Raw genomic sequence first — 113,194 nt, 5'->3', positions numbered from 1 at the left:
ATCGCCGTGGAGGTCGAAAGCCGGATCACCGCCAGTTCGCCGAACTGGTGCTGCTGCAACTCGAACTCCAGCGCGGGCGACGCCGTATGCACTGCAACCCCGGGATAGAGCTGCGACAGCGCCGTGTGGATCTGGTCCGGGCTGTTCCCCGCGACGCGCGCGGTCTGGATCATGGCTTTGGTCATGTGCCGATGCCTTTCCTGGGTGATGGCCGAAGCCGGCCTGGCGGCGCGGATGCGCCGCCAGGTTTCCCCCACGAAAACCACGGCAAGGCCGTGATGGCAAACCGGACCTCATGATGACCCCGCGCCCTTGCCGGCCAACGCCATGCAAAAGGGGTTCCCCATGCGCCGCGGCATACGGACCTGCCTGCAAGGCTCGCCGCGGCCCGTGACGGGCCGCATCCGCGGGGAGCCAGGTAGTGCCAGACAAGAGCGTCGCCGGTCTTTTTATCGGCAAACCAGATTTAAATAAAAATAATATCTGGCGGTGAAATTCACATTTACGACAATGTGTATCACTTTAATCGAATATTGGAATTGTGAATACATTGTGCTTGCCGGTAAAACCGCCGGGGATTGGCGTTTACGCGCAGTTGGCGGGGGCATGGTCAGCGGCGGCGTGCCGCTTCAGACATAGGCGATCAGCCGTCCGGCGCAGATCACCAGCAGCCAGGCGGCCATGGACAGGATCGCATTCAGCCGTGCGCCGGCGGGCGGCGCTGCGTCGGCGTCCCAGCCGCGCTCGCGGTCATGCAGGCTGCGGCCTGGTCCGGCGTGGAACCACAGCACATTGGCGAGCGCCAGCACGATCAGGCCCAGCTTGGCGAGGAACGCCGGGTTGGCGGCCAGCTCGTCGGCGTGGGCCACGAACAGCAGCACGCCGCTGGCCGCGACGGCGATGAAGGCGCCGATGGTGAAGGGCAGCGCATGGCGCAGCAGCAGGCTGACCGGTATCCGCCGGCCAAGCCCCGCCAGCCGCATGTCGACCACGAAGATGGAGCCGAACAGCAGCGCCATGCCGGCGAGGTGGACGATCTCCACCGCGGGATAGGCCCATGCCGAACTGCGCAGCGCCGCCGCGAACGGCAGCCGCGCCAGCGTGCTGGCCCATTCGGTCCAGGCGGTGAACAGCGCCGGCATGCGGCGTGCCGGCTCAGCGCAACTCGACCGTCTTGCCGTCGACGGTGATGCGCTCGGCGCGCAGTTCGTCCGGTTTTTCCTTGCTGGCGTAGCCGACCAGCGTGACCTCGCGGCCCACCGCGACCTTGTCCGAGGTCGCGCCGCGCGCTTCCATGCGCGACACGGGTGCCAGCACCGCGAGCCAGCGCTTGCCGCCGGCGTCGATGCGGATGTGCGCGTGCGGGTTCTCGTAATGGCTTTCGACGATCTTGCCGGTCAGCGTCATGGGCTTGGTCTCGTCATAGGTGGACCAGCCGTGGTGGGCGATGGCCGGCACGGCTGCCATGGCGAGGGCGGCGGCGCCCAGGATGGGGCGAAGCAGGGCGGGACGGAACAGGGCGCGGATGCTGGGCATGGCGGGTCTCCGGTCAGGACAGGTGCAGTATAGGCGCCCGTTTCCGTCCTTGCGGTCCTTGCCGCCGTGCCGGGCAGCGCCTCAGGGTTGCGCGCGGCAGGTGTCGGCGCGCTGCACCAGCCGGCGCAGGCTCGCGCTGACGGGCTTGAGCGCGGCGCGCTCGGCGGTCAGCGCGAGCGCCAGGTTGCCGCTGCCGCTGCGCAGCGCCGCTTCGAGCAGGGTCAGGCCGATCACGTCGCGCTGCGCGTGGCTGCCGCCGAAGCGGTGGGCCACCAGGCGCACCGGCATCAGCAGCTCGATGGCGGCGGCGTAATCGCCCTGCGCGAACGCGATCAGCGCATCGGCCACCGGCAGCCCCACCTCGCGCGACATCATCGCGTTGGTGCCGTTGCCCAGCGCGGCCCGCTCCAGCGCTGCGCGCACCTGGTCGGCCGCGGCGGGGCGCTGCGCACCCAGGCTGGCCATTACCGCATGCACGTCGTTGAAGGCGTAATAGCCGGCCGCACCCCGGCCGAGCCAGTCATCGGCCACCGCATGCCAACGCCGGCCCACGTCGACGCCGCGCAGGTGCAGCCGCCACAGCAGCGCGGAAGCGTCGACCAGGTCCAGCGCGATCGCCGGCGCGGGCCGGCTGATGGCGCGGTCGTACAGCGCCAGCACCTCGTCGGTCCGGTCCTGTTCCAGCAGAAACAGCGCCAGGTGCCACCAGTTATGCACCGCCAGCATGTTGTCGTCGGCCCAGTCCTGGCGCCGGCCTTCCAGCCAGGCAATGCCGTCGTCGGTCCGGCCCTGCATCTCCATCACGTGCGCGACCGCGTGCACGGCCCACGGGTCGCGCGGCTGGCATTCCAGCGCGCGCCGTCCGGCCTCCTCGGCGCGCTCGTAGAGCTGGGTCTCTTCCAGGCCGAAGGCGTGCATGCCGAGCACGTAGCCGTAGCCCGGCATGGCGGCATCCCAGTGCGGCAGCGCCTGCGCCACGCGGTCGCGCAGCATGGTCGACTGGCCCAGCAGGAAGTCGCCCAGGTGCGCGGTCTGCAGCGCCAGCAGGTCGCGTGGATAATCGATCACGATGTCGCCATAGCAGCGCACCGCGCGCTCGAAATCGCCGTCGAGCCAGGCGCGCGCCGCGGCGATATGGCGGCGCTCGCGCTCGTTGGCGCGGGCGTGCAGCGCTTCGCCGGCCTCGACGCTCTGGCGCAGCATGGGCTCGGCGGCGCCGTCCCCGGAGGTCACCATCAGCGCGGCGCGCAGCGCGTGGCCCATGGCGAAGCCGGGGTCGTCGGCCAGCGCCGCGTCGATCACGGCGAGCGGGTCGCCGTAGTAGCCGTTCAGCAGGCGCAGCGCGGTCTCGTACTGCGCCACCGAGCGCGTGTTCAGGGTCGAGACCGCGAGGTCCCTGGAATCCGTCAGTGCCATGACCGTCTCCGTGCGCCCGCGCGGCAGCGGGCTGTCACGAACCATCGTAGACGGCAAAACGCCCGGTGTAACGGGCGCGGCGCGGTGCGGCGCACCATGCCCGCGGGCGGCGCGGCCGCGGTGTCCGATATGCCGCCGCCGCCATACCGGCGGCGCGGGTCGGCGTGTCGGTTAAACTGCCGCATCCCCAATCACGACCTCGACAGCAGGCCTTCCATGAAAACACTCGCGCTTTTCCTTGGCACCCTGACCCTTGCCGGCGCCGCTTGCGCTGCCGGGCCGGCCGCTTCGGCGCCTGCCGCCCCTGCTGCCCAGGCCGCGGCGCCGCAGACGCTGGCGTCGGGCATGACCATCCAGCACCTGAACAAGGGCACCGGCGCCTCGCCCAAGGCCACCGACACGGTCCAGGTGCACTACCGCGGCACGCTTGCCGACGGCACCGAGTTCGACAGCTCGTACAAGCGCGGCCAGCCGATCTCGTTTCCGCTCAACCGCGTGATCCCGTGCTGGACCGAGGGCGTGCAGGCCATGCAGGTCGGCGGCAAGGCGCGCCTGACTTGCCCGCCGGGCACCGCCTACGGTGCGCGCGGCGTGCCGGGCACGATCCCGCCGAACGCCACGCTGACCTTCGAGGTGGTACTGCTGGGTATCGGCAGCTAAGCACCTCAGCGCGGCGCCTGCGGCTGTGCGGGCGCCGGCGTGCCGGCGGGGGCTGCCGGTGCGGCGGGCGTGGCCGGCACCGGCTCCGCGCCGGCGTCCTCGTCATCGCCGTAGTCTGGCAACGCGGTGTTCTGGCCGAGCAGGTAGCGCCGCCGCTGCAGGTACGCGTCGCGCACAAAGGCGTACTTGTCCAGCGCCGCCAGCTTGAGCAGGTCGGTCGCGCCCAGCAGGTTGGTGCGCACGTCGACCACGTTCATCCCGTACACCGAGTTGCGCACCGCCGGCTCGGCATAGGTGGTGGGATCGAACCAGAAATTCACATACAGGCCCGCGCCGTCGCGCAAAGAGCTGGGGCCGAACAGCGGCAGCACCAGGTAGGGCCCTGACGCCACGCCCCATGTGCCCAGCGTCAGCCCGAAGTCCTGCGAGTGCTTCGGCAGCCCCGCCGGCGTGGCGATATCGATCAGCCCGCCCAGGCCCAGCACGGAATTCATCGCCACCCGCATAAAGCTCTCCGCCGCCGCCACGCCCTTGCCCTGCAGCAGGTTGTTGGCAAAGTTGCCGATGTCCGCGAGGTTCGAATAGAAATTGCTGACCGCCGTGCGCACCGGCTCGGGCGTGACCGCCTTGTAGCCCTTGGCCACCGGCACCGCGACATACTGGTCCAGCTTGTCGTTGACGGTGAAGATGGCGCGGTTCATCGGCTCCAGCGGATCGTCCGGACTGGCTTGCGGGCCGGTGGCGCAGCCCGCGAGCATGGTCGCGGCGATGGTGGCGGTGGCGAGCGTCGTGAGGCGAAGCGGAACAGGCATCGAGGCAAACAGGGTCGGTCGCGCGAGCGGGAAGGGATTCAGGGGCGGGCCGGCTGGTCAGGTCCTTGATGGCCGCCTTCCTGGACATCGTCGCGCGGACGGCCCATCAGGATCGGCTGGAAGAACACCGCGCCGACCAGCGTGCAGGCCAGCGCCAGCGCCAGCAGCTTGCCCATGCTGGCGGTGCCGGGATGCTGCGACAGCCACAGGCTGCCGAAGGCGACCGCGGTGGTGGCGGCGCTGTACAGCACGGCGTGCGTCAGGCTGGACTGCAGCAGCTGGGTCTTGCCGTGCCGCCACGCAATCACGTAGTAAATCTTGAAGGCGACGCCCACGCCCAGCAGCAGCGGCAGCGGCAGCGCGATCACGTTGGCGAAGTTCAGCGCAATGCCGAACACCACGCACAGCTCCAGCGTAACGATGGCCGACACCAGCAGCGGGATCAGCGTGCGCAGCACGTCGCCGAAGCGGCGCAGCGTGATCCACAGCAGGATGGTGATCGACAGCACCGCCCACGCCCCCGCCTGCGCAAACGCGCTCATGATGGTATCGGCCGAGCCGCGGATCGAGATCGGCCCGCCGGTGGCGGCGGGCGCCACGCGCTGCACCGCGGCGATAAAGCGGGCCAGCGCTGCTTCGCGCTGCGCGCTGGAGGGCGGCGGCAGCCTGGGGCTGACATTGACCAGCGCGCGCCCGTCCGAGGCGATCCAGTCGCGCACCAGCTCGGGCGGCAGCGTCTGCTGGCTGACCGGTTGCGGCGTCAGCGCCAGCTTCAGTCTTGCCAGGGCCAGCTGCAGCGGCAGGGCGATGGCGCGCTCGGCGCGGTCGCGCACGGGCGCATCGGCTGCGGCCAGCTTCTTCAGCGTCGCGGACAGGTGCGCGGCTTCGGCGGCGCCGGGGCCGGGGTGCTCGTCGGCGGCGATGGCAAGCTGTCGCGCGGCGTTGCGCAGCGCGTTGACCCGGGCGCTGTCGGTGGCGGGCGCGGCGGGGGTCTGCGTCAGCACTGGCATCAGCGCGGCCGAGGCCTGGCCGATGGCCTGCAGCTTGGGCGGCTGCTCGTCGGGAATAAAGCTCTGCAGCGTGACCGCGCGCGCGACTTCGGGCAGCGCCGCGAGCTGTCCCGCCAGCGCGTGCGCGGCCGGCAGCGACGGCGCCAGCACGCTGACATCGTCGGTGCCGGCCTGCGGCGCGTCCTGCAGCGACAGCAGCGTCGCCATCGATTCGGACTGCGGATCCTTCAGGTGCAGCGGGTCGAAGTCGAAGCGCAGGTGCGGCAGCAGCGGCGCGCCCGCGAGGATGGCGAGCAGCGTTACCAGCAGCACGGGTTTGCGGTAGCGGTCGAAGAAGCGGTCCGCCGGCGCCAGCCAGGCAAAGCCCGGCGACGCGGATTCGCCGCCGGGCCTGAGCACCGCAATCAGCGCTGGCAGCAGCGTGAAAGTGGTCGCGAACGCCACCATCATGCCGACGCCGGCGATCAGGCCCAGCTCGGCCACGCCGCGGTAGTCGGTGGGCAGGAAGCAGAAGAACGCCGCCGCCGTGGCCGCGGCGGCCAGCGCCAGCGGCGCGCCGACGCCGCGCGCGGCCAGCCCCAGCGCATCGACGATATGGTCGCGGTCATGGCGCTCGGCGCGGTAGCGCACGCCGAACTGGATGCCGAAGTCCACGCCCAGCCCGACGAACAGCACCGCGAACGCCACCGAGATCATGTTGAGCGCGCCGACCATGGCCAGTCCCAGCGCGGCGGTGACCAGCAGTCCGGCGAACAGGCTCGCCAGCACCGCCACGATCAGGCGCGCCGAACGCAGCGCCAGCCACAGGATCAGCACCACCGCCAGCACCGTGAGCACGCCGTTGAGCACGGCGCCATCGCTGACCGAGGCGAACTCATCGTCGGCCAGCGCCTGCGGCCCGGTCAGGCGCACCGAGGCCTGGTAGCGCTGCGCCAGCTGCAGTTCGTCCGCGGCGAGGCGGATCGCGCGCGCGGCCGCGGCGCCGGCCTTGAGGTCGCTGTAGTCGAGCACCGGGCTGAGCGCGACGTAGCGGTAGACCTGGCCGTCGGGGCCGGGCTTGAGGCTGTCGTCGAGCAGTCCCGCCCACGACAGCGCGGCGGGCTTGCCGGCCAGCACCTGGTCCAGCGTGCGTGCGCTGCTGCCCAGCAGCCCGGCCATGTCGCCCAGCCTGACCTGCCCCATCTGCAGCGGCAGCGCCAGCGTGGTGGTGAGCACATCGGACAGGCCGCGCAGCGTCGGGTCGTGCGCGAGGGCGTTGAGCAGCGGGCGCGCCTGCGTCAGCTGCTGCGTCAGCTGGTTGACTTCACCGGTGCCGGCGAACAGCAGGCCGTTGCGCGCGAAAAATGCCCCGCCGCCCGGCTGGCTGACCGCGGTGAAACGTGCCGGCTGCCGGCGCAAGGCTTCGGCCAGCGCATCGGCGGCGGCATCGGCCAGCTCCGCGGCCGGAGCCTGCACCACTGCCAGGATCATCTGGCCGCGTTGCGGAAAGGCCGTGGCGATGGCCTCGTCGCGCAGCGCCCAGGGCTCGTCGGAATCCAGCAGGCGGCCGATGTCGGTGTTGATGGCAAAGTTGCGCGCCACATAGATGCCGCTGGCGGCTGTCAGCAGTGCCGCCAGCAGGATGACGCGCCACGGCCAGGCGGTGGCAAGCCGGACGATGCGTGTCAGCAGCGAGGTCAGCATGGACGGATCGGGAAGGAGCACGAACCGCGAGTATATCGGCTGGCGCCGTGCGGTATGCGGCATGCGCCATGCGGCGCCGGCGCGGCCGCCGTCGCCGCGATGGTGGCCGATCCGCTATACACTGTCAGCCGGTGCCGGCCGGGCCGCCGTGCAGCGCGGCGCCGCCGCTTTACCGTCTTCCGTCATTTCCCCGCACTTGCATCCATGACGATTCACCGTTTGCTTTCCGTGGCGCCGCTTGCAGCGATGGCCATGGCATCCGTCGTGCACGCCCAGGCAGTCCAGCCCGGCGACCTGCGCGCCAGCCCCGAGCGGCTGGTGCAGGCCGCGGTGGAGGGCGTGATCGGCACCATCCAGTCCCAGCCGGAGACCCGCGCCGGCGACCTCGGCAAGATCACCGCGGTCGTGCAGAAGCAATTCCTGCCTTACACCGATTTCCAGCGCACCACGCGGCTGGCGCTGGGCGGCGCCTGGCGCACGGCCACGCCGGAGCAGCAGCAACAGCTGTACGAGCAGTTCCAGACGCTGCTGGTGCGCAGCTACGCGGTCTCGCTGGCGCAACTGCGCGAGCAGAACGTCAGGTTCCGCTACCAGCCGGGCAAGGCCGCCAGCAGCGCGACAGATGTGGTGGTGCAGACGCGCGTGATCAACAATGCCGACGAGATGCAGATCGACTACCGGCTGCAGCGTACCGCAACCGGCTGGAAGATCTATGACATCAACATGATGGGGGCGTGGCTGATCGAGGTGTACCGCAAGCAGTTTGCCGACATCGTCGCGCGCAACGGGGTCGACGGGCTGGTGAAGTACCTGACCACGCACAACGCGCGCCAGGCGGCGGAGATCTGAGCGGGCTCGCGCCGTGGCAACGCTAGGGCGCGCGCTGCCTGCCACCGCTGCTGCGCCGCCAGCTGCGCAGCTCCACCCACTGCCATGACAGCAGCGCCGGCACCCCGAACAGGATCTCGCGCGCACGCCGGACCAGCGCCAGCGCCAGCGCCACCTCCGCGCTCATGCCCAGCGCCTGGCCCAGCAGCAGCATCACGGCCTCTTGCACCCCGAGCCCGGCTGGCACGAAGAACGCCATGTGGCGCGCGGCCTGCGTCAGCGACTCGATCGCCAGCGCCTGCCAGAACGGCACCGGATGGCCCAGCAGCCACAGCGCCAGCCAGATCTCGAGCGTGCCGCTGAGCAGCCCGGCCAGCTGCCAGCCCAGCGCCTTGGCCAGTTCGCGGTGGCGCCGGTTGAGCGCGCGGATATGCGCGTCCAGGCGCGCGCCGTCGATCAGCGCGACGATGCGGTGGTCGGCGCCGAACAGCCGGCGCGCCGCGCCTTCCAGCTTCTCGAACAAGGCGGCGTGGCGCAGCGACAGCGCGAACAGCACCGGCACCGGCAGCGACAGCAGCAGGCCGGCCAGGATGATCCACGCGCTGGCGCGCTGCTGCAGCGCGACCACCAGCATCAGCACGCCGGCGGCGGCGAACAGATATTGCGAGAACATCGTCACCATCACTTCGACCACCACGCTGGCGGTGACCGCGGTGGTGTCGTGGATGCGCAGCCGCGTCAGGCGGATGCCGACCAGCTCGCCGCCCACGCCCACGGTGGGCAGCAGGCGGCCCACCGCCTCGCGCACCGCGGCGACCCACCACAGGAAGCCGACGCCGGCTCGTTCGTCCGGATCGGCGGAGGTCAGCAGCACGCGCCAGCCCTGCGCGTCGAGCAGCAGCGGCAGCGCGTGCAGCGGCACCAGTAACAGCAGAGGCCATCCGCCGCGGGCCATCACCGCGGCGATATCGCCGGCGCCCTGGTGGATCACCAGCGCGGTCAGCGCCAGCAGCCCGAGCAGTCCGGTCAGGTAGGCCAGGCGTTTCATCGGCGATCGTCAGCAGAGCGTCCCGCTGCCGAGCACATCGGCAAAGCCGCCGCGCCGGTGGGCCGCGCGCTCCAGCGCGGCGCGCACGCGCGGCGACAGCAGCGCGGCGAGCTCGTCGGCGTGGCGGTAGTCGTGCATCGACGGGGCGATGGCCGCGCCGGACACCACCGCCGGATGCAGGTAGATCTCGCCCACGCCCGCGGGCAGTTGCGCCAGCGCCTGCAGCAGCGCGGCCTCGTCCATCTGGCCGCTGCGCGCGATGCCGACCACGTAGTCGTTGTGCGCAATGCCGGCGCGATCCAGCCGGCGGCGCAGCAACGCCAGCCACGGGCGCAGCAGCCAGGGCGCGCCCGCCTCGCGCGGCAGCCGCATCGCGCGCAGTCCGTACTCGCGCCCGATCGACAGGATCAGCGACAGCACGGTCGGATGCAGGTGGAAATGCTTGTGCGTATTGACGTGGTCCAGCGCCAGGCCGGTGGCGGCGAAGGCCTCGAACTGCGCGCGGATTTCCGCGGCAAGCTGGCGGCGCACCGCGGGCAGGAAGAAGAAGCGGCAGCCGTCCCGCGCCATGGCCGAGCCGAAGCGGCCGTGCGCATCGACCAGCGCCGGGATGCGCGCGCGTGGCAGCGTGGCCGGGCCATCGGCCAGCACCACGTGCAGGCCCACGCGCAACGCCGGCAGCCGGCGCGCGCGTGCCACCGCATCCGCCACCGCGGGCGCGCCCACCATCAGGCTGGCGGCGTTGAGCACGCCGTTGCGATGAGCCAGTTCCACCGCCTCGTTGACGGCGGGGTGCAGCCCGAAGTCGTCGGCGGTGACGATCAGCGCGCGTTGCGCGGCAGTCGAAAATACCCGGGCCAGGATCAGGCCTCGTGCGAGCGCAGGAAGCGGAAGAACTCCACGCCTTCGCGCAGGCGCCGCTTCATCATGTCCCAGCTGCCGAGCATCTCGCGCACGATCTCCCAGATCTTGCCGGGGCGGAAGTAGAAGCGCTTGTAGAAGGTCTCGACGCCGTGGTAGATGTCCTCCTTCGACAAGTGCGGGTAGCTGATCGCCGCCAGCTGCACGCCCTGGTCGTTGACCAGGTTGATGACCTTGTTCTCCTCGAGCCAGCCGTTCTCCACCGCCTGGCGGTACAGCGTGGTGCCGGGGTAGGGCGCGGCCAGCGAGACCTGGATGGTGTGCGGGTTGATTTCCTTGGCGTACTCGATGGTCTTCTCGATGGTCTCGCGGGTCTCGCCCGGCAGGCCCAGGATGAAGGTGCCGTGGATCTGGATGCCGAGCTTGCGGCAGTCTTCGGTGAAGCGGCGCGCGATGTCGGTGCGCAGGCCTTTCTTGATGTTCAGCAGGATCTGGTCGTCGCCGGACTCGTAGCCCACCAGCAGCAGGCGCAGCCCGTTCTCCTTCATGATCTTGAGCGTGCTGTACGGGACGTTGGCCTTGGCGTTGCACGACCACGTCACGCCCAGCTGGCCCAGCCCGCGCGCGATCTCTTCGACGCGCGGCTTGAAGTCGGTGAAGGTGTCGTCGTCGAACATGATCTCCTTGACCTCGGGCATGTTCTCCTTGATCCATTTCACCTCGGCGATCACGCTGGCGGCCGAGCGCGTGCGGTAGCGGTGCCCGCCCACGGTCTGCGGCCACAGGCAGAAGGTGCATCGCGAACGGCAGCCGCGGCCGGTGTAGATCGACACGTAGGGATGCTTCAGGTAGCCGATGAAGTAGTTCTCGATCTTGAGGTCGCGCTGGTAGACCGGCGCGACGAACGGCAGCTCGTCCATGTCCTCGATCATCGGGCGCTGGCCGTTGTGCTCGAGCGAGCCGTCCGGCAGGCGATAGCTGAGTCCCAGGATGTCCTTGAGCGGCTTGCCCGCGGCCACGTCCTGGCAGGTGTAGTCGAACTCCTCGCGGCAGACGAAGTCGATGGCGTCGCTCGCGCCCAGCGTGCCGCCGGGATCGACCGCGGGCTTGGCGCCGACCATGCCGATCATCACGCCGGGATGGCGCTGCTTCAGTGCCTCGGCAAATTTCGCGTCGGTGGGGAACGACGGCGTGCTGGTGTGGATGATCACCAGCTCATAGTCCGCGGCGATCTCCAGCGTCTGCTGCACCGTCAGGCCGTCGGCCGGGGCATCGAGCACGCGGCTGCCGGGCACCAGCGCGGCGGGCTGCGCCAGCCAGGTGGGATACCAGAACGACTTGATCTCTCGCTTGGCCTGGTAGCGCGACCCGGCGCCGCCATCGAAGCCGTCGAACGACGGGGCCTGCAGGAACAGGGTTTTTTTCATAGCGGCCTCTTGGTATGGATGCCGGTGAATGGTTGGGTGTTGGGTTTTCTCCCCTCTCCCGCCTGCGGGAGAGGGGCGGGGGAGAGGGCCGGCGCTTGACCGGAGTGCTGCCGGTCACGTACCGAAAGCACCTGCTCGCGCCATTGCACGCGTCGCCCTGTCAAAGCGAAGAACCAGCCAGCCAGCAACAACGCATCGCGCAACGGCGCCCGGATTGCCGCGGCAACGCCGCCCGCCAGCACGCTGCGCGCGATCATGCCGACGGCCGACACCGCCAGCACCAGCGGCAGCGGCGCCAGCCACGCACCGAGCGCAAGCATGGGCCAGGTGAAGGTGATGAAGGTAAAGCCAAAGCCCGCCGGATTCAGCGAGCGGATGGTCCGCAGCCAGCGCAGCTCACGTCGCCACAGCAAGGCGCAACCGTCTTCGGTGATATCGGTCGTCACCACCACCTCCGACAACACCGTACGCAAGCCCAGCCGCCGCGTCAGTTCGCCCAGCCAGAAATCATCCGCCAGCCGGTCGCGCAAGGCTTCGAAGCCGCCGATGGCCGCCAGCGCATCGCGGCGCAGCGCGATGGTCGCGCCAAAGGCAAAGCGCCGCGAGCCGCCCGCGTGCGCGATGCGCACCGCGGGCGCGAACCAGTCGTCGATGAACTGCGCGCCCAGGCGCGGCCAGAAGCCGCCGACGGCATGGCCGCGGTACAGGCAGGTGACCACGCCGACGCCGGCGTCTGCCAGCGGCGCGGTCACGCGCGCGAGGTAGTCCGGCGCCACCGCGACGTCGCTGTCGGCAATGACCAGCGCATCGTGGCGTGCCGCCCGGAACAGGTTGATCAGGTTGCTGACCTTGAGGTTGCTGCCATGCACCCGCGGATCGATCACCAGTGCGATGTCGCAGGCCGGGAAGTCGCGCCGCAACCGCTCCACCACCGCGATGGCGGGATCGTCGGCGGCGCGCACGCCGAACACCAGTTGAAAGCAAGGATGCCGCTGCCGGCAGAAGGTCGCCAGGTTGGCATAAAGCCGCGGTTCTGCGCCGCACAGCGGCTTGAGCACGCTGACCGGCGTGGCGGCCATGGCGCTGCCCTGCGTGGGCTTGCGCCGCGACAGCCAGGCCGCGGCCAGCGCATAGCCGGCCGCCACGCAGACCAGCGCTGCGCCGGGCAGGATGGCGGCAAGTCCGGCTGCCATCGCAAGGGCTTCAGTGCGTGGCGGCGCTGGCCGACGCCTCGGCCCGCCGTGGCCGGTTGGCGGACGGACGGCTGCGCTGGATTTCCTCGAGCTTGATCTCGACGTGGCGCGAGAACACGTATTCGGCCGGCCGCTGCCGGTCCAGCGCAATGTCCGGCGCCATCGGGCCGCTGGTGCGCACGCCGCGCAGGCTGACGCCGAGCGCCTTGAGCGGATGGGCAAAGGTGTCGGCGACGGCGGTGGCTTCGTAGCCGCTGTGCACCATGCAGTCGGCGCATTTCTCGTAGTTGCCGGTGCCGTAGGCGTCCCAGTCGGTCTCGTCCATCAGCTCGCGGAAGGTTGCGGCATAGCCTTCGCCAACCAGATAGCACGGGCGCTGCCAGCCGAATACCGTGCGCGCCGGGTTGCCCCACGGGGTGCAGTGGTAGGTCTGGTTGCCGGCGAGGAAGTCCAGGAACAGCGTCGACTGGCTGAACGCCCAGTTCTTGCCCGCGCGGCCGCGGCTGAGGATGTCGCGGAACAGCTGCCGGGTCTTGCCGCGGTTCAGGAAGTGCTGCTGGTCCGGCGCGCGCTCATAGGCATAGCCCGGCGACACCGTGATGCCATCGACGCCCAGCGCCTTGACCGAATCGAAGAACCTGGCCACGCGCTCGGGCTGCGCGTCGTTGAACAGCGTGCAGTTGATATTGACGCGGAAGCCGCGCGCCTTGGCCGCGCGGATCGCCTCGACGCAGCGGTCGTACACGCCTTGCTGGCACACCGAGCGGTCGTGCATCTCGCGGTCGCCGTCCAGGTGCACCGACCAGATGAAATACGGGCTGGGCTGGTACTGGTCCAGCTTCTTTTCCATCAGCAGCGCATTGGTGCACAGGTAGACGAACTTGCGCCGCCGGATGATGCCTTGCACGATCTGCGGCATGTCCTTGTGCAGCAGCGGCTCGCCGCCGGCAATCGACACCACCGGGGCGCCGCACTCGTCCACCGCGTCCAGGCATTCCTGCACCGACAGGCGCTGGTTCAGGATGGGATCCGGGTAGTCGATCTTGCCGCAGCCCGAGCACGCCAGATTGCAGCGGAACAGCGGTTCGAGCATCAGCGCAAGCGGATAGCGCTTTTGCCGCGACAGGTGCTTGCCGACGATATAGGCGCCCACGCGGGCAACCTGCAGGAGCGGAATGGCCACGACAGCTTCCTCTGGTTGGTTCAGCCTGCAATGTTCTCCGGCGGCTTCACGTCGGCCAGCTCGGCCGGCAGCCGGAACTCGGCATGCTCTTCGCGCCCGGCCATGGTGCTGACCTCGATCGGACCCAGCCGGCGCAGCGCCGCGATCACGTCTTCGACCATGGCCTCGGGGGCCGAGGCGCCGGCGGTGATGCCGACCACGTTGGCGTCGCGCACCCAGGCTGGGTCGAGCTCGCTGCCCTCGGCGATCAGGTAGCTGGGCACGCCGCTTTCGGTGCCGATCTCGCGCAGGCGGTTGGAGTTGGAACTGTTGGTCGCGCCGATCACCAGGATCACGTCGGCCAGCTTGCACAGGTCGCGCACCGCGCTCTGGCGGTTTTGCGTGGCATAGCAGATATCGCGCGTGTCAGGGCCGACCAGGTTGCTGAAGCGCCGTCCGAGCGCGGCGATGATGTTGCGGGTGTCGTCCACGCTCAGCGTGGTCTGGGTGACGTAGGCGACCGGAGTGTCGTCGGGCAGGTCGAGCTTGCCGACGTCGGCCTCGTTCTGCACCAGGATCACCTTGCCGGGGATCTGGCCCATGGTGCCTTCGACCTCGGGGTGGCCGGCATGGCCGATCAGGATCACGGTGCGGCCGCTGGCGGCGTACTGGCGGCCCTGGGTGTGGACCTTGATCACCAGCGGGCAGGTGGCGTCAATGGCATGCAGCTGGCGCTGGCGGGCATCGGCGACGACCTCGCGCGAGACCCCGTGCGCGCTGAAGATGGTCACCGCGCCGGCCGGCACTTCGTCGAGTTCCTCGACGAAACGCGCGCCCTTGTCCTTCAGTCCCTGTACCACGTGCTTGTTATGCACGATCTCATGCCGCACGAACACCGGCGCACCGTGCTTCACGAGGGCGCGGTCGACGATCTCGATCGCGCGCACCACGCCGGCACAGAAGCCCCGGGGCTGAGCAAGAATCACCTGCATGGAGTAGGCCCCCGACCCTTTTGCTACGGGTTTCAGTGTTTGGGATCGTGCAACGGAAAATGATGCCCGGAACTATGCCCGAAGCGATGCCCGGTATCGAGCCAGACCCACCCGAGATCCGTCGCGGATCACATTTTCCTCGCACGGTGGTTACTATATACCCGACACGCCGGCTTTGTCTGGCGCCGCCATGGTCGGCGCAGGGCCGGCCGGCGACGCCGCCTTACGGGGAAACGGGCTGATGAGCAAAAACGATGACGTGCTGGTGACCGGTGCAGCGGGTTTCCTGGGATCCGCGGTGGCACGCCAGGCGCTGGCGCGCGGCTGGCGTGTGCGCGTGCTGGTGCGCCCGCACAGCCCCCGCACCAATCTTGCCGGGCTGCCGCTGACCGTGGTCCAGGGCGACATGCGGGATGCCGCCGCGGTGGCCGCGGCGCTGCAGGGCGTGCGCTACCTGTTCCATGTCGCCGCCGACTACCGGCTGTGGGCGCGCGATCCGGAAGACATCGTGCGCACCAATGTCGACGGCACGCTGGCGGTGATGGAGGCCGCGCAGCGGGCCGGCGTCGAGCGCGTGGTCTATACCAGCAGCGTGGCGACGCTGCGCGTCGCCGGCGCGCAGGCACCGGTGGACGAAACCGCAGCGATGCGCCCGCATGAGGCCATCGGCGCGTACAAGCGCAGCAAGGTGCTGGCCGAGCGCGTGGTCGAGCAACGTATCGCCGAACATGGCCTGCCGGCGGTGATCGTCAACCCGTCCACCCCGATCGGCCCGCGCGACGTGCGGCCCACGCCGACCGGCCGCATTATCGTCGAGGCCGCCACCGGCAAGATCCCGGCCTTTGTCGATACCGGGCTGAACCTGGCCCATGTCGACGACGTGGCCAACGGGCATCTGCTGGCGCTTGAGCGCGGCCGCACCGGCGAGCGCTACATCCTGGGCGGACAGGACGTGATGCTGCAGCAGATGCTGCGCGATATCGCCCAGCTGTGCGGCCGGCGCCCGCCGACCCTGCAGCTGCCGCGCTGGCCGCTGTATCCGCTGGCCTACGGCGCGGAAGCGGCGGCGCGGCTGACCGGGAAGGAGCCGTTCCTGACTGTCGATGGACTCAATATGTCCCGCTACCGGATGTTCTTTACGTCAGACAAGGCGCGCAAGGAACTGGGGTATCAGCCGCGCCCGTACCAGGAGGGGCTGCGCGACGCGCTGGCATGGTTTCGCGCGCACGGATACCTGGGCCACCGCTGAACCGCCCGCTCAGGGCCGCAGCGGGGCCTGGCTGCGGCCCTTCCACTGGCCGCCGCGCCGCAGCCGGTAGCGCCGCGCCGAGTCGAGCGTCGCGCCCAGGTAGAACAGCGCCGTCACCGGCAGCAGCGGCGCCAGCCACCACGGCTGCCGGTACTCGCGCAGCATCGGCAGGTAGGCCAGCGCCATCGCGGCCCAGGCGAGCCAGGCCGGCCAAAGCCGCCATCCCAGCGCCAGCACCGGCGGCACCAGGTAGGTCAGCACCATGCCGGCGACCGCGCCCGCCAGCCACAGCGGCGAATGGCGCAGCTGCGTGTAGGCGCTGCGCGCGATCATGTCCCACAGGCTGCGCCAGTCGTCATAGGGGCGCAGCGACACGCTGTCGTCGGCCAGGTCCAGCCGGATGGCGCCGCCGGGCTTGATGCGCGCGGCCAGGCTGCAGTCGTCGATCAGCTCGCCGCGGATCGCGGCAAAGCCGCCGATGCGCGCCAGCGCCGCGCGGCGCGCCAGCATGCAGCCGCCAGCCGCGGCGGCAACACGGCTGCGCGGATCGCGCACGCGGGCAAAGGGGTAGAGCTTGGCGAAGAAGAAGACAAAGGCCGGCACCACCAGCCGTTCCCACATCGAGACGCAGCGCAGCCGCACCATCAGCGAGACCAGGTCGCGCTGCTCCGCCTCGGCACGCGCCACCAGGCCGGCCAGCACGCCCGCTCCGTGGCGGATGTCGGCATCGGTCAGCCAGACATAGCGTGCCTGCGGCGCGATGCGATCGGCCGCGGCCAGGCCCTCGGACTGCGCCCAGACCTTGCCGCTCCAGCCGGCCGGCAATTCGCGCGCGCCGATCACGGTGAGCGAGTGAGGCCGCGCCGTGGTGGCCGCGGCGGCGCGGGCGATATCGGCGGTGCCGTCGCTGCTGTGGTCGTCCACGACCACCAGCGCCAGCGGGCCCGGGTAGCGCTGGCCCAGCACTGCGGCAACGGCGCTGCCGATGACGTCGGCCTCGTCGCGCGCGGGAATGATGGCGACCACCTGCGGCCAATGCGCCGGCGCCGGCGCGGCCGGTGGCCTGCGCACGCGCCAGAAGCCGGCGCGCCCGAACAGCAGCACGGCCCAGATCGCGAGCGACAGCAGCGACAGCGCCATGGCGGCGCCCGGCACGGTGGTCTCAGTCATGCGGCCCCCTGCGGTGGCATGGTTCGGGGGCCATTTTAGGCGATGGCCAGCCGGCGGGCGCGGGCCCGCCGGTCGGTCTCAAGCGCGGTAGCTCACCGGCCCGCGCGAGCGCATGTCGAGCGCGTAGTAGCAGATCGTCAGCAGCACCAGCCAGCCCGGCCCCACGTACAGCGCCACGCGCGTATCGGGGAAGTAGGCCATCAGCGCCACCACCAGCGCCAGGAACGCCAGCGCGATATACGAGCCATACGGCCAGAACGGCATGCGGAACGCCAGCGCCTGGCGCGCCGCCGGCGCAAGCGAGCGCCGGAACTGGATCTGCGTGACCAGGATGATGGCCCAGGTCCAGACCGCGCCGAAGGTGGAGATCGCGGTCACCCAGACAAAGACCTTCTCCGGCACCAGGTAGTTGAGCAGCACGCCGGCCAGCAGCGCGGCGATCGACACCAGCAGCGCGCGGCGCGGCACGCCGTTGCGGTCGACCTTGGCGAAGGCCGCCGGCGCCTGGCCCTGCAGCGACAGGTTGTAAAGCATGCGGCCGGTGCTGAAGATGCCGCCATTGCACGACGACAGCGCCGCGGTCAGCACCACGAAGTTGATGATGCCGGCGGCGGTCTTGATGCCCAGGCGCTCGAAGGTCAGCACGAACGGGCTGCCCTGCGCACCGATCTCGTTCCACGGGTACAGCGCCAGGATCACGAACAGCGCGCCGACGTAAAAGATCAGGATGCGCCAGAACACCGAGTTGATCGCGTCGGGGATCGACTTCTTCGGATTGCGCGCCTCGCCGGCGGTCAGGCCGATCATCTCGACGCCGAGGTAGGCGAACATCACCATCTGCAGCGACATCAGCACGCCCGAGGCGCCATTGGGCATGAAGCCGCCGTGCGCCCACAGGTTGGAAATGCCGGTGGCGACGCCGCCGTTGCCGAAGCCGAACACGATCATCGCGCCGCCGCCGATCAGCATCAGCACGATGGTGACGATCTTGATCATGGCGAACCAGAACTCGAACTCGCCATAGGCCTTGACCGCCATCAGGTTGACCGAGCCCATCGCCGCCAGCGCCGCCAGCGCCCAGATCCAGCGCGGCACGTCGGGGAACCACATGCCCATGTAGATGGCTACGGCGGTGATCTCGGCCACGCAGGTCACCAGCCACAGGAACCAGTAGTTCCAGCCGGTCAGGTAGCCCGCCAGCGGGCCCATGTGGTCCTGCGCGTAGCGGCAGAACGAGCCGGCCACCGGGTTGTGCACGGCCATCTCGCCCAGCGCGCGCATGATCAGGAAGATCACCGCGCCGCCGATCAGGTAGGCCAGCATGATCGCCGGGCCGGCCATCTTGATCGCGTTGCCCGCGCCCAGGAACAGGCCCACGCCGATGGCCGACCCCAGCGCCATCAGCCGGATATGGCGTTCTCCCAGGCCGCGTTGCAGATGTTCTGCGCTTGCACTCATTGTTCGTTGTCTCCGTGTGATCTGAATGGCCGCGCCAGTCCTTGTGGGGCTGGCGGGGGCAGAGAACTTTTGCGTTTGCGGCGCACGCAAACGGAAAAGAGCGGGCAGGTTAATCAGATAACAGGGATATTTGTTGCTGAATTCGTGCCGAAATGCAGGAAAAGTTGCTGGCGCAGCGGAATGGCGGCGGCTGCGCGCAATGACGTGGCAAGCCCAGGAAGGGCGCAGGGAGCCGGCACGGTGTCCGGCCGGGAATGCAAGACGGGGCCGGTCAGGGATGCCAGGTTGCCGGCTGCCTGTCGCCTTGCAGCGCGGGCCGCTGACTGCCCGCCATCGCATAGGAAAGCTTGTTCGCGGCGTCGACCACGGTCTGCGCCAGTTCCAGCAGCCGCGCTTCGCCGAGGCGGGAAGTCGGCCCGGAAATGCACATCGACCCCAGCAGGCGCCAGTGCAATCCGAACACCGGCGCCGACACGCTGGAGACTTCGGGCTCGCGCTCACCGAGCGACAGGTGGAAGCCGCGGCGCCGGATCATCTCGTAAAGCTCCCCCGGCTCGCCCGAAAACGCCAGGATGACCCGCCCTGGCGAGCCGCTGTCCAGCGGCAGCGCCGCGCCGATCCGGACGTGATGGCGGATCGCCTGCGGGCCCTCGACCCGGACCAGGCAGGTTCGCTGCTGGCCCTCGCGCACGTAGAACGAAGCGCTTTCACCGGTCTTGATCGTCAATTCCCGCAGCACCGGCTCGACCACTTCCTGCACGTTGAAGGTGGCCTGGTAGCACGCGCCGAGCCAGCCGGCCGCGCGGCCAAGGCGCCAGTTGCCGTCTTCCTTCTGCACCAGGTAGTTGTCCGCCGCCAGTGTGCGCGCCAGCCGCAGCACGGTGGTCTTGTGGATGCCGGTGCGCCGGCTCAACTCGGCCAGCGACAGCTGCGGGTCGTTGACGCCGAAGGCTTCCAGCACGCGTAGCGCGCGGGTCACCGCGATCACGGCGCAGGAGCCTTCGTCAGCGCTTGAGGCGGTGGTGGGATCACTTTTTGGGTTCATGGCACGAAATGCGGTGCACTGTGTGAAACGGCATTGTATGCTGTGAAACGATGCACCACAATCCGAATCACAACGAAACCAGATTCGGAGACACCCATGCAGTCGACATCCCGCCGCGTCATCCTGGCCCTTGCCACCCTGCTGATGGCATCCGCCAGCGTCTACGCCGCGTCGCCATATCCCACCAAGCCCATCCGCGTGATCGTGCCGTTTCCGGCCGGCGGTGGCACCGACATCATCGCGCGCGAGGTGACCAATACCGTGGCCAGGTCGACCGGCTGGGTCTTTGTCGTGGAAAACAAGCCGGGTTCCGGCGGCAACCTCGGCGTCGACGCGGCGGCCAAGGCGCCGGCCGACGGCTACACCATCGCCCTGGGGCAGACCAGCAACCTGGCCATCAATGCCTCGCTGTACGAGCGGCTGCCGTATGACCCGTTGAAGGACCTGGCGCCGGTCAGCCTGGTCGCCTCCGCGCCGCTGGTGCTGGTGACGCACGTCAACTCGCCGTACAAGAGCATGAAGGACGTCATCCAGGCCGCCCGGGCCAAGCCGGCATCGCTGAATTTCGCTTCGCCCGGCAATGGCACCGTCGCCCACCTTGGCGGCGAGCAGCTGCAAAGCACCGCGAAGGTCAGGTTTACCCATGTGCCGTACAAGGGCGCGGCCCAGGCGGTCAATGACCTGATGGGCGGGCAGGTGGACCTGTACATGGCGTCGGTGCCGACGCTGCTCGGCCATATCAAGAACAACAAGCTGCGGCCGCTGGCCGTGACGTCAGCGAAGCGCGTGGCGGACCTGCCGCAGGTGCCGACCGTAGCCGAGTCCGGCTATCCCGGCTTCGAGACGGCGACCTGGTTCGGCTTTGTCGCGCCGGCCGCGACGCCGAAGGACATCGTGGTGCGGCTCAATGCCGAGTTCAACAAGGCGCTGCAGTCGCCGGCGCTGGCCAGGAAGCTGAGCGAGCAAGGCGCGTCGGTGCTGACGGGCACGCCCGAAGCCTTCACCGCGCTGATCCGGCAGGACATCGGACGCTGGGCCGCGGTCATCAAGACCTCCGGCGCCAAGCTGGACTGATCGATTGCCGACGCCTATCCCTTTCATCTTGCCGGAGTTTTCCATGAGCTTGCCCAACATCATCAAATCGTTCGAGCGCGTGCCCGCCGCCGTGGTCGAGCGTGCCGCCCGCTTCCAGCCGGCGATCCTGTCGGATGTCGGCGGACGCCGCGGCGCCCTGCATGGCCGCATCCGCGCCCTGCGCCCGACCATGAAGGTCGCCGGCCCCGCCTTCACCGTCGAAGTCCGCCCCGGCGACAACCTGATGATCCACGCCGCGCTGGCGCTGGCGCAGCCCGGCGATGTGCTGGTGGTGGACGGCAAGGGCGACCAGACCTCCGCGCTGATGGGAACGATCATGATGCATGCCGCGCGCCAGCGCGGGCTGGCCGGCGTCGTGATCGATGGCGCCGTGCGTGACAGCCTGGAACTGGAGGACATGCAGTTCCCGGTGTTTTCGGTCGGCACCAATCCCAACGGCCCGACCAAGGAAGTCGGCGGCCGCATCGGTCACCCGATTTCCGTCGGCGGCGTCACGGTGAACCCCGGCGACTATATCTGCGGCGATGCCGACGGCCTGGTCGTGGTCGAGCGCGGCAAGATCGAAGCGCTGCTCGATGCCGCGGCGAAGAAGGAAGAGGCCGAAGCCATGCGCATCGCGCAGATCAAGGAGGGCAATACCACCGCGCCCTGGCTGCTGGCATCGCTGGTGACGGCCGGCGTGCTGAAGCAGGGAGAAGCGCTGTGACCGGCAAGGACGTCATTATCGTCACGGGTGCGGACCTGGCACCGGAAGCGCTCGCGCTGCTTGGCGACTACCAGATCGTGTTCGCGGGCAAGAAGCCGCAGAGCGCCGAGCTGGTCGCGCTGGCGCGGCAGCACAACCCGGTCGGCATCATCGTGCGCTATGGCAGCGTGACGGCCGAGGTCATGGACGCGGCGCCGGCCTTGAAGGTGATCTCGAAGCACGGCAGCGGCATCGACGTGATCGACCAGAAGGCCGCGGCCGAGCGCGGCATCGCGGTGAAGGCCGCGGTCGGCGCCAACGCCGCCGCGGTGGCCGAACATGCCTGGGCGCTGATCCTCGCCTGTGCCAAGTCGGTGCCGCAGCTGAACGCGCGCATGCGCGCGGGCTATTGGGACAAGTCGACGCACAAGACCATCGAGCTCAATGGCCGCACCCTGGGCATCGTCGGCCTGGGCGAAATCGGCCGCCGCGTCGCGGTGACAGGCCTGGTCATGGGCATGCGCGTGATCGCCTTCGACCCTTATGCGAAGGCCGTGCCCGCAGGTGTCACATTGGTCAGCGAACTGCCGCAGCTCTACCAGGCAGCGGACGTGGTGTCGCTGCACTGCCCGCTGACCGACGAAAACCGCGGCATGCTCAACCGCGAGACCCTGGCCCTGTTCAAGCCAGGCGCGATCCTGGTCAACACCGCGCGCGGCGGCCTGATCGACGAGCCCGCGCTGGCCGAGGCGCTCGACGGCAGGCTCTACGCGGCCGGACTCGACAGCTTCGCGGTCGAGCCGATGGCCGTGCCACATCCGTTCCAGAATCTCCCGAACGTCATCCTGTCGCCGCATATCGGCGGCGTCAGCGATGCGGCGTACGTGAACATGGGGGTGGGGGCCGCGAAGAACGTGCTTGCCGTGCTGCAGGACTCTGCCACGGCGGTCTGAGCGAGGCATCGACGTTTCATTGGGCAATAAAACATGCGGGCATCGCGGCCGGCTGACATCAAGCCGGATCGGCCGCGGCTGCCAGGAGACAATGATGGTTCATCGTAAATTTGGTCTGTTTGCAGTGGCCGCCGCGATTGCCGCTGCCAGTGCGGCGCCGGCGTTGGCGGCCTACCCGGACAAGCCTGTGCGCATTGTCGTGCCGAATCCCCCGGGCGGCGCCGTCGATGTGGTGACGCGCAAGGTCGCGCAAAAGCTTACCGAGCAGACCGGCCAGAGTTTCGTGGTCGAGAACAAGCCGGGCGCTTCCGGCACTATCGGCACCACGCTGGTCGTCAAAGCGCCGGCCGACGGCTATACGCTGCTGGCCAATGACAACTCCTACACCACGCTACCCTATGTGTTCAAGAAACTGAACTGGGACCACCAGACCGCGCTGGTGCCGATCGCGCCGTTCGCGTTCTCGCCGGTCGTGGTGGGAGTCAAGGCCGATTCTCGCTTCAAGGACCTGGCCTCGCTGATCCAATACGCCAAGGCGCATCCGGGTGAGGTGACATTTGGCACGGGCGGCCCGGGCAGCTCGCCGCACTTCTCCGCCGAGGCCTTCCAGCAGGCCGCCGGAATCAAGCTGACGCACGTGCCGTACAAGGGCGCCGGCGAAGCCATGGTCGGCCTGCTGGGCGGCAGCGTCGACCTGCTGGTGGTGTCGACGCCGACCGCGCTGGCACAGGTCAAGGGCAACCAGATGCGGCTGCTTGGCATCAGCGGCAAGAGCCGGCTCGAGGTGTTCCCCAATGTGCCGACCTTCGCGGAAGCCGGACTGCCGACGTTCAACCTGTTCAACTGGTCGGGCCTGGCGGCGCCGAAGGGAACGCCTGCGGAGGTGATCATCCGCCTGCAGGCAGAAATTCAAAAAGCGCTACTATCGCCTGACATGAAGCAATTCCTGGCACAAATGGGTTCGCAGCCGGGCAGCCTGGACAGCAGCGGGTTCGCACAGCTGATCCAGCGGGAAACCGCGCAATGGGCGGCCGTGGCACAGAAGGCCAATATCGAAAAGCAGTAACGCAAGTAACAGCGGGGACCACGATGCTGCTGCTCCAGCAACCCACCGTCCGCGACGCCGCGGTGCTTACCCGCCTGCCGGAATCGTTTCGGCGGCAGGACCGGGACAACGCGTGGTCGCTGGCCAATCGCGGCGGCGCGGTAACGGAGTCATTCCTCGAAGGCCCCGTCTGGGCGGACGGCCACCTGTGGGTCACCGATATTCCCTATGGCCGCGTGTTCCGCGTATCGCTGCAGGGCGACTGGGAACTGGTGGCCGAATACGACGGCGAGCCGAACGGCATGAAGCGCCTGGCCGGCGGCGACTTCCTGATGACCGACTACCGCAACGGGCTGATGCGGCTGAACCCGAAGACCGGGGCGGTGACGCCGTTCCTGGAACGCCGGAATTCGGAACGCTTCCGCGGCGTCAACGACCTGACCTTCGATTCGGCGGGCAACCTGTACTTCACGGACCAGGGCCAGACCGGCATGCATGACCCCACTGGCCGCGTCTACCGCCTGTCGCCCGCGGGCAAGCTCGATGTGCTGCTGATCAATGCGCCAAGCCCGAATGGCCTGGTGCTGTCGCCCGACGAGAAGGTGCTGTATGTCGCCATGACGCGCGGCAACTGCGTGTGGCGCGCGCCGCTGCAGGCCGACGGCTCCGTCAGCAAGGTGGGCCAGTTCTTCACGTCATACGGGCCGAGCGGTCCGGACGGGCTGGCCATGCGTGCCGACGGTTTCCTGCTGGTCGCCAATCCTGGGCTCGGCTATGTCTGGGTGCTGAACCATCGCGCCGAGCCGGTCGAAGTCATTCGCACGCCGGTGGGCGCGTCGTTGACCAACCTGTGCTTCGGCGGCGATGACGGCAAGACGCTGCTGATGACGGAATCCACGACGGGATCGATCCTGAGCGCGCGGGTACCGGAAGGGGGCGCGCCTGTGCATGGTGGGGTGGGGGGTGACAGGTATCGGCCGCTCGCCTGAGCACTGGGCTGCGGTCCGGATCCGTCACAGCAGCCCGAGTTCGCTCGCCGCCAGCGCGGCGATACCCAGTGGGGTCTCGGGCGCAAGCCCGTCTTCCATCATCCACAGCGCCGAAAGGCACGACCACGCCAGCGTCCACCGCAGCAGCCTGTGGCGATCAAGTCCCGCCGCCTCTACCAGGATTCCGATGCGCTGTTGGAACCGGTCCACCGCGATCGTGCGGGACGGGTTGCACAGCAGATTCGCGTAATCGAATGTGCGGTCGCCAACAAGTCCCTTCGGGTCGATGGCAAGCCAGCCCTGCTCGCTGAAATGGAGGATGTTGCCATGGTGCATATCGCCGTGAAGCACGACCTGATCGATGGCGGGGGCCGACAACAGGTCCTTTGCCACCGTGGCGGCTAACCGGAGAATGCTTTCGTCGGGCCAGGACGGGTTTGTCAATGGCGCAAACCAGTCGCGCAAGGAGACAAGGGGCGGCCGGCCAGGCGCGGCATGGGCGTGCAATCTCTCCAGCACTGCGCAGGCGATCCGCATGGCGGCGTCGTCTCGTTCTGTCCGCGAAAGCTGCGCGAGCGAAGCTGCGGATTCCGCGCGCTGCATGACGACGGCGTCGTCACCCTGAGCCAGGACCAGTGCCGCCGCCTTGCTGCCGTTCCACCACGCCATGACGGCATTGCCACGCCGTTCTTCGTCGCACATGGCAAGCTTGAGCATGGCCGGCTGGCCTTGGTATGACACCGGTTGCAGGCAACTGGTCGGCGTCAGGACGGGTTCGGCGTCGGGCACAAGTGCCCAGCGGCGCAGGGCCTGGTCGAGCGCGCTCGCAACGGTCTGGGGAAACATCCTGGTGCTTTCCAATGGTCGGGCCGGATCCGCCGGGGGACTGCGCAGAATGATATCTCCTCGCTCCGTCAACGCGCGTCGCGCCGATGTCCCGACGCCTCAACCGCCGGAACCATGGCTGCCGACGTCGATATGGAGGCTGGGAAAGGCCTCCGCCGCGGCGGCGACTGCTTCCTGCCGCGTGGAGAAGGTTTCGGTCAACGAGACGATATAGCCGTCGGTCAGCATCCGGACGTGCCATCCGCCGTCGTCTTCGCGCATGACCAGCACAAACGGAGGCCGGGGAGGAGCGGCATCGGGCATCATGAAGCGGGCATTCATACGATATTGCGAGCGATCGCATACGTTCGCGGGACGCAGGCGGGACCAGTGGCGTGCTGCCATCCGACTGGAAAAAAAGGGCTGGCCCGCGGCCAGCCCTTCCCACTGCAAGCTACAACTACCGGATAACGATCAGACCCAGACCAGGTCCGAGGTCGACAGGCTGCCCAGCTGGTTCGCCGCGCCCAGCAGCGCGACTTCGTGCTCGGCCTGTACGAAGGCCTGGGCGCCGTTGTTCAGCGTGAAGTCGAGCGGGTTGAACGCTTCGCCTTCGGTGTTGAACAGCAGCTGCAGGTCAGTGCCGTTGGCGTTGTAGTTGAACGAGCCGTCTTCGTTGTACGTACCCACGCGGATCACCACGTTGACCGGGTCCACGCCATCGCCGATGTAGTAGGCGAATGCCGGGAAGCCGTTGCCGCCCGGGGCGTTGGTCACGTACATGGCGTAGTCGCCCTGTGCCAGCGGGTTGGTCACGTCGACCAGGATGGTGTCCTCGGCGACCTTGAAGTCGGTGATGACGTCCTGCTTGGCCGCAGCGCCCGGGTTGGTGGACTTGCCGGCCTCGGCCAGGTGGCTCTGGTCGAAGTTGAAGTAGAACGAGTCCGCGCCCGCGCCACCGGTCAGCACGTCGGCGTGGAGGCCGCCGGCGATAAAGTCATCGCCTGCACCGCCGTCGAGCGTGTCGTTGCCTTCGCCGCCGAACAGTTCGTCGTTGCCGGCTTCGCCCTTGATCACGTCCGCACCGCCGTTGCCATACAGCGTGTCGTCGCCGGCGCCGCCGTTGAGCGTATCGGCGCTGTTCGAGGCGTAGACCACATCACGCTGGCCCGAGCCGATGAAGCTGAACGCTGCCGCGTCGGACGGATCTTCCATCACGATCGTCACGCCGCTGCCCTTCAGGGCCGACGCGTCGATGGTGGCGAAGTTGTTGTCCTCGAAGGCGAAGCCGGTGACCTCGCCGGAACCCGACAGGATCAGCTTGCTGTCGGCGCCGGCCTGCTCGTCCAGGTCCAGGCGCACCAGGTTGGAGTAGGCGACCGGGATGTCGAGGCCAGCATAGCCCTGGCCATTCGCCCACACCATGCCGCTGGCGTCGCCGTCCACCGATGCGCCGGCGGCCACGTCGACCTTCATCAGGTTGACCGATGCAGCCTGCAGCCAGTCGCCGCCTTCGAAGCCGCCGAGCAGATGCATGTGGCCGGAAGCCGCGGCGGCAACGTCGATGCTGGTGATGGTGGCACGCTTGTCGGCGTCGGCGGCATCGATGCCCCACGAGGTGAACTCGGTGCTGATGCCGGTGCTGAGCTTCACGGTTTCGAGGTCGCCGGCGGCACGGGAATCGCCCACGCGGCCGATCTCGATGTCGCTGTCGGTGGCGCCTTCCACGACCAGGTGCTGCAGGTTGGTCGCTTCATCCATCAGGCTTACGAACTGGTTGCCCAGCGACAGGTCGCGCAGGCCGGTCGACTTGATGTTCACGCGCTGCACGGTGTTGCCGTCGAGGATGAAGCCGTCCGTGTAGTGGTCGCCATCCATGGTCAGGTTACCGGCGGAGCTGTTGGTCATCGACAGGGCGGAGGTGTAGCGGCCCGAGAACGAGTCGTCCACCTGCAGCCCGCGCGAAATCACCACGCTCTCGCTGCCGTTGTGGCTCAGCGCCACCTTGTCCGCGTTGATGACGCGGATGCCAGACGGATTGCCGGCGTTGCCGATCACGCTGGTGGTGCCTTCGATGTTGATATCGAGCGTGGTCAGCGCCTGGCCGTCGTAGTCCACTGCGACGCCCTGCGCCAGGTTGCCCTGGATGTTCAGGGTCTTCAGCGTGCTGTCGAAGTTGTTGAAGTCGGCACGGCCGGTCGAGCCCTTCAGGTTGATGGTGGCCAGGTCGTTGATGTTGGTGCCGTCCAGGTGGACCGCGTTCAGGAACGTGGCATCCAGCGTCTCGACGCGGCTCATGGTCGGCGCGCGGTTGGCTTCGGCGACCGTGGCGTTGGCGTCGAACACGGCGACGACCTTGTCCGCACCTGCGCCGCCATCGATCACGTCACCGGTGCGCAGCGAGTCGCCGACGTTCAGCACGTCGTTGCCCGAGCCCAGCTTGACGTTGACCTGCTGGTCGGATTCCGAGATGTTCAGGCTCAGGTTGGCCAGCGCGCCCGAGGCGTCGATGGTGGTCAGGGTCGAGTCCAGCGCGCCCTTGATGCCGAAGTTCAGGCCGGCCTGGCCGCCCTTGATGTTCAGCGTCTTGGTGCCGTCGCCGATCAGGTCGGTCAGGTTCGACTCGAAGCCCGCCTTGTCGTCGTTGATGGTCAGGTTGATGGTCTCGACGTCGAAGCCGGCGTCGGTGTTGACCTCTACCGTCGCATTGACTTCCTTGACCGAGACGTTGGCTTCCTTGCCCTGGATCTGCTGGCCGTCGAAGTTCAGCGTGATCTTGTCTTCGGCCTGGATCGCGTCGACGAGGTCGTACTGGGTGGAGGCGCCCTGCAGGTCTTCCAGGCTCACGTCGCCCTTGACCTTCTCGACCACGACCTGCTGGATGTCGGTCCAGTTCTTGGTGGTGACGGCCACGTCGCCGGTCGGCTGGATGGTGACCTTGCTCGCGCCGGCGATGGTGGTGCCGGAGTAGAGGTCCTGCTTGGCAGCCAGGCTCAGGACCACCTTGCCCGGGCCGCTGATCGAGTCGCCCTGGGTCAGGGTCTCGGTGCCGCCGGTCACGGTGTCGGCGGCGCCGAGCGTGATGGTGTCGATGGCGGTGGTCAGCACCTTGCTGCCGGGTTGCGGTGCCGGGCCGGCGACGATCTTGTCGATCACGGCCTGCGGGTTGGAGCCTTCGCCGGGCTGGTCGACCGGCTTGAGCCAGTCGCGCGCCTGCTGGGCGGCCCATTCGCCGCTGTACTTCAGGATCTCGGGGGTCGTGTTCAGCGCGGCGGTAAAGCCTTCGGCGGCTGCCAGCTTGGCATCGACGGCGACCTTGTCGCTGCCTTGCGCGCCGTTGACGATGTCCAGCGCGATGCTGGCCAGCGTCGCCTTGGGCGGAACGGTCGCCAGCAGGCCGGCATAGAAGGCCAGCCCGGCGGGTTCGGCGTCGCGGCCGAACAGTTGCTGGTAAATCGCGTTGATCTTGGCTTCGATGCTCTGGTTGCCGTAGAGCGCGATCGACTCGGCGGAATTGCCGAAGGCATCGATGATGGCATTCAGGTTGCCGCCGACGCCGTCGAGCTTGGTGGCCCAGAATTCCAGGCCAGTGGGGTCAGCCGGGCGGCCGTAGTAGGCGATATAGACCTTCTGGACCTGATCGTAGTAGGCAGATGCTGCCATGGAGTTCTCCTAGGAGGTAAAGATAGGCGACAAGCGATCTGGGCTTCGCCCTGCAATGCCGCGGCGCGGGCCAGCAGGAAATCCGGATCTCGCTTCCGTTGCAGCCTGCGCTGCCAACGGCATTGGCAGTGCAGGCTGCGACACGCTGGAAAACGCGTCGGGGGCAGTATCCGGAAATGCGCAAACCGAAACAGTGACTGGGGCCACAAAAACGCGCAAAGCGGTGGCCGTGCAACGATTCGCGGAAATGCTCGGGGTGGGTTGTGTGCCAGCGCGCCGTCGCGTGCCGCGCCTAATCGTCGCCGTGGCTCGCTACCAGCGCGCAGACCGGGATCTCCAGTTCGCGCGCAAGCCGGTGCAGCAGGTCGGCAGCGGGCCGGCGCCGCCCGGTTTCGATCATCGAGATATAGGCGCGCGTCACGCCGACGCGCTGGGCCAGCTGAGAACTCGGCAGGCCGCGGAAGCGGCGCCATGCGCGCAGCTCTGAGCTGCCGGCGGAAATCGCGGCCTGCACCAGCAAGGGCGGGGCAAACGCAGGCGCCGTGGCCGCGTCCTTGCCGGCGGCCTCCAGCAGCCGCTGGAGGCCGCCCTTGATGTCCTTCCATGTCCGTTCCGGAACCAGCACGAAGCGCCGGCCTTCATGCTCGATGTACTCCACGTCATGCATGTTGTCTTGCCCTGAGAAGCGCACCTGGCGATGCGTGCCTGTCGAAAGGCAAGGCTAGCCGTGGCATCCGGCATGAGGTGTGACGGGTGTCACAGCATGGCCGCGGCAATCCCCTTTGGTGGGGTCTCGGTCGAACCCGCCGAAAGTTGTCTTGCTTTCCAGAGAAATGGCTTTAATAATTCCGTTGCAATGTTGTTATGATTTTGTTGTTTGTGGCAAAGCTGATGTGTCAATACCAATTTTGTGGGACGCTCAGGCATCCCATGTTTGGGTGATGAGTGGATACGCGATTGAGGGCACCATAGGCTTGCGCTGCCTGAAAGCCAGGTGCCCGCGGCAAGGGGAACAGCGACCAGGGAATATTGATTCGATCGGTGTATTGAGCCTTTGGCTTGATCAATGAAAAAAGACCGTGATGCAAAGCACGGCTCATACGGGGAATGAAGGTGGTTGAGCGTATAACAATAGTGGTTCGTACGGAAACGGGTTGGGCGATCGAGCAGCATGTCGGAGAGTTTGCCGTCGTCTTCAATGGGGAATATCTGAGCTGTACGCAGGCCAAAGAGGCTGCCGAGCGGCTCTTCCCGAATCAGCACGTCACGGTCGCGCCGGTGAGCCGGCATCCGCTTTCGGGGCCGGCCGCCAAGCCAAGGCCGGCGCGACGAATACGGAGGGGTTCGCATTGAGCTGGGGGCGGGGGCATTACCTGGTTGATGCGCCCGCCCTTGCTCTCGCCCCTCTGTACCTCAGGCACTCCTGCACCAGTTGTGTATTCCCTCTCCAGCAAGCGGCAGAGGAGACAACGCACGTGGAAAGCCCCAAAAAAAAGATGCCAGGCGTGCGGGGGCAGCCTGGCGATAACGGGAAAGTTGGCGGGGTCATTGCGCCAACAGGTCCCACTATAGAAGCTCGCGATCCAACCGGCTGTGATCGGTATCACAAGCCGTCAGGGGCGTATGCACGCGCGGCGGTGCCGGTTGGATGTCCATGTCCGGCAATGCGATATCACCTCGTACGCTTCTGTCAGAGTCGCGTATAAAAAATGACGGCCGCTGTTTTTGCGCGTCATAGATGCGGGCCAGATAGACCGCCAGCACACCCACCGCAAGCAGCAACAGACTGCTGAACGCGGCCTGCGCAATGATCACGGTGGTAAAACCATCCAGGGAACTGCCGGCGAGATAGCGCGCCACCGTCTGCAAGATCAGCAGGAAGCTCAGCACCACCCCGGCAAAGCCAGCCACGGCGACTGCCTGCAGCGGTAACGACGAGAACGCCACCAGGCTGCGCAGCGAATAGCGCAGCAGGCCGGCCGCCGACCATGAGGAATGCCCGGCTTCGCGGGGCGCCACGTCGAAGGGAATATCGACCTGGCGAAACCCCACCCACGCCACCAGCCCGCGAAAGAAGCGGTCCCGTTCCGGACAGCGCAGCAAGGCATCGGCCACCTGGCGGTCGAGCAGCTTGTAGTCGCTGGCGCCTTCGAAGGCAAAGCCGGTGGCGCGCTCGAACATCCGGTAGAACAGGCGCGACGCCGCGGCATAGGCGGCATGTTCCTCGCCGCGATGCCGCTTGCGCGCGTTGACCACGTCGGCTCCGGCGCGCCAGGCACTGACCATCTGCGGGATCAGGGCGGGCGGGTGCTGCAGGTCGGCGTCGATGAAGAGCAGCCCGCGGCCGCGGGCATAGGCCAGCCCCGCTTCCAGCGCAGCCTCCTTGCCGAAGTTGCGCGAAAAATGGATGGCACGCACGAAGCGGTGGCGCCGCGCAAGCTCGTCGGCCACTGCCGCGGTCTGGTCGCTGGAACCGTCATTGACGATGACGATCTCGAAGCGCGACACGACCCGCGCGAGTTCGCTGACGATGCGGGGCAGCGCCAGCGGCAGGCTGGCCGCTTCGTTGTGGGCGGGGATGATGACGGACAGCTCCGTCGGTTCGCTGGCTTTCATGGGGATCACCTGGTGCCGGAGCTACAGAAATGCAGGCCATGCCGGGCCAGGCAATGGGCTGTCCACCCGCGCCCGGCGATGTACTGCGCGTCATACGGCGGACCGAGCACGACCAGCACGCCCGGTGCGAGCACCTGCCGCGACAGGTCTGCCGTGACGCGCGTGCAGTCGGTGTGCTGGCGTGCGCCCGAGAGACTGTTGATGGCGAGGCCGCCGCGCGCGGCCAGCAGCTGCAGGGCAAAGCCGCCATGCATCGCGGCACGGTCGTCCGAGCAGCCCACCGGGGGATGGAACGCGACCGCGGCATGGCGCCCGACCAGCGCGCCGACGAGCGGATCGGACGACACCGGATCCATCGGCTTCTCGCTAACCACCACCGTGCGCAGTACCGCGGTATCGAGCCACTGCAGCGCGGCGACCGCCACCATCAACGCCGCGGCCGTGCGCGGGCGGTAGCAGCGCGACAGTCCATAGAGCACGAAGGCGGCAATGGCGTAGCCCACCGGCCAGAAGAAGCGGCCCGAGGCACGGAAGGTTGCGGTCAGGCCCTGCAGCCCCGCCGGCCAGTCGTAGCGCAGCAGCCGATAGCCGCCGACATGGACGGTAGTGGAGAGAGCGTAGAGCGTCAGGCCGGCCAGCAGCACCAGCAGCGGCCATTGCCGCCGGGCCGCGGCGCGCAGCGGTGCCGCGCGCCCCGCGCACGCGGCGCCCGCCACCAGCAGCAGGCCCGCCAGCACGCCCAGCCCAAGGTAGTTGAACCCCTCCATCTGGCCGGGCGTGCCGCGCGCAAAATGCCCGCTGCCCGGCAGCAGGCCGCTCTTGCCCATCGCGCCGAACGGGGCGAGCAGGTTCATCGAATAGATGGCGAAGCCCTCGCTGCCGCGCATCAGCCCCTGGCCGAGATAGCCGCCGAGCCAGAGCGCAATGCCAAGCACGCCCAGGGTCAGGCCAACGGCCGTCAGCGCGCCGCGCGGCGCGTCCGGCATCGGCGCAAACGCGCTGCGCGCCGCGCTCAGCAGGAAGAAGGACAGGCTCATGGCGAGCAGGTACGGATGAATGTACAGGGCCACCACCAGCAGCGTGGGCCACCGCCAGTCCAGCGGGGCGCGCACCGTGGCTTCGGGCGGGCGCAGTGCCAGCGCTAGTGCCAGGATCAGCACAAAGTGGCCACATAGCGCGAGATGCCACATCCAGTACCGGAACAGCAACGCAGGCATGACCAGCGCCAGCACGGTGCCGGCGGCAACGTGAATGGCATGGCGCAGGCCCAGCCGGTCCAGCAGCAAGGTCATGGCCCAGGCCTGCCCGAACACGCAGAGCCACAGCCAGGCAGGCATCAGCTCCGGCGTGGCGCCGCCCAACCGGTACCACAGCTTGCCGGCGAGCGCGAACAGCGGAATGCTGTCGGTGAAGATCACGCTGCGCAGGCCGTCGATGCCGGGCACCCGCATCGCGAACAGCGGCAGCCGCCAGCTATCGGCGTAGTAATACCAGGCGCCGGCCAGCGCCTGCGCCTGGTCGCCCTGCGGAAAGCGCAACGCCGGATCCGTGCCCAGCATGACCGCCGGAGACCATACCGCAGGGGCCAGGATCAGCGCCAGCAGCAGCGCAAGGGCGACGCGCCGGCCGAGTGGCAGTTCGGTCGCCGCATGGCGCACTGCCGCGCGCATGACGCTGGCCATCATGGCGTGGCGGCGCAACGCTGGCGCGGACGGAACAGCCAGCGCATCGCCATGAAGTTGATGCCCGCCATCACGACTTCCGCGGCCAGCTTGGCGACCAGCAGCCGCTCGCCGCAGAGCCGCAGTGCCAGCGCGAGGATGATGGGCGATAGCGCCACGCCGCCGAGCGTCAGCGCGCCATAGCCGCCGCCCTGGGAAAGCAGGCCGCGCGCATCCACGCCGCCGTGCCGGAAGGAATAGCACTTGTGCGCGACAAAGCCGATGATCGCGCCGGTGCCGCGGCTCGCCGCCTGCGCTGCCGCAGGTGCAATGCCGGCATGCGTCAGCGCAAGGAACAGGGCAAGATCCGCCAGCAACAGGGCGCAGCCGGTCAGCACGTAACGGCCGAACGCCGCGCGCGCCGGCGGCGCGTGCGTGCCGCCATGGCCGCGCTGACCCGTCACGGGCAAGCTCCGGCGGCATGCAGGTGCTCGCGCAGCACCAACACCGGCGGTGCCGCTCCCTGCAGGAAGCGCAAGCGCGCGGCATGCTGCAGCCGTTCCAGCGCGGCATCGATGTCCGCGGCCGGCCCGCCGGCGCAACGGCGCGCCTGCGAACCGGCCTCTGCGGAAGCCGTACACGGAATGCGGAACCCGTCCACGACGATGTCGAACTGAATGGCGTGGCTCATGCTCTGGCTGCCTTGCTTTCTCACTGGGTCAAAGCGGCAAGCGTAGCTGGCAGACTCTTCCTGCTCCGTGACGGCTGTCACATTCCTCAGCGTGCCGTCACCCGCGCCTGGTGCGGAGCAATTCGCCATAGACATCGAGCGTTTCGCGCGCGCAGCGCTGCCAGCTGAAGCCGGCGGCGCGGCGCAGCGCGCGTGCGCCGATGGCGGAGCGCCAGTGCGTGTCCTCGCAGGCGCGCAGCATCGCCGCGCTGAAGCCATCGATATCGTCAGGGTCCAGCAATACGCCGCCATCGCCGACCACGCCGGGCAGCGCCGAGCGGTCCGAGCAAATCACCGGCACGCCGCAGGCCATGGCTTCAAGCGGTGGCAGGCCGAAGCCTTCGTAGATGGACGGGTAGACCATCGCGCAGGCGCCGGCGACGACGCTCGGCAGGTCGGCATCCGAGATGTAGCCCGCCACGCGCACCTCGCCGCGCGCCACGGCGGGCGCCATCTCGCGCTCCAGCGCGCTGGTCAGCCAGCCCTTGATGCCGGCCAGTACCAGCGGCATATGGCGCCGCAGCGCGGCCGGCAGGCGCTGGTGCGCACGCAGTGCGGTCGATAGCCGCTTGCGCGGCTCCAGCGTGCCCAGTGCCAGCAGGTAGCCGCCGGGCAGCAGCCCATGGCGTGCCAGTACCGGCCGCAGCGCGTCGGCGGCGCGCGGCTGGAATACAGGCGCGACGCCGTTGTGGACCACGCGAATCTTGCCGGGATCGATCTCGCACAGCGCCAGCAGCTCGGCGCGCACGAACTCGGACACCACGATGACGCGGTCGGCGCGGGCCAGTGCGCGGGGAAAGTAGCGGTGCAGCAGGCTCACCCGCGCAGCGGGATGGGTCTCCGGATAGCGCAGCCACGACACGTCGTGCGCGGTGAGCACGGTCGGCAGCGTGCCAAAGCAGAACGGCAGGAAATTGGTTTCATGGTAGAGCGCCGCATCGCGCGGCAAGCCGGCGCGGAACCGGTGCGCCTGCCACGCGCGCGAGGCCAGGTGCGCCACCCCGGACCGCCGCAACAGACCGCGCGCCGCGCTGCGCCACGCCGGCGCGTGCCCGGTGTGGGACGACGCCAGGCCATCGGCCCAGGGTTGCGGGCCGACTGCCGGCGGCTCGCTCCAGCCTGCCCCGAGGAAGCAGTGCGGCGCAGCGCCCAGCACCGCCAGCTCGCGCACCAGGTGGCGCGTGTACTGGCCGATCCCGGTCAGCGGGGAGGACAGCGAAACGGCGCCTACCGCAACGCGCAGCGGCTCGGCCAGGAGGGAAGAGGACTGGGGCATGAGGCGCAACCATAGCGATCCCGCCCCCGGCGTTCTGTGACGGCCATCACACTGCGCCTGCGCGTGCCACGAGAGACTCTGCCACCAGCGCCGACCAGGCCGGATGCCAAGCCACGCCCATGCATATCCTTCACGTCTTCAAGGTGTATTACCCGGACTCGTACGGGGGCATCGAACAGGTCATCCGCCAACTGGCGCGCAGCCAGACCCACGGCGTCACGCACGAGGTGTTCACGCTAAGCCGGCACGCCCGCGGCGCGCAGCGCGAACTGGAGATCGACGGGGTCCGCATCACGCGCGCGCGTACGCACCTGGCGCCGGCGTCGACGCCGATCTCGTTCAGCGCGCTGGCGCACTTCAGGCGCGCGGTCGCGCGGGCCGATGTCGTGCAGTATCACTTCCCCTGGCCCTTCGGCGATGTGCTGCATTTTGCCGCGAGCGTACGCGTGCCGGCGATCGTGACCTATCACTCGGACATCGTGCGCCAGCGGCTGCTGATGCCCGTGTACGCGCCGCTGATGCATCGCTTCCTGGACAGCATGCATGCCATCGTCGCCACCTCGCCCAACTATCTCGACACCAGCGACGTGCTGCGCCGCCATCGCGCGCGCGTGCATACCATCCCGATCGGGCTCGATGCGACCGAGTGCGAGGCCGACCCCGGCCGCGTCGACATGTGGCGCGATCGGGTGGGGGAGGGATTTTTCCTGTTCGTCGGCGTGATCCGCTACTACAAGGGCCTGCATATCCTGATGCAGGCATGCCGCGACGCCGCGTTCCGCGTCGTCATCCTCGGCACCGGGCCGCAGGAAGACGCCTTGAGGCAGCAGGCGGCGGCGCTGGGGCTGGACAACGTGAGCTTCCTCGGCGTGCTGCCGGACGCCGACAAGCATGCGCTGCTGTCGCTTTGCCGGGGTGTCGTCTTTCCCTCGCACCTGCGCTCGGAAGCGTTCGGCGTCACGCTGCTCGAAGGCGCGATGTTCGGCAAGCCGCTGGTGTCTTCCGAGATCGGCACCGGCAGCAGCTACGTCAACCTGCACGGCCACACCGGCTACGTGGTGCCGCCGTCCGATCCGCACGCCCTGCGCGCGGCACTGGCGCGCCTGCATGCCGACCCCGCGCTGGCCGAATCCCTCGGCCGCAACGCCCGCGCCCGCTTTGTCGAGAAGTTCAGCGCGGGCACGATGCGGCGACGCTATCACGCCCTCTACGAGAGCGTGCTGCGCGACGGCGCCGCCGCCGCGCCCGCGGGGGAGCCGGAGTTCCGGCGGTGGTGAGAACGGGCGAGCCGCGGAAATAGCGTACGCAGGACAGAGGGCCACCGTGACCCACCTCACACAATTTTGTGATGGACATCACAAGCACCGCCCCGGCCCTCATCCAGAATTCGCACCTGCTTTGTGACACCACGTCACAAAGCGATCGGGCGCCGCAGGTGCCGTTCTCCGCAGTGCTTAAGGTGTATCCGCAAATCCATATGAGCCAATCCGCGCATCCCGGCAGTGAAATCCTGACAGCCCTGCGCGCGCACAAGAGTGCCTTGCGCAATATCGGCGTGTTCAGTGCCGTGATCAACCTGCTGATGCTCGTGCCGTCGCTCTACATGCTGCAGGTCTACGACCGCGTACTGCAGAGCCGCAGCGAGACCACGCTGTGGATGCTGAGCGCCATCACGCTGGGACTGTTTGCCCTGATCTCGGTGCTGGAGTATGTGCGCAGCCAGGTTGCCATCCATGTCGGTGCCCAGCTCGATGCCCAGCTCAACCGGCGCATCTATACCGCCGCCTTCGAGACCAACCTGCGCCAGGGCGGCTACATCGCCGGCCAGGCGCTCAACGACCTGACCACGCTGCGCCAGTTCATTTCCGGCTCGACGTTGTTTGCGTTCTTCGACGCACCGTGGTTTCCGCTCTATCTGGGCGTGATCTTCCTGTTCGACTTCCATCTCGGGCTGTTCGCGCTGTGCGGTGCCGCCGTGCTGATCGCGCTGGCGGTGGTCAACGAGCGCATCTCGCGCCAGCCGCTCGACGAAGCGGGCCGCCTGTCGCTGCGTTCGGCCGAGTCGGCCACGGTGACGCTGCGCAATGCCGAGGCGATCGAGGCGATGGGCATGCTGGGCCCGTTGCAGGCGCGCTGGCTGCGCATTCACGAAGCCTTCCTCGGCAAGCAGGGCGAGGCGAGCGAGAAGGCGTCGATGGTCGGCGCATGGACCCGCTTCGCTCGCATCGCGTTGCAGTCGATGGTGCTGGGCGTCGGTGCCTTGCTGGTGCTGGATAACGAGATCACGGCCGGGATGATGATCGCGGCGTCGATCCTGATGGGCAAGACCCTGAGCCCGGTCGAAGGCGTGATCGGCGGGTGGAAGCAGTGGAGCGCGGTGCGCGCGGCCCACGAGCGCCTGCACAAGCTGCTGGCGGCCAATCCGGCGCGGCGCAGCGCCATGTCGCTGCCGCGCCCGCGCGGGCAGCTGGCCGTGTCGCGCCTGGTCGCCGGCGCGCCGGGCACGGCGCCGGTGCTGAAGAACGTCAACTTCGCGCTGCCGCCGGGCGAGGTGCTTGGCGTGATCGGCCCCAGCGCCTCGGGCAAATCCACGCTGGCGCGTCTTCTTGTTGGCGTCTGGCCGCCATTCGCGGGCGAGGTGCGGCTCGATGGCGCCGATGTCTGGCAATGGAACAAGGATGAACTGGGACCGTTCGTCGGCTACCTGCCGCAGGACATCGAGCTGTTCGCGGGGACGGTGGCGGAGAACATCGCACGCTTCGGCGAGGTCGATGCCGAGGCGGTGGTCGAAGCCGCGCGCCTCGCCGGTGTGCACGACATGGTGCTGAAGCTGCCCAAGGGCTACGGCACCGAACTTGGCGCGGATGGCGCGGGGCTGTCGGGCGGGCAGAAGCAACGCATCGCGCTGGCGCGTGCGCTGTATGGCTCGCCGGCGCTGGTCGTGCTCGATGAACCGAACTCCAACCTGGACGAAGCCGGCGAGGCGGCGCTGGCGCGCGCGATCACGCTGTGCCGCGAACGTGGCGCCACCGTCGTCATCGTCAGCCACCGCAGCAGCGTGCTGGCCGTCACGACCCGGCTGCTGGTGCTGCAGGACGGCACCTCGCACGCGTTCGGTCCGACGCAGGAGGTGCTGCGCGCAATGCAACAGCGCGCGCAGCCGCAACACGCCGGCAAGCCGGTTGCGGCGGCGCAGGGCGAGCCCGCGCGCGCCACCGGCACCCATTCCTGATCTGAATCGCTATGTCTTCCAACCATGCATCGTCGCTGCCGCCGGCCGCCGCCGCGCAGCCATTCCCGCCTGCATCCGCACCCGCGGCGCCGGCACGCCGCTACAGCCGCATCGGCTGGACCGTGATTGCCGGCGGCCTCGGCGGCTTTCTGCTGTGGGCGGCGCTGGCGCCGCTGGACAAGGGCGTGCCGGTGGCGGGCACGGTCATCGTCTCGGGCAATCGCAAGGTGGTGCAGCACCCGAGCGGCGGCATCGTCGAGAAGATCCTGGTCAAGGACGGTGACAAGGTCATGGCGGGGCAGGTCCTGGTCACCATGAACCATACGCAGGCGCGTGCCCAGGCCGAGGCGACGCGGGCGCAGTTGCTGACCACGCTTGCGGTCGAGGCGCGCCTGCTGGCCGAGCGCGACGGCCTTGCCGAGATCGACTTCGGCGAGCTCGAACGCGAGGCCGCATCGGATCCCGGCGTGGCCGAGGTGGTCGCCGTGCAGCGGCAGCTCTTTGCCTCGCGCCGGCAGGCCTTGCAGAAGGAGCTCGGTACCATTGCCGAGGGCATCACGGGCCTGCAATCCCAGCTCAACGGGCTGCGCGATGCGCGCCAGAACAAGCAGCAGCAGCTGGCCGCACTGCGCGAGCAATTGCAGAACATGCGCGAGCTGGCGCGCGAAGGCTACCTGCCGCGCAACCGCCTGCTCGACACGGAACGGCTCTACGCGCAGGTCAACGGCGAAATCTCGGCGGACCTGGGCACCATCGGCCGCACCCAGAGCCAGCTTACCGAACTGCGCATCCGCGCCAGCCTGCGCCGCGAGCAGGAACAGAAGGAAGTGCGGACGCTGCTGGGCGAAGCACAGCGCGATGTGCGCATGCTGCGCAGCCGGCTGGAGGGACTCGACTTCGACGTGGCCAACACACAGGTGCGTGCGCCGGTGTCCGGCTCGGTGGTGGGACTTGCCATCTTTACCCAGGGCGGCGTGGTCGCGCCCGGCGCCAGGCTGATGGATGTGGTGCCTGACGGCGAGCCGCTCGAAGTCGAGGCCCGGGTGCCGGTCAACCTGATCGACAAGGTCAACAGCGGGCTGCCGGTGGAACTGATGTTCACCGCGTTCAACCAGAGCCGCACGCCGCGCATCCCGGCAGCGGTCTCGGTCGTCTCGGCGGACCGCCTGACCGAGGAAGAGGGCGCGCCGTACTACAAGATCCGCGCGCAAGTGACGCCGGATGGCATGAACCGGCTTGCCGGCCACCAGGTCCGGCCCGGCATGCCGGTGGAGGTGTTTATCAAGACCGGCGAGCGCACCATGCTCAGCTACCTGTTCAAGCCGGTAGCCGATCGCGCGAGAACGGCGCTGACGGAGGAATGATGCGGGTCGTTCGCGCTGGAACCGGCGTGCTTGCCACGCTCGCCGCCGCTTGCCTGTTGTGCGCGCCGGGGCTTGCCGCGGCGCAGGCCATGACGCTGCTCGATGCCTATCAGCTGGCGCTCGCGCAGGATCCCCGCTATCGCGCGGCGATCGAAGAGGCCGCCGCCGGCGAGCAGTACCGAGTGATCGGGCGCTCCTTCCTGTTGCCGCAGGTCCAGTTCACCTACAACTGGGCGCGCAACCGTTCGGACATCACCCGCTACGCCGGCCCCCGCCTCGGCGACCAGACCACCACCGAGTTCTATCGCAGCTACAGCGGCGCGGTGCAGCTGCGCCAGCCGCTGTTTAACTGGGACTACTGGTCGCGCTTCCGCCAGGGCGAAGCGCAGTCGCAGGCCAGCGCGGCATTGTTCGACAGCCGCCGCCAGGAGCTGGCCCTGCGCGTGGTGACAGCCTACACCGAGGTGCTCGAGGCCCATGACGTGATCGCGCTGGCCGAGGCGGAGCGCGACGCATTGCAAGAGCAGCTGAAACAGAACTGGCGCTTCTTCGACAAGGGCGAGGGCGCCCGCACTGACATCGTCGAGACGCAGGCCCGGCTCGACCTTGCGGCGGCGCAGGTGATCGAGGCACGCGACGGCCTGACGGCCGCGCGCAAGCGCCTGGACGCGATCCTCGGTGCCAGCCAGGGCGGCCAGGACCGCCTGCTGGCGACATTGTCGCCGGGGTTCCGCGCGCAAGGACCGGCGCCGGCCGATATCGGGTACTGGACCGATGCCGCCGTCGCCAACAATCCCGAGCTGCAGTCGCGCGAGCACGGCGTGGAAGCGGCGCGGCAGGATATCGGCCGCGCGCGTGCCGGCCACCTGCCCAGGGTCGATCTGGTGGCCAGCTACGGCGAGAACAAGTCGGAAACCGTCAACACGCTGAATACCAAATACGACACCGCGTACGTCGGACTGCAGGTGGCCTTGCCGCTGTTCAGCGGCGGTGCCGTCAGCGCCCAGGTCAGCCAGGCCGAAGCCAACTACCGCAAGGCGATGGCCGAGTTCGACGGGCGCCGTACCGAGGTCACGGACGAGGTGCGCAAGCAGTTCGACCTGGCCCTCAGCAGCGTGGTCAAGGTCGGCGCCTACGAGCAGGCGGAACAGGCCGCGCGGGAACTGCTGCGCGCGACGCGCCTGAGCATCGCGGCGGGCATGCGCGTCAACCTGGACCTGCTCAATGCGCAGCAGCAGCTCCATACCGCGCGCCGCAACCTGGCCCGCGCCCGCTATACCAACGTCATCACGCGATTGCGGCTGCTGTTTGCGGCGGGCCAGCTCACCGAGCAGGACGTGCGCGATGCCAGTGCGCAGTTTTCGGGCGACGCCGTCGTGGCCCAGCCGGAGCGGCCCGGACGGCGCGAACGCGTGGCCGCGAACCGGTTGCCGGACGTATCAGCAGGAACGAAGCCCTTTGGAGACCCCAGACATGGACAACACTGACCTGCCGGTACTGGTCCCGGTGGTGATTTCCGGTGGTGCCGGCACCCGGCTCTGGCCGGTGTCGCGCGAAACCTTCCCCAAGCCGATGATGACGCTGGCGGATGGCGAGAGCCTGCTGCAGAAGACGTTCAATCGCGTCGCGGCGCTGCCTGGCGTGCGCGAGGTGGTGACCGTCATCAACCGCGAAATCTACTTTCTCGCACGCGACATCCTGGCGCGCAGTGAGGCGCGCGCCATGCCGTGCAGCTTCCTGCTCGAGCCGGTGGGCCGCAACACCGCCGCCGCGATTGCCGCGGCCGCGAGCTGGGTCGCGCGCCGGCACGGCGACCATGCGCTGATGCTGGTGCTGCCCGCCGACCACCTGATCGAGCCGCTGGAGAGCTTTGTCGAGGCCGTGGCCGCGGCAGCGCAGGTGGCGCGCCAGGGATGGCTGGCAACCTTCGGCGTGGCGCCTACCGCGCCGGAGACCGGCTACGGCTACATCCAGGCCGGACCGCCCATCGGCACGGCGGGCGAGCTGGCGCACCTGGCGTGCCGCTTCGTCGAGAAGCCCGCGCTGGAGTTGGCCAGGACCTATCTGGCCAGTGGCGACTACCTGTGGAATTCCGGCATGTTCTGCTTCTCGGCCGGCGCCGTGCTGGCGGAGCTGCAGCGCTACGCCGCGGATATCGCCGACCAGGCCGCCGGCAGCGTCCGCAGCGGCCGCGAACTGCGCGCCGGCGACCAGCTGTCGCTGGAGCTCGACCCGGCGGCGTTCGAGGCCGTGCGTGCGCAGTCGCTGGATTTTGCCTTGATGGAGCGCTCGCAGCGCGTCGCCGTGGTGCGCAACACCATGCGCTGGAGCGATGTCGGCTCGTGGTCGAGCGTCAGCGCGCTGCTGCCGCAGGACGGCGACGGCAACAGCGTCAGCGCCGACGCCGTGCTGCACAACACGCGCCGCTGCTATATCCGCAGCGAGCGCGTGGTCGGCGCCGTAGGACTCGACAACCTGATGATCGTCGACACCGAGGACGCGCTGCTGGTGGCGCACCGCGAGCATGCGGAGGACGTGCGCCATATCGTCACGGCGCTGCAGCGCAAGGGGCACGACGCCTGCCGGCACCATCGGACGGTCAGGCGGCCATGGGGCGCGTATTCCGTGCTGGTGGAGGGCGAGCGTTTCAAGGTCAAGCGCATCGTGGTCGCGCCCGGACAGTCGCTGTCGCTGCAGCTGCATGCCCATCGCTACGAGCATTGGATCGTGGTGTCGGGCGAGGCGCTGGTCGAGAACGGCACGCAGCGCGCGCGGCTGCTGGCGAACCAGTCCACCTACATTCCCGCAGGGCAGAAGCACCGGCTGCACAACCCCGGCAGCGGCGAGCTGGTGCTGATCGAAGTGCAATGCGGCAACTATCTCGGCGAAGATGACATCGTGCGCTTCGAAGACAACTATGGCCGTGCGCCGGCGCAGGCCGGAACCGCACAGGCGTCGGTGCGGCATGCCTGAAACGTCCATGCGCAAACGCGGGCACCCGTACCATGGCTAGGCGCCAGGCACTTTCGACGATGCTGCTGTTCGCGCGGCAGGAACTGGTAGACCGCCAGCAGGGACAGCTATTCGGCATGGCCTGGCTGATCATCCATCCGCTGTGCCTGATCGTCGTATTCAGCACCGTGTTCTCGCACCTGATGCGGGCGCGGCTCGGCAGCGACGCCAGCCCCTACGCCTATACGGTGTACCTGATCGGCGGGATGCTGGCATGGAACCTGTTTGCCAACACGCTGTCGCGCCTGTCCTCGGTCTACACCGCCAAGGCGCACCTGATCCGCAAGGTCCCGGTGAGCCTGGGGCTGATGCCGCTGCACGTGGTCGCGGTGGAACTGGCGGTCTACGGCATAGCGATGGTGCTCTATGCCGCGTACCTGGCCGTGATCGGCTTTCCGTTCAACCCGGCATGGCTGGCGCTGCCGGTGGTGATCGGCCTGCTGGGCGCCTTCGCCTATGGCGCCGGCATCGTGCTGGGCATGCTCGAGGTGTTCCTGCCGGACGTGCGCAATATCGTCGCCGTCGCGCTGCAGTTCGGCTTCTGGATGACGCCGGTGGTCTACCTGCCAGAGATCCTGCCGCCGTGGGCGCGCGGCCTGCTGTCGCTCAACCCCGCGTACTGGGCCATCGACGCGGTCCACGTCATCATCCTTGGCGCGCGGCTGCCGGCGCCGGCCCCGCTGGCGGCGCTGGCGCTGCTTGCTGCCGTGCTGCTGCTGGCCGCGCGCTGGCTGAAGCGGCGCCTGGAACGCGAACTACGGGACTTGCTCTGACATGCCAGGCACTGCGTCCACCGCGCCGCTGCTCGCGCTGACGCGCGTCAGCAAGGCGTTCCGCCTCTACGCATCGCCAGCGGACCGGCTCAGGGAGGCGCTGCTGCGCCGCGCCTGCCATCGCGACCACCAGGCGCTCGACGGCGTCAGCCTGGAAGTCAGGCCCGGCGACGCGGTCGGCGTGATCGGTCGCAATGGCGCGGGCAAGTCCACGCTGCTCAAGCTGGTGACCGGCGTACTGCTGCCCGACGCAGGCACGATCCGCCATGCGGGCCGCGTCACCGGCTTGCTCGAACTGGGCACGGGTTTCGACCCCAACCTGTCGGGGCGCGACAACATCGACATCAATGCCAGGCTGCTGGGCATGGGTGCCGCGGAAGTGCGGCGCAAGCAGGACGCCATCATCGCGTTCTCCGAGCTGGGGCCGTTCATCGATGCGCCGGTGCGCACGTATTCGTCGGGCATGGCGATGCGCCTTGGCTTTGCCATCGCCATTCACGCCGACCCCGATTGCTTTGTGGTCGACGAAGCGCTGTCGGTCGGCGACGCCCGTTTCCAGCAGAAGTGCATCGCCAGGATCCGCGAGTTCCGCGAACAGGGCGGCGGCATCCTGTTTGTGTCGCACGATGTCAATGCGGTCAAGCTGGTGTGCAACCGCGCGGTGGTGCTGGAAGCGGGGCGGCTGCTGTTCGATGGCCCGCCGGAGCAGGCCGTGAGCCGCTATTTCCGGCTGATTGCCGGGGTTCCGGCCGGCATGCAGATGTCAGTTCGCGATGGCGATGGTGACTACGGCCAACGGCGCACGCGCATCGTGGCCGCGACGCTGCATGACGGACAAGGCCGGGACACGCGCAAGTTCGCCTGCGGCGACGCGGTCAGCCTGCGGCTTGCCGTGGCCTCGGATGACGACGTGGCGCTCAATGTCGGCTTCCTGCTGCGCGACCGGTTCGGCCAGGACATCTTCGGCACCAATACCGGCCTGCTGGGGCGCCGTGTCGCGTTCAGCCGCGGCACGGTATCGGAATGCCGCTTCGACTTCCCGGTGCGGCTGGCGCCGGGCAGCTATTCGGTCACGCTCGCGGTCCATTCGGAGCTGACCCACCTTCACAACTGCCAGCACTGGCTGGACAACGCGCTCGAGTTTGAAGTGTCGGCATTTGGCGCCCACGCCTTCGCGGGGGTGTGCGAGCTGCCGGTCGGCTTCAGCGCGACGCCGCAGCGCGCGCGTGACGGTGCGCAAGCCGACAAGGAGATTCCTTTTGCCTCTTGAGCATCAAGCGTTATCCGAGCCGCCTGTACCTGGCGTGCCATCCGCGCCCGCGCAAGGCGCGGGCGATGCTGACTCTGCGCCAGCGCGCGAGCAGGCACGCGCGGCGCTGGAGGCGCTGGTCGCGCGCGTGCGCGCCGAGGCCGCCGCAGCCGACGGCAAGGCCAGCGCGCTCGATCCGCTGTCCGCCGACTACTTGAGCCTGCCCGAGCCCGCGCTGCCCGAACTGGCCTGTGCCGGCGCGGACGGGGCGCTGCATCCGGTGCACCTGCTATCGATCCCGCGGGCCGAGTTTGTCGGGTACGCCTACCGGCTGCTGCTGGGGCGCGAGCCGGACGATGCCGGCGCCGCCCACTACGCCGCGGTGCTGGCGCTTACCGGCAGCCGGCTGTGGGTCGCGGCACAGCTGCGCAGCTCGGCCGAGGGCCGCCGCCGCGGCGTGCGCCTGGCCGGCGGCGGCGGGCTGCTGGCACGGTACCTGGCGGCGCGGCTGGCGCAGCGGCTGGGGCTGGGCACCCTGGCGCGGCATGCGTTTTGCCGCTACGAGCAGCGCCTGGCGCGGCGCGAGGCGGCGGGCATCTGGCTTGCCGACGCGCTGCAGCGGCAACGCGACGGCATGCTGCGCGCGCAGCGTGGCTGGCGCAAGCCGATCGAGGCCATTGCGGGCAGCGTGCTGAATGCGCTGCGCGAACAGCGCGACGCGCGCGCGCGGATCGACGCGCTGGAAGACCAGCTGGAAAAGCTCTCGGCCGAGCTGACCCACGAGCGCCTGTCGCGCATGGGCGAGCGCCGTACCGCGCCGCCGGCGCCGGGCCTGTTGCCGCACTACGGCGCCGGCACGGACGCGCGCGGCGAGGCCGCATCCGGCGCGGACCTGCGCGCGCAGATCGAGGCCTATTACATGGCCTTCGAGGACGCGAACCGGGGCTCGCGCGAGGAGATCCGCCGCAAGCTGCGCGCCTATGACGGCTGGATCGAGGCCCTGCGCGAGGCGCAAGCCGGCCCGGTGCTCGATATCGGCTGCGGACGGGGCGAATGGCTTGAACTGCTGGCCGAACGCGGCATTGCCGCGCGCGGCGTCGACCTCAACAGCGCGATGGTCGCGTTCTGCCGCGGCCGCGGGCTGGAGGTGGACGCCTGTGACGGCGTCGAAGCGCTGGCGCGCATGCCGGCCGCCGCGCTCGGCGCAATCACGGCCTTCCATGTGGTCGAGCACCTGCCGTTCGAGGTGCTGTACGCGATGATCGCCAATGCGGCGCGGGTGCTGGCGCCGGGCGGTTCGATCCTGCTCGAGACGCCGAATCCCGAGAACCTGCTGGTGGGCAGCCACACCTTCTATCATGACTTCTCGCATCGCAACCCGGTCACGCCGACGTCGCTGTCGTTCCTGCTGGCGTTCCATGGCTTCGAGGCGCCGCAGGTGCTGCGGCTCAATCCCTATCCGGCATCGGCCAAGGTGCCGGGCGACGACCCCTTGACCGAGCGCGTCAACGGCCACCTGTGCGGACCGCAGGACTACGCGCTGATCGCGCGCAAGCCGCTGCTGCCGCCGGCTTCGCCGACGACGCTGCACGCAGCCGCCGCATCGTGAAGATCCTGCTGACCGCGAACCTGGTGCCGTTCCTGCACGGCGGCGCCGAATACCACATCGCCAATCTCGCCGCCGCGCTGCGCGAAGCTGGCCACGCGCTCGAGGTGCTGCGGCTGCCGTTCCGCTTCGGGCCGGACGATGCCGTCGAGCAGTCCATGGCGCATGCCGCGGCGATCGACATGCACCGCCCCAACGGCGTGGAGATCGACCGCGTGATCAGCCTGCAGTTTCCGGGCTGGGGACTCGCGCACCCGGAGCACCACGTGTGGGTGATGCACCAGCATCGCGCCGTGTACGACCTGTACGCCGAGGCCGCGGCCACGCCCTCGCTGCGGCGCCTGCGCGAGCGCGTGATTGCCTTCGACAATGCCGGCCTGGGCCGCGCGCGCCGACGCTTTGCCAACTCGCAGCGCGTGGCGCAGCGGCTGTGGCAGTACAACCAGATCGAGGCCGAGCCGCTCTATCACCCGCCGCCGCTGGCGGGGCAGTTCCGCTGCGAAGCGGCGCTGCCGTTCATCTTCATGCCGAGCCGGCTCGAGACCCTCAAGCGCCAGGCGCTGCTGGTCGAGGCCGCGGCGCGGCTGCGCGCCGGGCTGTCGATCGTGCTGGCCGGCACCGGCGGGCAGATGGAAATGCTGCGCCAGCGGATCGAGGCGCTGGGCGTTGGCCACCGCGTGGCGCTGCTGGGCGAGATCAGCGAACAGGAAAAGCTGCACTTCTATGCGCGCGCGCTGGCCGTGTGCTTCCCCGCGCGCGACGAAGACTACGGCTATGTGCCGCTCGAGGCGATGCTCTCGTCCAAGCCGGTGGTGGTCTGCAGCGACGGCGGCGGACCGCTCGAGTTCGTGCGGCATGGCGAGAACGGCTGGGTGGTGCCGCCGGATCCGGACGCGCTCGCCGCGACGCTGGAAGCCATCGCGGCCCGTCCGGCGCAGGCCGCCGAGATGGGCGTGGCGGGCCGGCAGATGCTGCTGGCACGTGGCATCGGCTGGGAACACGTGGTCGCGACGCTGACGTCGTGAGCGGCGCGCCGCGCAGACAACTGACCACATCATGGTAGGGCGGAACACATGAGAGTAGCGATCGTGGCACCGAGTCCGGTGCCTTTCATCATCGGCGGTGCCGAGAACCTGTGGTGGGGCATGCTGCGCGAGCTGAACCGGCGCGCGGGCGTGGTGGCCGAGCTGATCAAGCTGCCAAGCCCGGAGCGCAACCTGGTCGAGCTGATCGGCAGTTACCGCACCTTCGCGCGGCTGGACCTGAGCCACTTCGACCTCGTCATCAGCACCAAGTACCCGGCGTGGATGGTCCGGCATCCCAACCATATGGTCTACCTGCAGCACAAGCTGCGCGGCCTCTATGACACGTGCCCGGCGCACCTGGCGCGCCCGCCGGACGCCGCCGCGGTGGCGCGCCTGCGGCTGCCGCCGATGCTCGAGGCCGCCTTGCTGGCCGGCCACGGCGGCGAAAGCCTGGATCCGGCGGAGGCGGCCGAGACCCTGCTGGCCGCACTGACGCGCGCCGATGCGCCGCCGGAACTGCTGCATTTTCCCGGGACGTTCGCGCGCGCGGTGGTCCACCTGCTCGACCGCATCGGCATGCAGCCCGGCCATATCCGGCGCTACGCGGCGATCTCGCGCACCGTGCGGGACCGCGCCGCGCATTTTCCCGCCGGCTGCGCCGTCGAGGTATGCCATCACCCGACCGGGCTGGAAGGGCTCGCGCCCACCACGTTGCCCGACGACGCCGGCATCTTTACCGCGAGCCGGCTGGTGGGCGCCAAGCGCATCGACTTGCTGATCGACGCCTACGGGCGCAGCGGCGCGGCCCTGCCGCTGCGCATCGCCGGCGCCGGCCCCGAAGAGAAAGCCCTGCGCGCGCGCGCGGCGCGCTACGACGGCATCCAGTTCCTGGGCCGGCTGACCGACGCGGAACTGGCCCAGGCCTACGCGCGCGCGGCATTCGTGCCGTTCGTGCCGTACCAGGAGGACTATGGCCTGATCACGCTGGAGGCAATGCTGTGCGGCCGGCCGGTGTTGACCGTCAGCGATAGCGGCGGACCCACCGAACTGATCGAAGACGGCGTCAATGGCGTGATCGCGGCGCCCGACGCGCAATCGCTCGGCGCGGCCATCGCCCGGCTTGCCACCGACCCGGCCGGTGTCGCCGCGATGGGCTTGCGCGCGCGCGATCGCGCGGCGGCGATCCACTGGCAGGCCTTCGGCGACTGGCTGCTGTCCGGTGCTGCCCCGGCGCCCGCGGCGCCGCATGTGGCGCGTCCGGCCAAGCCGCGCGTCGTGGTGGTCAATACGTTTCCGGTCGAACCGGTGGTCAGCGGCGGCAAGCTGCGGCTGTTCGGGCTCTACCGGCACCTGGCGCAGGCCTTCGACGTGCGCTTCGTCAACCTGGCGGAGACCGCGATGCCGCGCCATGCCAGGCCGCTGGCGCCAGGGGTGGTGGAGGAGGTGGTGCCGGTGACGCCGCGCCTGCGCGAGCAGGCCCGGGATCTCGAGCACAAGCTCGGTGTGTCGGCTGGCGACCTGGCCGCCGCGATGCATCCGGACAGCGTACCGCAGTGGCTCGAGGCGCTGCGCGAGCAACTGCGCAGCGCGCAGCTGGCGGTTTGCGCGCATCCGTACGGCTTTCCCGCCTTGCAGGCTGCCGGCGAGCCGCGTCCGCACCTGTACGAGGCGCACAACGTCGAGTACGACCTGAAGGCGGGCATGTATGGCCGGCACGCCTGGGCGGCCCAGTTGGTCCGGCATTTCGAGCGCCAGTGCGCCGAACAGGCGCGCGGCGTGACGGCTTGCAGCGAGCAGGATGCCGGGCGCCTGCGCGAGCTGTACCAGCTCGCCGGCACGCCGGTGGCGGTGCTGGCCAACGGCATCGAGATCGCCGAGACGCCGTTCGTGCCGGTGGCCGAGCGCAACACGCGCGGGCGCCGCCTGGGCAAGGAGCGGCCGCTGGCCTTGTTCATGGGCAGCGCGCACGGCCCCAATCTGGAAGCCGCGTTGCTGGTGCTGGCGGCGGCGGCGCGCAGCCCGGCGCTGGACTTTGCCATCATGGGCTCGGTCTGCGGCATGCTCGACGCGGCGGCGCTGCCGGGCAACGTCGCCATGCTGGGGGTGGTCGATGCCGCCGAGAAGTCGCTGTGGCTCGGCCTGGCGGATTATGGCCTCAATCCCGTGCGAGCCGGCTCAGGCACCAACCTGAAGCTGGCCGAGTACACCGCCAGCGGCTTGCTGGTGCTGAGCACGGCGTTCGGCGCGCGCGGCAGCGGCCTGGCCGCGTGGGAGGACTTCGTGCCGATTGAGGCCGACGACCTTGCCGGCGCCCTGCGCGCCGCGCGCGCGCTCGACCCCGCCCGCCATGATGCGCTGGTCGGGTCGGCGCGCGCCAAGGTCGCCGCGGGCGGCGACTGGCGCAAGATCGGCGAACGCTACGCCGCCTTTGCCTCGGGCTTCTTGCGTACCTGAATCTCGGCTTCGCCCTTGGCCAGCTTTTCCAGGATGACCGGTTCGCGCACGATCAGGCGGCGCAGGTCCTTCTGGACGATCCCCGTGCTGACCAGCGCGTGGATGGCGCGCGACACGGTTTCGCGGCTGACATTGGCCATGATCGCGATACCCTGCTGATTGGGCAGGTTCTCGATCGTGACGAGGTTGCCGGTCGGGTTGCGCGCGGCGCTCATCAGGATCGCATAGACGCGCGAATAGGCCCGGTTCATGCCCAGCATCGAACGGTAGCTGGAAGCCTGGCGGATCGTGTTGCACAGCTTCTGCAGCACGGTCTCGACCACGCTCGGGTGGTTGTAGAACAGCCACTTCGCCTTGTGCCGGGGCAGGAAGCCGACCTGCGAATCGACGCTGGCGACGATCGAGGCAGAGCGGGGCAGGCCGTCGATGATGGACAGCTCGCCGAAATAATCGCCCGGCTCGACGAAATCGAGCCCCACTTCCCGCCCGTCCTCGGCCAGTGCGATGACCTGGAGCCGCCCGCTCAGCAGCATCATCAGCGAATCGCCGGCGGCGCCGTGGTGGACGACAAATTCGCGCTTGCGGAAACGCTGAATCCTGATCTCGGCCTGCAGTTCGCGCAGCGTTTCGTCATTCAGGCCGGCCAGGAGACGTTGTCGCCTGAGCAGGTCAAGCGGCTTCATTGCTGAAATTCTAGACATGGACGTTACATAGCTGTCACCCCACGTCCAAGCTAACACGTCCGCGTTGGCCAGGTTTGTGACTCCTGTCACAAAGCGCCGGGCGTGGCTCGGTCATCATCGTCGCCAGCCGGTCGACGATGCGGGAGCCCTGAAGAGCGACCCGCACAGGCCCGGGCGTGCGGCCCTTGCGCCGCACTGAAGTCAGAAGGGGTTGCAATGAAAGCGATAATCCGGGGATTGCTGGTCGGCGTGCTGTCGATCGGCTGGGTGCGGCTGGCCTGGGCGCAAGCGCCGGCCGAGGTGGGCAAGGTAGCCGTGGTGGCCGGCAGCGCCTGGATCGAGGCGCACGGCGAGCGCCAGTTGCTGCAAGCCGGCAACGCCCTGCACGAGGGCGTGACGGTGCAGACCGGCAGCGACGGCTATGTCTACGTCAACACGGTGGACCGCGGCTTTGTCAGCCTGCGCCCCAACTCCAGCCTTACCATCGAGGCCTACGTCTACGACAGCGCTGCGCCCGCCAACACGCGGATCAAGCTGCGCCTGAACCGCGGCGTGGTGCGCACCATCTCCGGTGAGGGCGCCCAGGCCGCGCGCGAGCGTTTCCGCATGAATACCCCGGTGGCGGCGATCGGCATCCGCGGCACCGACTTCTCGGTCTTCACCGACGCGCGGACCACGCGTGTCAGCGTGCGTGCCGGCGGCATTGTGATGTCGCCGTTCCTGGCCGGCTGCCGTCCCGCCGGCATGGGCCCGTGCGAGGGCGGCACCGGGCTGTCGAGCCAGGCGGGCGGCAGCATCCTGCAGCTGCGCCATGGCGAGACCCAGCCGACGCTGCTCGGGCCGCAGTTCCAGCACCTGTCGCCGGAAGCGGTGGCACCGCCCGGCAAGGACGAAGGCAGCGCCGCCGGCGGGCAGGTCAGGACCTCCGCGGTGGGCGCACCGGCCGTCGTCACCGCCAACGAGATTGCATTCGGCGATGCCGTCAGATCGCTGCCAGAGCCGCGTCCCGCCCCTGCGCCCGTCCCCGAGACGCCGGTGGTGCGCCCGCCGCCTCCCCCGCCACCTCCGCCGGAGGCGCAGAAGCTGTTCTGGGGGCGCTACCAGGCGCTCGCCAGCCTGCCCGCGGACATCACCCTGGAGGCTTTGCGCGCCGGCGTCCACGACATCGTCGCGATGGGAGGTTTCGGGCCGTTCGCCCTGGTGCGCGATACGCGCGAGCCGATGACGATGCCGCTCAAGGGGGTGTTCGGCTTCCAGCTCAAGGGGGCCGAGGCCTACGTGGTGGGCGACGGCAAGGCGACCGCGGCCACCGTGGCCGATCCATCGCTGGTGGTCGACTTCGGCAAGCGCCGCTTCGACACAAGCCTGACGGTCAGCACCGGCCAGCTCAGCCACCAGATGCGCGCGCAAGGCTCGGTGACCTCCGACGGCATGATGCGCAGCGACCAGGCCGCGGGCAATGCCACGGTGCGCGGCGCGCTGGCCGGCACCGACGCGTCGCAGGCCGGCTACGTGTTCAGCAGCCAGATCGGCGCCTCCGGGCAGACCGCGGTCGGGGCGACAAATTGGGGGCGCTAGGCGCGGCCACGCCGCGCGACTGGCTGCGCCCGGGGCTGTTTGCGCTGGTGCTGGGTGCCAGCGCCCTGCTTGGCAGCGGCACGTGGTCGCCGCGCTGGTTCCACCGGCTGGAGGACCTGATGGCTGACCTGCGCTGGCGGCTGGGCCCGTCCGCCGGCCAGTCGGCGCATGTCGCGGTGATCGAGATCGACGAGGCCAGCCTGGATGTCGTCGGGCCCTGGCCATGGCCGCGCGAAGTCGTCGCCGGCCTGGCCGGCGAGCTCTTCACGCGGCATGGAGCCCGCGTGGTGGCGCTGGACATGGTATTTCCGGAGCCCCGTGATGCTGCCGCGGACGCCGCCTTGCTAACGCTTGCCAGGCGGCACCGGATGGTGTTTTCGCAGGCCTTCTACCTGACGCCGGCAGCGGTGCGGACGGGCCATCCCGGGGGCGCGCTGCCGGCGTCGGCCGAACCGTCGACCGCCGCAGGACTGGCCGGGGTGCCGGCCGCGACGGGCCATCTCGGCAATTTCTTCGCCGCCGCCCCCGGCGACTGCGTCGGCCATATCACGCCCCAGGTGGATGCCGACGGGGTGGTGCGGCGCATCGCGCCGGTGATCGGCTATGCGGGCCAGCAGTATCCGATGCTGGCGGCGGCAGCCCTGCTGTGCGCCAGGCCCGGCCTGCCCGCGGCGCTGCCCTGGCCTGCATTGGCGCCGCTGATGGCGGCGGCAAGGGAGGCCGACGGCTTCGTGCCCATTCCGTGGCGCCATGCGAGCGCAGGGTTTCCGGTATTCAGCGCAGTCGACGTGCTGGCCCGGCGCGTGCCGGCGCAAGCGCTGGCGGGACGTTATGTGCTCGTCGGCGCGTCGGCACTCGGCCTGTCGGACCATGTCGTCAGCCCGCACGATCCACGCCTGCCGGGCGTGATGGCGCATGCCGAAATGCTCGACTGGCTGCTGGCGGAAGCCGCGGCGCCCTCGCCGCGGCTGATGCTGCCGTGGCTGGGCTGGGCCTGGACCATTGCTACGGTGCTTGGGCTCGCCTGGTTGTCGCGCGGCGGCAACCTGCTGGCGGCCTATGGCGCCCTGACCGGCATGGCCGGGCTATGGCTGCTGGTGCTGCTGGGCTTGCCGCCGGGCGCGGCCGGGCGCGCAGCGGTGCTGCCTGTGGTGGCCATGCTGATGCTGCTGGTCTTGCAGGCGCCGGCGGAGTGGGCGCTGGCGCGCGCGCAGGCGCGGCAGTTCCAGCGCCGTTTCCGCCGCTACCTGCCGCCCGCGGTGATGGAAGCCGTGCTGCGCGAGCGCGGCTACGAGGCGATGCTGCCCATGCGCCGGACCCTGACCGTGCTGTTCGCCGACATGGAGGGCTACACCGCGCTTGCCGAAACCATGGCACCGGAGCGGCTGGTCAAGGTGACCGAGATCGTGCTGGAAGCGCTGACCGCGCAGATCCATGCCGCAGGCGGCACGGTCGACAAGTACATCGGGGATGCGGTGATGGCGTTCTGGAACGCCCCGCTCGATCAGCCCGACCATGCGGACCGCGGCCTGGCATGCGCCTGCGCCATCCTGTCCGGCATGCCGGCGCTCAACGCGCGGCTGCAGGCGGTATGCCCGTGGCTGGCGCCGGTGCGCATCTGCATCGGACTGCATAGCGGCGACGCCGTGGTCGGCGAGATCGGCTCGCCGCTGCGCAAGAGCTACACGGCCATCGGCGATACGGTCAATATCGCGTCGCGCCTGCAGGACCTGTGCAAGGCGGTTTCGGCCGACCTGCTGGTGGGCGAGGGGACCGCGGCGCTGGCGCAGCGCCACGTGCTGGAGCCGGTCGGCCGCGCGCGCTTGCGCGGGCGCAGCCGCGCCGAGCAGATCTACGCGGTCCGCGGGCGGCCCTGTCCGCAGCCTTTCGACCTGTCGGAGCCGGCTGTTGCCTGATGCGCGTGCCCGGTGCACGCGGGCGAAGCTGTGCGCAATGCTGATGTGTGCTGCGGGTGCGGCGCAATGGGCGCACTCGTCGCACTCGGCCCAGCCCGTGCTTCCCGCCCGCCCAGCCATGCCGGATCTGGCGGCGCCGCGCCAGCCGGGATCAACGGGTCTCATCGTCGCAGAATTGCCCGCCGCGGCTTTCGACGCGGGCGGGGCTTACGAATCGTTCTACCAGCGTGTCCATGGCGCGATGCGCGACGGCGACTTCGACGCGGCGCGGCAGCTGCTGCTCGATGTCGAGCGGCTGCCGCTGCCGCACGCCGGCGCACGGCTCGACATCGCCATTGCCCTGTGCGAGCTGGGCGAACGCGAGCGCGCCTTCACGCAGTTTTCGCAGCTGCAAGGCGGCGCCGATGTGCCGCCGGCGATCCGGTTGCTGATCGATTCTTTTGTGCGGGGCGGATGCAAGCGCCCGGATCCGCGCCTGCGCGGGCAGCTGTCGCTGCAGGCCGGCTACACCACCAATGCCAACTATGGCCCGCGCGATCCGGTGGTGCCGCTGGCACCGGGGGCGCGGCTGCCCTACCTGCTGCTGCAGCCGTCGCAACTGGCGCAGGCGGACCGCTTTGCCGGCATGGATGGCAGCGTGAACTGGGGCACCGGCGGCGTCGAAGGCCTGAACGTGTCCGCGGGCGCCTCGATCCGCCAGTACGCCCGGCGCCACGACTATAACCAGTCCGGCACCAGCCTGGCCGTCCACTACGGCAGCGAGACCCGCGTCGGGCTGGTGGAGGGGCAGGCCGCGCTCGGCTACACGTGGCTGGGCGGGCGGCCGTACCAGTATGGCGCCAGCACGCTGCTGGGCTACTGGCTGCCGGAGCGCCAGCTGGCCGGCAAGACTTACCGGATCGGCGTCGACACCAGCATGGCACTCGACCGCTATCCCGACGGCCATGCCTTCGACGCGCGCCGCCACGACTTGCGCCTGCGCGGCCGGCTGGACCTTGCGCCCAACCTGCAAGTGTCGGCTGCCGTTGGTGTCATCCGCGACCTGGCCCGTAACGAACGCGCGGGTGGCGACCGCGATGGCTACGCCATCCTTGCCAACCTGACATGGCTGCCGCATCCGCGCCATCTGGTGGTGGCGCTCGCGCAGCGCCAGGAATTGCGCGATCGCCAGCCGTACTTCCGCGCACTGTTCGGCGACACGCGCCGACGGCAGGTGCTCAGCCAGGTGCTGCTGCGCTACACCTATCGCCAAGGGTCCGATCTCTCGATCTATGTCCAGGGCCTGTACCAGCAGTCCGACGACTCCATCCCCCTGTTCCGCTACCGCGCCGGCAGTATCAGCACCGGCGTGCTGATGGAGTTCTGAGCGGTGCGACAGGCTTGGCGATGGACTGGCGCAGATTGTGCCGGCGGGCACAGTATCGTGCGGCGGGCGCTGCCACAATCGCCTGCTGCGCCTGACATGGACACTTTGCGCTTCTCATGGACTGGGAAAAACTGACCAACGGCGGCCTCGGCGAATTCCATCGCTATCCAAGGCGGGGCCGCCGCAAACGCGCCGTGCCTATCCTGCTTGTGCTGGCCGTTGCCGTGGCCATGGCTGTCGGCTTCTGGATGCGCTGAACGGGAACGCTCTTCTGCGAAGCGCAAAAAAATGCCGCCAGTGCCCGGGGAGCAGCTGGCGGAAAGTGCGGGGATTAACGGTCGTGAACAAGACCGTTACGTGAGATTCTAGGCAGGCGCGCCAGAAGCGCCGGTGACGCCCGTCACACCGCCATGCAGTTCTGTGCGAGATCCCACCAAGGTAGGGTCACGCGCCGATCCCCGCGCCCGCACCTACCGCGCCGAAGGCCTCACCGCCCGCATCCCCGCCTTCACCACGCTCACAACCGCCAGCACCAGCCCGCCGGCGATGATGCCGGCGATGCCGTCGATCACCACCGGCGCCAGCACCGCCAGCACGCCGCCGATTGCCGGCACCGATGCCACCGCCAGTGCCGCGGCTTCGGTCACATGGTGCATGGCCGGGATGCCGTGCATCAGGATGCCGCCGCCGACCAGGAACATCGCCGCCGTTCCGGCGAACGACAAGGTCTTCATCAGCAGCGGCGCCAGCCGCAGCAGACCCTGCCCCAGCCAGCGCAGTCCCGCCGATGCCTGCTTGCTCAGGTACAGGCCCGCGTCGTCGAGCTTGACGATGCCGGCCACCAGGCCATAGACGCCGACCGTCATGATGACCGCGATCGCGCACAGGACGGCGAGCCGCTGGCCGAAGGGCGCGTTGGCGACGGTGCCGAGCGAGATCACGATGATTTCCGCGGACAGGATGAAGTCGGTGCGGACCGCGCCCTTGATCTTCTCTTTTTCGAAGGCGACCATGTCGACGGCGGGGTCGGCCACGGCCTGGACTTCGCGCGCGTGGTGGGCGGCGTCCTCGGCCTTGCTGTGCAGGAACCGGTGTGCCAGTTTTTCAAAGCCTTCGTAGCAAAGAAACGCGCCGCCGATCATCAGCAACGGCACCACCGCCCACGGGGCCCAGGCGCTGATCGCCAGTGCCGCCGGCACCAGGATCACCTTGTTGCGGATCGATCCCAGCGCGACCGCCCAGACCACCGGCAGCTCGCGCTCGGCCTTCACGCCGCTGACTTGTTGCGCGTTCAACGCCAGGTCATCGCCCAGCACGCCGGCGGTCTTCTTGGCCGCCATTTTGCTCATGACGGCGACATCGTCCAGGATGGTGGCGATATCGTCGATCAATACCAGCAAGCTCGAACCCGCCATGTCAGGGCCTCCGCGCGCGGCAACGCTGCCGCTGATGCAGCCAGTGTGTCATTCGGTCATGCTCCTCGATGTCGTGGATCCGCCCAAGCAGGTTTTGTACCGGCCGCTGGTTGGAGGTCGCACCGGCGGCGATGGTAGCCTGGCATCCGGGATGCCAGTCGGCGAGATTGTATGACATGGGACCGGTTCCGCACCGGCAGGCTGAAGGCGAGCTGCTATTTCTCCGTGATGAATACCTGTTACACCGGTTTGCGCCCCGCCTCATCCATCTCCGCAAACACCTCTTCCGCCAGATGGAAAGCCGAATTTGCAGCCGGCACGCCGCAATAGATCGCGGTCTGCAGCAGCACCTCCTTGATCTGGTCGCGCGTGACGCCATTGTTGGCGGCGGCGCGCAGATGCAGCTTCAGTTCTTCCGCGCGGTTCAGTGCCACCATCATGGCGATGGTCAGCAGGCTGCGCGTGTGCCGCGGCAGGCCTTCGCGGGTCCAGATTTCGCCCCAGGCGTAGCGCGTGATCAGGTTCTGGAATTCCTCGTTGAGCGGTGACAGCCGCGTCAGCGAACGATCCACGTGGGCGCTGCCGAGCACCTCGCGCCGCACGGCGAGGCCGGCTTCGTAGCGGGACTGGTCATCGCTGACCGGCAGGCGGCCGCGGATAAAGTCGAGCAGCGCCGCGGTGAAGCGCCCCGGTTGTTCGACATTGGAGATATGCGCCGCGGGCAGCTCGACGAAGCGGGCGCCCGGGATGGCATCGGCCAGTTCGCGGCCTTGCTGCGCGGTGGTGGACGGATCGCTGCTGCCCGCGATCACCAGCACCGGCACGGCGATGGTGCGCACGCTCTCGCGGAAGTCTGCGTCGCGCACGGCGGCACAGCAGGCGGCGTAGCCGCGCGGATCCAGCCCGGCCAGCACCGCGCGCATCGGATCGAGCGCGCGTCTGGCGCTGGCGGCGAAGCCCGGCGTGAACCAGCGCTGCACCGACGGCTCGACCATGCCATGCATGCCGTCGCGCAGCACGCCGGCGATGCGCGTGTTCCAGCTCTCGGCATCGCCAATCCTGGCCGCGGTATTAGCCAGCACGATCTTGCTGAAGCGCTGCGGCGCATGGACCCCCAGCCACATGCCGGTCAGGCCGCCCATCGACACGCCGCAGAACACGGCCTGCGCAATGTCCAGCGCATCCAGCAGCGCCAGCACGTCGCCGCCGAGCTGCTCCATGGTGAAGGCGTCGCCGGGCGCGGCGGAGCGCCCGGTGCCGCGCGTGTCATAGCGCACCACGCGCAAGCGCCCGGCGAGCGCGTCGGCTTGCGCCTGCCACATGGTGTGGTCGGTGCCGAGCGAATTGGAAAAAACGATGGCCGGCGCATGGTCCGGGCCGTCGACCGTATAGAAGAGCCGTGCTCCGGCGTGGTCGAGATAGGGCAATGCGATCTCCAGTAGGCGGTTCGGTGGAATCAGTCGGCCGCGCGTTGCGCCAGTGCCGCGTGCCACGCGTGCACGGCGGCATCGGTAAAGGCGGCGGACTGGCCGGCGTAGTTGGCGGGGTCGGCCAGGCGGTCGAGGGTGGCATCGTCGAGCAGCCCGGCGTGCGCGGGATCGTCGGCAAGCGTCTGCGCCAGCGCCTGGCGCAGCGTGGTGCGCTGCGCGGCCGCGCGGCGCGACGCCTGCTCGACCAGGTGATGCGCCTGGAGCCGGCCGATGCGGCCGCCGAGTTCGAGCATGGCCGCCTCGCCCAGGATCAGGCCGTGCGTCAGGTCGAGGTTGGCGCGCATGCGCTCGCCGTCGACCTGCAGGCCGACGGCCACTTCGCCCATCTGGCGCAGCGCACCGGCGGCGAGGGTGACGATCTGGGGCAAGGTGTCCCACTCCGCCTGCCAGCCGCCGAGCGCGCGCTCGTGCTCCTGCACCATGCCGGCCAGCATGGTGGCCACCAGCGGCGGCACGCGCACCGCCGCGCTCAGCACCGCGGCGCAGCCGACCGGATTGCGCTTGTGCGGCATGGTGCTGGAGCCGCCGCGGCCGGGGCCGGACGGCTCGGCGACTTCGGCGACCTCGGTCTGCATCAGCAGCGAGATATCGCGCGCCATCTTGCCCAGCGTGCCGACCAGCATGCCGAGCGCCGTGGCGACCTCTACCAGCCGGTCGCGATGCGCATGCCACGGCAGCGCGGGCAGGTCCAGCTGCAGTTCGCGGGCAAGCTCGCGCGCCACGGCCGGCGCAGCCGCGCCCAGGCTGGCGAGCGTGCCGGCGGCACCGCCGAACTGCAGCGCGCCGGCGTGGCGGCGGGCCGCGTCCAGGCGCGACAGGTCGCGCCGCAAGGCATCCAGCCAGCCCGCGGCCTTGAGGCCGAAGGTGGTGGGCAGGGCATGCTGCAGCCAGGTGCGGCCCACCATCGGCGTGTCGCGGTGCGCCGTCGCCAGCGCCGCGCACGCATGGCCGAGCGCGAGCAGGTCGGCCTGTAGCGCGGGCAGCGCCGCGCCGAGCTGCAGGACCAGCGCGGTGTCGATGATGTCCTGGCTGGTGGCGCCCCAGTGGACGAAGCGCGCGGCCTCGGCATCGCGCGCGGCCACCGCGGCGGTCAGCTGTTTGACGAAGGGAATGGCGAGGTTGCCGGCGGCAACGGCGGACTGTGCGAGCGCGTCCAGGTCGATGACGGCGGGGTCGGTGCTGACTTCGGCGCAGACTTCGGCGATGGCCGCGGCGGCCGCGGCCGGAATCACGCCGCAGCGTGCTTCGGCGCGTGCCAGTGCGGCCTCGACGGCGAGCATGCGCTGCACGGTGCCGGTATCGGAAAAGATTGCGAGCGCGGCCGGGCTGCCGGCCATCGGATCGGTAAGGCGGGTCGAGCTTGGCATGGGGGGCGCCTGGGTGCGTGCCGTCGCCACGCGGGCGACGGCACCGGTAAAAGAAATGCGTCAGATGTCGAAGAACACCGTCTCGCCGGGGCCCTGCAGCACCACGTCCCAGCGCAGCGTGCCGTTGCCCTGCGCGGTGGCGACCAGCGTGCCGCGCCGATCGGCCGGCACCCGTGCCAGCACGCCGTCGGCGGCGTTGGCGGCCGCCTCGTCAGGAAAGTACATGCGCGTGGCCACGTGCTTGAGCAGGCCGCGCATGAACACCGACACCATCAGGTGCGGGGCCTGCGGCTTGCCGTCCGCACCGGGCACCACGCCCGGCTTGACCGTGACAAAGCGGAACGAGCCGTCCTCGGCCGTGGGCACGCGGCCGAAGCCGGTAAAGCCCGGCACCAGCGGCAGGTCGCGCGTGTCCTCCGGATGGCGGTAGCGGCCGGCCGGGTTGGCCTGCCAGAGCTCGACCATGCCGTCGGGCACCGGCGCGCCGAGGGCGTCGGTCACGCGGCCCTCGATGACGATGCGCTGGCCCGCCAGTTCCGGCGCGTCGGCGGTCAGGTCGGCGCAGTTCAGGCCGCTCAGGCCGATGTGCAGGTAGGGGCCGACAGTCTGGGAAGCGGTGGCATATAGCATGGTCTTACTCCATCGGCGTGGCATCGCGGCCACGCAGCACGATATCGAAACGGTAGCCCAGCGCGTATTCCGGCTGCGTGGTCTCCCAGTCGAAGCCGGCGATCAGCCGGTCGCGCGCCTTCTCGTCCGGCACGCAGTTGAAGATCGGGTCGAACGGCAGCAGCGGGTCGCCGGGGAAATACATCTGCGTCACCAGCCGCGTGGCATACGCGTTGCCGAACAGCGAGAAGTGGATATGCTGCGGCCGCCAGGCGTTGTGGTGATTGCGCCAGGGATAGGCGCCCGGCTTGATGGTCTTGAACTGGTAGCGGCCGTCGGCATCGGTAACGACGCGGCCCTCGCCGGAGAAATACGGATCGAGCGGGGCGTCGTGCTGGTCGCGCTTGTGCACGTAGCGGCCGGCGGCGTTGGCCTGCCAGATCTCGATCAGCGCGTCGGGCACCGGGCGGCCGTTCTCGTCGAGGACCCGGCCGCTGACCAGGATGCGCTCGCCGATCGGCTCGCCGCCGTGGCCTGCGGTCAGGTCGTTGTCGCCCGCGCGCACGAACTCGGCGCCGAAGCGCGGGCCGGTGACTTCGGACAGCGACTGCGGAATCTGCACCAGCGGCTGCGACGGCGAGCGCAGCGCGGTCGAGGCATAGGGATCGAAACGATAGGCGGGCTGCGTGTCCCAGTAAGGACGGCGGTACGGGGCCGGTTGGGGCATGGATGGTCTCCGTAATAAGTCGGGGGAGGTCGGGGAAGGGCGGGGGTGGAACCGACTTTAGGAGACGCACAAAGTCATGTAAATTGAGTTATTGAGCAATTTTCATGAATTTTCGGTATGAACGGCGACCGGCTGCCAGCGCCGCCTGCTGCAGGCCGCCACAGCCCCGGGGCCGTGTCGGCGTGACGGCGTAACGACATAACGGCCAAGGCCAACGCCAACGCGCCAGCGGTCCTGACCCTAGAACCGATGCCGCATGCCGGCACCTATCGTCTCGGCATGCGGGCGCCCCGTGACGCGGTCGTAGAAGTATGCGGCATACAGATCGGTCCGCTTTGACAGGTTGTAGTCATAGGCAATGCCGGCCGTATGCCGGCCCATCCCGGCTGCATCGTTGCGGGTGTTGCCATAGGCATAGGAGACCAACACATTGCCCCCACCGGCAGGGATCGATGCGCCGACCTGTCCGTTCGCATGCCGGATATCGCCCTGCGCGCCGTTGATGGCGGTGCGGATGTACTGGGCCTGCCCGAACAGCTTGGCGACACCGAAGTCATAGGTGACGCCAAGCTGCGCCGCAGTCTGCTTGTCGAAGCCGGCGAGGGCTGCGGGTGCCGTCACGTCGCCGGGGATGCCGTTGAATCGTACCTGCTGCAAGGCTGCGGTCGCGGCGAAGGCGCCGTTGAACCAGGTTACGTTGCCGCCCCATTTGTTCTGGCCGGGGCTGCCCGGCTGCTCGCCGAAGGCATAGATCAGGTTCGCGGTCAGGCCGCCGGCGGTTGGCGAGGAGTACACGACCGAGTTCGACCATCCGGAATCGCCGATGATGCCGGGATCGAACACGCGCCCATCGGTTGCCGTCCTGTAGGTGTGGAAAATCGACGGGCTGAAATTGTAGGAATCGACCAGCGGATTGAACAGGATCGTCGACAGGAAATACGGCGTGGTATTGCGCCCTAGCCGCACGGTGCCGTACTTCGAGGATTGCAGCCCGACATAGGCGCTGCGGGTCAGGAAGCCGTCGGCATCGGAGCGGCCGAAGCGCCCGGTGTCGACGCGGTAGAAGCCGTTCAGGTCGAAGATCGCCTTGAGCCCGTCACCGAGGTCTTCGGCGCCGCGCATGCCCCAGTAGGACGTCTGCATGCCGCCGGCACCGACGATGGCCGTGCGCTCGCCGCCAGCGGCGCGGGTGCTGCCGACGAAGGCGTCGACCTGCCCATACAGGGTGACGCTGGACTGCGCCAGGGCCGGCTGTGCCAGGCTCGCGGCGATGGCCGCCGCGGCCAGGGCCGAGTGTTTTGGTTGCATGGTCTCCTCCTATTGTTTTCAGTTGGTGTGGCGTGGAAAAACTTGCCGGCGGCGCGCCGCGAGCTGCGCGCGATAGGCCGCCATGTCTGCGATCGGGCGTCGCGCCACGCCGGCATCGGCGGCCGCCTGGGCCACTGCCGGGGCCAGGCGGGTGATCAGGCGCGGATCGAATGGCGTAGGAATCAGGTAGTCGGGTCCGAATGCCAGCGACCTGCCGGGGTAGGCGGCCGCAACTTCGGGCCCGGGCGCTTCTTCGGCCAGTGCGGCCAACGCGTGTACGCAGGCCAGCTTCATCGATTCGGTGATCGTGGTCGCACCCACGTCGAGCGCGCCCCGGAAAATGAACGGGAAGCACAGCACGTTGTTGACCTGGTTGGGATAGTCGGAGCGGCCGGTCGCGACCAGGCAGTCCGGCCGCGCCTGGCGCGCCGCTTCCGGGCGGATTTCCGGTTCGGGGTTGGCCAGCGCCAGGATCAGCGGCCGTTCGCGCATGCCGCGCAGCATGGCAGGCTCGAGCACCCCCGCACTGGAGCAGCCCAGGAACACGTCGGCGCCTTCCAGTGCCTCGCCGAGGGTTCGTGCCGCGCAGATGGCGGGATCCTGCGCGAAGCGGCGCTTGCTGGGATCGAGCGCTGGCCGGTCCGCCAGGATGACGCCGCGCGAATCGAGCACGGCGATGTGGCCGCGCGGCAGTCCAAGGCTGACCAGCAGGTCCAGGCACGCCAGCGCGGCGGCACCGGCCCCGGAGCACACCAGCCTGACGCGGTCGATCGCCTTGCCGGCCACCTTGAGGCCGTTCAGGATTGCCGCGGCGGCGATGATCGCGGTGCCATGCTGGTCGTCGTGGAACACCGGGATCTGCATCCGCTGGCGCAGGGCCTGTTCGACGTGGAAGCACTCCGGGGCCTTGATGTCTTCGAGGTTGATGCCGCCGAAGGTGGGCTCCAGCATCGCGATGGCATCGACCAGCTTGCCGGGGTCGGTCTCCGCCAGCTCCAGGTCGAAGACATCGATATCCGCGAACAGCTTGAACAGGCAGGCCTTGCCTTCCATGACGGGCTTGGCGGCGAGCGGCCCGAGGTTGCCCAGTCCCAGCACCGCCGTGCCGTTGGTGATCACGCCGACAAGGTTGTTGCGGGCGGTGTAGTGCCGGGCGTCCATGGGCTCGGCGTGGATGGCCTCGCAGGCGGCGGCGACGCCAGGCGAATAGGCCAGCGCCAGGTCGTGCTGGTTGCCGAGGGGCTTGGTCGGCGTGACGGCGATCTTGCCGGGTGTCGGGGTGCGGTGGTACGCGAGGGCGCTTTGCCTGAAGGCGTCGTCCATGTCGGGGTTTGAGAGAATTTTGGGCAAAAGGGGGCCACCGCCCGTGATGACGGGCGAGCGGCCGGCAAAGGATCTGTTGCTAGGGGCTACGCGGCGCCGCCGCCGTACTGGCCGTGCCTGCCGTTCATGGCTTGCCGCCCGGCGTGTCGGCACGCGGCCGGATCAGGGATTCCGGGCGCAATGCGTCGTCGAGCGCCTCGGCAGTCATCAGGCCGCGTGCCAGCACCACTTCTCGGATGGTGGTGCCTTTGGCATGGGCCTCGGCGGCGACCGAGGTCGCGTTCTTGTAGCCGATCACCGGATTGAGCGCCGTGACCAGTGCGATTGAGCGCTCGATGGTCTCGCGCAGGCGTTCGGGGTTGGCGGTAATGCCGTCGACGCACTTGTACGCCAGCGTCAGGCAGCCATTGGTCAGGTGGCGGAAACTGCGGAGCAGGCTGGCGGCAATCACCGGCTCGAAGGCGTTGAGCTGCAACTGGCCGGCCTCGGCGGCAAAGGTGATGGTGGTGTCGTTGCCGAACACTTCGAAGGCGATCTGATTGACCACCTCGGGAATGACGGGGTTGACCTTGCCCGGCATGATCGACGAGCCCGCCTGCATCGGCGGCAGGTTGATCTCGCCAAAGCCGGCGCGCGGCCCGCTCGACAGCAGCCGCAGGTCGTTGCAGGTCTTGGACAGCTTGACGGCGATGCGCTTGAGCACACCGGAGATCTGCACGAAGGCGCCGCAATCCTGCGTGGCTTCGACCAGGTTGGGCGCGAGGCACAGGTTGATGCCGGTGATGCGGCGCAGCGCGGACAAGGCCTTCGGCGCATAGTCAGGGTGCGCGGTGATGCCGGTGCCGATCGCGGTGGCGCCCAGATTGATCTCGCGGATCAGCAAGGCGGTTTCGCGCAGGCGCGCCATGTCTTCTTCGAGCATGACCGCGTAGGTGGAGAACTCCTGCCCCAGCGTCATCGGCACCGCATCCTGCAACTGGGTGCGGCCGAGCTTGAGCAGGCCGGCGAACTCGGTCGACTTGCGTTCGAACGCCGCGCGCAGGACTTCCATCGCTTCGAGCAGGTGCTCGATGGCAAAGTACGTGGCAATGCGCAGCGCGGTCGGATAGACGTCATTGGTGCTCTGCGCCATGTTGACGTGCTCGTTGGGATGCAGGAAGCGGTATTCGCCCTTGCCGTGCCCCATGTGCTCGAGTGCCCGGTTGCAGATCACCTCGTTGGCATTCATGTTAGTCGACGTGCCGGCTCCGCCCTGGATCGTGTCGACGATGAACTGGTCGTGCAGCATGCCCTCGCGCACGTCATGGCACGCGGCCAGGATGGCGTCGCGCTGGTTTGCAGGCAGCAGGCCAAGCTCAGCGTTGGCCTCGGCCGCAGCCTGCTTGACCGATGCCAGCGCAATGATCAGCTCGGGCCACGACGAGATGGGCGTGCCGCTGATCTGGAAGTTCTCCCAGGCCCGCAGCGTGTGGACGCCGTAGTAGGCGTCGGCCGGCACCTGGCGTTCGCCGAGCAGGTCGGCTTCGGTGCGATAGGTATTGGTCATGATGATGCGATCCGATGAGGGTTGGCGTCGGCTAGGCCAGCGTCCAGGGCAGGGTCTCGCCGGCGAGGAACTGCCGGATGCGCCGGCCGTCCGGCAGTTCGAGCTGTTCTGGCACCTGCATGGGGCTGCGGTGGAACGTGATCGTGTCCTGGTTCGGGGGCATGCCGTAGAAGCGCGCGCCGTTGTCGCTGGCGAAGGCTTCGAAGCGATCCAGCGCGTGCTCCTCTTCGAACACGGTCAGGTAGGCCTGCAACGCGACCGGCGCGCTGAAGATCCCTGCACAACCGCAGGCGGATTGCTTGGCTTGCGTGTCGTGCGGTGCCGAGTCGGTGCCGAGAAAGAATGCCGGCGAGCCCGAGGTCGCGGCGCGGCGCAGCGCCAGCCGGTGCCGCTCGCGCTTCAAGACCGGCAGGCAGTAGTAGTGCGGCCGGATGCCGCCCGCGAACATGGCATTGCGGTTGAACATCAGGTGCTGCGGCGTGATGGTGGCGGCCAGCCTGCCGCTGATGTCGCAAAGGACGAAATCGGCCGCTTCGGCGGTGGTGATATGTTCCAGCACCACCTTCAGGCGCGGATAGCGCGCCAGCAGTGGCCGCAACGTGGCCTGCAGGAACGCGGCTTCGCGATCGAAGACATCGACCGCAGGATCGGTGCTTTCGCCGTGGATCAGCAGCGGCATGCCGATGTCCTGCATGACCGCCAGCACGTCCGCTATGCGGTCGATCGAGGTCACGCCGTACTCGGAATGGGTGGTCGCGCCGGCGGGATACAGCTTTGCGGCGGCAAAGGCACCGGCGTCGAAACCGGCGCGGATCTCCGCTGCGGCGGTGGTGTCGCACAGGTAGCAGGTCATCAGCGGCGTGAAGGCGGATCCCGGCGGCAATGCGCCAACGATACGTTCACGATAGGCGATGGCCGCTTCCGCGGTGGTAACCGGCGGTTTCAGGTTGGGCATCACCACGGCGCGGCCGGACTGGCTGGCCGACGCCGGCAGCACCGCGCGCAGCAGGTCGCCGTCGCGCAGGTGCAGGTGCCAGTCGTCCGGGCGGCGGATGGTCAGGGTCTGCACGGTCATGGCTGCCTCCCGGCGCGGATGCCTTCGAGTGCCCGATACATGACCTGGGTGCCGAGCATGAAATCGTCCAGGTCCATCGCTTCTTCCGGGTTGTGCGAGCCGTGCTCGTTGCGGACAAAGAGCATGGCGGTGGGGATGCCGGCATTGGCAAACAGCGCGGCGTCGTGCCCGGCGCCGCTCGGCACCATTTCCATCGGGACGCCGGCGCCGGCGCACGCGCCGCGCAGCAGGTCCGACAGCGCCGGGTCCATCGTCGCCGGTGCCGATTCGATACGGCGGTCGAACTCGAAATGCACGCCGCGGTCGCGGCTGATGGCCTTGCACTCCGTGCGCAGCAACTGGTAGAAGCCTTCCAGCGTGTCCACGCTCTTGCTGCGCATCTCGAAGCTGAATTCAACCTTGCCGGGAATCCGTGAAATGGAATGCTCCGCGGGGTCGGTGGACACCACACCCGTGGTCACGACGAGGTCCGTGCCGCGCTCGAGCAGCACCTTCCAGTGTTCGTCGAGCCGCGTGATCAACTCGGCCACGGCGAACATCGCATCCTTGCGCAGCCAGCGCGGCACCGCGCCGGAATGGCCAGGTTCGCCAAGGCAGGCAATGCGGTTGTGGCGGATGTTCCCGCGAATGCCCGGCACCACCGCCAGCGGCAGCTTGCGGGCCACCATCACCGGGCCCTGTTCAATATGCAGTTCCAGGTATGCCGCGGCTGCCGCGCGGTCGAACAAGGGTTGTTGCGCCGCAATGGCCTCGACGTCGGCGCCGACCGCGGCCATGCAATCGGCAAGCGTCTTGCCCGAACTGCGGTGCTTCAGTGCCAGGTCGTCGGGGCCAAGCTTGCCCAGCGCGGCGCCAGATCCCAGGTAGGCCTTGCCGAACCACGCGCTTTCCTCGCCACGGAAGGCGATCACGCGCAGCGGCGCGGCGCCGGATCCGCCCTGTGCCTTGCGTGCGATCAGGCATAGCAGGCCGGCAACGATTCCCGCCAGGCCGTCGAAGTTGCCGCCTTGCGGCACAGAATCGACATGCGAGCCGACCCACGCGGCCGGCGCATGCGCGCCTTCATCGGGCAGCGCGAACACGAGGTTGGCCGCGCGATCGCACTGCACGTCCAGCCCGTGCTGCCCGGCAAAGCGCCGCAGGTAGTCGGCCGCGGCCGATTCGCCGGCACCATAGCTGTCGCGGGTAATGCCGACGCCGTCGAACGTCAGCGCGCCGATGTCGGCGAACAATTGGTCCGCCAGCGGCTTGAGTTCCAGGATATCCATGGGCATGTCCCCTTGCTCAACCCGACTGCTGCGCGAAGCGCAGCCAGCGGTCGCTGAGCTGGCGATCGAGGATCACCTGCCCGGTCAGGTCGCGGACCGATGCGATGCCGGCTTGGTCGCAGTAAGCATCGAGCCCGGCGATGATCTTCTGCATGATGCCGGGGTCCCGGAACGAGGCGGTGCCGACCTGGACCGCCGACGCCCCCGCCAGCATGAACTCGATCGCGTCCTCGGCGCTCTGGATGCCGCCGCAGCCGATGATGGGGATGCGCACGGCGCGATAGCACTGGTGCACCAGCCGCAAGGCAATCGGCTTGATCGCCGGCCCGGACAGGCCTCCCATGACATTGCCAAGCTTGGGCTGGCGCGTGCGGATATCGATCGCCATGCCGAGCACGGTGTTGCCCATCACGATCGCATCGGCACCGGCTTCCTCGGCGGCGCGCGCGACCGCCGCGATATTGCCCGCGTTGGGCGTCAGCTTGACCCAGAACGGGTGCCGGGTGCGGCGCCGGATCGCTGAGACAGCCCTGTAGGTGGTCTCGGGCAACATGGCAAAGGCCATGCCGTCGGCTTCCAGATTGGGGCAGGAGATATTGGCCTCGATCACGGCGACTTCCGGCAGCGACATCTGTTCGCAGGCGGAGCCGAACTCTTCGGCCGTATCGGCGGAAATCGATACCACGACGGGCGTGTCGTATTGCGTATAGGCGGGCAGGACTTCCTTGCGGTAGTAGTCGAGCCCCTTGCTGGGAATGCCGATCGAATTCAGCATTCCGCTGAAGGTCTCTGCCACGCGCGGGGTGGGGTTGCCCGCCCGAGACTTGGGCGAGACGCTCTTGATGACCAGCGCGCCCAGGCGGTCGAGATCCATCGCCTCGCGGTACTCGATGGCGAAGCAGCCGGATGCGGGCATCACGGGGTTGCGCAACGTCAGGTCGCCAACCCGGACAGTCAGATCAGCCAAATTCCACCTCCCCCACCACCTCACGAATCTTGAAAACCGGACCTTCGCGGCAGACGCGCAGGAATTGCTTGTCGCCGTCGCAATCGAACAGCCGCACGCACGACAGGCACACGCCCATGCCGCACGCCATGCGCTGCTCCATCGCGACCTCGCCCTGGACGCCAGGGTGGTCCTGCAGGACGCGCTGCAGCAGCATCAGCAGGCGATGCGAGCCGCAGGTGTAGACCGCATCGGGCCGTTGCGTGTCGATCAGGCGGCGGACCAGGGCCTCGACCGCCTCGACCGAGGAAGTGCCGTCGGCATCGAACACGGCGTGCACCTGCGCGCTGGCGCCGCGCAGGAACTCCTTTTCCATCAGGTCGCCTGCGGTGCGCGCCGACATGATCGCGGTGATGGCGGTGCCGGCGTCGGCGGCCTGGCGTACCAGCGGCGCCATCGTCGCCAGCCCGACGCCGCGCGCGACCACCAGAATGCGCCGGAACGAGGGCTCGAACGTAAACGTGTTGCCAAGCGGACCGACGATGTCCAGATGGCCATCGACCGGGAGCGTGGCCATCGCGCGCGTGCCAACGCCGGTGACGTTGTAGAGAAACTCGATGCGCCCGCTTTCCGGGCCGGCGCCATAGACGCTCATCGGCCGCAGCAGGAAGGGCTGGGCATCGGCGGTAGTGGGACAGCTGAGCTGGTAGAACTGTCCCGGCCGGGTCATCGCAGCGATCGGGGCCTTCGATTCGAGCCGGATGTACTTGTAGCGCTGGTTGACCCAGTAATGCTCAACGATTCGACAGCGATAGGAGGCTACGGTAGCCGCGGAATCCGCGCTACACACGGTGGCACACATGGTGATGACTCCAGAGGATGGCGCTGCGCCGGACGGCGCAGCGCGGGAATGGCTGGTGCGTGGTTCCGGCCTTATTCCAGTTCCACGCCCTTCAGTTCGGGGATCAGGAAGAGGGTGGCGATCATGTCGATCACGTAGATGCTCGCCAGCAGGGCGATTGCCAGCTGGAACGAGTACGCAGCGGCGATGGCGCCGACTACGATCGGCCCCAGCCCGCCGACGGCGCGCCCGATGTTGAACAGCACGTTCTGTGCGGTGGCCCGGGCCGCGGTCGGATACGCTTCGGAAATCAGCGCGCCATAGCCGCCGATCATGCCGTTGACGAACATGCCCATGACGGCGCCGGCCCACAGCATGGTCATGGGATCGGACAGCCTGGCATAGGTCAGCACCATGGCCACCGCGCCCGCCTGGAACATCAGGAAAGTCGGCTTGCGGCCGATGCGGTCCGCCAGGTGGCCAAAGACATAGACGCCGATCATCATGCCGACGATGGTCACCGAGGTCCACAACGCCGACTTGGTCAGCGAGAAGCCAAGGGTCTTGGACAGGTAGGTCGGCAGCCAGATCATGATGCCGTAGTAGCCGAAGTTCTGGACCGAGCACAGGATCACGATGCCAAGGCTGGTACGGGTGGTCTTGCCATCCGCGACCAGCAACCGGAATGCATTGGGCTTGTTCTCCGTGCGTGCGCTGCGCACGAACACTTCGGGCTCGTGCAGCCGGTTGCGGATGAACCAGGCCACCAGCGCCGGCAGCACCCCGATCACGAACATGCCGCGCCAACCCACCAGCGGCAGCAGCAACGGCGTCAGCAGCGCCGCCATCAGCACGCCCGCCTGCCAGCCCAGCGCGACATAGGACGATACGCGCGCGCGCTTGCTGGCCGGCCACGCCTCGGCGGCCAGCGCCATGCCGATGCCGAACTCGCCGCCGAGACCGATGCCGGCAATGGTGCGGTAGATCAGCAGGTCCCAGAAGCCCTGGGCCAGCGCGCACATGCCGGTGAATGCCGCGAACAAGACGATGGTCCACGTCAGCACCCTGACGCGGCCATAGCGGTCGCTCAACGCGCCGAAGATGATGCCGCCGGCCACGGCCCCGACCAGTGTCCACGTGACCAGCGCGCCGGACTGGCTGGTGGTCAGCAGCAGCGAGGCACTGATCGCCGGCAGCATGAAGCCCAGGATCAGAAGGTCGAACCCGTCCATGGCGTAGCCGATGGCGGAGCCGGCCAGGGCTTTCCATGCGTACGGCGAAGTCGGCGCCTCCGTCGCTGTTACGGGTTGGGTCAGGGGCTGGCTTGTCATGCTGTCTCCATTTTTAGACTGTATGCCTCTTAAAAAGCACTACGCCGCTGCATTCGTGGAGGACGGCACGAATGCATTGCGTAGCACTGGTGAAAATCTTTTTTTTTAGACTATGCGGCCTGGCGCGGCATGGCAAGCGTTTTTCGGGCGTTTCCGGGTTTTTCCCTAGCAGCACCGGCAATGGATGTGCACGGCGCGGGCACCGTGCTATAGTGGCGAAAATCTAATTATTGAGACAGACATGGAACGTCGCGCCAGCGGAACCGGCGGGATCGACTTCGAGGCGCTGGGCGCGCGGCTGCGTGCCTATCGGCTCGGTGCGCAACTGCGTGCCGAGCAGATTGCCGAGGTGCTGGGCATTTCCCGCGCAGCGGTCTATCGCATGGAGAAGGGCGAGATCGTCAAGATCGAGACGCTCGAGCGCCTGGCCGGCATCCTCGATACCTCGCTGGAATCGCTGCTCGGCGCGGGCACGGAATACTACCCGTCAGCCATCGCCTACATCGAGCGCATGCGCCAGCTCGAACAAGGCGCCACCCGGATCCTTGCCCACTTCGAGCCGATATCGTTCCTGCTGACCTCGCCGGACTATGACCGCTATCTGGAGCAGATGCTCAGGGAGAGCGGCGACAACGACGACGGCCGCATCCAGGCCATCATGGCCTTGCTGCGGGAGCGCAAGGAATCGTATGCATCGCACCCGGCGCCCATCATCAGCCTGATCGGATTGCGCGAGCTTGAGCGGTTCGTCCATTTCGGGCTGGTCGGCAGGATGGACCTGCCTCCCGCGACCCGCATGGAGCGATCGCTGGCGGCGCGCGCGGAAGTGGAGCGCATCGCGGTGTTGCTGGAACAGCAGCACGCGGGGATGCAGATCGGCATCGTCAACGAGAGCATGCCCCACGCAACGTTCCAGATCTTCGAGCGGCCAAGCGGCTCGTATGTGGCCATCAGTCCGTTCCGCTTCGGCGAGTTTCCCAACATTTCGGCGGGCATCGCCTCGGTCACGGCCGCGCCGGAAGCGGTATCGCTTTACACCAACATGGTCGAGGCACTCTGGCAACGCGCCTACAAGGGCCCCGATGGTGCCGGACTTTTGCGGCGCATGCTGCAGCAGGTCTGAGCGGTTCGTTTTTTCCCCCTGAGAGACTATCCATGGACTTCAAGACGGTTACAGAGCAGTTTGCCAGCAGCGTGCCGGGGACGGACGCATTCCTCAAGGTCAAGGAGCAATCGCTGGCGCTGATGTCCGCCGATCCGGACCACGCCGCCGCGTACTTCCTGGTCTACGGTTTCGCGCGGTCGTATGTGATCCTGCATGACGACGAGGGAATTACCACCGAGGTAGCCAATGCCGCCCAGGCGCAGCTGCTGGGCTATATGCGCTCGATCGAGCAGGCGCTTGGCGGCGGGGAGCAGGCGCTGCTGGGCGCGATGAACCGGATCGTTCTTGACTATGATGGCCGGCGCCAGCTCTTTTGAATTGGCCGGATGGGGGCTTGTCCGTGCCTGACGATCGCCCGCCGCGCTACTGCACCGACTCCGGCACCTCATCCTGCTCTTCACCCAAAAAGCCGCCGCTCTGGTGCCGCCACAGCCGCGCATAGGTGCCGTTCTTCGCCAGCAGTTCGGCGTGCGTGCCCTGTTCGATGATGCGGCCCTGGTCCATCACGATCAGGCGGTCCATCGCGGCGATGGTGGAGAGGCGGTGGGCGATCGCGATCACGGTCTTGCCCTCCATCATTTCGTCGAGGCTTTCCTGGATCGCGGCCTCGACTTCCGAATCGAGCGCGCTGGTGGCTTCGTCCAGCAGCAGGATGGGCGCGTTCTTCAACATCACGCGCGCAATCGCGATGCGCTGGCGCTGGCCGCCCGAGAGCTTGACGCCGCGTTCGCCGACCAGCGTGTCGTAGCCGGTGTGGCCATGCTGGTCGCTCAGCTGGCGGATAAAGTCATCGGCCTGGGCGTGCACCGCGGCGTGGCGGATCTCCGCATCGGTGGCGTTGGGGCGGCCGTAGGCGATGTTGTCGCGGATCGAGCGATGCAGCAGCGAGGTGTCCTGCGTGACCATGCCGATGGCGCTGCGCAGGCTGTCCTGCGTCACCGTGGCGATGTCCTGCCCGTCGATGCGGATACGTCCGCTGTCCACGTCATAGAAACGCAGCAGCAGGTTGATCAGCGTGGACTTGCCCGCGCCGGAGCGGCCCACCAGCCCGATCTTCTCGCCGGGACGCACGGTCAGGCTGAGGCCGTCGAGCACCTGCCGTTCGCCGTTGTAATTGAAGCTGACCTGGTCGAATTCCACTTCGCCGCGCCGGATCTGCAGCGCCGGCGCGCCGGGCGCGTCCTGCACCTTGGCCACATGCGTCAGCGTGGCAATGCCGTCCTGCACCGTGCCGATGTTCTCGAACAACGAAGCCATCTGCCACATGATCCAGTGCGACATGCCGTTGATGCGCAGCGCCATGGCGGTGACCGCGGCCACCGCGCCGGTGCCGATCTCGGCGCGATGCCACAGCCACAGCGCATAGCCGCCCGCCGCCAGGATCAGCGCCACCACCAAAGCCTGGTTGACGATCTCGAACTGGCTGACGAGGCGCATCTGCCGGAACCCCGTCTCCTTGAAATCCTCCATCGCCGCGCGCGCGAAGTGCGCCTCGCGCCTGGTGTGCGAGAACAGCTTGACCGTGGTGATGTTGGTGTAGGCGTCGGTGACGCGGCCGGTCATCGACGAGCGCGCATGCGCCTGCTCCTGCCCGACCTTGCCCAGCCGCGGCACGAAATACAGCATGGCCAGGCCGAACAGCACGATCCAGCCGATGAAGGGCAGCATCAGCCGGAAATCGAAGCCGCCCGCCAGCGCGATGATGGTGATGAAGTACACGCCGATGGCGAGCACGATCTCGATAAAGGTGAACAGCACCTCGCGCACCGCCAGCGCGGTCTGCATGACCTTGGTGGTGACCCGTCCGGCAAATTCATCGGAGAAGAAGGACAGGCTCTGCCTGAGCATCAACCGGTGGAAATCCCAGCGCAGCCGCAGCGGCAGGTTGATCGCCAGCACCTGATGCTGCACCATGGTGCGCAGTGCCACCAGGCCGATGCTGGTGACCAGCACGATGCCGATCCCCCACAGCACGCGCTGCTCCTGTGCCGAAGCTTCGCGGTTGCCCTGCCACGCCGCCAGCAGATCCACCACTTGCCCGAGGAAGGAGAACAGCCAGGCTTCGTAGATCGACACGCCGGCGCTCAGCAGCGCCAGCGCGACGAAGTAGCGGCGGGTACCGCGGGTGCAGGCCCACAGGAAGGCCGCCAGGCCCTTGGGCGGCGGCGGTGCCTCGTCGGGCGGGAAGGGATCAAGCAGACGTTCGAACGCGCGCAGCACGGGGTCCTCCGAAACGGCAGAAGGCCCGCGATCCGGCCGGCATGCGGACCGGGCGGCCTTCGACGGTGTGAGGCGCAGATTCTACCCCCGTAAGCCAGGCGGTGCAGGGCGTGGCGGCAGAGCCTATTCCGCGATGATCTTGCGTTCCACGGCGATGCGCTTCCACTGCGCGAGGTCCTGCTTCATGCGCGCGCCGAACTCCGCAGGCGTCGCGGCCAGCGGGCGCGAGCCGTCCGGCTCGAGGATCGCGCGCACTTCCGGCGACGCGGCGATTTCGGCAATCTCGCGATTGAGCCGCTGCACCAGCGCGGCCGGCGCGCCCGCCGGCGCCAGCACGCCGACCCAGATCTCGATGCCATAGCCCGGCACCGACGCGGCCAGTGGCGGCAAGTCCGGAAACGCGGGGTTCGGCGCCGCCGAGGTCACGGCCAGCGGCCTGACCTTGCCGGACTTGATCTGCGTGGCGATCGAGCTGTAGTTCGACATCATCACGTCGATCTGCCCGGCGGCCAGGTCGATCAGCGCGTTGGCCGCGCCCTTGTACGGCACGTGCATCATCTGGACCTTCGAGGTGTCGCACAGCAGTTCGGTGGCGAGCTGGCCGAGCGAGCCGACCCCGGCCGAGCCGTAGCTGATCGCCCCAGGCCGGGCGCGCGCCGCGGCGACAAGATCGGCCGGCGTGCGGATCGAGCGGGATGCCGCGCTGCTGGACGATACCGCCAGAAGCAGCGGACCGTCGGCCACCAGCGCCACCGGCGCGAACGCGGTCAGCGGGTCATACGGCGAGCGCGCCTGCGTGGCGGCAGCGGTCAGGAAGGTCGACGACGTCAGCAGCAGCACGGAGCCGTCGCGCGGCCCCTTGGCCACGTAGTCGGCGCCCAGCACGCCCGCCACACCGGGGCGGTTCTCCACGATCACGGTGTTGCCGAGGCGCTTGGCCAGTGAGGGTGCGATGGCGCGCGCGATCACGTCATTGCTGGCGCCCGCCGAGAACGGCACCACGATCCGCATCAGCGGCGGGACCGAGGCCGCATGATCGGGCGGCGCAGCGGTGGCGGACAGCGGGGAGGCGGCCATCGCCGCCGCGGCCACCGCTACGGGCAGGCGGCATGCAAGCCGGTGCAAGATGCGCTTGAAACAGGTCTTGTCCATACGTCGTTCCGAAATCGTCGTGTTGCAGCAGCGCGGCAACGCTGCGGAAGCGGCCGGCGCGCGGCCCGGACCATCCGGGCCACGGCGGGCCGCGCGGAAAGATCAGGCGGGAATCTCCAGCGTCAGCAGCGGCGCATATTGCTGCGCGCCGAAGATATCGCCATCGCCCGCACTGCCGCTGGGCTGCGCGCGGTACATGGTGAACTTGATGGCGAAGGCCGGCTCGTATTCGACGAAATCCGAAATGCGCGAGACCGGCACGCCGAACAGCGCGGCCATGCTTTCGCGGGTCAGCACGCGGGAGCGCTTGACTCGTTCATATTCGGCTTGCTCGCGGAAAATGATGTCGAAGGTAATCTTGTTGACGCCGGCGTTCTTGCTGCGGATGGTCTTGGCGAGCGCGTGCAGCGGCTGCGTCGATGCCGCGGTGGGGGCGGCGGCCGGGTAGGGCGATGGTTGGCTGGCAATGGTCATGGTGGCTTCCTTGGCAACGGGGCGCATCAAACGCCGGCTTCGACGACATGGGTGGGGAACAGCGCGAGCGGATCGCGCACTGCCATCGTATGGTTCAGCGTCCAGCGATAGGCGGGGCTGGCGTGCAGTACCTCGTCCAGCGGGAACGACACCGAGCCGGCGGTGCCCTTCACATCCGGCAGCCGCGCGTAGAACATCTGGCGCAGGCCGATCATCGCGACTTCCTCCGCCATCTCGCGCGTGGGCGCGACGCCCTGCACCATCACGCAAAGCTCGTGGCCGGGGCGGTCGCGCAGCGGTTCCAGTTCGCCCATCACTCCGTCCCGTCCATATACGTTGTAGTGCAGCGAATAATCGGTGTCGCCGAAGCGCGCGCGCACCTGTTCGCGCGCCCAGGCAATGACGCGGTCGACGTTGGCGATGGTGTACGGGTCGCGGATGCCGCACAGGCCCACGTAGCGCTCGCCGACCTTGCCCGAGCCCTCCAGCTTGACGCGCACCTGCGGCGCGGGTTCGAAGCGTGCGCCGGTGATGCGGGTGGTGCGCGGATCGAGCTGTTCGTAGCGGCACTGGCTCATGTCGAGCCTGCCGCCGGCGACGAATTCCTCGAACGGATTGGAGCGCTCGTACATCGCATGCCCGGCCACCGAGGCAATGGTGCAGCGCTGCTCGGGATGCATGGCCGTGACGCGGACATCGTCGCGGGTGATTTCGCCCAGCACGGTTTCCTTGCCGCCGTACGGCTCCGCGCAGAACGAGGCGCACTCCAGCACCTTGCCCAGATAGTAGGCATGGTCGGCGGCAAAGCCGTGGTGCAGCGCCGGCGCGGCGAACACCGCGGCATCGGAGCTGCGGCCGCCGACGATCACGTCGACGCCCTGGCGCAGCAGTTCCAGGTATGGGTGGACGCCAGCCATGGCGACGATGCGGTCGGTGGCGTCGAGTTCGGACAAGGTCAGGTCGGCAAAGCCATCGAGGCCGCGGATGGTTTCCCCCGCGCCCATTTGGTCCCGCACCAGCGACTTCGGTACTTCGGAATAGAAGTAGCCGATGCGAAACCGCGGCAGGCGGTGCCGTTGCGCGAGCTCGCGCAGGATCTCGACATAGCGGTCGACGCGGCTGTTGGTGCCGGTATCGCCGGCTGAACCGATGATCATCGGCACGCCCAGCCGCCGCGAGGCCAGCAGCATGTGCTCGAGATCGTGGCGCTGCCACGCTTCGGGGCTGGTCGAGGTATCCGAGCCAAGCGGCACCGGCCCGACATCATCGCTGCCCGAATCGGCCGCGATGTAGTGCGGTCCGGCGGCCACGCCGATCTCGAAACTGCCCGTGCGCAGCGGGGCAAAGCCGAGATGGCCATTGGGGCAAATGATCTTCAGCGACTGCATTCAACATTCTCCGGTTAGGTGTCGCTTCGTTAGAGCGAGTCACGCGACACCGAATACGCAGAAGCTGTGCCAGCCGGGCGATGCTGAAATTTCCTTTGAAGATCAAAGGCTTGTGACAATGGGATGGGTTGGTGCGCGATCTTCACGCGCCTGGTCGGCGTGAATTCCACGCCATTGCGCGAAGTACGCGCCGCGTCAGCCGGCGGGAAATCCGAGCTTGCTCATCTGGTGGCGCAGCGCATGGCGGCTCAGCCCAAGCCGGCGTGCGGCCTCGGCGAGATTGCCGCCGCAGGCCGCCAGGGCCTGTTCGATCAACCCCGCCTGGAACTGCGCCGTGGCGGCGTGGTAATCCAGCGGGCCGGCCGGCGCAGCGGTCAGGGGCATCGGGTCGGCCGGAGCCGCCGCGGCCAGATTCATCTCGCGCAGGATGCGCGCCGGCAGGTGGGCCGGCAACACGCAGTGGCCCGGCTCGAGCAGGCAGATCCGCTCCAGCAGGTTCTCCAGTTCGCGCACATTGCCGGGCCAGCGGTAGGCGCGGAAGATGCGTTCGACTTCCGGGTCGAGCCGCTCCATGCGGCTGCCGTACTGGCGGTTGTAGCGCTGCAGCGCGTTGTGCGCGAGCAGCAGGATGTCGTCGCCGCGTTCGCGCAAGGGCGGGATATTGATCGAGATGACCTGCAGCCGGTAGTACAGGTCCTCGCGGAACTTGCCGGCATTGACCTCGCTGAGCAGGATCTTGTTGGTGGCGGCGATAAAGCGCACGTCGACACTGATCGGCCGGATTGCACCGACGCGACGGAAGCGCCGGGCATCCAGCAGCGTCAGCAGCTTGGACTGCATCACCAGGTCGAGCTCCCGCACCTCATCCAGGAACACCGTGCCGCCATTGCCGGCCTCGATCAGCCCTTCCTTCTTGCCCACCGCGCCGGTGAACGCGCCGCGTTCATGGCCGAACAACTCCGACTCCAGCAATTGCCCCGGGATTGCCGCGCAATTGATGTCGATGAACTCCGCGTCCGCGCGGCTGGACTGCTGGTGCAGCAGGCGTGCCACCAGGCTCTTGCCGGTGCCGGTTTCACCGTAGAGCAGGACGGTACGCGCCTGGCTTCTTGCCACGCGCGCGACCAGGTCGCGCAGGGCGGCGACCGACGGATGGTTTCCGACGAGTTCCAGGGGAGCATTCATTGCGCACGGTGTGAATGACAAGGCAACGCGCCGGATCCGTCCGGAATCGCGGCGCGTGCGAGGCATTCTAAACGAGCGGCCAGGGCAGCCGCGGCGCGGGATTCAGCAGCCCGGCGCAGGCCAACGCATGCCGAAGCTTCAGGAAGCCATCTTCATCATCACCAGCCCGCTGACGATCAGCCCGGCCGCCAGGATTCTGACTGCGCTGGCCGGTTCGCCCAGCACGAACAGCCCCACCAGAAACGCGCCCACGGCGCCGATGCCGGTCCAGATGGTATAGGCCGTGCCGAGCGGCAGGCTTTTCATTGAAAGCGAGAGCAGGGCGAAGCTGGCAATCATGGCCACGATGGTGATGGCCGAGTAGCCGGGGCGCGAAAACCCCTCGGACAGCTTCATGGAGTACGCCCAAAGGACTTCGAGCACTCCGGCGATGACGAGATATATCCAAGCCATGATGGCTCCTTGATCAAGAGCCGGGCCGTCCCGGACATTCATACCCGGTGCGGGCGAGGTCGTCCTCGAAAGTGGGGGATTGTACCGGATCGCTGGGGCAGGCGAGCGAGGGGCGACGGGCCACATGGTATCGTCGGCATGTCATTGGTCATGCCCGGGGACATCCAGAAATCGGGGGAAATAATGAGAACGAGGCTGGTGCTGTGGTTCGTCGCGATGGTCTTGCTCTTGCCGCGGTTGGCACTGGCCACCGAATTCGGCAGCAAGGGCGGGCCGGAACCGGCCAATCTCGAACAGATCGCGTCACGCCTGCGCGAAGACCTCTATGACATGGAACTGCTGATCAGCTTCGGCACCTCCAAGGGCGGATCGGCCGGCCATATCGCGCTGGCGCTGCGTGACGATGCGGCGGGCGAAGAGAGGGTGTACTCGGCCAACTTCTACGCCGACCGCGACCCCGCGCACGCGAGCGGCCGCTACACCACCGACCTGATGGTCTCCATCCCCAAGCAGGAATACCTGTTCAAGACCGTATCGACGGTCGCCGCGACCGCATCGTTCGGGCTCGACTTCGGCGAGATCTACAAGCGCTCGGTCATCGGGGTGCGGGTGTACGGCGTGCCGGCGGCGGACAAGGCGGCGCTGGCGGCCTATTTCCGCCGCATCAACGACGACTATCACCAGCAGCGCAGCAACACCGAATATCATCACGGCCCGATCCGCTATGACTACCTGCGCCTGAACTGCGCCAAGACCATCGGCGCCGCTTTCAAGTATGGCGCCGGCTACCGCAACCTGGAGGTGACCGGAGCGACGCTGTTGTCTGCGCAGCGGCTGGTCGCGGCAGCCACCGCCAATATCCCGACCGAGATGGCGATGAAGCTGATCCGGGAATGGGGCCAGCGCCACTACGGCATGGATGTGGTGCTGTACAAGAAGTACCGCGGCTCGACCTATGTCGATCCGCAAGAGGAAGAAAAGATCGCCTTCAAGGACCTGCCCGACCGCTTTCCGTCAGTGCTGTCGCTCGACTTCCGCCGCGAGGCCGGTGCGTACCAGGACTATGACAACCTGCTGGCGATGTACCTGCTGTTCCATCTCGGCAAGTACAGCGTGCGGGTCAACGAACAGACCTTGCTGCTGGAAATCGAGAAAACCAAGGACCCGATGCCCTATGCCGAGGCGCTGCAGGCTGCAGAGCGCAATGCGCGGGCCGACAGCGAAAAATTCCAGCGCCATATCGAATTCCGTCCGAGCGGCGAGGGCGTCAGCGAGGCGCCGGACAATACGCACCTTTATTACTTTAACGAGCATGCGGAGGGGAAGCTGGCGCGCTAGGGTGCCGCCCCTTCAGCCCAGCTCGAGCCCACCCTGCGCCAGCAACCGCCGAAAAACCGCCAGCCGCGCATCGCCGGTTTGGGCCAGCCGGTCGCATACGTGGAGGTATTCGGACATATCGCTGTGTCCGCGCAACGCATCCTTGCACTCGCGCTCCGAAATCTCCAGGTGGACCCCGGTCAGCAGCGCGCGGCCTTCGCCGACCTGCGCGCTGACGATGGCGGGCGGCGTGCCGGCGATGTCTGCGTAGACGGCGAGGATCTCGGTCCCGGGCCCGGGGGTGTCGGCGAAGTCGAAGCGGCAGCCGCCGTGATAGTGGGTGTAAAGCGATAGCGGGACTTCGGTCAGCTTGTCGGTGGTCCGCAGTTCCACCGCGGCCGTGGTGCGCGGGGTGCCGTCATAGAGCTTGCCGCCGGTCAGTTCAGGCAGCGAGCCGACGGCCACCGCATCGACCAGCCGCAGTTCGCGCGGGCCGCAGATGGCGCCGCGGGTGCCGGCATGGAAGGCGAGTTCGCGGCAGGCGTAGTAGGCGCCCGCGCAGATGCCCAGATAGACGCCGCCGTGCTCGACAAACTGCCGGATGCGCGCGTTCGGCGCGCCGTTCAGCAAGGCGCAATAGGGCAGGTCGGCGCCGCCCGGCATGACGAACATCACCGCGTCGTCGAACAGCGTGGTGTCGTGCCGGATCTCGCTGGCCATCACCGCGCGGATTTCATAGGCCCCGGCGCGCAGCTGATGGCCGATGGTCCGCATCAGGCATGCGGTCCAGTCCGACGCGCCGGCGTCGACATAGGTGAGGATCTGTGGCTTGGGCATGGCCGCATCCGTGTCTTGTCGTCTCCGACTCTAGCCGTTTGGTATCGAAAACGCCATGCCGTCGTCGCCCTGAAAGCAAGGCAGAACCAACCTGCTATGCTGAAAAAGCCGAAGCTGGCGCTGTCGGCCTGACCGTCGCAAGTTGACAATGCAATTTACGCCGCGGCGGCGCTGGCTCCGATCCGGAAACTCCCCGGTAACCACTCGGTAAGGGAAGGAGGCAGCCATGCGTATCTCTGCTGTTCTGTGCGGATTTCTTCTGACGGCGGTGTTTGCGCTAGCCGGTTGCGCAACGCCGGATCGTGCCAAGCCTGCCACGACTTCGTCGTTATATGACCGGCTTGGCGGCATGCCGGCGATTACCGCGGTGGTCGACGATTTTGTCGGCAATGTGGCGACCGACACGCGCATCAACGCCCGGTTCGCCAATGCCAATATTCCGCGGCTGAAGACCCGGCTGGTCGAACAGATCTGCGCGGGTACGGGCGGGCCCTGCACCTATTCGGGCCGCGATATGAAAACCGCCCATGCCGGCATGGCAATCAGCAATGACGATTTCGATGCGCTGGTCGATGACCTGGTGAAATCCCTCAACAAGTTCAAGGTGCCGGCACGCGAGCAGAAGGAATTGCTGGGGATTTTGGGGCCCATGCGCCAGGATATCGTCTCTCGCTAACCGGTCGCGCAAGGCGGTCAGCACGCTCGGGCTCAGCCGCGCGCGGCGGCGCGCCATGCTCCCGGCGGTAGCCCGAAGCGCCGCGTGAAGCTGCGTGTGAACGTGGTCTGGTCCGGGTAGCCTGACATCAGCGCGATCTCGGCCAGCGGCAGCCGGGAGTTCGACAGCCACTGCAGCGCGTGGTCCAGCCGCAGCCGGGTCTGGTAGCGGTGCGGGGTATCGCCGAAGGCCTCGGCGAACAGCGTCTGGAAGCGCCGCACGCTCCAGCCGAAATTCGCGGCCAGCTCCGGCACGCGCAGCGGCGCGGCCAGGTTGGCGCGCAGGTAGGCGTCGACGGCCATCAGCGGAAAGACCTCGCCGTCGGCGGGCATGCCGAGGCTGTCGGCCAGCGTGGCGGCCAGGGTTGCCGCAAGGTGCCAGTCTGCCTGCGGCGGCCGTGCCCCGAACGCCGTGCGCCCGGCCGCCAGTGCCCGCACCCGGTTGCCAAGGGCGCCGTCCAGCGCGAACGCGCGCGGACGCTCCATCAGCCGCGCGGGCAGCGCCACCGAATGCGCGGGGAAGTCCGCCACCAGCTGCAGGTTCCCCTGATAGCCCATGTAGTCATGATGGCTGCCGGCCGGCACGATCAGGCCGGTGCGGTCGTCGACGCGGTAGAGGTGGCCGTCGAGTTCCAGTTCGGAGGCGCCGGCCAGGCCGAACAGCAGCTGGTGGTAGCCGTGTTGGTGGCCCTCCGGCTGCGGCCGGTAGCGTCGGTGCTCGACCAGCGGCGCGGGCCGGGATTCAGCCGGCTTCGGCATGCCGCATCCTGCCACGGGTCTGGCACAGCCAGACGCCGGCCCCTGCCACCGCCATGCCCAGCGCCTGCACCGCGTCCAGGCGCTCGCCGAACAGCAGCCAGGCCTGCAGCGCGGCCAGCGGCGGCGCCAGGAACATCAGCGCCGCTGCGTTGGCGGCCTGGCCGCGCCGCACCAGGCTGACCAGCAGCCAGGTGCCGGCGCCGGACAGGCCGATGGCGGCCCAGGCCAGCCCGGCCCACAGCGCCGGCCCGCCTTGCCAGTGCAGCGGCGCGCCGGCTGCCTGGATCGCCACCATCGCGGCGGCGACCAGCATGGCGCCCAGGTTCTGCCACGCCGAGCTGGCGCGCAGGTCACAGGTGGCGATGGCGGTCTTCTGCAACAGGGTTCCCATGGTGATGGAGACAATGGCCAGCACGCCCAGCAGCACGATCCCGGGCGATACCGCGCCGGCCGCGCCGTGCGGGCCGGCCCGCAGCGCGGGGGCGACCACCAGCGCAACGCCGAGCGCACCCAGCGCCAGGCCGTGCCAGGTCCGCCTGGAAGGTAGCTCTTTCAGCAGGGGGATGGCAAGCAGCGCGGTCAGCAGCGGCTGCAGCGCGCCCAGCAGCGCCATGATCGCCGGCGGCAGGCCGCTGGCAACGGCGCCGTAGCCCGCGCACAGGTAGAGGCCCTGCATCAGCGCGCCGGCCAGCAGGTGGCGCGGCGCCTCGCGCAGCGGCGGCCAGGCCGCGCGCGCGGCCAGTGACCACGCCACGAACATCAGCCCGGCCACGGCAAAGCGGCCCAGCAGGAACAGGCTGGTGTCGGCCAGCGGCACGATCGCCTTGCCGACGATAAAGCCGGTGGACCAGATCAGGACGAAGGCCATGGCGGGCGGCCAGGCGACAGTGGACAAGGGGCGCGACATGTTGGCAGGCGTTTCCGCTGCGGTAGCGGGAAGGGCAAAGCGCAAGGCTAGCGAGGCGTGGCGCCGCTGTCTTGGCAATTCCGGCAATCGCCCGCTGAAAGCATTGGTAACACTCGTGTAGCGTCGCCGCGTCAACCGGCCCGGGCTTGCCACGTAACATGTGGATGGGGATCGAATCGAAAGAGGTGGACCACATGGATCCAGCACAGCATCCGCAACCGCCCGGCCGTGGGCGCCTGGCCGCCTGGCGCACCGCCGCGGCGCTGGCGCTGGCCGCGTGCCTGGCAGGCTGTGCGCAGCTGCAGGCCGGGACAGGCCAGGGCGACGGCCATGGCGCCACGGCCGCCGCCGACCTGCGCTGGCTCAATACCGTCACCTATGGCGCCGACCAGGCCTCGCTGGACGCGCTGCGCCGGCTGGGACGCAAGGACTTTCTTGCGCAGCAGCTGGCGCTGCCGCTGGCCGATCCGCCCGAGCTGGCGGCCGCCATCGCCGCGCTGCCCAACCTGCGCGACGGCGCCGCCGCGCAGGTCCGGGCCGCGCGCGAGGCGCGCCAGCGCATCGATGCACTGCCTGACGACGCCAGCCGCCAGCAGGCGCGCCAGGCGCTCAACCTGCAGGGCCGCGAGATCGTGGCCGATGTGGCGCGGCGCCACCTGCTGCGCGCGCTGTATTCGCCGGCGCAGTTGCGCGAGCAGATGACATGGTTCTGGATGAACCATTTCAACGTCTATGCGGGCAAGGGCCAGGTCGGGCTACTGCTGGCCGATTACGAAGAGCGCGCGATCCGGCCGCATGCGCTGGGCCGTTTCCGCGACCTGCTCATGGCCACGGTGACCGCGCCGGCGATGCTGGTCTATCTCGACAACGCCCAGAGCAGCGCCAACCGCGTCAATGAGAACTACGCGCGCGAGCTGATGGAGCTGCATACGCTGGGCGTGGCCGGCGGCGCCAGCGGTTCGCGCTATACGCAGCAGGACGTGCAGGAACTGGCGCGCGTGCTGACCGGCGTGGGCGTGAACCTGCGCGGCACGCCGCCGCCGAAGCTGCCGCCGGCGCGCGCAAGCCTGTATCGCAGCGACGGCCTGTTCGAGTTCAATCCCGCGCGCCACGACTTCGGCGCCAAGCTGCTGCTGGGCCAGCGCATCGAGCCGTCCGGCTTCGACGAAGTGGCGCGCGCGGTGTCGATGCTGGCGCGCGAGCCGGCCACGGCACGCTTTGTCAGTGCCCGGCTGGCGACTCACTTCATTGCCGACAACCCGCCGCCCGCGCTGGTCGAGCGCATGGCGCAGACCTTCACGCGCACCGACGGCGATATCGCCGCGGTGCTGCGCACCATGCTGCTGGCGCCCGAGCTGGACCGGCAGGCTGGCGCGTCGCCGCGCAAGTTCAAGGACCCGATGGTTTATGTGGTGTCGTCGCTGCGGCTGGCGTATGAAGGCCGGCAGGTGGCCAACCTGCGCCCGGTGATGAACTGGCTGAACCAGCTGGGCGAGCCGCTGTACGGCCACGTGGCGCCCGACGGCTACCCCTCGGCGGAAAGCGCGTGGGCGAGTTCGGGGCAGATGGTGCGGCGCTTCGAGATCGCGCGAGCGATCGGGTCCGGGCCGGCGGGATTGTTCGCGGGCGATGGCGCCACGCCGCGCGGCGCACGCTTCCCGACGATCGGCAACAAGCTCTACTACGACGCGATCGAAGCCACCCTTGGCCCCGCCACGCGCGCCGCGCTGAGCCAGGCCGAGTCGCAGGCGGAATGGAACACCCTGCTGCTGGCTTCGCCCGAATGGATGCAGCGCTGAAGGCAACGGAGAACACCATGCAACGCCGACAATGGGTCAAGACGATGGGTGGCGCCGCGCTGGGGCTGGCGCTGCCGGCGATCGCCTCGCGCGTGTACGCGCTGCCGGCGCAGGCCGACGCGCGCTTCCTGCTGGTATTCCTGCGCGGCGGCTATGACGCCGCCAGCGTGCTGGTGCCGGCCGGCAGCGATTTCTACTACGCGGTGCGGCCCAATATCGCCATCCGCCGCCCGCCGGCGCCGGGTGCCGACGCCGATCCCAATGCCGCGGTGGCGCTGGCACCCGCCTTTGGCGTCGACAGCGCTGCGCGCGGGATCGGCGACTGGGCCCTGCACCCGGCGCTGGCGCCGACCCTGCTGCCGCTGTGGCAGCAGTGCCAACTGGCTTTCGTGCCGTTCGCCGGCACGCATGATTTGTCGCGCAGCCACTTCGAGACCCAGGACGGCATCGAGGCCGGCCTGCCTGGCCATGACGAAAGCCGCCAGGCTACGGCCGCGCTGCGCGGCAGCGGCTTCCTCAACCGGCTGGCCCAGGCCATGGGCGGCCAGGCTGCGCCGGTGGCGTTCACCGACGGGCTGCCGCTGGTGCTGTCCGGCCCGCGCGATCTTCCCAATGTCTCGCTCAAGGGTGCCGGCCGCGCCCCGTTCGATGCGCGTCAGGCCAGGCTGCTGGCACAGATGTACCGCGGCACGCGTTTCGAGTCACTGATCGACGAGGGCTTCGAACTGCGCGAAACCGTCGCGCGCCAGGCGCAGGCGGAAGCGCCAGGGGGCGGCATGGGCGGCATGGCCGGCGCCGGCCCGGCCACGATGGCGTCGCGCCAGCAGGAGATGCAGGCCGCCAGCCGCCGCGCGCTCAGCGCGCGCGGCTTCGAGGTCGAGGCACGGCGCATGGCAAGGCTGATGCGCGAGCGCTTCAACCTGGGCTTTATCGACGTGGGCGGCTGGGACACCCACGTCAACCAGGGCGCCGCGCAGGGCCAGCTGGCCGGGCTGCTCGACAACCTGGGCCGCGGTTTGTCGGCCTTTGCCTCGGAGATGGGTCCCGCATGGAGCAAGACCACCGTGGTGGTGCTGTCCGAGTTCGGCCGCACCTTCCGCGAGAACGGCACGCGCGGCACCGACCACGGCCATGGCACGGTCTACTGGGTGCTGGGCGGCAGCGTGCGCGGCGGCCGCATCGCCGGCGAACAGGTCGCGGTGGAAGCGGCCACGCTCAACCAGGATCGCGACTGGCCGGTGCGCAACGAGTACCGGGCGTTGCTGGGCGGGCTGTTCCGCAGGTTGTACGGGCTGGATGCGGAGCGGCTGGCGCAGGTGTTTCCGGGGGTGGCGGGGCGGGATATTGGGTTGGTGTGAAAGAGACCGAGCGCAACCGGCGCATCGAACGCCTGGTACGCAATCGGAGTTTGAATCGCCCCGAGGCAATTGAGGCTGCTGCGGGTTTGCTCCCCTCTCCCGCGTGCGGGAGAGGGGCCGGGGGTGAGGGCAAGCACTGGCATACCGACGCGCATTACTTCGTCGAAACGCCTGGCCCTCACCCCGACCCTCTCCCGCAAGCGGGAGAGGGAGTACGCAATCGGGAGTTTGAATCGACCCGAGGCAACTGACGCTGCTGCGGGTTTGCTCCCCTCTCCCGCTTGTGGGATGTATAGACCGGGGACATGGTGGACGCATGTGCGAGGACATGGTGGACACATTGTAGACGTCAGGGGGTTACGTCCCTAGGTGATGCTTGTGGCCTGCACGCCGCAGCGGCGTGCAGGCTAATTTCGCCGATTTCAAAGCGGCTGAACCATATGGCCAACACGCCGTCGCGCCGGGTCGGGCGTAGCGCGATCCACTGGCCGATGAACGCCTTGCCGATCTTGATGCGCCGGTTGCCAACTATGATCCGTGCGCTGCTGTCGACCTTGTAGACACGGTCGCCGCTCTGGTACTGCACCTCCGGTAGCGCCTCCGGGTAGGCCACGCTGCTCACGCGATAGCGTTGGGCCGGCACCTGCATGTCCAGGGCCTGATGGGGTCGCTCGTGGTTGTACACGTAGCGATATCGATCGAAGACCTGCTGCGCCTCGGTGTTGTCCACGAAGCGGCGGTGCTGCAGGACTTCGGCCTTCAGGGTGCGGTGGAACCGCTCGTCCTTGCCCTGTGTTTGTGGGTGATAGGGCCGTGAATGGCTGACCCGGATCCCTAGTTGCATTAACCAGACCGTCAGCCTGGTGTAGCCCAGCCCCTCTTCGTCGCCGCCTCCCCATGGAGGGCCGTTATCCATGGTGATGCGCCGGGGCAGGCCGTAGCGGCGGAAGGCCCCAATCAGCTGCTGCTGCACCGTCTGGCGGCGCTGGTCCGCGCAGGCTGCCAGGCACAGGTTGAAGCGGGAATGGTCGTCGATCAGCGTGAGCGGAAAGCAGACGCCCTGCTCATTGGGCACCTGACCCTTGAAGTCCATCTGCAGCAGCTCGTTGGGTTCGTCGTGCTCGAACCGCCGCCAGGGGGTGGCCTGGGCGCTGGCCTGCGGATCGATCAGACCATGTCGATGCAGGATCGAGGTCACCGTGCTGGGCGCAGGCACCTCGGCGTGGCCCAGGTCGGACAGCCTGCGGCTGATCTTGCGCCCACCCCAGGTCGGGTGTTCGCGGCGCAGCATCAGCACCAGTTCCTCCAGGAAATCAGCGGTGCGCTCGGGGCTGTGGTGCGGCCGCCTGGGCCGGTCGGCCAAGCCCGCGGCGCCTTCCTGCCGATGCCGGGCCAGCCACTTATAAGCGGTTTGCGGACTGATCGAGAACCGTCGGCACAGCTCCCGACGGTTGCATCCCGGCTGGGAAGCCAGGGCAATGAACTCCAGGCGAAGGCTCATGGTGTCTCGGGCGCTCCACGGCATGGTTCGTTCTCCCGGGCAGATATCTGCCCGGGAGTGTCAACCATGTCCTCGCACACCTGTCACCTATGTCCCCGGTCCATACAGTGGGAGAGGGGCCGGGGGAGAGGGCAGGCACTGGCATACCGACGCGCTTTACTCCGTCGAAACGCCTGGCCCTCACCCCGACCCTCTCCCGCAAGCGGGAGAGGGAGTACGCAATCGGGAGTTTGAATCGCGAGGCAATTGAGGCTGCTGCAGGTTTGCTCCCCTCTCCCGCGTGCTGCGGGAGAGGGGCCGGGGGTGAGGGCAGGCACTGGCATACCGACGCGCATTACTTCGTCAAAACGCCTGGCCCTCTCCCCAACCCTCTCCCGCACGCGGGAGAGGGAGTACGCAATCGGGAGTTTGGAAGGCCTGCAGCAAAGGGTGTCGCTGCCGGGGCGCATGCTGCGCGGACGACTTCAAGCGCGTGTTGCCCTGGACGGCAGCGGCTTTCCGCGGGGCGGCAACGTTCCAACCTCAGCCCGGTGCCGCGTTGGGCAAGGCGCCGCTTGCCGGCGCCGGAGCATTGGTGGGTGGAACATAAGCGGGCGGGGCAGCAGGCGCAGGCACCGCTGGTGGGACCGGGACTGCGGGACCGGCGGAAACGCCCGGATAGGCGGCCGAACCTGAAGCCGCTGGCGACACCGCCGCCGCCGATGCTGCCGGCGTATCCGCACCACTTGCCGCCGACGCGTCCGCAGCGAAACCCGGCGGCACCGCCATCACCGTCTCCCCCCGATCCAGCGCCAGGCTGGACTCATCGTGGTCCCCGTCCGCCACCGCCGCCGAGGCCGCGCCTGCCGGCGGCGCGAGCTCGGCTTCCTGCGCCGGCAAGGCCGGGCGGCGCGGTGCCGGGCGCGGCGCCGGGGTCTCGCTGGCCTTGTCGCGCGTGAACAGCTGGCTGAACCAGCCGCGCAGCTGCGTGCCCAGCGAGGCGAACACATGCGTTTCCTCGTGCTCGGCAAAGCGCGCGCGGCCGTCGATGATGCGCGCGCGCAGAGCGCGCTGGTAGAAGTCGCCCACCATCGGCAGCGCGCTGTGCGCGCCCTGGCCCCAGTAGTCGCTGCGCAGCGTGATGCGGCTGTCGTTGAAGCCGACCCAGGCGCCCGCGACCAGTTCCGGATGCATCAGGATGAACCAGCCGTCGGCATTGTCCTGGGTGGTGCCGGTCTTGCCGGCGACATCGGCGCGGATGCCGAAGCGCGAGCGGATGCCGGCGCCGGTGCCGCGGTCGATCACGTCGCGCATCACGTCGAGCAGGGTTTGCGTGGCGGCGGCGGACAGCGCGTGTTCGGCGCGCGCGGGGCGGAACACCTGCAGCACATTGCCCTGGCGGTCTTCGATGCGCGTCACCATGGTCGGCGCGATGTAGTCGCCGGCATTGGCGATGGTGCCGTAGGCAGCCACCATTTCCTTGAGTGTGACCGGGCTGGTGCCCAGCGCCAGCGACGGCACCACGTCGAGCTGGCTGTCGCGCACGCCCATGTTGCGGGCCAGCCGCGCCACGCGCGCGGGGCCCACTTCCTGCATCAGTTGCGCGGTGATGGTGTTGCGCGAATAGACCAGGCCGTCGCGCAGTGTCATGGCGCGGCCGGTGGGGCGGCCTTCGTCGCTGGGCCGCCAGATCTCGCCGCCGGCCAGCTCGATTTCCACCGGCTGGTCCACCAGCGTATCGTCGGGGGTCTTGCCCTCGTCGAAGGCCGCGCCGTAGACGAAGGGCTTGAAGGTCGAGCCCGGCTGGCGGCGCGCCTGCTGCACGTGGTCGAACGCGTCCTGGGTGTAGTCGCGGCTGCCGACCCAGGCGCGGATCTCGCCGTTGCGCGGATCGAGCGCCAAAAAGCCGGCCTGGATCCGGGTCTTGCTCTGGTGCAGCGCGCGCAGGAAGGCGCTGTCGGCCATCAGGTGGCGCAGCGCCTCGTCCGGCGCGGTGCCGGCGGCGACGGCGGCGCGGTACTCCGGGGTCTCGCGCACGAAGGCCTGCACCAAGGGCTTGTTGGCGGCCCAGCCAGCGCGCGGCGCCCAGGCGGCGTTGGCGACCGCCTGCAGCCGGTTGCCCTGCTGCGCCACGGCCTGCGTGGCCATGGCCTGCAGGCGCGCGTCGATGGTGGTGTGGACCACCAGGCCGTCGGCGTAGATGTCGTAGCCGTTGCGGTCGGCCCAGCCGATCAGCCACTTGCGCAGCTGCTGCGCAAAGTGTGGGGCGGGGCCGGGCGGCTCGGTCTGGCGCTCGAAGTCGATGCGCAGCGGGCGCTTCTTCAGCTGCTCGTAGCGCGCCGCGTCGAGCTTGCCGCGCTTGACCATCTGCCCCAGCACGGTATTGCGCCGGTCCAGCGCGCGCTCGGGGTTGAGCACCGGGTTGTAGTAGCTGTTGCCCTTGAGCATGCCGATCAGCGTGGCGCTCTGCAGCACGTCGAGCGTGCGGGCGGGGCGGTCGAAGTAGGTGCGCGCCGCCATCTCGATGCCGAAGGCGTTGTACAGGAACGGCACCGTATTGAGATAGGTCTCGAGGATCTCGTCCTTGGTGTAGAGCGCCTCGATCTTGAGCGCGGTGATCGCTTCCTTGAGCTTGCGCGTCAGCGTGGGGGCGCGGCCGATCTCGTCGGGGTAGAGGTTGCGCGCCAGCTGCTGGGTGATGGTGGACCCGCCCTGGCGGTCGCCGGAAAACGTATGCAGCGCGGCCGAGGCAATGCGGCGCCAGTCCAGGCCGTGGTGCTGGTAGAAGCGGTGGTCCTCGGTGGAGATCAGCGCCGCCACCACGTTGGGCGAGATCTGCTTGAGCGGCACCCAGTCGCGGTTGGCCCACTTGAACACCGCCAGCTCCTTGCCGTCGGCGGACAGCACCTGCGCCGGCTGCTCGGACTTGGCCTTGCGGATATCGCTGATGCCCGGCGTGAACGGGATCAGCACCAGCACATAGAGCAGCAGCGCTGCCGGAATCGCAGCCACGCCGAACAGCAGGCCGCGCCGGGTGGGACGCAGCGTGCCGGGGCGGGTCAGGCCGGCGCGCGCGGTGCGCGCCGCCAGTCGAGACAGGCCTTGCCGGACGGGGGCAGGCAGTGAGGCGGGGAACGAGGCAAGCAGCGGGGCAAGCCGGGTCTTGATCTCAGCCAGCTTCATGAGGCGAAGCGGGCGAGGCACAGGCGCGGGGCGGCACGAAACACTGGCATTACCGTCGTCGGAAAAGCCTGCATCCTACCAAAACGTTCCCGCCCGTTACAGGGAAAACCCCCATCCGGGCGCGATGCGCCACTTCCTGCTGCGAAGCATGGGTCACAAAGCTTTCATATTGCGCCGCCACAATGCCGGGGCCGCCACTCGTGCGGACGATGCGCCGTTGCCGGGTTGCCCGGCTGGGCTCCGATCGCCATGACGATCGTGCCCTGGGTCCGGTGCGGTGTCGTGCCTCAAACAGAACACAGAGAAACTACAGTGAAGAAAGCTCTCATTGCAATGACGGCAGCAGCGGCCGCGTCGGCCGCATCCGGGGTGGCGTCGGCCCAGTCCACGTCCAACGTGACGCTCTACGGCATCGTCGATGCCGGCGTCGAAGTGATCAGCAACGTGCCGGGCAGCGGCGGCGCCGAAGGCACGGCCGTGCGCCTGAACTCGGGCAACCTGTCCGGCTCGCGCTGGGGCCTGCGTGGCACCGAAGACCTGGGCGGCGGCCTGAAGGGCATCTTCGTGCTGGAAAGCGGCTTCGACGTCGACACCGGCACCTCGGGCCAGGGCAACCGCCTGTTCGGCCGCCAGGCCTACGTCGGCCTGCAGGGCGGCTGGGGCGCGGTCACGCTGGGCCGCCAGCAGAACGCGCTGTACGACCTGTTCGGCGCCTTCGACCCGATGGGCGTGGGCCCGCGCTACTCGCTCAACAGCGTCGACTCGGCCTTCAACGGCCGCGCCGACAACGCCGTCAAGTACACCGGCAAGTTCGGCGGCCTGACCGCCACCGGCTTCTACAGCTTCGGCCGCGACAACACCGAAATCCCGGGCGAGACCAAGGTCGGGCGCAATTTCGGCGGCGGCCTGTCGTATGCGGCGGGCGGCTTCTCGGTCGGCGCGGCGTACGACCAGTTCCAGGGCGGCACGGTGGCGCTGCAGGACCGCGCCGCCAAGCGCGCGGCCGTGGGCGCGGCCTACGCCTTCGGCGGCGCCAAGGTGTTCGCGGGCTACCGCTGGCTGCGCGACGACGGCGTGTCCAGCGCCACCGCCGCCACGACCCGCAGCAACGTCTACTGGGCCGGCGCGCAGTATCGCTTCACCCCGGCGTTCCAGCTGACCGGCGCGGCGTACTACAACGACACCCGCAACAGCGACGCGGATCCGTGGATGTTCGTGCTGTCGGCGGACTACTCGCTGTCCAAGCGCACCGACGTGTACCTGAACGTGGGCTACTCGAAGAACAAGTCGGGCTCGGCGCTGGGCCTGAACGGCGTGGGCACCGTGGTCGCCGGCGAGAACCAGACCGGCGCCACCATCGGCCTGCGTCACCGCTTCTGAGTATTGGCTGCCTGATGCCCGCCCGGCAGGCGCGGCCTGCACGGGCGGGTGCTTAACTCTCATATCGACACCTGCGGCTGGTCTTGCGGGGTTCGTTGGGCCGGTTGTTTTGATCGGCCCTTTTTTCCTTGTGTTGTCTTGATCCGGGGACTTATCTTGAGCCTGCCCCTGTCGCGCCCGTGATCGTTCCTGCGACCGGCCTCGATGCGAGCGCGTTGACGCGACGGCTACCTCGGCATCGAAGTTGATACGTGTTGAAATATGGCTTGGCTGATGTCGATACTCTCATCGACATTGATTGGGGCTGATCATGCGAAAGAGCGCAACCTCGACGATTCAAAAATGGGGCAACAGCCTGGCTGTCCGGATTCCGACTGCGGTGGCTCGTTCGGCAAATTTCTCCGAAGGTCAGGAAGTCGAGTTGTCTGTTGATGAAATCGGCATAACCATTAGGCCAGTCGGTCGCCGCGCACTCACGCTTTCGGAAAAGCTTGCCCTGTTTGACCCAGACAAGCATGGTGGTGAAGTCATGGCCGCTTCGCGCGTTGGCGCGAAGGTCATGTAATGGATGCCAGCGTGACCAACACTCGCAAACATGCAATCGCACAGCAGGTCAGCGGCGGTGCCAGCGAGCGGCAGCGATTTACCGATACGGCTACCGATACCCCGCCGCCCCAATAAACTGCCCGAACCGCTCGCACCAGATCACCACCGCCGCATACCGGGACGGATCCACCCCCGCCGGCAACTCCACGGTGAAATTGCCGAAGGTCTTCAATTCACCGACCTGCAGGGACTGGTCCTTGATTCGCAGGAAGGCTTGCTTGTTGTCGACGAACGCCGGTGCCAGGTAGATCCGGTAGTCCGGCCCCGGTGCCACGCTGCCTTCGAAGGCGAGCGCGCTGGCCGAGACATGGAGCCGGCCGCTGGCCCAGTGCAGCGCGTCGCTGCCGGCCAGGTCCTTGCGAAAGGTGCCGGCATAGCGCGCCTGCTGCGATACCGCCTGCACCTGGGCGGCGCTGGCGCCAGGCTGCGCCGTCAGGATCGGCAGCACATAGATGCCCGCGGCGAAGCCGACTGCCAGCATGGCGAGGTGGGTCACGGCGAGAATGGCGGGCCGGGCGGGCATGTCAGGCTCCAGGAGGGACGAAGATGCCGGTATGTCGGCGCTGGCGCCGGAACCTGACAGCAACGTGGCATGTTGCCGGCGTTGGCACATTCGCAACGGTTTCACCAATCCAACACATGGAAGTGGTTATGATTTGGTAGTTGCCCTGTCGAGAAGCTGCCTATGACCCTCCACGTCACGATCCGCACCATCCGTACCGGCACCATGCAATCCGCGCGCTACCAGGCGCGCGTCTACCTGACCACCGATGCCGAGGCCCTGCCGTTGCTGGCAACGGATTGGAGCGAGCGCGAGGCCGAAGCCTTCCGTACCGCACAGTTCTGGGCGCAGCGCCACGCTTATGTGGTGTCTAATCCACGCGCAGGAACGTTCTACGGCGTATCGGGCCGGCGCTGAAGCCGGCCAGCGCGTCCCCGCAACCCTTATCTGACCTGCGTCCCGGACGCTGCCGGCGGCCGGGCAGGCCTTGCCTGGCCCGGCGCGGCGCCGGCCGGGCCCATCGCGTCCAGCGTCTTGGCAGCGGCCAGATGCTGCGGAATCATCAGCCCCTGGCGCGCCGTGGCCACCGCGATCTGTCCGCCCTGGGCGCTGCCGCGCGCGACCAGGTCGCGCCCGTTGCGGTAGACCAGCCGCGTCAGGTCGGCCACTTCGGCGTCGGACAGGTCCGGGCCGGTCACCAGCACGGCCGCGGTGGCGATGGTGCGCACCGGCGCGCTCAGGCCGGGATAGGTGCCGGGCGCGATCGATGCGCGGAAATAGCCCGCCTTGCGGCCCACCAGCGCGGCGATGGCCTTTTCGTCGAGCGGCAGCAGCCGCAGCGGCATTTCGGCGAGCGCATCGCGGATGCTGTCGGCAGGCACGCCGATCACCTGGATCACGGCGTCGACCTGGTTCTGGCGCAGCGCCACCAGGCCGGTGCCCAGCCCCACTTCCTCGGCCTTGAAATCCTTGTCCGCCAGCCCGTGCGCGGCCAGCACGCGCAGCGCGGTGCCGCGCGAGGCCGAGCCGCGCTCGCCCACCGCGATGCGCTTGCCGCGCAGGTCCGACACCGAGCGCGCCGGATCGCCCTCGCGCACCAGCACATGCACCGGCTCCGGATAGAGGCTGCCGATGGCGCGCAGCGATGCCTGCGGGCCGTCGTCGGCGAAGGCGTCCTTGCCTTCGTAGGCGTCGAGCACGGCATCGCCCTGCGCCAGCGCCACCGAGACCTTGCCCGCGCGCAGCAGGCGCAGGTTCTCTTCGCCGCCGTGCGTGACCAGCGGCATCGCGCGCACGCGCGTGCCGGCCACCAGCGCCTGCGCAAAGCGCAAGTACTGGCCGTGCTCGGCGCCGGCGGCAATGGCATAGCCCTCATTGACCCGCGCCAGCCGCGCGCGGATATTGGCGTGCGCGGTGGTCAGCTCCTGCTCGATCACCGCGCGCTGCGCCGGCGAGGCATCCTTCTGCACCGAGTCGATCACCTTGCGCATCGCGTCGAGGATCGCCGCCGGGCCGGTCTGCGCATTGGTGGCAACGGACGGGGCCTCGGCCGGGCGGTAGCCGGCCGGCAGCACGCCGACCCAGCGCTCGCCGTCGCGCCGGTACAGCGCGGTGCCGTGGGCGCGGATGATGTCGCCGGCCTTGTTGCCGCCGCTGGTGATGCCGGTGATGCCGCGCGGACCCGCGCCCAGCGCCGACACCAGCCCGGCCACGCCGGGCGAATCCCAGGCGCCGAAGTCATAGTCGCGCAGCAGCTTCAGTTGCGCGTCGAAATAGACGATGCGGCGGGTTTCGCCGGCGGGGGCCTTGGTGTCGGCCTGCGAGCCGCGGCGCTCCAGCTCCACCACCTGCAGCGTGCCCGGCGGCAGCGCCAGCGCCAGCCGTTCCTCGACGCCGGCGCGGATGCCGTCGGCGGGTGGGCCGCCGCCGCATCCCGCGAGCAAAACACTGGCCAGCACGGCGAACAGCAGGGGCAGCAGTGTCAGCAGGGTGTGGCGCCGCATCTCAGCTCCCATCTCAGCCTCCAATCAGCGGCAGCGCCAGCATCATGGTCAGCACGAACGCGTTCATCAGGTCGACGAAGAACGCGCCGGCCAGCGGCGTGATCAGGTAGCTGGTCGGCGCCGGGCCGTAGCGCGCGGTGATGGCGCGCATATTGGCCATGGCGGTGGCGGTCGAGCCCATGTTGAAGCCGATGAACGCGGCCGAGCTGACCGCGGCCTCGTAGTCGCGCCCCATGAAGCGGAAGCACACCAGCACCACGTAGAGAATGATGAACACCACCTGCATCGCGATGATCAGCAGGAACGGGCCGGCGGACAGCGCCACGTCGGCCAGGTCCAGCGCCATCATCGTCATCACCAGGAACAGCGACAGGCAGACATTGGTGATCAGGTCGGTGGCGCGGTCGTCGAAGCGCATGCCGGCAAAGGGCAGCAGGTTGCGGATGGCGATGCCGAGCATCATGCACCAGAGAAAGCCGGGGATGGTGATGGTGCCGGTCGGCATCTGCGCGGCAATCCAGCGCCCGCCGATCACCGCGGCCAGGATGCCGGCCAGCGACGCCAGCGCGCCGACCGTGGTGATGGGCGAGACCGCCGCCGCTTCTTCCTCGGTGTCGCCGGCCTCGCGCGCGGTCGAGCGCAGCCGGTAGCGCGAGATCAGGTATTGCGCTACCGGTCCGCCGATGATGCCGCCGATGATCAGGCCGACCGTGGCGACCGTCATCGACAAATCCATCACCGCCTGCAGGTTGTTGACCTCGGCAAAGCGCTCGGCGTAGGCGGCGCCGGTGCCGTGCCCGCCCACCAGCGTGATGGAGCCGCTTACCAGGCCGAAGATCGGATGCAGGTCCAGCGCCCGCGCCATCGCCACGCCGACCACGTTCTGCACCACGATATAAGGCAGCAGGATGACCAGGAAGATCACCAGCGCCTTGCCGCCGCGCCGGAGCATGCGCAGATCGGCGCAGAGGCCGACGCCGCCGAAGAACATCAGCAGCAGCACCGGCTTCATGGCGGGATCGATTACCACGCGGAAGTTCACCGCCGCCATCGCCGTCGACGCGACGATCGCGAACAGCAGGCCGCCGGTGACGGGATCGGGGATGTTGTAGCGCGACAGCACGCCGACGCTGCGGTTGACCAGCGTACCGATCAACAGCACCACCACGGCAGTCAGCAATGAGGCCAGCAGGTCAAGGTTCATCGGGGGGCGTCCTGACGCGTAGCATGCATCACTACGGGTTGTAGTCGGACACCGGGGAGAAGGCAAGGAAAGGATGGGCGGCGCAAGGGCGATGGTGTTCTCCCTCTCCCCTCATGGGGAGAGGGCTGGGGTGAGGGGTGGTCTAGCTGGGAACCACATCGAGCGGGGGCAGTGGTTTTTCAGGACATAACTGTCGTGGAGGCGCTGGCCCTCACCCCCGGCCCCTCTCCCGCAAGCGGGAGAGGGGAGCAAACCAGCGGGCGGCGTAGCATCAACCATCAACGCGCCCGCAACGCCTCCACAATATTCATCCGCGCCGCCCGCACCGCCGGCAGGAAGCCCCCCACCAGACCCATCGCCATCGAGAACGCCAGCGTCTGCAGCGCAATCGCCGGGGTCAGGATAAAGCGGAACGACAGGTCGGCGAAGGTCTGGAAGTTGGTGGTCGAGAACGAGGCGAACTGCATCAGCGCCGCGCAGGCCAGGCCCGCGGCGCCGCCGACCAGGCCCAGCAGCGCCGCTTCGGCCAGGAACGCGGTCAGCACGCTGGCGCGCTGGAAGCCGAGCGCGCGCAGCGTGCCGATTTCCGCCACGCGGTTGGCCACCGAGGCATACATGGTGATCATGGCGCCGATCATCGCCGCGATCGAGAAGATGGTCGACAGCGTAAAGCCCAGGATATTGATAAAGCCGGACAGCGCCTTGGACTGGTCGCTGTAGAAGGCCTGCTCGCGCTTGGCCTCGTCGGCGAGGCGCGGATCGACGTCGAGATCGGCGCGGAAGCGCTCGAACAGCGCGGAATCGGCCAGCCTGACCACCATCGACGAATACGAATTGCGCCGGAACGATTGCATCAGCTGGTCCACATCGCCCCAGATCTCGGAGTCGAAGCCGCTGCCGCCGGCATCGAAGTGGCCGACCACGGTCCAGTCGCGTTGCGCAAAGCGCAGGTGCTCGCCGATCTGCACGCCGGCAAAGCCCCCGGCGATGCTGCTGCCGACGATGATCTCGGACGAGCCCGGCCGGAACATGCGCCCGGCCACCAGCCGCACCTGCGGGCGCAGGTCCATGCCCGCGGGCGAGATGCCGCGGATCACCACGTTGGACGGCTGGCCGGTGCTGGCCTTGGTCAGCGAGATCAGCACCACCGCCTCGCTCGACGCCAGCGGACGGCCGGCGCCGCTCATGGCCACGGCCGGGTGCATCTCGATAATGCTCGCCTGGTCGCGGTTGACCGCGCTCTGGATCTCGGTCTCGGCGCCCTTGCGGATCACCACCACGTTGTCGTGCTCGCCGGTGGTGACCAGTGTCTTCTTCAGGCCGGCGTCGAGCATCAGCATGGTGGCGAAGACGAATACCACCAGCGCCAGGCCGGCCGCGGTCAGCGCGGTGGTCAGGCGTCGGGCCCAAAGGTTGCGCGCGATATAGGTCAGCGGGATGGCCACGGCAGTTCCTTCGCGCTAGCCGATGGCCCGCAGGCCCTCGACGATGCGCACGCGCGCCGCCTGCACCGCCGGCACGATGCCGGCAAAGATGCCCACCGCCAGCGCGCACGCCGCCTGCAACTGCATGGTCTGCGGCGACACCGTGAACACCGGGAACACGCCGCCCACCGCCTGCTTGAAGGCAGTGGCCACCGGCGGCGTGGCCAGCATGCCGAGCGCGCCGCCGGCCACGCACAGCGCCAGCGATTCGCCGAACACCAGCAACGCCAGGAAGCCGGGACCGAAGCCCAGCGCCTTGAGCGTGGCGTATTCCACGGTGCGCTCGCGCGCGCTCATTGCCATGGCATTGGCCATCACTGCCATGATGATCACGATCACCACGTACGACACCACGCGGATCGCCGCGATGATCTGGTTGGACATTGCGACAAAGCCCAGCTGGAAGGCCTGCTCGGTTTCGGTCAGGGTTTCGGCCAGCGAATTGCGGAACACGCCGTCGACCTGGCGCGAAATCGCCGCGGTGTTGTCGGGGTTGCCGACGCCCAATATATAGACGCCGACCTGGTCCGCCTGGCGCGGGGTGCGCTTGCGCACGGTCTCGTTCAGGTATTCCCAGTGGAACACCATCTGGCGCGTGATGGTGCTCTCGTCGCGCCCGTCCATGATGCCGCGCACCACGAATTCCCAGGTGCCGGGGTAGATGGTGCCCTTGATCGGGATCACGTCGCCGACCTTGAAGCCGAACTGGTCGGCGAGCTGCCGTCCCACCAGTGCGCCCTTGCGGTCGCGCTGGTAGTCGGCGCGCTGCGCGTCCGGCACGATGAACTCGGGGTAGAGGTCGAGGTAGTTGTCGGAGACCGCGAACTGCGCGAAGAAGTTCTTCGGATCGCGATAGACGCCGCCGAACCAGTTGGAGCGCGCCACCATGGTCACGCCGTCGATGCCCTTGATGCGGCTTTCGTAGCTGAGCGGCAGCGGAAACACCAGCGAGATCGCATTGCGCGTGACCAGCCGTGCGCTGGACGCGGCCGAGGCGCCGGCATACCAGGCATCGATCACGGTCTGCAGCAGCCCGAACGCCAGCACCGCGATCACCAGCCCGAACACCGTCAGCGTGGTGCGCAGCTTGTGCCGCAGCGCATTGCGGGAGATCAGCTTGAGCGCGTACATGGTGGATGGAGGCTACGCCGACTCGCCACGGATCAGCTCCCCCTTTTCCAGGTGCACCAGCGAGCCGGCCGCGGCGGCCGCGTGCGCGTCGTGCGTGACCATGATGATGGTCTTGCCGGCATCGGCATTGAGCCGCTGCATCATCGCCAGGATCTCGGCCGCCGAGGTGCGGTCGAGGTCGCCGGTGGGCTCGTCGGCGACGATCAGCGCGGGGTCGGTGATCAGCGCGCGCGCGATCGCCACGCGCTGCTGCTGGCCGCCCGACAGCTCCGACGGATAGTGGCTCATGCGGTCGGCCAGGTTGACCATGTCCAGCACCAGCTCCACGCGCGCGCGCCGCTCCGCGCGCGGCAGGCGCGTCAGCATCAACGGCAGTTCGACGTTTTCGAACGCGGTCAGCACCGGCATCAGGTTGTAGAACTGGAAGATGAAGCCGACATTGGCGGCGCGCCAGTCGGCCAGCGCCGCTTCCGGCAGCTGCGTGATGTCCAGCCCGGCAACGCGCAGCGTGCCGCGGTCGGGCCGGTCGATGCCGGCAATCAGGTTCAGCAGCGTGCTCTTGCCCGAGCCCGAGGGGCCCATCAGCGCGACGAAATCGCCTTCGCCGATCTCCAGCGAGATATCGGTCAGCACCGGCACGGTCTGCACGCCGCGCCGGTACGACTTGGCGACATGGTCGATCTGCACCAGCGGCGCGGCGCCTATGCGGCCCTCGCTCATGCGGCCCTCGCTCATGGCTTGGCCGTGGTCACGCGGCTGCCGTCGCCGATCTGGTCGCCGGGCGACAGCACCACCACGTCGCCGGGCTTGACGCCCTGCACGGCCACCAGTTCGCCCAGCTTGTCGCCGGTCATGACCGTCATCTCGTGCGCCTTGCCGTCCCTGACCACGTAGACCACCTGGCGGCCGTCGCGCGTGGCGATCGCGGCCGGCTGCACCGCGACCACCGGCTGGCGGTCCTGCGCGGTGGCCGCGCGCGACAGGAAGGCGATCTTGGCGCTCATGTCCGGCAGCACGCGCGCATCGCGGTCGACAAAGCGCACCTTGACCAGCACCGTGGCCTTGGAGCGGTCCACCGTCGGCACGATGCGCGAAACCTGCCCGGCCAGGCGCAGGCCAGGCAGGGCGTCGAGCAGCAGCTCGCAGGGCTGGTCGACGCGGATCCTGGCGATATTCGATTCGGCGACATCGGCTTCGACCTCCAGCGTCTCCATGTCGGCGATGGTGACGATCGCACCCTTGGTGTCGGCCGCGGCCGAGAAGGGCGTGATGTTGTCGCCCACGTTGGCATGCTTGACCAGTACCACGCCGTCGAACGGCGCGCGCACCACGGTCTGCTCGACCGCGACCTCGGCCGCGCGCGCATTGGCCTGCGCCGACACCACCGACGCGCGCGAGCTGTTCACCGACGCGCGCGCCTTGTCGAAGCGCGCGACGTCGGCATCGTACTGGGTGCGCGAGATCGCGTTCGGCACGATCAGCACCCTGGAGCGGCGCAGGTTCACCTCGGCGTCCTTCAGCTCGGCCTGCTGCAGCGCCAGGTTGGCCTGCGCCACCTGGACCTGCGCCTGCGCCTGCGCGAACGACGCGGCCACGTCCTTGCTTTCCAGCCGCGCGATTACTTCGTCCTTCTTCACGCGCGAGCCCTCGAGCACGCCCAGCCATTCGAGCCGGCCCTGCGCCTTCGACGCGACCGCCGCCTTGCGCTGCGGCACGACATAACCGGTGGCGTTCAGCAGCGTGAAGTTCTGCGTGGGGTAGGCGGAGGTCACGGTGGCGGTCTGCACCGGCCGCGGGCCGGCCAGCCGGATGGCAATGCCGGCCAGCACCAGCAGCACCACCGCGACGGCCGCGTAGCGCAACCACCGGCGCCGCGGGCGGATACGGACGCCGGCCGCGGCGGCTTGCCGGTCGATCTTGAGCCTGGACAGGTCGTGGTCAGCCACTGCGCGCTTCCTCTCGCTGGAATGGGCGGGGCTGTCAGTATAGCGGTGATGGAGTAGGCTTTCGTTGCTTGCGAGGCGAGCAAACCGGCAGCTAATGCTCGCCTTCCACCGCCAGCTTCAGCTTGCCCAGCGCAAACTCCCATTGCCGCCCGATCGCTTCCAGCGACCGGCGTGCGGCATCGAGCTGGCCGGGCTCGAACTGCCACAGGCGCTCGCGACCGGCGCGGCTGTCGCGCACCAGCCCGGCCTGCGCCAGCACCTGCAGGTGCTTGGTCACCGCCTGCCGCGTCATCGCGCTGCCCGCGGTCAGCTGCGCGATCGACATCGCGCCGCCGGCGCACAGCGCCGCCACCAGCCGCAGCCGGGTTTCATCGCCGAGGGCGGCAAACACCGCGGCGGACTGCCGCAGCCCCGGCGCGTCCGGCAGCGTATCAGGCTGTGCCGGCAACATGCTGGCGGATATTGTCGACCTGCGCATCCCAGCCGCCGCTATTGATACGGAACGCTTCCTGGCGGCGTTCCGGCGGAATCCGGTCAAAGCCGGACTCGACCACGGTCAGCATGGTCCCGCCGTCCACCTCGCGCAGCGTGAATTCCACCAGCGTGGCCGGCTCGTCCGAGTAATCGCGCCCGCGTTCCAGCGGCGCCGGATGCCAGCGCCACGACAGCAGCCGTTCCGTCTCCATGCGTTCGACGTGGACATCGAATTTCAGGTACTCGTAACCCGGATAGGTGATGCTGCCCACCACGCGCTCGCCGGGGGCAAAGGTGGCGCCGTCGAAGCGGACGCCGAACCAGCTGCCGAAGGTATCGGCATCGGTCAGCGCGTGCCAGACGCGCGCGATGGGGGCTTCGATCAGGATGCTGCGTTCGATGCGGTCGGTGTCGGAAGGCATGGGCGGTCTCCTGAGTGGATAGATATGCAACTATAAGGTTGCATATTAGGCGACGCGATCGACTACCGCAACCGATGGCTCTGGAGCTTTGTACTGGCACTCCGTCCGCGCGCGAGGTTTCACCGCCACGGGCGATGAAACCGCTAAAAGGCCAAAGTCTCGCTCAGAGTGCCTAAAAGTGATGCAAAGGGCTTCCTGGCCCTTTGAATCGGCGACTAAGATCGCATAACATATCTATGTTTTGTAGATACACATGAGGGTGAGATGGAACTCGCGAAAATCTTCCGCCATGGCGGCTCTCAAGCCGTACGGCTGCCCAAAGACTTCCGGTTTGACAGTACGGAGGTCCGGATCCGTCGGCACGGGGCCGCGGTGATCCTGGAACCTGTCCCGCAAGACTGGGCATGGTTGACCCCGCTCATCGGACCGGTTGATGCCGATTTTGAGTCGGCAGCAGTCACCCAACCGGCTGGACAGGAGCGTCCTGGATTGGATGTCTTCGAATGAAATATCTGCTCGATGCCAACGCAGTGATAGCAATGCTCAAGGGAGAGCCAACCATGCTTGAACGACTGCGTGCGCACCTGCCGTCCGATTTCGGGCTGCCAGCAATCGTTGCCCATGAACTGTTTTATGGTGCCTACAAGAGTCAGCGGGCGGCTGCGAATCTGGCACGCATCGAAGCGTTGCAGTTCGAGGTGGTACCGTTTGATGCCGAGGACGCTCAGCATGCCGGCGAGATTCGCGCGCAGCTGGAGGCCGTCGGTACGCCGATCGGCCCTTATGACGTCTTGATTGCAGGGCAGGCGCGGGCGCGCAACCTGATTCTCGTGACGCACAATATCCGGGAATTCGCGCGCGTCGCGCAATTGGCAGTCGATGATTGGCATACCGGTCGCTGACCGCCACGCCTTCGACCGCCGCGATCAACGGCTTGCGCGCGGGCCGCTTGAACACGCCAAAGCCGCCGCGCGGCGGGCGTTCGCGCAGCTCGCCGCGAAGGTGCGCGCAGTCACGCGGCCTTTGGCGACCTGATCCTGTCGTCGCGCACACGGCAGCGCGTCTATCTGGACGGAGAGGTCGAGGCGGGCATCGTGTCGCTCGGTCCGGCGGGTGGTTTCGCGGATGCGATCGAACCGGCCGGGCGGATCGTGGCCCGGCTGGTGGCGGATGCACGCGCCGCGTGCGACGCGTTGGCCAGCCGGAGGGCTGCCTTGCCGGCATGAGCCGCCGGCTGCGTTACAGATCCAGCACCAGCCGCCGGCCCCTGCACCGCGACACGCACAGCATCATGGTCTTCTGCGCCGCCTTCTCGGCGTCGGACAGGTACTGGTCGCGATGGTCGGCCTCGCCCTCGACGATGGCGGTTTCGCACGAGCCGCAGATGCCCTCGCGGCACATGCAGTCCACCTTGATCCCGGCCTTCTCGATCGCGCGCAGCAGCGATTCGTCGGCGCCGACCTGCAGCGTCATGCCGCTCTTTTGCAGCACGGCCTCGAAGGCGCCGCCGGTGGCGTCGACTTCGTTGCGGAACTGCTCGAAGTGGATGCGTGCGGCGTCCCAGCCGGCGGCGCGCGCGGCGTTGACCACGGCGTCGTTGAGCGGGGCGGGGCCGCATACGTAGACGTGGGTGCCGGCAGGCTGTGCCGCGATCAGCGCGGGGATGTCGAGCAGGGTGCCGTTGTCGCTCTCATACAGGTGCAGCTGGCCGGGCTGCAGCGTGGCGGGCAGCACGTCGAGGAAGGCGGCGGACTGGGTGTTGCGGAAGCAGTAATGCAGCTCGAAGGCGGCGCCGCGTGCGGCCAGCGCCTGGATATGCGTCATGAACGGCGTGATGCCGATGCCGCCGGCGATCAGCAGGTGGCGGCCGGCGCCGTGGTCCAGGCTGAACAGGTTGCCGGGCGCGCCGATATGCAGCTCGTCGCCTTCGCGCACCTGTTCGTGCATGTAGCGCGAGCCGCCGCGCGAGGCTTCCTCCAGCCGCACCGCGATCTGGTAATGGCCGGGCTCGCCCAGCGTGCTGGTCAGCGAGTAGGCGTTGCGCAGGCGGCCGCCGTCCATGTGGACGACGACATGGCTGCCGCTGTCGAAGGCGGGCAGCGCGCCGCCGTCGCACGGTTGCAGGGTGAAGCGCTTGATGCCGGCGGCCAGCGGCTCGACGCGGCCGACGCGTACGCGGAGCGTTTCAGTCATGGCGGTACCTCGGAACTCAGGAATTTGGGGAATGCGGGAGGGAAGGCGGACCGGCACGGCGCCGGCCCGCCCGGGCCATCAGGTAATGACCGTCAGCCTGGCGGCAATCCACACCACCAGCCCGCCGACCACCAGCGCCACATAGGGCAGCACGCCGGCGCGCGCGTTGGGCAATTCCATGTCGCGGCGCATCGACTCGGGGAAGCGGCCCTTGTCCTGGATGTAATGGCGGTAGATAAACACCGGCACGATCAGCAGCGCGGCGATCAGGCCGTTGCGCAGCGTGTGTTCGCCCTGGAAGTTGGCGCCGGCGCCGACGAAGGCCAGGTCGAAGAAGCCCAGGAACGCGCCCAGCGCCAGCAGCCAGTTCTTGCACTTGTACGGCCGCGGCCAGTCGGGGCGGTCCATGCGGTGGATCCAGCCCGACTGCAGGTTCAGGAACACGAAGATCATGTAGCAGACGTTGCTGATCGACAGCACAGCCATGTAGTTCGACATCAGCAGCAGGAACAGGTTGAACAGCAGGTCCGTCCACATCGCGCGGGTGGGCGAGCCGTGCTCGTTCACGTGCGACAGGTAGCGCGGCAGCCAGCCGTCGACCGAGGCCTGGTACAGCGTGCGCGACGAACCCATCATCGAGGTCATCACGATCAGCAGGATCGCCAGCACCAGCATCACCACGATCACGTTGAACACCACCGCGCCGCCGCCGACGAACCTGGCCATTGCCGCGCCCACGCCGGAGCCGTCGATGATGTCCGGCGCCAGCATGCCCTGCAGCCCGAGCGAGCCCTGGAAGGCGATCGGCACCGCGATAAACATGAACAGGCACAGCACGCCGGACCAGAAGATCGCCTTGAAGGTGTCCTTCTGCGGGTCCTTGAACTCGCGGGTGTAGCACACCGCGGTCTCGAAGCCGAAGGTCGACCAGCACGCCAGGAACATCGCGCCCATCGCCGTGCTGATGCCCGCGGCGTTCCAGCCGCCCAGCACCGCGGCACCGGAGGCGTCGTGCGTCAGCGGCAGCAGCGGGAAGAAGCTGGTCGAGGGCATGTCGCCGGTGAACAGCGGCACCAGCGCGATCACCACCAGCGGCGTCAGCGAGGCGATGCCGAGGATGCGCTGCGTGGTCGCCGCCGCGGAAGCACCGCTGTGCTGCAGCTTGAAGGTGACCAGCAGGAACGCGGTGGCGAGCAGGAAGGTGGAATTCACCCGCAGTGTCAGGCCCTTGCTGACGAAGCCCAGGTCCACCAGCGTCAGCTGCCAGGTGTTGATGACGGAATCGGCCGGGAACAGCGCGCTCAGCATGTAGCCGGCCGCCAGGCTGGTGCCGAGCGCCAGCATCGGCGACCACGCCACCCAGTTGCACCAGACCGAGACCGGTGCGACGAACTTGCTGTACCGGACCCAGCCCATCGCGCCGTACACCGACGCGCCGCCCGACTTGTGCGGGTACAGGCCCGAGATCTCGGCATAGACGAAGCACTGGGCGAAGCCGACCAGGATGGCGAGGACCCAGATCACCCAGGCCGGGTTGCCGATGGTGGCGGACACGCCGCCGATGGTGAAGAGCACGCCCGCGGGCACGCCGCTGGTCACCCAGAAGGCATCCTTCCAGGTCAGGGTGCGCTGCAGTTCATGCGATGGGGCTTGTTGCTGGGTTTGCTGCTGCGGTTGCTGCGTAGGGGCGAGCGGCGCCTGCGCGCCGAGCGACAGCACGTCTTTTTGTGAATACACGATGTCTCCTTGCTTCCCGGTTGCCGTGTTGCGTGTTGCCGGAGCGAGGCTCCGTCACGGTCTGCCGTCTGCGGTCTGAGTGGGTACGTTGCGGTACTGCCTGCCGGCTTACGACGGTCGGGAATGTGTGGCGGGGATTTTGGGCGGCTTCGTCATGGTTGTCTCCTGTTGTCATCCCGGGGTTGCCAGACACCCGTTTCCAAGGGTGCGTGGCGTTTCCGGTTCTTTTGATTCACTATAGGTAAATTAGATAACCTATGGTGTTTCGGTGAGTATAGGAACGGCGGGGAGCCAAGGCAACGGAAGATTTGTATCGCCGTTGCCAGGCGACTAGGCCGCCCTGGCTATTGCTGCACGGGCTGGCCGGGACGCGGCCCGCCCAGCGTTTCCACCACCGCCCGCCCACTGTGGCCCCGCCGACGGTTGCGCCACCAGCCCAGCAGCGTCAGCGCCAGCCAGAAGCACTGGGTCAGGAACGACGCCAGGTTGAACGCGCCCGCCAGCGAGATCAGGATGCAGCTCGGCCCGATCACGTTGAGGACGACGGCCAGCCTGCCAGTCGGGGATTTGTGCAGGACCTGCACGGCAAAATGCGCGGCAACGTAGGCGGCAACGCCGACAAGTCCGGTTGCGTCGGTAAGACCCAGGGAGGCCATGGTGGTGTGCTTCGTCAGGCAGGGGTACAGCGGTTGATGAAGGCCGTCAGAACGTCCTGGTCAGCGAGACCAGGAACGTGCTTTTCAGCGGATTGGAAACGGACGGGTTGCCGGAGGAATCCAGCGCGCCGGTGGTGTATTTGTCGTAGACGTCGGTGCGGCCCCAGCCGCGCGTGTAGGCGCCGGTCACGGTCCAGCCACCCTCGAAGGCCTTGGACAGCGCCACGCGCACGTCGCGGAAGTTGTAGGCGGCGAAGTTGCGCACGCGCTCCTGGCCGTAGTGCAGCAGCAGCGTGACGCCGTGGCCCAGGTCGAAGGTGCCGTTGAGGTCCAGATAGCCGGAGCCGCGGCTGTGCAGGCTGTTGCCGGACAGCAGCGAGGCGCTGTTGTAGCCGAAGTAGTCGGGCGTATAGGTCAGCCAGTACTTGACGTTGAACCACTTGTACGTCAGCGACGCGACCGCTTCGCCATAGTTGTATCTGGTCTGCGCGTATTGCAGCTTCGCGCCGGGGTAGAGGTAGTAGTAGACCTGTCCCGCGTAGACAAAGTCGCCGACGCTGCCGGTATAGCCCGCATACAGGTCCCATTCGACCGTGCCGCCCTCGATGAACTTGTCGCTGATGCTCGACATCCACGTGCCGGCGGAAAAACCGCTCGGGTGGCTGTAGTCGACGCCGCCCTGCACCGCGGGCTTGCCCCAGGTCTGGCGGAAACCGCGCGACACGTACTGGGACGTCAGCGTCAGGTTGGCGCTCCAGGGCGAAGTTGCCGCGGCGGTCTCGGCGGGCGGCGGAACGGTGGCGGCGACCTGCGGCACCGGCGCGACCGCCAGCGTGGTGTCGCCGTCGGACTGCGCCAGCGCGGGCAGCGCCTGGCACAACAGCAGGGGCAGGGCGCCTGACAGGGCGCATCTTGCTGCAAAGCGTTTGCGCAACATGGTTGTGTCTCCTCCGTGTGGCCGGTCTGGGTTGGTGTGTTGGCTTGCCGGCTTTGGTGGTGGTGGAGGCGCGACGCGTCCGAGCGGGCGCACGCTGCCCGCCGGGACGCTGGTCCCGGCAGCACAGGTGCCGCAGTCAGGGTTCGGGCCGAAGGCCCGCGCGCCGCGCCGCTCGGGTCAGGCAGGCATCGGCAGGGGCATGCGCGTGGCAGGCGGTTGCGCGCGCTGCGCCACCGTCTGCATGCGCGCGGGGGCCGCCTTGTAGTAAGGCGCCGTCGAACGCTGCAGTGGCGCGCGGCCGCGGATCACGTCGGCGAGCTTCTCGGCCATCATGATGGTGGGCGCGTTCAGGTTGCCGGTGACGATCTTCGGCATGATCGACGCATCGACCACGCGCAGGCCCGACAGCCCGTGCACGCGGCCCTGGTGGTCGACCACCGCCATCGGGTCGGAGGCGTCGCCCATCTTGCAGGTGCACGACGGGTGCAGCGCGGTCTCGGCATGCTCGCGCACGAAGGCGTCGATCTCGGCATCGCTCTGCACCATCATGCCGGGCTTGATCTCGCGGCCGCGGAACTGGTCCATCGCCTGCTGGCCGATGATCTCGCGCGTCTGCCGCACCGCGGCGCGGAACTCGCGCCAGTCGACCTCGTGCGCCATGTAGTTGAACAGCAGGCGCGGCTTGACGCGCGGATCGCGGCTGGCCAGCTTGACGAAGCCGGTGCTGGGCGAGCGCATCGAGCCCACGTGGCACTGGAAGCCGTGCGACTTCACCGGGTTGCTGCCGTCGTAGTTCATTGCCAGCGGGATGAAGTGGTACTGCAGGTTGGGCCAGGCGAACTCGTCGCTGCTGCGGATAAAGCCGCCGGCCTCGAAGTGGTTGGACGCCGCCGTGCCGGTGCCGCGCAGGTACCACTCGATGCCGATCGCCGGCTTGTTCCACCACTGCAGCGCCGGGTACAGCGAAACCGGCTTGGTGCATTCGTACTGCAGGTACATCTCGAGGTGGTCCTGCAGGTTCTCGCCGACGCCTTTCAGGTCGACTACCGTATCGATGCCGAACGCGCGCAGCTCGTCGGCATTGCCCACGCCCGAGCGCAGCAGCAGCTGCGGCGACGCGATCGCGCCGTTGCTGACGATCACCTCGCGGCGCGCGCGGGCTTCGCGCACGTGGTCGCCCTGCAGGTACGACACGCCGATGGCGCGCTGGCCGGCGAACAGGATGCGGTCGGCCAGCGCACGCGTATGCACGGTCAGGTTGGGACGTTCGCGGGCCTGGTCGAGGTAGGCCAGCGAGGTGCTGCAGCGGCGCCCGCCCGCGGTGGTGGTGCGGTCCATCGGGCCGAAGCCTTCCTGCCGGTAGCCGTTGAGGTCATCGGTGCGGCCGTAGCCGGCCTGCTCGCCGGCCTGGATAAAGGCGTCGAACAGCGGGCTGATGCCGGCCTTGGGCGTGGTCACGTGCAGCGGTCCGTTGCCGCCGTGGTAGTCGTTGGCGCCCTTGTCGTAGGTCTCGGCCTTGCGGAAGTAGGGCAGGCAGTCGGCGTAGCTCCAGTTCTCCAGCGACGGGGTTTCCGCCCAGCCGTCGTAGTCCATCGCATTGCCGCGGATATAGCACATGCCGTTGATCAGCGACGAGCCGCCCAGGCCCTTGCCACGGCCCTGCGTCATGCGCCGGTTGTTCATGTGCGGCTCGGGCTCGGTGACATAGGCCCAGTTGTAGGTGGTGCCCTGCAGCGGATACGCCAGCGCGGCCGGCATCTGCGTGCGCCAGTCCAGGCGCCAGTCGGGGCCGCCTGCCTCCAGCAGCAGCACCGAGACACCGGCGTCCTCGCTCAGCCGCGCCGCCAGCACGCAGCCGGCCGAGCCGGCGCCGACGATGATGTAGTCGTACTCATGGATTGCCTGCATGGTGCAATCTCCTTGTTTGCGTGACGCCGTGCGTGGCGGCCCTTTGGGGGCGGTGCCGCCGCGCACGCGGTTGCGAAGTCGGCTGCGCTCAGGCGCCGAACCAGCCCATCGCCTTCGGGGCGAGGTTGATATAGCTGTGCTTGAGCTCGGTGTACTCGTCCAGGCCGATGCGAGCCAGCTCGCGGCCGATGCCGCTCGCCTTGTAGCCGCCCCACGGCGCCTCCGGGAAGTACGGGTGGTAGTCGTTGACCCATACCGTGCCGAAGCGCAGCGCGCGCGACATGCGGTTGGCCTTGTCCAGGTCGCGGGTCCAGACCGCGGCGGCCAGGCCATACGGCGTGTCGTTGGCGGCACGCAGCGCTTCTTCCTCGGAGCGGAAGCGCTCGGCCGTGATCACCGGCCCGAAAATCTCCTCCTTCGCAATCTTCATGTCTGCCGTCACGTCGGCCAGCAGCGTCGGTTCCAGCCAGTAGCCCTGCTTGTACACGTCGCCGGCCGGCCGCTTGCCGCCGTGGACCAGGCGCGCGCCCTCGGCGATGCCGGCCTGCACCATGCCGAGGATCTTCTCGTGCTGTTGCGCCGACTGCACCGGGCCCATCTGGGTTTCGCCATGGAAGCCGTTGCCGATCACGATGCGCGGCAGGCGCTCGGCCAGCCGGCCGATGAATGCATCATAGATGCTGTCTTCCACCATCAGCCGTGAACCCGCGGAGCAGACCTGGCCGGCATGGAAGAACGCGGCGTTGAGCGCGTAGTCGACTGCGGCATCGAGGTCGGCATCGGCGAAGACGATGTTCGGGTTCTTGCCGCCCAGCTCCAGGCCGATGCGCTTGAAGTTGCCGGTGGCGGCCTTCATGATGCTCTCGCCGGCAAACGCGCCGCCGGTGAAGGACACCAGGTCCACGTCGAGGCTTTCGGCCAGTTCCGCGCCCACTTCGGCGCCGCCGGTCACCAGGTTGAACACGCCTGGCGGCAGGTCCAGCTCGTCGATCAGTTGCGTGAAATGATGCGTGGTCAGCGGCGTCAGGTTGCTGGGCTTGATCACCACAGTGTTGCCAGCGCCCAGCGCCGGCGCGATCTTCCACGCGGCCTGCAGCAGCGGGTAGTTCCACGGCGTGATCAGGCCGCACACGCCGACCGGCTCGCGCAGCGTGCGGCTGATCACGTGGTGCGGCGCTTCGTTGACGGCGCCCGATTCCGACGCCACCAGCCCGGCAAAGTAGCGGAAGGTCGCGGCGATATCGCCCATGTCGGTGCGGCTTTCGGTCAGGGTCTTGCCGGTGTTGAGCGACTCGAGACGGGCGAGCTTTTCGGCATCGCGGTCGATCAGTTCGGCGATCTTGTTCAGCAGCCTGGCGCGGTCGCGGATGGTGGTCTGGCGCCACGGGCCGTCAAAGGCGCGGCGCGCGGCCGCAATCGCCAGGCGCGCATCGGCGCGCGTGGCTTCGGCGGCCTGGGCAATCACCGATTCGTCGGCCGGGCTGACGATGGCGCGCGTGCCTTGATCGATGGGCGACTGCCACTGGCCGTCGATATAGAGCTGGGTCTGGATCATTGCTGCGGTTCCGGTTGATCTGGTGGGTTCAGGCGGCCAGGGCGTCGAGCACCATCTGCTGGAAGTGCTGCACGCCGTGTTCGCCGATGGCGGAGGTCTTGTCGTCGGTGACCAGCAGCGGGCCCTGCCCGTTGCGGTAGCCGCGCGACTTCAGGCCGCGCTGCACCGATTCGACGATGCTCAGGTCCTCCGGCTTGAGCACGTTCTTGTAGTACTCGATCAGCTGTTCCTGCTCGGCCGTGGGCGTGCTGTCGCGGAAGTAGAACTCGAAGTGCTGGATGGTGGTGTCGGCGTCCACCGGGAACATGTAGAACACACCGTAGTTACCGTCGCCCGGCAGCACGTTCAGCGTCACGTTGGGCCACAGCCAGTAGGCGGCGAAGTCGGTGTTGGGGGCGTCGCTGTCATAGGTGAAGGCATCGCTGCCCGAGCGGGTCTGGCCGACCTGGCTGGTGTAGAGGCCGCGCACTTCGTGCTTGTAGGTCTCCATCCGGATCGACTCGACCAGCGCCGGGTGCGCGGTCTGGCAGTGCAGGCATTCCAGGTAGTTGTCGACCACCACCTTCCAGTTGGCCTTCATCTCGTAGCTGAGCTTGTGCGCCGGCACCAGCTTGTCGACGTCCGGGCAGCGCGCGCGGATCTCGTCGTTCAGCCCGGCGGCGAGTTCTGCCAGCGGCTTCGCGTCCATGTCGAGGTTGACGAACACCAGGCCGCAGAACTCTTCGACGCGCACCGGTGTTAGGCCGGCGTTGTCCTTGCAGAAGCCCGGCACGTTTTCGGCGTTGCGCACGTGGATCAGCTTGCCGTCCAGGCCGAACGACCAGGCGTGGTAGGGGCAGGTGATCACGTTTTTCGCCTTGCCGGCGCCGTCGGCGAACAGCTCGTGCGCGCGGTGCGGGCACACGTTGTAGAACGCGCGCAGCACGCCGTCGCGGCCGCGCACCACGAAGATGTTCTCGCCTGCTACCTGGGCGGTGGCGTACTGGTTGTTCTCGGCCACCTGGCTCTTGTGCATCACGCACACCCAGCTGCGCGCGAAGATGGTCTTCTTCTCTTGCTCGAAGATTTCCTGCGAGGTGTAGTAGTGGGCTGGCAGCGTGTAGGCGAGCGGCGGCGTGGTGCAGACGGGGGCGGCGGTCTCTTGCATGGGGTGTCTCCTCGTTAGTGTCGGTGCTTTATCGATTCACCAATAGTAAATTAAATTACTGCTGGTGATGTGAAGAGAAGTCTAGTGAGGCGGGCCGGGTTGTTGCAATTCAAAAAAGCGATGAATTCGCTTATTTAGATTGAGGCGATCTATGGATTCGCACGTAATCCGGGGATGGTGTAAGGTTCGAGTTACTCAATTCACCATCGGTTGAAAAAAAGCGGAGGAGCGCCCATGACCGAAGACACTTTTGCCACGCGCCTGAAGGGGGTGCTGGAAGGCAAAAGGATCATGCTCAAGCAGGTCGCCGAGGCCCTGTCGGTGTCGCCGTCGGCCGTGCACAAGTGGACGCGCGGCGGCGAGATCGAGTACGAGCGCTTGCTGGCGCTGGCCCGCTTCCTGGGCGTCAACTGGCTGTGGCTGCGCTACGGTGAACAGGCCATCGCCGACCTCGAGGCCAGCACTGCGTCCGACCCGCATATCAAGGAACTGCGCCAGAAGCACCTCGCCGAGATCATGGAGAGCGAGGCGCGGATGAAGTTTGCGCAGGAGGTCTCGGGCATCGTCACCTGGGAATGGAACGTGCTGACCGATGGCCTGACCTATTCCTCCAACGATGTCTCGCTGTTCGGCCGCCATATCCGCAACATGGACGACTTCTGGGCCTGCGTGCATCCCGGCGACGTGGCACGGCTGAAAGAGGTGCTGGCACGCACCCTGGGCGCGCAGGAAATGCACGAGTGGGAATTCCGCGTGGTGCATCAGGACAACACGCGCTGGATCTCGTCACGGGCCACGCTGGTGCGCGATTTCGACCAGCGCCCGGTCAAGATGATCGGCGTCAGCCTCGACATCACCGAGCGCCGCCGCGCCGAGGCCGCGCTGCGCCAGAGCGAGGCGCTGTTGGCCAAGGCGCAGCAGATTGC

Annotated in this window: 100 protein-coding genes and 1 pseudogene (2 of these 101 cut by a window edge); 34 read left to right on the top strand and 67 right to left on the bottom strand. The window is 68.3% G+C overall.

What is annotated here, in order from left to right:
- From A2G96_RS29100 to A2G96_RS29085, 4 genes are all read right to left on the bottom strand, one after another.
- A protein-coding gene (locus A2G96_RS29100; RefSeq protein ID WP_062803603.1) for a helix-turn-helix transcriptional regulator crosses the window boundary here: on the bottom strand, window positions 1–185 show its 5' portion. The gene continues 835 nt to the left of window position 1, outside the view; 185 of the gene's 1,020 nt are visible here — the first part of the coding sequence; the start codon lies at window positions 183–185; the stop codon falls past the left edge of the window.
- A gap of 444 nt (window positions 186–629) precedes the next feature.
- A complete protein-coding gene (locus tag A2G96_RS29095; protein WP_062803602.1) occupies window positions 630–1,142 on the bottom strand; it encodes a DUF6644 family protein in 513 nt (170 codons plus the stop codon).
- Window positions 1,143–1,155: 13 nt separating this feature from the next.
- Window positions 1,156–1,536, bottom strand: coding sequence for a DUF6152 family protein (locus A2G96_RS29090; protein ID WP_062803601.1), 381 nt, complete (start codon window positions 1,534–1,536; stop codon window positions 1,156–1,158).
- A gap of 81 nt (window positions 1,537–1,617) precedes the next feature.
- A complete protein-coding gene (locus A2G96_RS29085) occupies window positions 1,618–2,952 on the bottom strand; it encodes a tetratricopeptide repeat protein (RefSeq protein ID WP_062803600.1) in 1,335 nt (444 codons plus the stop codon).
- A gap of 216 nt (window positions 2,953–3,168) precedes the next feature.
- Here A2G96_RS29085 and A2G96_RS29080 point away from each other — a divergent pair, with 216 nt between their 5' ends.
- On the top strand, window positions 3,169–3,612 hold the full coding sequence (locus A2G96_RS29080) for an FKBP-type peptidyl-prolyl cis-trans isomerase (protein ID WP_062803599.1): 444 nt from the start codon (window positions 3,169–3,171) through the stop codon (window positions 3,610–3,612).
- A gap of 5 nt (window positions 3,613–3,617) precedes the next feature.
- Here the strand turns inward: A2G96_RS29080 and A2G96_RS29075 are convergent, their stop codons facing one another.
- Window positions 3,618–4,424 (bottom strand): MlaA family lipoprotein, encoded by an 807-nt coding sequence (locus A2G96_RS29075; RefSeq protein WP_062803598.1) that lies wholly within the window; start codon window positions 4,422–4,424, stop codon window positions 3,618–3,620.
- A 38-nt stretch (window positions 4,425–4,462) separates the two neighbouring features.
- Window positions 4,463–7,117, bottom strand: a complete 2,655-nt coding sequence (gene hpnN / locus A2G96_RS29070; RefSeq protein WP_062804195.1) for a hopanoid transporter HpnN — start codon at window positions 7,115–7,117, stop codon at window positions 4,463–4,465.
- Window positions 7,118–7,321: 204 nt separating this feature from the next.
- Here hpnN and A2G96_RS29065 point away from each other — a divergent pair, with 204 nt between their 5' ends.
- Window positions 7,322–7,966 carry an MlaC/ttg2D family ABC transporter substrate-binding protein gene (locus A2G96_RS29065; protein WP_062803597.1) on the top strand — a complete coding sequence of 215 codons (645 nt, stop codon included), beginning with the start codon at window positions 7,322–7,324 and terminating at the stop codon, window positions 7,964–7,966.
- A gap of 22 nt (window positions 7,967–7,988) precedes the next feature.
- Here A2G96_RS29065 and A2G96_RS29060 read toward each other — a convergent pair whose 3' ends face one another.
- The 6 genes from A2G96_RS29060 to ispH are packed head-to-tail and all read right to left on the bottom strand — an operon-like array spanning window position 7,989 to window position 14,628.
- Window positions 7,989–8,993, bottom strand: coding sequence for a lysylphosphatidylglycerol synthase domain-containing protein (locus tag A2G96_RS29060; protein WP_062803596.1), 1,005 nt, complete (start codon window positions 8,991–8,993; stop codon window positions 7,989–7,991).
- A 9-nt stretch (window positions 8,994–9,002) separates the two neighbouring features.
- The gene (gene hpnK / locus A2G96_RS29055; RefSeq protein WP_082819189.1) at window positions 9,003–9,818 is read right to left on the bottom strand and encodes a hopanoid biosynthesis-associated protein HpnK; all 816 of its coding nucleotides are present in this window, start codon (window positions 9,816–9,818) and stop codon (window positions 9,003–9,005) included.
- A gap of 38 nt (window positions 9,819–9,856) precedes the next feature.
- Window positions 9,857–11,281 carry a hopanoid biosynthesis associated radical SAM protein HpnJ gene (gene hpnJ / locus A2G96_RS29050; protein ID WP_062803595.1) on the bottom strand — a complete coding sequence of 475 codons (1,425 nt, stop codon included), beginning with the start codon at window positions 11,279–11,281 and terminating at the stop codon, window positions 9,857–9,859.
- On the bottom strand, window positions 11,278–12,474 hold the full coding sequence (hpnI, locus tag A2G96_RS29045; RefSeq protein ID WP_062803594.1) for a bacteriohopanetetrol glucosamine biosynthesis glycosyltransferase HpnI: 1,197 nt from the start codon (window positions 12,472–12,474) through the stop codon (window positions 11,278–11,280). The genes hpnJ and hpnI overlap by 4 nt, the downstream gene beginning before the upstream one ends.
- 10 nt (window positions 12,475–12,484) lie before the next feature.
- Complete coding sequence (gene hpnH / locus A2G96_RS29040; RefSeq protein WP_062803593.1) at window positions 12,485–13,657, bottom strand: adenosyl-hopene transferase HpnH; 1,173 nt, start codon at window positions 13,655–13,657, stop codon at window positions 12,485–12,487.
- Between the two features lie 20 nt (window positions 13,658–13,677).
- A complete protein-coding gene (gene ispH, locus A2G96_RS29035) occupies window positions 13,678–14,628 on the bottom strand; it encodes a 4-hydroxy-3-methylbut-2-enyl diphosphate reductase (RefSeq protein ID WP_062803592.1) in 951 nt (316 codons plus the stop codon).
- A 241-nt stretch (window positions 14,629–14,869) separates the two neighbouring features.
- Here ispH and hpnA point away from each other — a divergent pair, with 241 nt between their 5' ends.
- Window positions 14,870–15,877: a hopanoid-associated sugar epimerase gene (gene hpnA / locus A2G96_RS29030; RefSeq protein ID WP_062803591.1), complete on the top strand. Its 1,008-nt coding sequence runs from the start codon at window positions 14,870–14,872 to the stop codon at window positions 15,875–15,877.
- Window positions 15,878–15,886: 9 nt separating this feature from the next.
- Here hpnA and A2G96_RS29025 read toward each other — a convergent pair whose 3' ends face one another.
- From A2G96_RS29025 to A2G96_RS29015, 3 genes are all read right to left on the bottom strand, one after another.
- Window positions 15,887–17,047 (bottom strand): glycosyltransferase, encoded by a 1,161-nt coding sequence (locus tag A2G96_RS29025; RefSeq protein WP_231909685.1) that lies wholly within the window; start codon window positions 17,045–17,047, stop codon window positions 15,887–15,889.
- Window positions 17,048–17,125: 78 nt separating this feature from the next.
- A complete protein-coding gene (locus A2G96_RS29020) occupies window positions 17,126–18,505 on the bottom strand; it encodes an amino acid permease (protein ID WP_062803590.1) in 1,380 nt (459 codons plus the stop codon).
- Between the two features lie 271 nt (window positions 18,506–18,776).
- Entirely contained in the window at window positions 18,777–19,550 is a 774-nt protein-coding gene (locus A2G96_RS29015) for an IclR family transcriptional regulator (protein WP_062803589.1), read from the bottom strand.
- 96 nt (window positions 19,551–19,646) lie between these two features.
- On the opposite strand from A2G96_RS29015, the gene A2G96_RS29010 reads away from it, so the two are divergent.
- The 5 genes from A2G96_RS29010 (at window position 19,647) to A2G96_RS28990 (ending at window position 24,317) form a co-directional block, all read left to right on the top strand.
- Window positions 19,647–20,624, top strand: coding sequence for a Bug family tripartite tricarboxylate transporter substrate binding protein (locus A2G96_RS29010; RefSeq protein WP_062803588.1), 978 nt, complete (start codon window positions 19,647–19,649; stop codon window positions 20,622–20,624).
- A 43-nt stretch (window positions 20,625–20,667) separates the two neighbouring features.
- On the top strand, window positions 20,668–21,351 hold the full coding sequence (locus A2G96_RS29005) for an RraA family protein (RefSeq protein ID WP_062803587.1): 684 nt from the start codon (window positions 20,668–20,670) through the stop codon (window positions 21,349–21,351).
- Window positions 21,348–22,283, top strand: coding sequence for a hydroxyacid dehydrogenase (locus A2G96_RS29000; protein ID WP_062803586.1), 936 nt, complete (start codon window positions 21,348–21,350; stop codon window positions 22,281–22,283). The genes A2G96_RS29005 and A2G96_RS29000 overlap by 4 nt, the downstream gene beginning before the upstream one ends.
- A gap of 94 nt (window positions 22,284–22,377) precedes the next feature.
- On the top strand, window positions 22,378–23,349 hold the full coding sequence (locus A2G96_RS28995) for a Bug family tripartite tricarboxylate transporter substrate binding protein (protein ID WP_062803585.1): 972 nt from the start codon (window positions 22,378–22,380) through the stop codon (window positions 23,347–23,349).
- A 23-nt stretch (window positions 23,350–23,372) separates the two neighbouring features.
- On the top strand, window positions 23,373–24,317 hold the full coding sequence (locus A2G96_RS28990) for an SMP-30/gluconolactonase/LRE family protein (protein ID WP_062803584.1): 945 nt from the start codon (window positions 23,373–23,375) through the stop codon (window positions 24,315–24,317).
- 24 nt (window positions 24,318–24,341) lie between these two features.
- Here A2G96_RS28990 and A2G96_RS28985 read toward each other — a convergent pair whose 3' ends face one another.
- From A2G96_RS28985 to A2G96_RS28945, 10 genes are all read right to left on the bottom strand, one after another.
- Entirely contained in the window at window positions 24,342–25,163 is an 822-nt protein-coding gene (locus A2G96_RS28985; protein ID WP_062803583.1) for an aminoglycoside phosphotransferase family protein, read from the bottom strand.
- Window positions 25,164–25,262: 99 nt separating this feature from the next.
- The gene (locus tag A2G96_RS28980) at window positions 25,263–25,484 is read right to left on the bottom strand and encodes a hypothetical protein (protein ID WP_062803582.1); all 222 of its coding nucleotides are present in this window, start codon (window positions 25,482–25,484) and stop codon (window positions 25,263–25,265) included.
- Window positions 25,485–25,616: 132 nt separating this feature from the next.
- Entirely contained in the window at window positions 25,617–28,805 is a 3,189-nt protein-coding gene (locus tag A2G96_RS28975; RefSeq protein ID WP_062803581.1) for a hypothetical protein, read from the bottom strand.
- A 292-nt stretch (window positions 28,806–29,097) separates the two neighbouring features.
- A complete protein-coding gene (locus A2G96_RS28970; protein ID WP_062803580.1) occupies window positions 29,098–29,472 on the bottom strand; it encodes a helix-turn-helix domain-containing protein in 375 nt (124 codons plus the stop codon).
- Window positions 29,473–29,561: 89 nt separating this feature from the next.
- Window positions 29,562–30,068, bottom strand: coding sequence for a hypothetical protein (locus tag A2G96_RS33600; protein ID WP_150124284.1), 507 nt, complete (start codon window positions 30,066–30,068; stop codon window positions 29,562–29,564).
- 303 nt (window positions 30,069–30,371) lie between these two features.
- Window positions 30,372–31,421 carry a glycosyltransferase family 2 protein gene (locus tag A2G96_RS28965; RefSeq protein ID WP_062803579.1) on the bottom strand — a complete coding sequence of 350 codons (1,050 nt, stop codon included), beginning with the start codon at window positions 31,419–31,421 and terminating at the stop codon, window positions 30,372–30,374.
- A 5-nt stretch (window positions 31,422–31,426) separates the two neighbouring features.
- Window positions 31,427–33,106, bottom strand: coding sequence for a DUF6311 domain-containing protein (locus tag A2G96_RS28960; RefSeq protein WP_150124283.1), 1,680 nt, complete (start codon window positions 33,104–33,106; stop codon window positions 31,427–31,429).
- Entirely contained in the window at window positions 33,103–33,546 is a 444-nt protein-coding gene (locus tag A2G96_RS28955) for a GtrA family protein (protein WP_062803577.1), read from the bottom strand. The genes A2G96_RS28960 and A2G96_RS28955 overlap by 4 nt, the downstream gene beginning before the upstream one ends.
- Window positions 33,543–33,773 carry a hypothetical protein gene (locus A2G96_RS33945; protein ID WP_062803576.1) on the bottom strand — a complete coding sequence of 77 codons (231 nt, stop codon included), beginning with the start codon at window positions 33,771–33,773 and terminating at the stop codon, window positions 33,543–33,545. Before A2G96_RS33945 ends, A2G96_RS28955 begins: the two co-directional genes overlap by 4 nt.
- Window positions 33,774–33,870: 97 nt before the next feature.
- The gene (locus A2G96_RS28945; protein ID WP_062803575.1) at window positions 33,871–35,088 is read right to left on the bottom strand and encodes a glycosyltransferase family 4 protein; all 1,218 of its coding nucleotides are present in this window, start codon (window positions 35,086–35,088) and stop codon (window positions 33,871–33,873) included.
- Window positions 35,089–35,207: 119 nt separating this feature from the next.
- Here A2G96_RS28945 and A2G96_RS28940 point away from each other — a divergent pair, with 119 nt between their 5' ends.
- The 10 genes from A2G96_RS28940 to A2G96_RS28895 all read left to right on the top strand — a co-directional run bounded on the left by A2G96_RS28940 (window position 35,208) and on the right by A2G96_RS28895 (window position 49,803).
- Entirely contained in the window at window positions 35,208–36,365 is a 1,158-nt protein-coding gene (locus A2G96_RS28940) for a glycosyltransferase (RefSeq protein ID WP_062803574.1), read from the top strand.
- Window positions 36,366–36,565: 200 nt separating this feature from the next.
- A complete protein-coding gene (locus tag A2G96_RS28935) occupies window positions 36,566–38,320 on the top strand; it encodes a type I secretion system permease/ATPase (RefSeq protein ID WP_231909684.1) in 1,755 nt (584 codons plus the stop codon).
- Window positions 38,321–38,331: 11 nt separating this feature from the next.
- Complete coding sequence (locus A2G96_RS28930) at window positions 38,332–39,684, top strand: HlyD family type I secretion periplasmic adaptor subunit (RefSeq protein ID WP_062803573.1); 1,353 nt, start codon at window positions 38,332–38,334, stop codon at window positions 39,682–39,684.
- Between the two features lie 26 nt (window positions 39,685–39,710).
- A complete protein-coding gene (locus tag A2G96_RS28925) occupies window positions 39,711–41,171 on the top strand; it encodes a TolC family outer membrane protein (RefSeq protein WP_062803572.1) in 1,461 nt (486 codons plus the stop codon).
- Window positions 41,158–42,657, top strand: a complete 1,500-nt coding sequence (locus tag A2G96_RS28920; protein WP_082819140.1) for a mannose-1-phosphate guanylyltransferase/mannose-6-phosphate isomerase — start codon at window positions 41,158–41,160, stop codon at window positions 42,655–42,657. The genes A2G96_RS28925 and A2G96_RS28920 overlap by 14 nt, the downstream gene beginning before the upstream one ends.
- Before the next feature lie 32 nt (window positions 42,658–42,689).
- Entirely contained in the window at window positions 42,690–43,469 is a 780-nt protein-coding gene (locus A2G96_RS28915) for an ABC transporter permease (RefSeq protein WP_062803571.1), read from the top strand.
- Between the two features lies 1 nt (window position 43,470).
- Window positions 43,471–44,739, top strand: coding sequence for an ABC transporter ATP-binding protein (locus A2G96_RS28910; protein ID WP_062803570.1), 1,269 nt, complete (start codon window positions 43,471–43,473; stop codon window positions 44,737–44,739).
- A gap of 34 nt (window positions 44,740–44,773) precedes the next feature.
- Entirely contained in the window at window positions 44,774–46,327 is a 1,554-nt protein-coding gene (locus A2G96_RS28905) for a methyltransferase domain-containing protein (protein ID WP_062803569.1), read from the top strand.
- The gene (locus tag A2G96_RS28900; protein WP_062803568.1) at window positions 46,324–47,349 is read left to right on the top strand and encodes a glycosyltransferase family 4 protein; all 1,026 of its coding nucleotides are present in this window, start codon (window positions 46,324–46,326) and stop codon (window positions 47,347–47,349) included. Before A2G96_RS28905 ends, A2G96_RS28900 begins: the two co-directional genes overlap by 4 nt.
- Window positions 47,350–47,397: 48 nt before the next feature.
- Window positions 47,398–49,803 carry a glycosyltransferase gene (locus tag A2G96_RS28895; protein WP_062803567.1) on the top strand — a complete coding sequence of 802 codons (2,406 nt, stop codon included), beginning with the start codon at window positions 47,398–47,400 and terminating at the stop codon, window positions 49,801–49,803.
- Here A2G96_RS28895 and A2G96_RS28890 read toward each other — a convergent pair.
- Window positions 49,767–50,486: a Crp/Fnr family transcriptional regulator gene (locus tag A2G96_RS28890; protein ID WP_062803566.1), complete on the bottom strand. Its 720-nt coding sequence runs from the start codon at window positions 50,484–50,486 to the stop codon at window positions 49,767–49,769. The two genes, A2G96_RS28895 and A2G96_RS28890, sit on opposite strands and share 37 nt — an antisense overlap.
- Before the next feature lie 216 nt (window positions 50,487–50,702).
- Between A2G96_RS28890 and A2G96_RS28885 the strand changes: the two genes are divergently transcribed.
- The 4 genes from A2G96_RS28885 to A2G96_RS33770 all read left to right on the top strand — a co-directional run bounded on the left by A2G96_RS28885 (window position 50,703) and on the right by A2G96_RS33770 (window position 55,603).
- Window positions 50,703–52,064, top strand: a complete 1,362-nt coding sequence (locus A2G96_RS28885; protein ID WP_082819139.1) for a FecR family protein — start codon at window positions 50,703–50,705, stop codon at window positions 52,062–52,064.
- Complete coding sequence (locus tag A2G96_RS28880) at window positions 52,052–53,980, top strand: adenylate/guanylate cyclase domain-containing protein (RefSeq protein WP_062803564.1); 1,929 nt, start codon at window positions 52,052–52,054, stop codon at window positions 53,978–53,980. The genes A2G96_RS28885 and A2G96_RS28880 overlap by 13 nt, the downstream gene beginning before the upstream one ends.
- A gap of 97 nt (window positions 53,981–54,077) precedes the next feature.
- A complete protein-coding gene (locus A2G96_RS28875) occupies window positions 54,078–55,346 on the top strand; it encodes a hypothetical protein (RefSeq protein WP_150124281.1) in 1,269 nt (422 codons plus the stop codon).
- A 116-nt stretch (window positions 55,347–55,462) separates the two neighbouring features.
- A complete protein-coding gene (locus A2G96_RS33770; protein ID WP_154676093.1) occupies window positions 55,463–55,603 on the top strand; it encodes a hypothetical protein in 141 nt (46 codons plus the stop codon).
- Window positions 55,604–55,816: 213 nt separating this feature from the next.
- Here the strand turns inward: A2G96_RS33770 and A2G96_RS28870 are convergent, their stop codons facing one another.
- From A2G96_RS28870 to A2G96_RS28810, 14 genes and pseudogenes are all read right to left on the bottom strand, one after another.
- The gene (locus tag A2G96_RS28870) at window positions 55,817–56,761 is read right to left on the bottom strand and encodes a DUF808 domain-containing protein (RefSeq protein ID WP_062803562.1); all 945 of its coding nucleotides are present in this window, start codon (window positions 56,759–56,761) and stop codon (window positions 55,817–55,819) included.
- A gap of 1 nt (window position 56,762) precedes the next feature.
- Window positions 56,763–56,939 carry a hypothetical protein gene (locus A2G96_RS33765; RefSeq protein WP_154676092.1) on the bottom strand — a complete coding sequence of 59 codons (177 nt, stop codon included), beginning with the start codon at window positions 56,937–56,939 and terminating at the stop codon, window positions 56,763–56,765.
- Between the two features lie 61 nt (window positions 56,940–57,000).
- Window positions 57,001–58,188 (bottom strand): bifunctional 3-oxoadipate enol-lactonase/4-carboxymuconolactone decarboxylase PcaDC, encoded by a 1,188-nt coding sequence (gene pcaDC / locus A2G96_RS28865; RefSeq protein ID WP_062803561.1) that lies wholly within the window; start codon window positions 58,186–58,188, stop codon window positions 57,001–57,003.
- Between the two features lie 29 nt (window positions 58,189–58,217).
- Window positions 58,218–59,618 carry a 3-carboxy-cis,cis-muconate cycloisomerase gene (locus A2G96_RS28860; RefSeq protein WP_082819138.1) on the bottom strand — a complete coding sequence of 467 codons (1,401 nt, stop codon included), beginning with the start codon at window positions 59,616–59,618 and terminating at the stop codon, window positions 58,218–58,220.
- Window positions 59,619–59,678: 60 nt separating this feature from the next.
- Window positions 59,679–60,248, bottom strand: coding sequence for a protocatechuate 3,4-dioxygenase subunit alpha (pcaG, locus tag A2G96_RS28855; protein ID WP_062803560.1), 570 nt, complete (start codon window positions 60,246–60,248; stop codon window positions 59,679–59,681).
- A gap of 4 nt (window positions 60,249–60,252) precedes the next feature.
- On the bottom strand, window positions 60,253–60,954 hold the full coding sequence (gene pcaH / locus A2G96_RS28850) for a protocatechuate 3,4-dioxygenase subunit beta (protein WP_062803559.1): 702 nt from the start codon (window positions 60,952–60,954) through the stop codon (window positions 60,253–60,255).
- Between the two features lie 240 nt (window positions 60,955–61,194).
- Window positions 61,195–62,262 (bottom strand): porin, encoded by a 1,068-nt coding sequence (locus A2G96_RS28845; RefSeq protein WP_062803558.1) that lies wholly within the window; start codon window positions 62,260–62,262, stop codon window positions 61,195–61,197.
- A gap of 60 nt (window positions 62,263–62,322) precedes the next feature.
- Window positions 62,323–63,585: pseudogene (locus A2G96_RS28840) on the bottom strand (malic enzyme-like NAD(P)-binding protein); the annotation flags it as partial.
- 124 nt (window positions 63,586–63,709) lie between these two features.
- Window positions 63,710–65,131, bottom strand: coding sequence for an aspartate ammonia-lyase (aspA, locus tag A2G96_RS28835; RefSeq protein WP_062803557.1), 1,422 nt, complete (start codon window positions 65,129–65,131; stop codon window positions 63,710–63,712).
- A 31-nt stretch (window positions 65,132–65,162) separates the two neighbouring features.
- On the bottom strand, window positions 65,163–66,206 hold the full coding sequence (gene pyrC / locus A2G96_RS28830) for a dihydroorotase (RefSeq protein ID WP_062803556.1): 1,044 nt from the start codon (window positions 66,204–66,206) through the stop codon (window positions 65,163–65,165).
- Window positions 66,203–67,474, bottom strand: coding sequence for a hydantoinase/carbamoylase family amidase (locus A2G96_RS28825; RefSeq protein WP_062804189.1), 1,272 nt, complete (start codon window positions 67,472–67,474; stop codon window positions 66,203–66,205). Before A2G96_RS28825 ends, pyrC begins: the two co-directional genes overlap by 4 nt.
- 16 nt (window positions 67,475–67,490) lie before the next feature.
- The gene (locus A2G96_RS28820; protein WP_062803555.1) at window positions 67,491–68,441 is read right to left on the bottom strand and encodes a dihydroorotate dehydrogenase; all 951 of its coding nucleotides are present in this window, start codon (window positions 68,439–68,441) and stop codon (window positions 67,491–67,493) included.
- Window positions 68,434–69,282, bottom strand: coding sequence for a dihydroorotate dehydrogenase electron transfer subunit (locus A2G96_RS28815; protein ID WP_062803554.1), 849 nt, complete (start codon window positions 69,280–69,282; stop codon window positions 68,434–68,436). The genes A2G96_RS28820 and A2G96_RS28815 overlap by 8 nt, the downstream gene beginning before the upstream one ends.
- Window positions 69,283–69,353: 71 nt before the next feature.
- The gene (locus tag A2G96_RS28810) at window positions 69,354–70,592 is read right to left on the bottom strand and encodes an MFS transporter (protein WP_062803553.1); all 1,239 of its coding nucleotides are present in this window, start codon (window positions 70,590–70,592) and stop codon (window positions 69,354–69,356) included.
- A gap of 241 nt (window positions 70,593–70,833) precedes the next feature.
- Between A2G96_RS28810 and A2G96_RS28805 the strand changes: the two genes are divergently transcribed.
- Window positions 70,834–71,715, top strand: a complete 882-nt coding sequence (locus A2G96_RS28805; RefSeq protein WP_062803552.1) for a helix-turn-helix domain-containing protein — start codon at window positions 70,834–70,836, stop codon at window positions 71,713–71,715.
- A 32-nt stretch (window positions 71,716–71,747) separates the two neighbouring features.
- Window positions 71,748–72,074 (top strand): hypothetical protein, encoded by a 327-nt coding sequence (locus tag A2G96_RS28800; protein ID WP_062803551.1) that lies wholly within the window; start codon window positions 71,748–71,750, stop codon window positions 72,072–72,074.
- A 46-nt stretch (window positions 72,075–72,120) separates the two neighbouring features.
- Here A2G96_RS28800 and A2G96_RS28795 read toward each other — a convergent pair whose 3' ends face one another.
- The 6 genes from A2G96_RS28795 to A2G96_RS28770 form a co-directional block, all read right to left on the bottom strand.
- A complete protein-coding gene (locus A2G96_RS28795; protein WP_062803550.1) occupies window positions 72,121–73,977 on the bottom strand; it encodes an ABC transporter ATP-binding protein in 1,857 nt (618 codons plus the stop codon).
- A 123-nt stretch (window positions 73,978–74,100) separates the two neighbouring features.
- Window positions 74,101–75,129, bottom strand: a complete 1,029-nt coding sequence (locus A2G96_RS28790) for a tripartite tricarboxylate transporter substrate-binding protein (protein ID WP_062803549.1) — start codon at window positions 75,127–75,129, stop codon at window positions 74,101–74,103.
- A gap of 102 nt (window positions 75,130–75,231) precedes the next feature.
- Window positions 75,232–75,603 (bottom strand): DUF4387 domain-containing protein, encoded by a 372-nt coding sequence (locus tag A2G96_RS28785; RefSeq protein ID WP_062804188.1) that lies wholly within the window; start codon window positions 75,601–75,603, stop codon window positions 75,232–75,234.
- A 26-nt stretch (window positions 75,604–75,629) separates the two neighbouring features.
- Window positions 75,630–76,991, bottom strand: coding sequence for an acyclic terpene utilization AtuA family protein (locus A2G96_RS28780; protein WP_062803548.1), 1,362 nt, complete (start codon window positions 76,989–76,991; stop codon window positions 75,630–75,632).
- Between the two features lie 195 nt (window positions 76,992–77,186).
- A complete protein-coding gene (locus tag A2G96_RS28775) occupies window positions 77,187–78,176 on the bottom strand; it encodes a sigma-54 interaction domain-containing protein (RefSeq protein WP_062803547.1) in 990 nt (329 codons plus the stop codon).
- Between the two features lie 138 nt (window positions 78,177–78,314).
- Window positions 78,315–78,629: a DMT family transporter gene (locus A2G96_RS28770; RefSeq protein WP_062803546.1), complete on the bottom strand. Its 315-nt coding sequence runs from the start codon at window positions 78,627–78,629 to the stop codon at window positions 78,315–78,317.
- Between the two features lie 183 nt (window positions 78,630–78,812).
- Here A2G96_RS28770 and A2G96_RS28765 point away from each other — a divergent pair, with 183 nt between their 5' ends.
- A complete protein-coding gene (locus tag A2G96_RS28765) occupies window positions 78,813–79,967 on the top strand; it encodes a hypothetical protein (protein ID WP_231909683.1) in 1,155 nt (384 codons plus the stop codon).
- 12 nt (window positions 79,968–79,979) lie between these two features.
- On the opposite strand, the gene A2G96_RS28760 is transcribed toward A2G96_RS28765, so the two are convergent.
- A complete protein-coding gene (locus A2G96_RS28760; RefSeq protein ID WP_062803545.1) occupies window positions 79,980–80,783 on the bottom strand; it encodes a BPL-N domain-containing protein in 804 nt (267 codons plus the stop codon).
- 226 nt (window positions 80,784–81,009) lie between these two features.
- On the opposite strand from A2G96_RS28760, the gene A2G96_RS28755 reads away from it, so the two are divergent.
- On the top strand, window positions 81,010–81,459 hold the full coding sequence (locus A2G96_RS28755) for a group I truncated hemoglobin (RefSeq protein WP_062803544.1): 450 nt from the start codon (window positions 81,010–81,012) through the stop codon (window positions 81,457–81,459).
- 32 nt (window positions 81,460–81,491) lie between these two features.
- Here the strand turns inward: A2G96_RS28755 and A2G96_RS28750 are convergent, their stop codons facing one another.
- Window positions 81,492–82,256, bottom strand: a complete 765-nt coding sequence (locus tag A2G96_RS28750) for a helix-turn-helix transcriptional regulator (protein ID WP_062803543.1) — start codon at window positions 82,254–82,256, stop codon at window positions 81,492–81,494.
- Window positions 82,240–83,163, bottom strand: coding sequence for a DMT family transporter (locus tag A2G96_RS28745; RefSeq protein ID WP_062803542.1), 924 nt, complete (start codon window positions 83,161–83,163; stop codon window positions 82,240–82,242). Before A2G96_RS28745 ends, A2G96_RS28750 begins: the two co-directional genes overlap by 17 nt.
- A gap of 194 nt (window positions 83,164–83,357) precedes the next feature.
- On the opposite strand from A2G96_RS28745, the gene A2G96_RS28740 reads away from it, so the two are divergent.
- Window positions 83,358–84,962 carry a DUF1800 domain-containing protein gene (locus A2G96_RS28740; protein WP_062804186.1) on the top strand — a complete coding sequence of 535 codons (1,605 nt, stop codon included), beginning with the start codon at window positions 83,358–83,360 and terminating at the stop codon, window positions 84,960–84,962.
- A gap of 17 nt (window positions 84,963–84,979) precedes the next feature.
- On the top strand, window positions 84,980–86,320 hold the full coding sequence (locus A2G96_RS28735) for a DUF1501 domain-containing protein (protein ID WP_062804185.1): 1,341 nt from the start codon (window positions 84,980–84,982) through the stop codon (window positions 86,318–86,320).
- Between the two features lie 349 nt (window positions 86,321–86,669).
- On the opposite strand, the gene A2G96_RS28730 is transcribed toward A2G96_RS28735, so the two are convergent.
- Both A2G96_RS28730 and A2G96_RS28725 read right to left on the bottom strand, forming a co-directional pair.
- Window positions 86,670–87,845: an IS481 family transposase gene (locus A2G96_RS28730; RefSeq protein WP_062803541.1), complete on the bottom strand. Its 1,176-nt coding sequence runs from the start codon at window positions 87,843–87,845 to the stop codon at window positions 86,670–86,672.
- 498 nt (window positions 87,846–88,343) lie between these two features.
- The gene (locus A2G96_RS28725) at window positions 88,344–90,983 is read right to left on the bottom strand and encodes a penicillin-binding protein 1A (protein ID WP_062803540.1); all 2,640 of its coding nucleotides are present in this window, start codon (window positions 90,981–90,983) and stop codon (window positions 88,344–88,346) included.
- Window positions 90,984–91,295: 312 nt separating this feature from the next.
- On the opposite strand from A2G96_RS28725, the gene A2G96_RS28720 reads away from it, so the two are divergent.
- Together A2G96_RS28720 and A2G96_RS32880 are read left to right on the top strand one after the other, a co-directional pair.
- Window positions 91,296–92,363 carry a porin gene (locus tag A2G96_RS28720; RefSeq protein WP_062803539.1) on the top strand — a complete coding sequence of 356 codons (1,068 nt, stop codon included), beginning with the start codon at window positions 91,296–91,298 and terminating at the stop codon, window positions 92,361–92,363.
- A gap of 310 nt (window positions 92,364–92,673) precedes the next feature.
- A complete protein-coding gene (locus A2G96_RS32880; protein ID WP_082819187.1) occupies window positions 92,674–92,928 on the top strand; it encodes an AbrB/MazE/SpoVT family DNA-binding domain-containing protein in 255 nt (84 codons plus the stop codon).
- 90 nt (window positions 92,929–93,018) lie between these two features.
- Here A2G96_RS32880 and A2G96_RS28715 read toward each other — a convergent pair whose 3' ends face one another.
- Window positions 93,019–93,492, bottom strand: a complete 474-nt coding sequence (locus A2G96_RS28715) for a DM13 domain-containing protein (protein ID WP_062803538.1) — start codon at window positions 93,490–93,492, stop codon at window positions 93,019–93,021.
- Between the two features lie 162 nt (window positions 93,493–93,654).
- Between A2G96_RS28715 and A2G96_RS28710 the strand changes: the two genes are divergently transcribed.
- On the top strand, window positions 93,655–93,888 hold the full coding sequence (locus tag A2G96_RS28710) for a hypothetical protein (RefSeq protein ID WP_062803537.1): 234 nt from the start codon (window positions 93,655–93,657) through the stop codon (window positions 93,886–93,888).
- A gap of 26 nt (window positions 93,889–93,914) precedes the next feature.
- On the opposite strand, the gene A2G96_RS28705 is transcribed toward A2G96_RS28710, so the two are convergent.
- From A2G96_RS28705 to A2G96_RS28670, 8 genes are all read right to left on the bottom strand, one after another.
- Window positions 93,915–95,486: a TAXI family TRAP transporter solute-binding subunit gene (locus A2G96_RS28705; RefSeq protein WP_231909682.1), complete on the bottom strand. Its 1,572-nt coding sequence runs from the start codon at window positions 95,484–95,486 to the stop codon at window positions 93,915–93,917.
- 1 nt (window position 95,487) lies between these two features.
- A complete protein-coding gene (gene gltS, locus A2G96_RS28700; RefSeq protein WP_062803536.1) occupies window positions 95,488–96,678 on the bottom strand; it encodes a sodium/glutamate symporter in 1,191 nt (396 codons plus the stop codon).
- 278 nt (window positions 96,679–96,956) lie between these two features.
- Window positions 96,957–98,123: an ABC transporter permease gene (locus tag A2G96_RS28695; RefSeq protein WP_062803535.1), complete on the bottom strand. Its 1,167-nt coding sequence runs from the start codon at window positions 98,121–98,123 to the stop codon at window positions 96,957–96,959.
- Between the two features lie 15 nt (window positions 98,124–98,138).
- On the bottom strand, window positions 98,139–99,293 hold the full coding sequence (locus A2G96_RS28690) for an ABC transporter permease (protein ID WP_062803534.1): 1,155 nt from the start codon (window positions 99,291–99,293) through the stop codon (window positions 98,139–98,141).
- 12 nt (window positions 99,294–99,305) lie between these two features.
- Window positions 99,306–100,028 carry an ABC transporter ATP-binding protein gene (locus A2G96_RS28685; protein ID WP_417926434.1) on the bottom strand — a complete coding sequence of 241 codons (723 nt, stop codon included), beginning with the start codon at window positions 100,026–100,028 and terminating at the stop codon, window positions 99,306–99,308.
- Window positions 100,025–101,239: an efflux RND transporter periplasmic adaptor subunit gene (locus tag A2G96_RS28680; protein ID WP_062803533.1), complete on the bottom strand. Its 1,215-nt coding sequence runs from the start codon at window positions 101,237–101,239 to the stop codon at window positions 100,025–100,027. Before A2G96_RS28680 ends, A2G96_RS28685 begins: the two co-directional genes overlap by 4 nt.
- Before the next feature lie 91 nt (window positions 101,240–101,330).
- A complete protein-coding gene (locus tag A2G96_RS28675) occupies window positions 101,331–101,690 on the bottom strand; it encodes an ArsR/SmtB family transcription factor (RefSeq protein ID WP_062803532.1) in 360 nt (119 codons plus the stop codon).
- A complete protein-coding gene (locus A2G96_RS28670) occupies window positions 101,671–102,135 on the bottom strand; it encodes an SRPBCC family protein (protein WP_062803531.1) in 465 nt (154 codons plus the stop codon). Before A2G96_RS28670 ends, A2G96_RS28675 begins: the two co-directional genes overlap by 20 nt.
- A 264-nt stretch (window positions 102,136–102,399) precedes the next feature.
- Here A2G96_RS28670 and A2G96_RS32875 point away from each other — a divergent pair, with 264 nt between their 5' ends.
- Together A2G96_RS32875 and A2G96_RS28665 are read left to right on the top strand one after the other, a co-directional pair.
- Entirely contained in the window at window positions 102,400–102,642 is a 243-nt protein-coding gene (locus A2G96_RS32875) for an antitoxin (RefSeq protein ID WP_082819136.1), read from the top strand.
- A complete protein-coding gene (locus A2G96_RS28665) occupies window positions 102,639–103,037 on the top strand; it encodes a type II toxin-antitoxin system VapC family toxin (protein WP_062803530.1) in 399 nt (132 codons plus the stop codon). The genes A2G96_RS32875 and A2G96_RS28665 overlap by 4 nt, the downstream gene beginning before the upstream one ends.
- 337 nt (window positions 103,038–103,374) lie before the next feature.
- Here A2G96_RS28665 and A2G96_RS28660 read toward each other — a convergent pair whose 3' ends face one another.
- The 7 genes from A2G96_RS28660 to A2G96_RS28630 all read right to left on the bottom strand — a co-directional run bounded on the left by A2G96_RS28660 (window position 103,375) and on the right by A2G96_RS28630 (window position 112,268).
- Complete coding sequence (locus tag A2G96_RS28660) at window positions 103,375–104,328, bottom strand: PDR/VanB family oxidoreductase (protein WP_062803529.1); 954 nt, start codon at window positions 104,326–104,328, stop codon at window positions 103,375–103,377.
- A gap of 78 nt (window positions 104,329–104,406) precedes the next feature.
- On the bottom strand, window positions 104,407–106,065 hold the full coding sequence (locus A2G96_RS28655; RefSeq protein WP_062803528.1) for an APC family permease: 1,659 nt from the start codon (window positions 106,063–106,065) through the stop codon (window positions 104,407–104,409).
- Between the two features lie 344 nt (window positions 106,066–106,409).
- On the bottom strand, window positions 106,410–106,721 hold the full coding sequence (locus A2G96_RS28650) for a CBU_0592 family membrane protein (protein WP_062803527.1): 312 nt from the start codon (window positions 106,719–106,721) through the stop codon (window positions 106,410–106,412).
- Window positions 106,722–106,767: 46 nt separating this feature from the next.
- On the bottom strand, window positions 106,768–107,658 hold the full coding sequence (locus A2G96_RS28645; protein WP_062803526.1) for a TorF family putative porin: 891 nt from the start codon (window positions 107,656–107,658) through the stop codon (window positions 106,768–106,770).
- Between the two features lie 177 nt (window positions 107,659–107,835).
- Window positions 107,836–109,566 (bottom strand): choline dehydrogenase, encoded by a 1,731-nt coding sequence (betA, locus tag A2G96_RS28640; RefSeq protein WP_062803525.1) that lies wholly within the window; start codon window positions 109,564–109,566, stop codon window positions 107,836–107,838.
- A gap of 88 nt (window positions 109,567–109,654) precedes the next feature.
- Complete coding sequence (locus A2G96_RS28635) at window positions 109,655–111,121, bottom strand: aldehyde dehydrogenase family protein (protein ID WP_062803524.1); 1,467 nt, start codon at window positions 111,119–111,121, stop codon at window positions 109,655–109,657.
- A gap of 28 nt (window positions 111,122–111,149) precedes the next feature.
- A complete protein-coding gene (locus A2G96_RS28630; RefSeq protein ID WP_062803523.1) occupies window positions 111,150–112,268 on the bottom strand; it encodes an aromatic ring-hydroxylating oxygenase subunit alpha in 1,119 nt (372 codons plus the stop codon).
- 234 nt (window positions 112,269–112,502) lie between these two features.
- Here A2G96_RS28630 and A2G96_RS28625 point away from each other — a divergent pair, with 234 nt between their 5' ends.
- Window positions 112,503–113,194 carry the 5' portion of a helix-turn-helix domain-containing protein gene (locus tag A2G96_RS28625; protein ID WP_062803522.1) on the top strand. It continues 325 nt past the right edge of the window, so only the first 692 of its 1,017 coding nucleotides appear in the window; its start codon is at window positions 112,503–112,505; the stop codon falls past the right edge of the window.

Origin of the sequence: Cupriavidus nantongensis, assembly GCF_001598055.1 — a bacterium.
GTDB lineage: Bacteria > Pseudomonadota > Gammaproteobacteria > Burkholderiales > Burkholderiaceae > Cupriavidus > Cupriavidus nantongensis.
The sequence above is the reverse complement of the archived record's forward strand: the minus strand, read 5'-3'. Positions and strand labels throughout refer to the sequence as shown.

What these genes read in the sequence shown, in the direction of transcription:
- gltS (WP_062803536.1), bottom strand. Translation starts at nt 96,678, where the DNA reads ATGAACCTTGACCTGCTGGCCTCATTGCTGACTGCCGTGGTGGTGCTG.
- A2G96_RS29060 (WP_062803596.1), bottom strand. Translation starts at nt 8,993, where the DNA reads ATGAAACGCCTGGCCTACCTGACCGGACTGCTCGGGCTGCTGGCGCTG.
- A2G96_RS29095 (WP_062803602.1), bottom strand. Translation starts at nt 1,142, where the DNA reads ATGCCGGCGCTGTTCACCGCCTGGACCGAATGGGCCAGCACGCTGGCG.
- A2G96_RS28760 (WP_062803545.1), bottom strand. Translation starts at nt 80,783, where the DNA reads ATGCCCAAGCCACAGATCCTCACCTATGTCGACGCCGGCGCGTCGGAC.
- A2G96_RS28780 (WP_062803548.1), bottom strand. Translation starts at nt 76,991, where the DNA reads ATGCAGTCGCTGAAGATCATTTGCCCCAATGGCCATCTCGGCTTTGCC.
- A2G96_RS28815 (WP_062803554.1), bottom strand. Translation starts at nt 69,282, where the DNA reads ATGTGTGCCACCGTGTGTAGCGCGGATTCCGCGGCTACCGTAGCCTCC.
- A2G96_RS28790 (WP_062803549.1), bottom strand. Translation starts at nt 75,129, where the DNA reads ATGGACAAGACCTGTTTCAAGCGCATCTTGCACCGGCTTGCATGCCGC.
- pcaG (WP_062803560.1), bottom strand. Translation starts at nt 60,248, where the DNA reads ATGCTATATGCCACCGCTTCCCAGACTGTCGGCCCCTACCTGCACATC.
- A2G96_RS28690 (WP_062803534.1), bottom strand. Translation starts at nt 99,293, where the DNA reads ATGTACGCGCTCAAGCTGATCTCCCGCAATGCGCTGCGGCACAAGCTG.
- A2G96_RS28710 (WP_062803537.1), top strand. Translation starts at nt 93,655, where the DNA reads ATGACCCTCCACGTCACGATCCGCACCATCCGTACCGGCACCATGCAA.
- A2G96_RS28885 (WP_082819139.1), top strand. Translation starts at nt 50,703, where the DNA reads ATGAAAGCGATAATCCGGGGATTGCTGGTCGGCGTGCTGTCGATCGGC.
- A2G96_RS28970 (WP_062803580.1), bottom strand. Translation starts at nt 29,472, where the DNA reads ATGCATGACGTGGAGTACATCGAGCATGAAGGCCGGCGCTTCGTGCTG.
- A2G96_RS28730 (WP_062803541.1), bottom strand. Translation starts at nt 87,845, where the DNA reads ATGCCGTGGAGCGCCCGAGACACCATGAGCCTTCGCCTGGAGTTCATT.
- A2G96_RS28870 (WP_062803562.1), bottom strand. Translation starts at nt 56,761, where the DNA reads ATGGCGGGTTCGAGCTTGCTGGTATTGATCGACGATATCGCCACCATC.
- A2G96_RS28965 (WP_062803579.1), bottom strand. Translation starts at nt 31,421, where the DNA reads ATGAAAGCCAGCGAACCGACGGAGCTGTCCGTCATCATCCCCGCCCAC.
- A2G96_RS28985 (WP_062803583.1), bottom strand. Translation starts at nt 25,163, where the DNA reads ATGTTTCCCCAGACCGTTGCGAGCGCGCTCGACCAGGCCCTGCGCCGC.
- A2G96_RS33945 (WP_062803576.1), bottom strand. Translation starts at nt 33,773, where the DNA reads ATGAGCCACGCCATTCAGTTCGACATCGTCGTGGACGGGTTCCGCATT.
- A2G96_RS28945 (WP_062803575.1), bottom strand. Translation starts at nt 35,088, where the DNA reads ATGCCCCAGTCCTCTTCCCTCCTGGCCGAGCCGCTGCGCGTTGCGGTA.
- A2G96_RS28635 (WP_062803524.1), bottom strand. Translation starts at nt 111,121, where the DNA reads ATGATCCAGACCCAGCTCTATATCGACGGCCAGTGGCAGTCGCCCATC.
- pyrC (WP_062803556.1), bottom strand. Translation starts at nt 66,206, where the DNA reads ATGACCGTGCAGACCCTGACCATCCGCCGCCCGGACGACTGGCACCTG.
- A2G96_RS28915 (WP_062803571.1), top strand. Translation starts at nt 42,690, where the DNA reads ATGGCTAGGCGCCAGGCACTTTCGACGATGCTGCTGTTCGCGCGGCAG.
- betA (WP_062803525.1), bottom strand. Translation starts at nt 109,566, where the DNA reads ATGCAGGCAATCCATGAGTACGACTACATCATCGTCGGCGCCGGCTCG.
- A2G96_RS32875 (WP_082819136.1), top strand. Translation starts at nt 102,400, where the DNA reads ATGGAACTCGCGAAAATCTTCCGCCATGGCGGCTCTCAAGCCGTACGG.
- A2G96_RS28800 (WP_062803551.1), top strand. Translation starts at nt 71,748, where the DNA reads ATGGACTTCAAGACGGTTACAGAGCAGTTTGCCAGCAGCGTGCCGGGG.
- A2G96_RS28650 (WP_062803527.1), bottom strand. Translation starts at nt 106,721, where the DNA reads ATGGCCTCCCTGGGTCTTACCGACGCAACCGGACTTGTCGGCGTTGCC.
- A2G96_RS28735 (WP_062804185.1), top strand. Translation starts at nt 84,980, where the DNA reads ATGCAACGCCGACAATGGGTCAAGACGATGGGTGGCGCCGCGCTGGGG.
- A2G96_RS28745 (WP_062803542.1), bottom strand. Translation starts at nt 83,163, where the DNA reads ATGTCGCGCCCCTTGTCCACTGTCGCCTGGCCGCCCGCCATGGCCTTC.
- hpnA (WP_062803591.1), top strand. Translation starts at nt 14,870, where the DNA reads ATGAGCAAAAACGATGACGTGCTGGTGACCGGTGCAGCGGGTTTCCTG.
- A2G96_RS28805 (WP_062803552.1), top strand. Translation starts at nt 70,834, where the DNA reads ATGGAACGTCGCGCCAGCGGAACCGGCGGGATCGACTTCGAGGCGCTG.
- A2G96_RS29090 (WP_062803601.1), bottom strand. Translation starts at nt 1,536, where the DNA reads ATGCCCAGCATCCGCGCCCTGTTCCGTCCCGCCCTGCTTCGCCCCATC.
- A2G96_RS28665 (WP_062803530.1), top strand. Translation starts at nt 102,639, where the DNA reads ATGAAATATCTGCTCGATGCCAACGCAGTGATAGCAATGCTCAAGGGA.
- A2G96_RS29005 (WP_062803587.1), top strand. Translation starts at nt 20,668, where the DNA reads ATGAGCTTGCCCAACATCATCAAATCGTTCGAGCGCGTGCCCGCCGCC.
- A2G96_RS28765 (WP_231909683.1), top strand. Translation starts at nt 78,813, where the DNA reads ATGAGAACGAGGCTGGTGCTGTGGTTCGTCGCGATGGTCTTGCTCTTG.
- A2G96_RS28775 (WP_062803547.1), bottom strand. Translation starts at nt 78,176, where the DNA reads ATGAATGCTCCCCTGGAACTCGTCGGAAACCATCCGTCGGTCGCCGCC.
- A2G96_RS29015 (WP_062803589.1), bottom strand. Translation starts at nt 19,550, where the DNA reads ATGAACCCAAAAAGTGATCCCACCACCGCCTCAAGCGCTGACGAAGGC.
- A2G96_RS29010 (WP_062803588.1), top strand. Translation starts at nt 19,647, where the DNA reads ATGCAGTCGACATCCCGCCGCGTCATCCTGGCCCTTGCCACCCTGCTG.
- A2G96_RS28685 (WP_417926434.1), bottom strand. Translation starts at nt 100,028, where the DNA reads ATGAGCGAGGGCCGCATGAGCGAGGGCCGCATAGGCGCCGCGCCGCTG.
- A2G96_RS28860 (WP_082819138.1), bottom strand. Translation starts at nt 59,618, where the DNA reads ATGCCAAGCTCGACCCGCCTTACCGATCCGATGGCCGGCAGCCCGGCC.
- A2G96_RS28825 (WP_062804189.1), bottom strand. Translation starts at nt 67,474, where the DNA reads ATGGATATCCTGGAACTCAAGCCGCTGGCGGACCAATTGTTCGCCGAC.
- A2G96_RS28960 (WP_150124283.1), bottom strand. Translation starts at nt 33,106, where the DNA reads ATGATGGCCAGCGTCATGCGCGCGGCAGTGCGCCATGCGGCGACCGAA.
- A2G96_RS29065 (WP_062803597.1), top strand. Translation starts at nt 7,322, where the DNA reads ATGACGATTCACCGTTTGCTTTCCGTGGCGCCGCTTGCAGCGATGGCC.
- A2G96_RS28670 (WP_062803531.1), bottom strand. Translation starts at nt 102,135, where the DNA reads ATGCCTTCCGACACCGACCGCATCGAACGCAGCATCCTGATCGAAGCC.
- A2G96_RS28705 (WP_231909682.1), bottom strand. Translation starts at nt 95,486, where the DNA reads ATGGGAGCTGAGATGCGGCGCCACACCCTGCTGACACTGCTGCCCCTG.
- A2G96_RS28940 (WP_062803574.1), top strand. Translation starts at nt 35,208, where the DNA reads ATGCATATCCTTCACGTCTTCAAGGTGTATTACCCGGACTCGTACGGG.
- A2G96_RS28770 (WP_062803546.1), bottom strand. Translation starts at nt 78,629, where the DNA reads ATGGCTTGGATATATCTCGTCATCGCCGGAGTGCTCGAAGTCCTTTGG.
- A2G96_RS29075 (WP_062803598.1), bottom strand. Translation starts at nt 4,424, where the DNA reads ATGCCTGTTCCGCTTCGCCTCACGACGCTCGCCACCGCCACCATCGCC.
- A2G96_RS28645 (WP_062803526.1), bottom strand. Translation starts at nt 107,658, where the DNA reads ATGTTGCGCAAACGCTTTGCAGCAAGATGCGCCCTGTCAGGCGCCCTG.
- A2G96_RS28725 (WP_062803540.1), bottom strand. Translation starts at nt 90,983, where the DNA reads ATGAAGCTGGCTGAGATCAAGACCCGGCTTGCCCCGCTGCTTGCCTCG.
- A2G96_RS28785 (WP_062804188.1), bottom strand. Translation starts at nt 75,603, where the DNA reads ATGACCATTGCCAGCCAACCATCGCCCTACCCGGCCGCCGCCCCCACC.
- A2G96_RS28630 (WP_062803523.1), bottom strand. Translation starts at nt 112,268, where the DNA reads ATGCAAGAGACCGCCGCCCCCGTCTGCACCACGCCGCCGCTCGCCTAC.
- A2G96_RS28675 (WP_062803532.1), bottom strand. Translation starts at nt 101,690, where the DNA reads ATGTTGCCGGCACAGCCTGATACGCTGCCGGACGCGCCGGGGCTGCGG.
- A2G96_RS32880 (WP_082819187.1), top strand. Translation starts at nt 92,674, where the DNA reads ATGCGAAAGAGCGCAACCTCGACGATTCAAAAATGGGGCAACAGCCTG.
- aspA (WP_062803557.1), bottom strand. Translation starts at nt 65,131, where the DNA reads ATGACCAATACCTATCGCACCGAAGCCGACCTGCTCGGCGAACGCCAG.
- A2G96_RS28975 (WP_062803581.1), bottom strand. Translation starts at nt 28,805, where the DNA reads ATGGCAGCATCTGCCTACTACGATCAGGTCCAGAAGGTCTATATCGCC.
- A2G96_RS28740 (WP_062804186.1), top strand. Translation starts at nt 83,358, where the DNA reads ATGGATCCAGCACAGCATCCGCAACCGCCCGGCCGTGGGCGCCTGGCC.
- A2G96_RS28910 (WP_062803570.1), top strand. Translation starts at nt 43,471, where the DNA reads ATGCCAGGCACTGCGTCCACCGCGCCGCTGCTCGCGCTGACGCGCGTC.
- ispH (WP_062803592.1), bottom strand. Translation starts at nt 14,628, where the DNA reads ATGCAGGTGATTCTTGCTCAGCCCCGGGGCTTCTGTGCCGGCGTGGTG.
- hpnN (WP_062804195.1), bottom strand. Translation starts at nt 7,117, where the DNA reads ATGCTGACCTCGCTGCTGACACGCATCGTCCGGCTTGCCACCGCCTGG.
- A2G96_RS28995 (WP_062803585.1), top strand. Translation starts at nt 22,378, where the DNA reads ATGGTTCATCGTAAATTTGGTCTGTTTGCAGTGGCCGCCGCGATTGCC.
- A2G96_RS28890 (WP_062803566.1), bottom strand. Translation starts at nt 50,486, where the DNA reads ATGAAGCCGCTTGACCTGCTCAGGCGACAACGTCTCCTGGCCGGCCTG.
- A2G96_RS28930 (WP_062803573.1), top strand. Translation starts at nt 38,332, where the DNA reads ATGTCTTCCAACCATGCATCGTCGCTGCCGCCGGCCGCCGCCGCGCAG.
- A2G96_RS33770 (WP_154676093.1), top strand. Translation starts at nt 55,463, where the DNA reads ATGGACTGGGAAAAACTGACCAACGGCGGCCTCGGCGAATTCCATCGC.
- A2G96_RS28845 (WP_062803558.1), bottom strand. Translation starts at nt 62,262, where the DNA reads ATGCAACCAAAACACTCGGCCCTGGCCGCGGCGGCCATCGCCGCGAGC.
- A2G96_RS29080 (WP_062803599.1), top strand. Translation starts at nt 3,169, where the DNA reads ATGAAAACACTCGCGCTTTTCCTTGGCACCCTGACCCTTGCCGGCGCC.
- pcaH (WP_062803559.1), bottom strand. Translation starts at nt 60,954, where the DNA reads ATGCCCCAACCGGCCCCGTACCGCCGTCCTTACTGGGACACGCAGCCC.
- A2G96_RS28895 (WP_062803567.1), top strand. Translation starts at nt 47,398, where the DNA reads ATGAGAGTAGCGATCGTGGCACCGAGTCCGGTGCCTTTCATCATCGGC.
- A2G96_RS28660 (WP_062803529.1), bottom strand. Translation starts at nt 104,328, where the DNA reads ATGACTGAAACGCTCCGCGTACGCGTCGGCCGCGTCGAGCCGCTGGCC.
- A2G96_RS28750 (WP_062803543.1), bottom strand. Translation starts at nt 82,256, where the DNA reads ATGCCGAAGCCGGCTGAATCCCGGCCCGCGCCGCTGGTCGAGCACCGA.
- A2G96_RS29020 (WP_062803590.1), bottom strand. Translation starts at nt 18,505, where the DNA reads ATGAGTGCAAGCGCAGAACATCTGCAACGCGGCCTGGGAGAACGCCAT.
- hpnI (WP_062803594.1), bottom strand. Translation starts at nt 12,474, where the DNA reads ATGGCAGCCGGACTTGCCGCCATCCTGCCCGGCGCAGCGCTGGTCTGC.
- A2G96_RS28810 (WP_062803553.1), bottom strand. Translation starts at nt 70,592, where the DNA reads ATGACAAGCCAGCCCCTGACCCAACCCGTAACAGCGACGGAGGCGCCG.
- hpnJ (WP_062803595.1), bottom strand. Translation starts at nt 11,281, where the DNA reads ATGAAAAAAACCCTGTTCCTGCAGGCCCCGTCGTTCGACGGCTTCGAT.
- A2G96_RS28980 (WP_062803582.1), bottom strand. Translation starts at nt 25,484, where the DNA reads ATGAATGCCCGCTTCATGATGCCCGATGCCGCTCCTCCCCGGCCTCCG.
- A2G96_RS28990 (WP_062803584.1), top strand. Translation starts at nt 23,373, where the DNA reads ATGCTGCTGCTCCAGCAACCCACCGTCCGCGACGCCGCGGTGCTTACC.
- A2G96_RS28715 (WP_062803538.1), bottom strand. Translation starts at nt 93,492, where the DNA reads ATGCCCGCCCGGCCCGCCATTCTCGCCGTGACCCACCTCGCCATGCTG.
- A2G96_RS29085 (WP_062803600.1), bottom strand. Translation starts at nt 2,952, where the DNA reads ATGGCACTGACGGATTCCAGGGACCTCGCGGTCTCGACCCTGAACACG.
- A2G96_RS33765 (WP_154676092.1), bottom strand. Translation starts at nt 56,939, where the DNA reads ATGTCATACAATCTCGCCGACTGGCATCCCGGATGCCAGGCTACCATC.
- A2G96_RS28920 (WP_082819140.1), top strand. Translation starts at nt 41,158, where the DNA reads ATGGACAACACTGACCTGCCGGTACTGGTCCCGGTGGTGATTTCCGGT.
- A2G96_RS29025 (WP_231909685.1), bottom strand. Translation starts at nt 17,047, where the DNA reads ATGACTGAGACCACCGTGCCGGGCGCCGCCATGGCGCTGTCGCTGCTG.
- A2G96_RS28935 (WP_231909684.1), top strand. Translation starts at nt 36,566, where the DNA reads ATGAGCCAATCCGCGCATCCCGGCAGTGAAATCCTGACAGCCCTGCGC.
- A2G96_RS28755 (WP_062803544.1), top strand. Translation starts at nt 81,010, where the DNA reads ATGCGTATCTCTGCTGTTCTGTGCGGATTTCTTCTGACGGCGGTGTTT.